Here is a 112,349-nt window from a genome sequence, read left to right as displayed (position 1 = left end):
CGGCACCTTCGCGGCCGTGCGCCGGGCGGCCAGCGAACCGGCCACCGTGATGGTCACCACGCCCGCCACCGCGAGCAGCCCGACCCCGACCGTCCCGGCCCAGCCGCCGGAGTGGAAGGCCAGCGCGCCCACCGTGCTGCCCGCGCTGGAGCCGATGTAGTAGGCGGACTGGTACAGCGCCGAGGCCTGGGCCCGGCCGTGGGTGGCCGTCCTGCTCACCGCCGAGGACGCCACCGCGTGCCCCGCGAAGAACCCCGCCGTGATCAGCACCAGTCCCAGCAGCACCAGGGGCAGGGACGGGGCGAGGGACAGCAGCAGACCCGCCGCCGTCGTGCCGCCGCCCAGGTAGAGCGCACCGCGGCGGCCCAGCCGGCCCACCAGCCGGCCCGCCGTCGACGCCGAGACCGTGCCGACCAGGTACACCAGGAAGACCGAGCCGATCACGCCCTGCGGCAGGGAGAACGGCGCCTCCGTCAGCCGGTAGCCGATCACCGTGTACACACCGCCGAACACCGTCATGAACAGCGCGCCGATCGCGTACAGACGGCGCAGGAGTGGGTCGGCGAGGTGGTCGCGGACCGTACGGGCCAGGACACGCGGGCGCAGCGAGCCCGCGGTGAAGTGCCTCGGCGCCGGCAGCAGCATCCGGAAGGCCACCGCGCACGCCACCGCCACGGCGCCGATCACCCCGACGGCGACCCGCCAGCCCCACTCCTGGGCGACCCAGCCGGTGATGACCCGGCCGCTCATCCCGCCCACGCTGTTGCCCGCGACGAACAGGCCGATCGCGGTGACCAGCGCCCGCGGGGAGACCTCCTCCGCGAGGTACGCCGTCGCCGAGGCCGGCAGCCCGGCCAGCGCCGCGCCCTGCACCGCGCGCAGCGCGACCAGCGCCGGCAGCGACGGGGCGAAGGGGACCAGCAGCCCCACGGTCACCGCGACCGCCAGCGAGGCCGTCATCACCGTACGCCGGCCGAAACGCTCCGACAGCGCGCTCATCGGCAGCACGAACACCGCGAGGCCACCGGTCGCGGCGGCCACCGTCCAGCTCGCGTCGCCCGCCGTGACGCCCATGTCGCCCGAGATCAGCGGCAGCAGCGCCTGGGTGGAGTACAGGAGCGCGAAGGTCGCGACGCCCGCGAGGAAGAGGGCGAGACTCATCCGGCGGTAGCCGGGACCGCCCGGGCTCATGCGCGTGTCGGGGGCGTCGGGGGCGAAGGCGGGTGCAGCGGCGTCCACGGTGGTGGACGCCCCGGTATCGGCGGGAGTCATGCGGCGACCGTACGGAGGCCGCGAATCATCCGTCCAATGCATGGAATGGCCATAATCGTTCCCATGGTGCATCAGCAAAGCTCACAGGGGCGCCTGTCACCGTCCAGTGACACGGAAGACATCGTCGCGCTGCTCGCGCCCCGTCTCGCGCACTTCGCCGGCGTGGCCCGGACCGAACACGTCACCCGGGCCGCCCAGGAGATGAACGTCCCCCAGTCGACCCTCTCCCGCGCCCTGGTCCGCCTGGAGGAGGACCTGGGCGTGGACCTGTTCGTACGCCGGGGCCGCACCCTTGCGCTGACCGTCGCCGGACGCACCTTCCTCGGCTCCGTCGAACGCGCCCTCGCCGAGGTGGAGCGCGCCGCCGACGAGGTCCGCGCGGACGCCGACCCGGCCACCGGCAAGGTCGCCTTCGGCTTCCTGCACACCATGGGCGCCGAGACCGTCCCCGGCCTCCTGCACGCCTTCCGCGCCGACCACCCCCGCGTCCGCTTCAGCCTCGTCCAGAACTACGGCGAGGCGATGCTGGAGCGGCTGCGCGCGGGCGAACTCGACCTCTGCCTGACCTCCCCGGTGCCGGACGCCCCCGACCTGGTCGCCCGCCGCCTCGACGAGCAGAAGCTGCGCCTGGTGGTCCCGGCCGACCACGCCCTGGCCGGCCGCAGGCGCATCCGCCTCGCCGAGGCCGCCGACGAGACCTTCGTGACCCTGGAGCCCGGTTACGGCCTGCGCCGCATCACCGACTCCCTGTGCAAGGAGGCCGGTTTCCGGCCCAGGGTGGCCTTCGAGGGGGAGGAGGCGGAGACGCTCCGCGGTCTGGTCGCGGCGGGCCTCGGCGTCGCCCTGCTGCCGCCGCCCGCCGTGCCCCGTCCCGGCGTGGTCGAACTGACGGTCACGGCCCCGCGCGCGGCCCGCGAGATCGGCGTGGCCTGGCTGGCGGGACGCACGGACACGCCTCCGGTGGCGGCCTTCAAGAGGTTCCTGCTGTCCCGGCGGGGCCACCTGCTGCCGTCCTGACCGGCCCCGGCGCCTACCGCCGCAGTGACCGCCCGAACCCCACCGCCAACGGCATCCGCAGCCCGATCGGCGGAGGAGCGGCCAGCGCGTCCTCCACCGGCCGGGAGAAGGACTGCCCGAACAGCGCCCCCAGCACGAAGTCCTCGGCCAGCGCCGCCACTTCGTCCCGGTAATGCCGCAGCCCGTGGCCGTCGGAGTGCACCTCGAACCGGCACACGGCACGGTTGGCCTTCTTCGCGCGCGCGGCCAGCCGGAAGGACAATTCCGGGTCGCTGCGTTCGTCGTTGGTGCCGTGCACGATCAGCACCTGCCGTCCGGCGAGCTGTTTCACCGGTTCGGGGGGCGCCGCCATGTCCTCGTCGGGCAGCCACGGGGCGATCGCCAGCGCCGAGTTGACGGCCTCGTGCCCGGCCGCGCGCAGTGCGGCCCGCCCGCCCATCCCGACGCCGGCCAGGCAGACGGGGACGTCGCCGTAGCGCCGTACGGCCTCGTCGGCGGCCCAGTCGGCGTCGCGGGCCAGGTGCGCCTCGGTGCCGTTCCAGCCGCGGCAGCGGTAGTGCACGACATGGGCGGCCAGTCCCTCCTCCCGCCCCGCGCGCGTGAGCCTGCGCCCCAACGCCCGTACGGACGCGGCCGCCAGCAGCGGGGACGGCCTGCGGCTGGAGACCTCGTCGCCCCCGGGGAGCAGCAGCACCACCCCGCTCACCGCCGTCCCCTCCGGACCGAGCGTTCGCCCCAGCCGGGCCCGACGGACCGGCGTCGATTGCTGTGCCATGACAGAACATTCTCAGAAGACCGGGTGTACGCCACCCGTCCTGGCAGTCACCGTTACATATCGACGGGTCCGTACACCCCGGCCGCGTTCCCCGTGCGGGCGCGTACGTGCCCGGGGGTGCTTCTACGCGCGTAGGAGTTAGAGTGCGGAAATGACGAGCCAGAGCACCGCGAAGACCACCGCGAGGACTCCGACGCCGGAACAGATCCGCCGGGCGCCGAAGGTTCTGCTGCACGACCATCTCGACGGCGGGCTGCGCCCCGCCACGGTCGTCGAACTCGCCCGGGCGACCGGCTACGCGCACCTCCCCGAGACCGACGCGGACCGGCTCGGCACCTGGTTCCGCCAGGCCGCCGACTCCGGGTCGCTGGAGCGCTACCTGGAGACCTTCTCCCACACCGTCGGCGTCATGCAGACCCGTGACGCCCTCGTCCGGGTCGCCGCCGAGTGCGCCGAGGACCTCGCCGAGGACGGCGTCGTCTACGCCGAGGTGCGGTACGCCCCCGAGCAGCACCTGGAGGGCGGACTCCGGCTCGAAGAGGTCGTCGAGGCCGTGAACGAGGGCTTCCGGGAAGGGGAGCGGCGCGCGCGGGCCGACGGTCACCGCATCCGCGTCGGGGCCCTGCTCACCGCCATGCGGCACGCGGCCCGCGCCCTGGAGATCGCCGAGCTGGCCAACCGCTACCGCGACCTCGGGGTCGTCGGCTTCGACATCGCGGGCGCCGAGGCCGGGTACCCGCCCACCCGGCACCTGGACGCCTTCGAGTACCTGAAGCGCGAGAACAACCACTTCACCATCCACGCCGGCGAGGCCTTCGGGCTGCCCTCCATCTGGCAGGCCCTGCAGTGGTGCGGCGCCGACCGGCTCGGGCACGGCGTGCGCATCATCGACGACATCCAGGTCCGCGAGGACGGCTCGGTCGAACTCGGGCGGCTCGCCTCGTACGTCCGGGACAAACGCGTTCCGCTGGAGCTGTGCCCCAGCTCCAACCTCCAGACCGGCGCGGCGGACTCGTACGCCGAGCACCCGATCGGACTGCTGCGGCGGCTGCAGTTCCGCGCCACCGTCAACACGGACAACCGGCTGATGTCCCACACGAGCATGAGCCGGGAATTCGAGCACCTTGTCGACGCGTTCGGTTACACGCTCGACGACATGCAGTGGTTCTCCGTCAATGCGATGAAATCAGCGTTCATTCCTTTCGATGAACGACTGGCCATGATCAATGACGTCGTCAAGCCCGGATACGCCGAGCTGAAGTCCGAATGGCTGTTCCAGTAAAAGGCTGCCACCAGCCCTTATGCGGCGAACGAGGCCCGAGGGGCGGCAGACGGTAATACGAGAACGCGGACGGACTTTCACCATCCGTCCGCATTTCGATGTTTGCCGTGAGGGGGGCGTCGTGTTTACGGTCAAGGACCGCTCACATCCCCGTCATCCCATTTCGAGGACGCATTCCATGAAGCAGTCTGCTGCCAAGACCCTCGGTGTCGCCGCCCTCGGCGCCGCCTTCGCCGCCGCAGGTGCCGGTGCGGCCACCGCGGCCCCGGAGCTCCCGGACACCGCCAGGACGGTGGACTCCGTGGCCGCGGCGCTCCCCGCGGAGACCGTCTCCCAGGTGGTGCCCGGCGCGAGCAACGTGCTGAAGCAGGGCCGGCACGTCTCCGGCACGGGTCTGACCGCCGCGCAGCCGGTCGTCGAGCAGGTCCTCAACGAGCAGCTCTCCAACGGCCCGACCAAGCCCGTGGCCGGCCTGCTCGGCGGTCTGCCGACGCAGGGCCTGCCCACCCAGGGCCTGCCGGTCAACGGTCTCCCGCTCGGCGGCTGAGCCCCGGCTCTCCACGCGCCGACGGGGCGCGCCCGGTGTCATCCGGGTGCGCCCCGTCGGCGTACCGGGGGATGCGTCACCAGGCCGTACGGGCGGCCTTCTCCTCGGACGGCAGCAGGAGCCACAGGGCGGCGTAGAGCAGGAACTGCGGGCCGGGCAGCAGGCAGGAGACCAGGAAGATCACCCGCATCGTGGTCGTGGAGGTGCCGAAGCGCCTGGCCAGCGCGGCGCACACTCCGCCGATCATGCGGCCATGGGTGGGGCGGGCGAGGCGGGACATCGCGGCTCCTTCGTGAGCGTGTGTGGGTCTGCCAGTCGGCTTCCCCTTCATCCGCTCTCCACGCTACGGAGACGAACGGAACAAAGCGTCCCTCTACGGGGCGATGCCGACCCTGGGAATCGTCGGGGTCCGACCCTGAGCCGGCTCGTCCCTGGGTACGTCCTCCCACCGGCCCGGCTCGGACCTGCGACGGAGCCGGGCGCGGCCGGCGGGGACCAGGGCGAGGTGGGCGAGGGCCGCGCCCGCCGTGTTCAGCAGCAGGGAGTCCACGTCGACGGCCTGGCCGGGCACCCCCGTCTGCAACAGCTCGACGCCCAGCGACAGCAGGGCCGCGGCGGCCATGGTGCGCAGCAGGGAGGCCAGCGGCGAGACGGCCAGCCGCCCGCCCGCCATCGGCAGCAGGACACCCAGCGGCGCCAGCAGGGCGAGCGATCCGCCGAGCGAGCGGGCCGCCGCGGGCCAGCCGAGCGCCAGGTCGGCGCGGATCGAGGCGAACGGCCGCAGATTGGGCGGCAGCACCCACGGGACGTCCAGCGGCCGCAGCGTGTACCAGGCGACGAACGCGAGGTGTGCGACCAGGAGGACACTTCCTGTCACACGGATGCGGAGCGCGGCGCTGCCGCCGGGGAACCCAAGACGCTGCACGTCCCCCTAGACGCGGGCGCCGCCGCGCTCGGTTCCGGAGCGCCCCGCGCGAGGGTGAGGCCTGCGCCACATGGCCCCGGGCCGGCCCCCCCCGACCCGCCACCGCGCCGCTGCCACCGGGTCGTTTGCCGTCTGCCGTCAGTCGTCGGCTGCCGGTCCCCGAGTCGCCTGCTGCCGGTCGCCGGGTCGTCTGCCGAAGCTGCCCGCCGCCCGCCGTCCGCCTCTCGGCGTCGCCGGCCGGCGTCAGCCGTCGGTGACCTCCGTGGAAGGCGGCTCGTTGCTGCCCGGCCGGGCACGGACCTCGTCGGTGCAGACGTAGCGGCGCGCGGGCCGCTCGGTCGGGCCGGCCAGGACGACGGAACGGTCGCCCTCGGCGGCGGCCGAGTCGGAGAAGGTGCAGACGATCTGGGCGAGGGCGTACGAGGTGAGGTCGCCGGGGGCGGTGCCGAGGCGCAGGGTGTCCTCGGGGTCGCCGGGGCGCGGGCCGGCCGCGGTCGTCCCGCGGCGTACGTCCGTGGTGTACCCCGCCTCCTTCTCCGCGGCCGACGGCGGCGACGCGAGCTGGTCGAGCAGTCCCTGGGCGACCAGGACCCGCCGGCCGGAGTCCGTCGCGCCGTCCGGCACCGGGACCGTCCGGTCCACGGCCACCAGGGACGAGCCGCACAGCAGGAACACCCGCACCGGAACACCGGCCGCCGCCGACGACACGTCCGGCTCGGCGAGCGAGCAGCGCACCCGCGAAGGCGCGGGGCCGTAGTCCGTGGGCACCTCCGTGGCGCGGATGCCGCACCCGGCGAGCAGCGCGGCCAGTACGGCCAGCCCGGGCAGTACCGACAGGCGGCGTACGGTCATCGGACCCGTCCCTTCGCGTCCTTGCCCCTGCTCCCGTCACCCGAGGAGCCGCCCCCGGAGCCCCCGGAGCCCCCGGAGTCACCGGCGTCGTCGTCCGCCGGCGAGGACGGGTCCTGCGGCAGCCGCAGCGTGAACACCGCACCCCCGTCGGCCGAGTTCTCGGCCGTGATCCCGCCGCCGTGGATGTGCGCGTTCTCCAGGGCGATGGACAGGCCGAGCCCGCTGCCCTCGGAACGCGGCCGGGAGGCGCTCGCCTTGTAGAAGCGGTCGAAGACGTGCGGCAGGACGTCCTCGGGGATGCCGGGCCCGTGGTCCCGCACCCGGATGACCACCGCGTCGTCCGCCCGTGCCACGGACACCCGCACCGGCGACCCGCCGTGCTTGAGCGCGTTGCCGATCAGGTTGGCCAGGATGACGTCGAGGCGGCGCGGGTCCAGGCGGGCGTGGATGCCGCGCTCGGCGTCCAGATCGACGGCGTCCAGCCAGGCGCGGGCGTCGATGCAGGCGGTGATCTGGTCGGCGACGTCGACGTCGTCGAGGACCAGCCGGGCGGTGCCCGCGTCGAAGCGGGTGACCTCCATCAGGTTTTCCACCAGGTCGTTCAGCCGGCGGGTCTCGCTGACCACCAGGCGTACGGCGGGTTCGATCATCGGGTCGAAGCCGCCGCCCTCGAACTCCAGCTCCTCCTCCAGCACCTCCGTGACGGCGGTGATCGCCGTCAGCGGCGTTCGCAGCTCGTGGCTCATGTCCGCCACGAAGCGCCGTGATGCCTGCTCCCGGCCCGCCATGTCCGCGACCCGCTTCTCCAGGGCCTCGGCGGCGCTGTTGAACGTCCGGGACAGGTCGGCCAGTTCGTCGGTGCCGGACACGCGCAGCCGGGTGTCGAGCTTCCCCTCGCCCAGGCGGCGCGCCGCGACCCCGAGCCGGTGCACCGGCTTCAGCACGGTCGTCGCCAGCGCCTGCGCGAGCAGCGCGGAGCCGAGCAGGGCGAGTGCGGTGGCGATCCCCAGCGACCAGGCCAGGGAGTTCAGGTCCTTGGCCTCCGGCTCCAGCGACTTGAGCATGTAGCCGGTCGGCCCGCCCCCGAGCACCTTCGTGCCCGCCACCAGGTAGGGGGTGTCGCCGTCGGTGATCCGCTGCCAGTACAGGTGGTACGGGTGCTTGTTGGCCGAGGTGACCTTCTGCTCCCTGTTCACCGCCGTGCGCAGCGACTCGGGCACGTCGGAGAGCGCGAAGCCGCCCAGACCGCCGGAACTGCCGTACACGGTCCGGTCGTCGGCGTCCTCGGCGACCAGCAGCACGCCGAACTGCTGGCCGCTGCCCGCCATCTGCCCCGCGGTGTGCTGCAACTCGTCCTGCGAGGGACGTTCGGGGAGCGCACCCGCGCGGTTCTGCATCTCCCGCTCGAAGTCGCGCAGTACGGCGTCCTGGGTGCGGGTGAGCACCGCCTCGCGGTTCAGCCAGTACGCGATGCCGGACGCCGACACGGCCGCGGTGAGGGCGACCAGCCCGAAGACGAGGACCAGCCGCAGCCGCAGACTGGTGAAGCGCAGCCAGGACCAGACTCCCCTGCGCGTCGCGGCCCAGCCGCGTGACCCCCCCTGGTGTTCCCGTGTCACTGAGGCGGATCCAGCCGGTAACCGACACCCCGTACGGTACGGATCAGCGTCGGGGACGACGGCACGTCCTCGACCTTGGCGCGCAGCCGCTGCACGCAGGCGTCCACCAGCCGCGAGTCGCCGAGGTAGTCGTGTTCCCACACCAGCCGCAGCAACTGCTGCCGGGACAGCGCCTGTCCGGGGCGCCGGCTCAGTTCGAGCAGCAGCCGCAGCTCGGTCGGCGTGAGCTGGAGGTCCTCGCCGTTCTTGGTCACGGTCATCGCCGACCGGTCGATGACCAGGCTGCCGAAGCTCGCCGAGTCGGTGGACTCCCGCTCGCCGCGCCGCAGCACGGCCCGGATCCGGGCGTCCAGCACCCGGCCCTGGACGGGTTTGACCACGTAGTCGTCGGCGCCCGACTCGAGACCGACGACCACGTCGATGTCGTCGTTGCGCGCGGTCAGCAGGATGATCGGCAGCTGGTCGGTGCGCCGGATGCGCCGGCACACCTCGAAACCGTCGATGCCGGGCAGCATCACGTCCAGCACGATCAGGTCCGGCCGCTGCTCGCGCAGCAGCTTCAGACCGTCCTCACCGCTGGCAGCGGTGGCCACCCGGTGGCCCTGGCGGGTCAGGGAGAGCTCCAGGGCCGTACGGATGGCGTCGTCGTCCTCGATCAGCAACAGGGAAGGCACGGGCTCATTCTGGCCCATGGAGGGGGTGCGGTTCGACCTGTGGGTCCGGATGGTGTTCCGCCACGCCGCCGGAGCCTGTGAAGGAACGGTGGGGCAGCCGTGACGGACCCCTGTGACAGGTCTGTGACAGTCGGCGGACACGGCCATGAAGTCACCGCGACAGGCTTCTCGTCACAGGCAACACGGCAACACGCAGTACGGCACGTCGCCGCACGGCGGGCCGGGCACCGGAAGTCCACGACGGGGGGCGCGAGATGAACACGCTGCACGGCACCAGCACCAGCGCAGTGGTCACGCGTCTGCACGACGTGCACGCACACCGGGGGTCCGAGAAGCCCGGTGCCGACGGGGGTCCCTCCCGCGCGGGCGTGTTCGAGCGCGGGGCGGGGCGGGGGTGCGCCCGCGCCGCCGGTCGTCAGCACACCGCGTACATGGCGGTGGTCGACACGCGTCAGGGGGAGACGCGCGGGGGGACCACGTACGGGGAGGCGGAGGGGGAGCGCCGTTCGCTGTCGGAGGCGGAGTTCACCGCCTACGTCCGGGAGCGCCGCGCCTCCCTGTACGCCACCGCCTACCACCTCACCGGCGACCGCTTCGAGGCCGAGGACCTGCTGCAGAGCGCGCTGTTCTCGACCTACCGGGCGTGGGAGCGGATCAGCGACAAGGCGGCGGTCGGCGGATACCTCCGCCGCACCATGACCAACCTGCACATCAGCGCCTGGCGGCGCCGCAAGCTCAACGAGTACCCGACCGAGGAACTGCCGGAGACGCCCGGTGACACGGACGCGATGCGCGGCACCGAACTGCGCACGGTCCTGTGGCAGGCGCTGGCCCGGCTGCCCGAACTCCAGCGCACGATGCTGGTCCTCCGTTACTACGAGGGCCGCACCGACCCGGAGATCGCGGACCTCCTCGGCATCAGTGTCGGCACGGTGAAGTCCAGCATCTGGCGGTCGCTCCGCCGGCTGCGCGAGGACGAGGTCCTCAGCTTCGGCCGTGACCGGGAGGACGCCTTCGGCGAACTGGTCGCCTGAAGGTCCGGGGGGAAACCAGGGACCCGCGAGGGGCCCGCGAAAAAAAGTACGAGCCAGGGTGTATCAGGGGGAGGGCACCGGGCTCTTACTCACGGGGAAGCACCACGGGGGAACAACGGGGGGACGGGGGACGCGGGGGGAAGCACGGGGGAGCACGGGGGAGCACAAAGAGAGCGGGACTGGAGGACCGGGGGGGTCCGTCCAGTCCCGCTCTCGCGTGTGCGGGTACGTGCTAGGCGGCCGTACGGGCCGTGGCGCACCGTCCCGACGCGGCGGCCGCCAGCCGGCCCATCGCCTCGTCCCGGTCGCAGGCGTGGGCGCCCAGCGCCGTCTGCCGCGCGACGACCGACCGTTCCTGCCGCATCAGCCGCCACCCGCGGCGCAGCAGGAACGGCACGGACTTGCGGCCCTCCCTCAGGTCCCGCAGGAAGCGGCGGCGGAAGGTGGTCAGCGGTCCCCGGTTCAGACAGAGCGCGTCGGCCAGGACGCCCAGTTCGCGGCAGCGGGAGACGAGTTCGGCGGCGAAGATGCCCTCCGCGAGGAACAGCGTGGCCCGCCCGATGTCGACCGCCGCCTCGCCGGTGCGCGCGCTGAGCGAGAGGTCGTAGACGGGCACCTGCGTACGGCCCGCGCGGCACAGCTCCGTGATGGCGGCGACGGCGGCGTCCGCGTCCCACGAGCCGGGATGGTCCCAGTCGATGTCGGAACTCAGCGGCACCAGCGGCAGCGTCGGGTCGGTGCCCTCCTTGTAGAAGTCGTCGAGGCGCAGCACCGGGAGGCCGGCGTGGGCGGCGAGGAGGGACTTGCCGGAGCCGGAAGGGCCGCAGAGCAGCACGACTCGCGTCGGCAGGGGCGGATGAGAGTTCACGGGAGACCAGTCTGCGGCATCGACGGGCCGTCGGACGACCCCGCGGGGCCACTTTGCAGCGGGCGTCACACGTCGGACACGGTGCGCGGTGACCTGATCACCGTCCGCACGGTTAGCACCGTAGTCCGTAGCAACTCACACGAAGAGGTGGCAGCAGCGATGGCCCGACACGCGTCCCCCCGCATCCCGCACGCCCAGCGCGCCCTGGTCGCCCTCGCGACCGCCGGGGCGGCCCTGTCGGCAGGCGCCGCGACGGCCTCCGCGGACGGCGGCGAGACGATCGCCGGCCTGGCCCACACCCGCCCCACCTCGCTGGGCAACATCGACCCGCAGGCGGGCCTCCAGGCGGTGACCGGCACGGTCGGTTTCGTCGCCGGTCCGGTCGCGGACCTCAAGCCCAACCCGCTGGCCGGCACCGGCGTCGACCCTCTCGACAACGGCGTCGGCACGAAGGTCGCCGACTTCCAGCCGCTGGCCTCGACGGCCCTGACCGGACCGGTCGCGCAGGCGCAGTCCCTCGGCGGTGTGCCGGTGGTGGGGCAGGCGACGGAGCTGCTGCGCTGAGGGACGTCCGTCTCCGGCACGCGAAGAGCCGCGCCTTCCCCGGACGGGGGGAAGACGCGGCTCGCCCGTGGGTGCCCGCGGTGCGGTGGTGCCTCGGGTGCCTCGGATACCTCAGTACGACGAGCCGGACGCGCCGAGCGCGCCCGTCGGGTGCCAGACCGTCTTGGTCTCCAGGAACGCCGTCATGCGGTCGAGCCCCGGCGTCGCCGACCAGCCCGCGTCGTCCACAGGCTGTGGGCGAAGAACCCGCTTCAGGTTGTCCGCAGCCGCGATCTCCAGTTCCTTCGCCAGCGCCTCGCCGGCTCCCGCGAGGTCGATCGCGTTGACGTCCTGGTGCGCGGCGAGCGGCGCGGCGATCTCCGCCGTACGGCCGGACAGGATGTTGACCACGCCGCCGGGGAGGTCGGAGGTGGCCAGTACCTCGCCGAGGGAGAGGGCCGGCAGCGGGGACTTCTCGCTCGCGATCACGACCGCCGTGTTACCGGTGGCGATGACCGGGGCGACGACCGAGACCAGGCCCAGCAAGGACGACTCCTGCGGGGCGAGGACGGCGACCACGCCCGTCGGCTCCGGGGAGGACAGGTTGAAGAAGGGGCCCGCGACCGGGTTGCCGCCGCCGACCACCTGGGCGATCTTGTCGGTCCAGCCCGCGTACCAGACCCAGCGGTCGATCGCCGCGTCCACCTGGAGGCCCGCCCTGGACTTCGACAGGCCCTCGGCCTCGGCCACCTCCGCGACGTACTGGTCGCGCCGGCCCTCGAGCATCTCCGCGACGCGGTACAGGATCTGGCCGCGGTTGTACGCCGTCGCACCGGACCAGCCGCCGAACGCCTTGCGGGCGGCGGCCACCGCGTCACGGGCGTCCTTGCGGGACGAGAGCGGGGCGTTCGCCAGCCACTTGCCCTTTGCGTCGGTCACCTCGTACACCCGGCCGCTCTCGGAACGCGGGAACTTCCCGCCGACGTACAGCTTGTAGGTCTTGAAGACGGACAGTCGTGCGTCAGACATCGAGGTACGCCTCCAGGCCGTGGCGGCCGCCCTCGCGGCCGAAGCCCGACTCCTTGTAGCCGCCGAACGGCGAGGTCGGATCGAACTTGTTGAACGTGTTGGACCAGATGACGCCCGCACGGAGCTTGTTCGCGACCGCCAGGATGCGCGAGCCCTTCTCCGTCCAGATGCCCGCCGACAGACCGTACGGGGTGTTGTTGGCCTTGGCGACGGCCTCGTCGGGCGTACGGAAGGTCAGCACCGACAGCACCGGGCCGAAGATCTCGTCGCGGGCGACGGTGTGCGCCTGGGTGACGTTCGTGAAGAGCGTCGGCGCGAACCAGTACCCGGAGGTGGGCAGTTCGCAGGCCGGGGACCAGCGCTCGGCGCCCTCCGCCTCGCCCTGGTCGGCCAGCGCGGTGATCCGGGCCAACTGCTCGGCGGAGTTGATCGCGCCGATGTCGGTGTTCTTGTCCAGCGGGTCGCCCAGGCGGAGGGTGGTCAGGCGGCGCTTGAGCGAGTCCAGCAGCTCGTCGTGGACCGACTCCTGGACCAGCAGGCGGGAGCCCGCGCAGCAGACCTGGCCCTGGTTGAAGAAGATGCCGTTGACGATGCCCTCGACGGCCTGGTCGAGGGGGGCGTCGTCGAAGACGATGTTGGCGCCCTTGCCGCCCAGCTCCAGGGTGAGCTTCTTGCGGGTGCCCGCGACCGTGCGGGCGATCTGCTTGCCGACGGCCGTGGAGCCGGTGAAGGCGACCTTGTTCACGTCGGGGTGGGCGGTCAGCGCGGCGCCCGCGCGGCCGTCGCCGGTGATGATGTTGACGACGCCCTTGGGCAGGCCGGCCTGACGGCAGATGTCCGCGAAGAAGAGGGCGGACAGGGGGGTCGTCTCGGCGGGCTTGAGGACCACCGTGTTGCCGGTCGCGAGCGCCGGGGCGATCTTCCACGCCAGCATCAGGAGGGGGAAGTTCCATGGGATGACCTGGCCCGCGACGCCGAGGGGGCGCGGGTTCGGGCCGTAGCCGGCGTGGTCGAGCTTGTCGGCCCAGCCCGCGTGGTAGAAGAAGTGCGCGGCGACCAGGGGGAGGTCCGCGTCGCGGGTCTCCCTGATCGGCTTGCCGTTGTCGAGGGTCTCGAGGACGGCCAGCTCGCGGCTGCGCTCCTGGATGATGCGGGCGATGCGGAAGAGGTACTTGGCGCGCTCCGAGCCCGGGAGCGCGGACCACTTCTCGAACGCCTTGCGGGCGGCCCCGACCGCCCGGTCGACGTCCGCCTCGCCGGCCTCGGCGACCTCGGAGAGGACCTCCTCGGTGGACGGCGAGACCGTCTTGAAGACCTTGCCCTCGGCGGCCTCCGTGAACTCGCCGTCGATGAACAGGCCGTAGGACGCGGCGATGTCGACGACCGAGCGGGACTCGGGTGCCGGTGCGTACTCGAATGCGGATGCGGATGCCATGGTGATCAGTCCACCGTCACGTAGTCGGGGCCGGAGTAACGGCCGGTGGCCAGCTTCTGACGCTGCATCAGCAGGTCGTTCAGGAGCGAGGAGGCGCCGAAGCGGAACCAGTGGTTGTCCAGCCAGTCCCCGCCCGCGGTCTCGTTGACCAGGACGAGGAACTTGATCGCGTCCTTGGTGGTGCGGATGCCGCCGGCCGGCTTCACCCCGACCTGGACGCCGGTCTGCGCGCGGAAGTCGCGCACCGCCTCCAGCATCAGGAGGGTGTTGGACGGGGTCGCGTTGACCGCGACCTTGCCGGTGGACGTCTTGATGAAGTCGGCGCCCGCCAGCATGCCGAGCCAGCTCGCGCGGCGGATGTTGTCGTACGTCGACAGCTCGCCGGTCTCGAAGATGACCTTCAGGCGGGCGCTCGTCCCGCAGGCCTCCCGCACGGCGACGATCTCGTCGTACACCTTCATGTAGTGCCCCGCGAGGAACGCCCCGCGGTCGATGACCATGTCGACCTCGTCCGCGCCCGCCGTCACGGCCTCGCGCACGTCGGCCAGCTTGACCGCGAGCGAGGCGCGGCCCGCCGGGAACGCGGTGGCGACGGAGGCGACCTTCACCGCGGAGCCGGCGACGGCCTCCTTGGCGGCGGGCACCATGTCGGGGTAGACGCAGACGGCCGCCGTGGCGGGGGCCGTGCGGTCGGTCGGGTCGGGGCGGACCGCCTTCGCGCCGAGCGCCCGGACCTTGCCCGGGGTGTCCGCGCCTTCCAGCGTCGTCAGGTCGACCATCGAGATGGCGAGGTCGATGGCGTACGCCTTCGCGGTGGTCTTGATGGAACGGGTGCCGAGCGAGGCGGCGCGCGCCTCCAGGCCGACCGTGTCGACGCCGGGCAGCCCGTGGAGGAAGCGGCGCAGCGTGCTGTCGGACGCGGTGACGTCGGCGAGTCCGTGTGCGGCGGATGCAGTGGTGGGCATGGTCACCAGGCGAGCATATCTACGCGCGTAGCGGCTGTACAGCCCCGCGCGCTCGTTCCGCGGAGCGGCACCACCCATGAGCGCCGCCCGCACCGTCGGGCACAATCGGCACCATGACGACCCCGGAGCCCCAGTCACCACCGCCGCAGCCGCCGGTACCCGTGTCCAAGGACCGGATCTACCGCTCGCCCGCGGGCCTCGCCGGCGGCGTCCTGTTGCTCGCCCTCGCCCTGTGGCTCGGCATCGACGCCGTGGTCGCGGGCGACGGACGCACGCCCTGGACGGCGCTCGCGGCACTGCTCTTCCTCGTGCCGCTCATCGCCGCCTACACCGTGCGGCCCGCCGTCTTCGCGGGCGACGACCGGCTGCGCGTGCGCAATCCCTTCCGGGTGATCGTGCTGCCCTGGGGGCAGGTCGCCTCCTTCCGGTCCGGCTACTCCAACGAGGTCGCCACCGGGTCGGGCGACAAGTACCAGCTGTGGGCCGTTCCGGTCTCGCTGCGCGCCCGCAAGAAGGCCGCGCGACGGGAGGACCGGCGGGCCGCCGGAGGCGGCCGGGGGCGCGGGAGTGTGCTCGGCGGTCATGGCCAGTTCGGTACGCGGGGCGGTGGTGCCGGTTCCGCCGCCGTCGAGGCGGACGGGCCGGTGCGGGCGGAGACCGACAAGATCATGGACGAGCTGCGCGAGCTGCTGGAGGCGCGGAAGGCGGCCGACACCGCGCAGGGCGAGGTGACCGTGCGGTGGGCCTACGAGGTGGTCGCGCCGGCGGCGGCCGGGGCGGTGCTGCTCGCGGTGCTGCTGGGGACGGGCTGAGGGGGACCGGCTGAGGATCGGCTGCTGGGGGCGGGCTGACGGGGACGGACTGACGAGGGCGGGCTGACGAGGGCGGGCTGACGGGGCCGACGGCGCGGGCCGTGCGGCGGCCGGTGGGCCGGCCCGGGTCCGTCCCGTCCCGGGCGGGCGGACGCCCGGCCCCCGGGACGGGACGGACGACGCCCGGGCGGCCGTGGCCGGCGGGTGTCACGGCGCCGCGGACCAGACCACGAGCATGTACGCCCCGCAGTACGTCGAACCCAGCACCGCCGCCGTCAGTACCAGCGCACGGTGCCGCCGGGAGGCGCGGGACAGGTGCAGGACCAGCGGCAGCAGCAGCGGGAAGGCGGGGAGCAGGAAGCGCGCCCGCGGGAAGTAGACGCCTCCGCTGCCCAGGACGATCGCCAGCATGACGCCCGTGAAGACCAGCAGCGCGGCGGGCTGGCGGTCCGCCGCGGACAGACCGAACAGGACCACCGCGCCGATCAGCGTGAGCGTCACCATCACCAGGAACAGCTGCGGTGTCGGATCACGCCACAGCAGCCACCGGATCTGGTGCAGCGTCCGCACACCGCCGTCCAGCTCGTTGTACCAGAGCCGTTGTACGGCGAAGTAGCCGTCCCAGCGGCCCAGCCGCAGGCCCACCCAGGCGAGGTACGCGCACCAGCCGAGCGGTGCCAGGGCGGCTGCCGCCAGGACGCGGGGGGCGAGCCTGCGGTGGCGGGCGAGGTGCAGCAGCGCCGTCACGGTGACCGCCGCCGCCACCGCGATGCCGGTCGGGCGGGTCAGCCCCGCCAGCGAGGCGAAGCCGGCCGCCCACAGCCAGCGTTCCGTCAGCACCGCGTACAGCGACCAGGCCGCGCAGGCCGTGAACAGGGACTCGGTGTACCCCATCCACTGCACCGCGCCGACCGGGAACGCCGCCCACAGCGTGGCGAGGAGCACGCCGACGCGGCGGCCGTGCAGGCGGTCGCCCACCGCGAAGACGCCCCACGCCGCGACGAACGAGGCGACGACCGCGAGGCCGAGGCCCGTGGAGGCGCGGCTTCCCGGGGTGAGGACCGCCACCGCCTTCACCAGCACCGGGTAGAGCGGGAAGAACGCCAGGTTGTTGGCGTTGGGGGTGGTGCCGAGCTCGTGGGTGTAGCCGTGCTCGGCGATGCCGAGGTACCAGTCCGAGTCCCACTGGGCGGCCAGGTTCACCCAGAGGTCCTGGTGCCGGCGCGGTGCCCAGACGGCGAGCACCAGCAGACCCGTGAGGCGTACGGCGAGATAGGCGCCGAGGGCCGGGGCGGCGTGGTGTGCGGCCCGCAGGAGGCGCCGGGCGTGCGCGCGGGCGCGGTCGCGGGCGTCACCCTGTGGGGGCGGGGCGGTGGCGGCGGCCGGCCGGGGGCGCCGGGTGCCGGGGATGTGTCCGCCGGCGGTGGTCTTGGGCGCGGTCGAGGACACGGCGGCTCCCTGGTGGCTCTCGGCGGTGCGGTTTCCGGTCCACCGTTGCCCGCAGGGAGGCCGCGTAGGGGGAGGGTGGGTCAACAGGAGGCGGGAAATCACCCGATGGGGTGCCCCCGGGCGGGAGCGCCCCTGGCGGGCCGGGCGACGTCCGGTCCCGGTCCCGCGAGGCCCGGGTGCCGTTGGGTGACGGCCGGTCCCGCGGGGGCCGGGTGCCGCCCCGGGTCAGATGCCCGCCGCGGCCGACAGGTCCCGCTTGAGCGCCGCCAGCAGGTCGTTCGCCCTGGCCCGCGCCTCGGGGAGGCCGGAGTGCGTCGCGACCGGGACGACCACCTCCAGGTAGCACTTCAGCTTGGGCTCCGTGCCGCTCGGGCGGACGATCACACGGGCGCCGTCGAGCGTGTAGCGCAGCCCGTCCGTGGGCGGAAGCGTGTCCGTGCCCCGGGTGAGGTCCTCCGCGCCCGTGACCGGCAGGCCCGCGAGGCGGGTCGGGGGCCGCTCGCGCAGCCGGTGCATCGCGGCGGCGATGACGGAGAGGTCCTCGACGCGGACCGAGAGCTGGTCGGTGGCGTGCAGGCCGTGCTCGACGGCCAGGTCGTCGAGGAGGTCGAGCAGCGTACGGCCCTCCTGTTCGAGGACGGAGGCGAGTTCCGCGATGAGGAGGGCCGCGGTGATGCCGTCCTTGTCGCGGACGCCCTCCGGGTCGACGCAGTAGCCGAGGGCTTCCTCGTAGCCGTAGCGCAAACCCTCGACGCGGGCGATCCACTTGAAGCCGGTGAGAGTTTCCTCGTACGGGAGCTTCGCCTTCCCGGCGATGCGGCCGAGGAGGGAGGAGGAGACGATCGACTCGGCGAACGTGCCCTGTGCTCCGCGGGCGACCAGGTGCGCGGCGAGGAGGGCGCCGACCTCGTCGCCGCGGAGCATGCGCCAGTCGCCGCCGGCGGGGACGGCCACCGCGCAGCGGTCCGCGTCCGGGTCGTTGGCGATGACCAGGCTGGGGCCGGTCTCGCGGGCCTTCGCGAAGGCGAGGTCCATCGCGCCGGGCTCTTCCGGGTTGGGGAAGGCGACGGTCGGGAAGTCGGGGTCGGGGTCCGCCTGCTCCGTGACGAGGACGGGCTCCGGGAAGCCCGCTCGGGCGAAGGCGGCGAGGAGGGTGTCCTTGCCCACGCCGTGCATCGCCGTGTAGACGGTGCGGGCGGTGCGGGGGGAGCCCGCGGAGAGGACCGCGTCCGTACGGGCGAGGTAGGCCTCCAGGACGGAGTCGTCCAGGGTCCGCCAGCCGGTGGCGGGCCGGGGGACGTCGTCCAGCGCGTGTACGGCGTCGATCTCCGCGGCGATACCGGCGTCGGCGGGGGGCACGATCTGGGAGCCGTCGCCCAGGTACACCTTGTAGCCGTTGTCGCGGGGCGGGTTGTGGCTGGCGGTGACCTCCACGCCCGCCACGGCGCCGAGGTGCCGTATGGCGAAGGCGAGGACGGGGGTGGGGAGGGGCCGGGGGAGGACGGCCGCCTTCAGACCGGCGCCGGTCATCACCGCGGCGGTGTCGCGGGCGAAGTCGGCGGACTTGTGCCGGGCGTCGTAACCGACGACGACGAGGCCGTCGGCGTGGCCCTGCCGCTTCAGGTACGCGGCGAGGCCGGCGGCGGCCCGGATGACGACGGAGCGGTTCATGCGCATCGGGCCGGCGCCGAGTTCGCCCCGCAGGCCGGCGGTGCCGAACTGGAGGGTGCCGGAGAAGCGGGCGGTCAGCTCGGCGTGGTCCCCGGCGTCGATGAGCCCGGCGAGTTCCGCGCGGGTGTCCGGGTCGGGGTCCTCGGCCAGCCATGCCCTGGCCCGTGCGAGGAGGTCGTCGTGCACGTCGGTCAGCCTCTCGTGTGTCGGTCTGTGCGGGGTGCCGGTGGCGGCCCCCGTGCCGGTCTGTGCGGGTGCCGGTGGCGGCCGTCCGTGGCGGTGGTGGTCTGGCGGGGTGCGGGGTGCGGGGTGCGGGGTGGCGGCTTGTGGCGGTGGTGTGGGGCGGGGTGCCGGCGGAGGCCTGTGGGCAGTGCGCGGGCGCCTGCCTGTGTCCGTGCCCGTGCCCGCGGTCCGCGCTCGGTTCTTGTACCTGTCCCGTGCCTGCGGCCCGCGCCCCGTGGAGGTGGGCGTCGGGTGCGGGGCCGGGCCGGGCCGGTGTCGGCCCCCGGGAGGGCCCCGCCACAGGCCCCTCGCGCCGCCCGCGGCCGTCCGCGGGCGTGGCCCGCGGGCGCGCCGCCCCGTTCGGACCGTCCGGGAGACGAAGCGGTACGACCGGGCGGCGGCGGCCCCCTGAAGGGCGGGGGAGACGCCCGGCCGGCACCGGTGGCGCGTCGTACGCCCCCGGACCGCACCCCGCCGACCCGCGGACGACGAGGAGCCTGCGGCTACAGCTTCCCGAGCACCTGCGTCAGCAGCGCGCCCATCCGCGCCGCGGAGTCGCGGCCCGCCTGGAGGACCTCCTCGTGGTTGAGGGGCTCGCCCGTCATGCCGGCCGCGAGGTTGGTCACCAGGGAGATGCCCAGGACCTCCGCGCCGGCCTCGCGGGCGGCGATCGCCTCCAGGACCGTCGACATGCCCACCAGGTCCGCCCCGATCACACGGGCCATGCGGATCTCGGCCGGCGTCTCGTAGTGCGGGCCGGGGAACTGGGCGTAGACGCCCTCCTCCAGCGTGGGGTCGACCTCCTTGCACAGGGCGCGCAGGCGCGGGGAGTAGAGGTCGGTGAGGTCGACGAAGTTCGCGCCGACGATGGGGGAGGTGGCGGTGAGGTTGATGTGGTCGCTGATCAGGACCGGCCGGCCGGGGCGCATGCCCTCGCGCAGGCCGCCGCAGCCGTTGGTCAGGACGACCGTCTTGGCGCCGGCGGCCACCGCCGTGCGGACGCCGTGCGAGACGGCGGCCACGCCGTGGCCCTCGTAGTAGTGGGTGCGGCCCAGGAAGACCAGCGCGCGCTTGTCGCCGATGGAGTACGAGCGGATTCTGCCGCCGTGCCCCTCCACTGCGGGCGCGGGGAAGCCCGGCAGGTCGGTGACCTGGAGATCGGCCTCGGGGGCGCCCAGGGCGTCCACGGCCGGTGCCCAGCCGGAGCCCATCACCAGGGCGACGTCGTGGGTCTCGGCGCCGGTGAGTTCGCGCAGGCGGGCCGCGGCGGCGTCGGCGGCGGCCCTCGGGTCTACTGGGGTGGCGCCCTGGATGTCGTCCGGAAGAAGAGATGCGTTCACGCCGAAGAGGGTAGCCGGTTTACGCCTACGCGCGTAGATGACGGAGCTCACGGGATGGCGATTGTTGTTTTGTTGTTTCTGACGAGGGCGGTTCGGCGGGAGCGGATCAGCAGGGGCGCTTGCGGAGTTCCATGACGTAGTCGTGAGGGGCGCCGGCCGACTCGGCCGCGTCCGCCACCTCGCCCAGGTAGCGGGCGGAGGGCAGACCGCCCTCGTAGGCGTTCAGCACGTACGTCCACGCCTGCTCCTCGCCCTCCAGGGTGTGGACGCGGACGCGGGCGCGGCGGTATATGTCCATGCCCACGCCCTCCCAGCGGTCCAGTGAGTCCTCGTCCATCGGGGCGACGTCGTAGAGGGAGACGAAGACCTGCGACACCGGATCCTCGACGAGGGTCGCGAGCGCCCCCTCCCAGCCCATGTGCTCGCCCCCGAAGGTCAGCCGCCACCCGTTCAGCCAGCCGGTGGCGCGCAGCGGCGAGTGCGGGGCGCGGCGGGTCATCAACCGCGCGTCGAGGTTGCCGGCATAAGCGGCGTAGAGCGACATGGGGAGAGGGTACGGCAGCGGTGCGGGCGTCACTCGTGTAACAGGTGTGCCCCCGGACGGCCTTCCGTTGAAGGGTGCGGGACAATGGAGTACGTGACTCGGATCGTGATCATTGGTGGCGGACCCGGCGGATACGAAGCGGCGCTGGCGGCCGCTCAGCTCGGCGCGGAGGTGACCGTCGTCGACAGCGACGGCCTGGGCGGGGCGTCGGTGCTGACCGACTGCGTGCCGTCCAAGACTCTGATCGCCACGGCCGAGGTGATGACCACCTTCGACTCGTCGTACGAGGAACTGGGGATCATCGTCGCCGACGACACCCCGCCCATGGAGCAGGCCGCCCGGGTGGTGGGGGTCGACCTGGGGAAGGTCAACCGGCGGGTGAAGCGGCTCGCCCTGGCCCAGTCGCACGACATCACCGCCTCCGTGACGCGGGCGGGCGCGCGGGTCATGCGCGGGCGCGGGCGCCTGGAGGGCATGCAGGGTCTCGACGGGTCGCGCAAGGTCGTGGTGCGCGCCGCCGACGGGAGCGAGGAGACGCTCACCGCGGACGCGGTGCTCATCGCCACCGGCGGCCACCCCCGCGAGCTGCCCGACGCCCGGCCCGACGGCGAGCGCATCCTGAACTGGACCCAGGTGTACGACCTCGACGAGCTGCCCGAGGAGCTCATCGTCGTCGGCTCCGGTGTCACCGGTGCCGAGTTCGCCGGCGCCTACCAGGCCCTCGGCTCCAAGGTCACGCTCGTGTCGTCGCGGGACCGGGTGCTGCCCGGCGAGGACCCCGACGCCGCCGCCGTGCTGGAGGACGTCTTCCGGCGGCGCGGCATGAACGTGATGTCGCGGTCCCGGGCCGAGTCCGCCAAACGGGTGGGGGACCGGGTCGAGGTCACCCTGTCGGACGGACGGGTCATCACCGGGTCGCACTGCCTGATGGCCGTCGGCGCCATCCCCAACACCGAGGGCATGGGGCTCGAGGAGGCCGGGGTCAAGCTCAAGGACTCCGGGCACATCCGTACCGACCGCGTCTCGCGGACCTCGGCTCCCGGCGTGTACGCCGCCGGTGACGTCACCGGCGTCTTCGCGCTCGCCTCGGTGGCCGCGATGCAGGGGCGGATCGCCATGTACCACTTCCTCGGGGACGCGGTCACCCCGCTCAACCTGAAGACCGTCTCCGCCAACGTCTTCACCGACCCCGAGATCGCCACCGTCGGGTACTCGCAGGCCGACGTCGACGGCGGCAGGATCGACGCCCGCGTGGTGAAGCTGCCGCTGCTGCGCAACCCGCGCGCCAAGATGCAGGGCATCCGGGACGGTTTCGTCAAGATCTTCTGCCGGCCCGGTACCGAGATCGTGGTGGGCGGTGTGGTCGTGGCGCCGCGCGCCTCGGAACTCATCCACCCCATCTCGATCGCGGTCGACAACAACCTGACGGTCGAACAGATCGCGAACGCCTTCACCGTGTACCCCTCCCTCTCGGGATCGATCGCGGAGGTGGCCCGGCAGCTGCAGACCCGGAAGGCCGCCGGGGACGCGTAGCGCGTCGTCCGGGCGCGTCGTCCGGCGGGGAGCCAAGTGCGGTGTGCGGCAGGCGCCTTGCCGTCCGCACGGCCGGAGGCCGGCCCGCCGGTCACGGAGTGTCGCGGAGCGTGCGGGTGGCATGGGCGGGCGGGGTAGGCGCGTATACCACTTCCAGGTCCACCATGCGAACAACTTCTGTTATTCGGCGCATACTGCTGAAAGCAGACGGTCGCTGGGGTTACTGTCAGTTTCGTGTTCGCTGCAGAACGTCGCCAATTGATCCTCGAAATGGTGCGAGCGAACGGGGCCGTGTCGCTCCGTGAGCTCGCCCGCGTCGTCCAGACCTCAGAAGTGACCGTACGGCGGGACGTGCGGGCACTGGAGGCAGAAGGACTCCTCGACCGCCGGCACGGCGGTGCGGTACTGCCGGGCGGGTTCACGCGAGAGTCCGGCTTCCCGCAGAAGTCCCATCTCGCGACCGCCGAGAAGACGGCCATCGCCGACCTCGCCGCGGGCTTCGTCGAAGAGGGCGAGGCCATCGTGGTCGGGGCGGGGACCACCACGCAGGAGCTGGCGCGCCGGCTCGCGCGGGTGCCCGGACTGACCGTCGTCACCAACTCGCTGCTGGTGGCCCAGGCCCTCGCCCACGCCAACCGGGTCGAGGTGGTGATGACCGGCGGCACGCTCCGCGGGTCCAACTACGCCCTGGTCGGGTCGGGGGCCGAACAGTCCCTCCAGGGGCTGCGGGTGTCCAAGGCCTTCCTGTCCGGGAGCGGGCTGACGGCGGAGCGGGGGCTGTCCACGTCCAACATGCTGTCGGCGTCGGTCGACCGTGCGCTGGTGCAGGCCGCCGCCGAGGTCGTCGTCCTCGCCGACCACTCCAAGCTGGGCACGGACACCATGTTCCAGACCGTGCCCACGGACGTCGTCACCCGCCTGGTGACCGACGAGCCGCCCGCCCACGACGACCGCGCCGGCACCGAGCTGCAGGCGCTGGCCGACCAGGGCGTGCAGATCGCGGTGGCGGGGGCGTCGAAGGGCGCGACGGGCGGCTCCGGGGCCCCCGCGGGGGGTGAGTCCGCCCCGGCGCGTCAGCAGCGCCGGGACGTGCCGCTCCCGGGGCCACGCCGTCAGGTCCCGGGCACCGGAACGGGACTGCGGTCGGCCGCGGCCCTGGGCGAGCAGAACCCCGGCGCGGAGCGGGCTCGGGTCGCGGATCTGCGCCGACGCTGAGCCGCCGCACGGTCCGTCGCGCCGCGGCGCCGGAAACGGGGCGCCCGGCGGACCGGGTGAAGCGGTCCGCCGGGCGCCCCCGTCGTGTCGTACCGGCGCTCAGTCCTTGATCTCGCAGAGGGGCGCGCCGGAGGTGACCGAGGCGCCGACGGTGGCGTCGAGGCCCTTGACGGTGCCGGATTTGTGGGCGTTGAGGGGCTGTTCCATCTTCATGGCCTCCAGGACGACGATCAGGTCGCCCTCCTGGACTTGCTGGCCTTCTTCCACGGCGATCTTGACGATGGTGCCCTGCATGGGGGAGGCGAGGGTGTCGCCGGAGGCGGCGGGGCCGGACTTCTTGGCCGCGCGGCGTTTGGGTTTGGCGCCGGCCGCGAGGCCGGTGCGGGCCAGGGACATGCCCAGCGAGGAGGGGAGGGAGACCTCCAGGCGCTTGCCGCCGACCTCGACGACGACGGTCTCGCGGCCGGTGTCCTCGTCGGTGTCGGTGTCGGCGAGGGCGGTGAAGGGCCTGATGTCGTTGACGAACTCCGTTTCGATCCAGCGGGTGTGGACCGTGAAGGGGTCGGTCGTGCCGGTCAGTTCGGGGGCGAAGGCCGGGTCGGTGACGACCGCGCGGTGGAAGGGGAGGGCGGTGGCCATGCCCTCGACGGTGAATTCCTCCAGGGCGCGGGCGGCGCGCTGGAGAGCTTCCTTGCGGGTGCGGCCGGTGACGATCAGCTTGGCGAGCAGGGAGTCCCAGGCCGGGCCGATCACGGAGCCGGACTCGACGCCGGCGTCGAGGCGGACGCCGGGGCCGGTGGGCGGGTGGAAGGTGGTGACGGTGCCGGGGGCGGGGAGGAAGCCGCGGCCGGGGTCCTCGCCGTTGATGCGGAACTCGAAGGAGTGGCCGCGCAGCTCGGGGTCGTCGTAGCCGAGTTCCTCGCCGTCGGCGATGCGGAACATCTCGCGGACCAGGTCGATGCCGGCGACTTCCTCGGTGACCGGGTGTTCGACCTGGAGGCGGGTGTTGACCTCCAGGAAGGAGATCGTGCCGTCGAGGCCGACGAGGAACTCCACGGTGCCGGCGCCGACGTAGCCGGCTTCCTTGAGGATGGCCTTGGAGGAGGCGTACAGCTCGTCGAGCTGGGCCTGGGAGAGGAAGGGGGCGGGGGCCTCCTCGACCAGTTTCTGGTGGCGGCGCTGCAGGGAGCAGTCACGGGTGGAGACGACGACCACGTTGCCGTGGGTGTCGGCCAGACACTGGGTCTCCACGTGGCGGGGCTTGTCGAGGTAGCGCTCGACGAAGCACTCGCCGCGGCCGAAGGCGGCGACGGCCTCGCGGACGGCGGAGTCGTACAGCTCGGGGACCTCGTCCAGGGTGCGGGCGACCTTGAGGCCGCGTCCGCCGCCGCCGAAGGCGGCCTTGATCGCGATGGGCAGGCCGTGTTCCTCCGCGAAGGCGACGACCTCGTCCGCACCCGAGACCGGGTCGGGGGTGCCCGCGACGAGGGGGGCGCCGGCCCGCTGGGCGATGTGACGGGCGGCGACCTTGTCGCCCAGGTCGCGGATGGCCTGCGGGGGCGGACCGATCCAGGTCAGACCCGCGTCCAGGACCGCCTGCGCGAACTCGGCGTTCTCGGAGAGGAATCCGTACCCGGGGTGGATGGCGTCCGCGCCCGACTCGCTCGCTGCCTTCAGGACTTTGGCGATGTCCAGATAGCTGGCGGCGGGGGTGTCACCACCCAGGGCGAACGCCTCATCAGCGGCGCGGACATGCAGAGCGTCCCGGTCCGGGTCCGCGTAGACGGCCACGCTCGCGATCCCGGCGTCCCGGCAGGCCCGGGCCACGCGGACAGCGATTTCGCCACGATTGGCGATGAGCACCTTGCGCACGATTGAGGCTCCCTCCTTGAAACAAGCCGAGTTTAGGGACTGCCGACACGGCACTTCGACCCGTCCCCAATGGTGAGCTTGCCCACACGGAGCGTGATTCGAGGCTCACTCGACCCGCGAAATCCCTTGTAGCGCCGCGAAGCACAGCACTCCTGCGGCAAACCCTAGCCGTCCGGTGTGGGCGAGGTCTCTGTAAGAGGGTGCTGCGGGCCACTCCGTTTCTTTGTGGAGTCCCTACGAATGGCCCAATGATTCTTTGCCCGGGCCGGATCTCTTGCCGCGGTGTTTACCCGTGAGTAGCGTTCCGGATGTTGAAGAACGTGCACGGCCCGGAGGGCCTCCTTGAGGGGTGGTGGCCGGGCGACGGGCGGGATTACTTGGGGTAACAGCTGTCCTGTGCGGCAGCGGTCGGAAGCGGGGGGCCGGTGACGGTGCGCAGGCCGGTGGCGTGGACCGTGGCGGTCGTGCTCTTCGCGGAGGCGGTCGGCATCGCGTCGCTGAACTGGTTCCTGGGGGTCGTCGTGGACCGCCAGGACATGTCCCTGGCCGGTCTCGACCCGGACGCGATGGCCGTGTCCTCGAAGATCGGCGGGGTCGTCTTCGGGCTCTACTTCGCCCTGTGCGGGCTGGTCGCCCTGCTCGTGGCGCTGCGCGACCGCCCGCCCGCCGGCCTCGGCCGGGTGCTGCTGATCAGCGCGGCCGTGGTGCACGGGCTGCTCGGCGCCTTCGGCTGGGGGCTGGTGGGCCCGCACGCCTTCCTGTTCATGGTCCTCGTCCTGGCCCTCGTCGTGCTGCTGCTGATGCCCTACGACGCCCAGACGCGGCCCGCGACCGGTGGGCCCGCGACCGGTGGGTCCCCGGCCGGTGGGCCCCAGGCCGGCAAGGGAGACGACGGCTCCCCGGTCAGCCCTCCGCAGACGCCCACAACTCCGTGATGCCGACCCCGAGCTCGGCCAGGAGGCGCCGCAGGAGGGGCAGGCTGAGGCCGATCACGTTCCCGTGGTCGCCCTCGATGCCCTCGATGAACGGGGCCGAGCGGCCGTCCAGGGTGAACGCCCCGGCGACGTACAGGGGCTCGCCGGAGGCCACGTAGGCCGCGATCTCCGCGTCGGTCGGTTCGCCGAAGCGGACGACGGTGGAGGCGGTCGCCGAGACGTGGCGGCCGGAGGCGGTGTCCCAGAGGCAGTGGCCGGTCTGCAGGGTGCCCGCCCGGCCGCGCATCGCCTTCCAGCGGGCGGTGGCCTCCTCGGCGTCCGCCGGCTTGCCGAGGGCCCGCCCGTCCAGGTCGAGCACCGAGTCGCAGCCGATCACCAGGGCGCCGCGCACCTCGGGCTTCGCGGCCACGACGGAGGCCTTGGCCTCGGCGAGGGCGAGGGCCAGCTCGGCGGGGGTGGGCGCGGTGACGGCGTCCTCGTCGACGCCGCTCACCAGCACCTCCGGGACGAGCCCGGCCTGGCGCAGCAGGCCGAGCCTGGCCGGGGACTGGGAGGCGAGGACGAGGCGGCGGCGCGGCTGCTGGTCTGTCATGGGATCAAGCGTATCCGCGGCGCCGGGAGGGGCCGGCCGGTCTACCTGAGGCCGATGACGATCATCGCGAGGACCATGGCCGACGCCAGGAAGACGCTCAGCCGCCGCAGCATGTGCTGCATGGCGCGCAGTTCCTCGGGCGGCTCGTTCTCGGGGTCGGACCACAGCATGCCACCAGCGTGCGGCCCGGCCCGGGGGCGGCGCGTGAGTACGGGTACCTAGATTCGGGGCGCGGGGCTCCTCCCGGGCGCGCCCACGCGGCCGGGCCGCGGGCCGGCACGGCCCCGCGCCCCGGGGACGCGGTCCTCAGCCCGGCCAGAAGGTGCGGGCCCAGGACGCGGGGCCCGGCGGGGGCAGATGCCGGCCGGCGATGCGGGACGGGTCGGACCACGCGTCGCGCGGCCCCCGGGCGCCGGACGGCTCCGTTTCCGCCGTCGCCGCGCGGGCCCGCACCACCGCCAGGGCGGCGGCCAGCTCCTCCGGGGTGGGATTGCCCCGTACGACCTTGATCGTCACAGCGGCTCCTTACAGGGGGATGTTGCCGTGCTTCTTCGGAGGGAGGGATTCCCGCTTGGTGCGCAGCTGACGCAGGCCGCGGACGATGTGGCGGCGGGTGTCGGACGGCATGATCACCGCGTCGACGTAACCGCGTTCGGCGGCCGTGTAGGGGTTGAGGAGGGTGTCCTCGTACTCCCGGATCAGGCGGGCGCGGGTGGCCTCGGCGTCGTCACCGGCCTCGGCGATGGTGCGCCGGTGCAGGATGTTGACGGCGCCCTGGGCGCCCATGACGGCGATCTGGGCGGTCGGCCAGGCCAGGTTGAGGTCGGCGCCCAGGTGCTTGGAGCCCATGACGTCGTAGGCGCCGCCGAAGGCCTTGCGGGTGATGACCGTGATCAGGGGCACGGTGGCCTCGGCGTAGGCGAAGATCAGCTTGGCGCCGCGGCGGATGATGCCGTCGTGCTCCTGGTCGACACCGGGCAGGAAGCCGGGGACGTCCACGAAGGTGATCACGGGGACGTTGAAGGCGTCGCAGGTCCGCACGAAGCGGGCCGCCTTCTCGGAGGCGGTGATGTCCAGGCAGCCGGCGAACTGCATCGGCTGGTTGGCGACGATGCCGACCGGACGGCCCTCGACGCGGCCGAAGCCGGTGAGGATGTTCGGCGCGAACAGCGGCTGCGTCTCGAGGAACTCGGCGTCGTCGAGGACGTGCTCGATGACGGTGTGCATGTCGTAGGGCTGGTTCGCCGAGTCCGGGACGATCGTGTCCAGCCCGGCGTCCTCGTCGGTGAGGGCGAGGTCCGCCTCCTCCGGGAAGGCGGGGGGCTCGGAGAGGTTGTTGGACGGCAGGTACGACAGCAGCTGCTTGACGTACTCGACGGCGTCCTTCTCGTCACCGGCCATGTGGTGGGCCACGCCCGAGCTGGTGTTGTGGGTGCGGGCGCCGCCCAGCTCCTCGAAGCCGACGTCCTCGCCGGTGACGGTCTTGATGACGTCGGGCCCGGTGATGAACATGTGCGAGGTCTGGTCGACCATCACCGTGAAGTCGGTGATCGCCGGGGAGTACACGGCACCGCCCGCGCAGGGGCCGACGACCAGGCTGATCTGCGGGATGACACCGGAGGCGTGGGTGTTGCGGCGGAAGATCTCGCCGTACGCGCCGAGCGAGGCCACGCCCTCCTGGATGCGGGCGCCGCCGGAGTCGTTGATGCCGATGACCGGGCAGCCCGTCTTCAGCGCGAAGTCCATGACCTTGAGGATCTTCTGCCCGTAGACCTCGCCCAGCGCGCCGCCGAAGACGGTGAAGTCCTGCGAGAAGACGGCGACCGGGCGGCCGTCGACGGTGCCGTAACCGGTGACGACGCCGTCGCCGTAGGGGCGGTTGGCGTCCAGGCCGAAGTTGGTGGAGCGGTGGCGGGCGAACTCGTCCAGCTCGACGAACGAGCCCTCGTCGAGCAGGAGGCCGATGCGCTCACGGGCCGTCAGCTTGCCCTTGGCGTGCTGCTTCTCGACGGCGCGGTCCGAACCGGCGTGCGTCGCTTCCTCGATACGGCGCCTCAGGTCCGCGAGCTTGCCCGCGGTCGTGTGGATGTCGGGCTGCTGCTCTTCCGGCTCGGACATCGGGATGCGGCTCCCTGCCTGCTCAAAAGGGGGGACGGTTACTCGTTCGTAGAGTAGTGGGGGGCCTTCCGATCGGCAGTGCGGTGTTTCCCACACCTAGGGTGGGTTGCATGACGCCCCGAGATGCCTCTGACTCCCCCCGCGGCCGGTGGTCCGACCTGAGCCGGCCGCCCCTCAGCACCACGGCCCTGCGCCGGGGGCTCGTGCGGGGGGACGGACTGTGGCGTCAGGTGGACGTGGTGCAGCGCACCGGCTCCACCAACTCCGACCTCGTGGCCCTCGCCGTCGCGGGCGAGGCGGGTGAGGGCGCGGTGCTGGTCGCCGAGGAGCAGACGGCCGCCCGGGGGCGCCTGGACCGGCAGTGGACGGCACCCGCCCGCTCCGGCCTCTTCTTCTCCGTACTGCTGGACCCCGCCGACGTCCCCGTGACCCGCTGGGGCTGGCTGCCGCTGCTCACCGGCGTCGCGGTGGCGACCGGACTGTCCCGGGCGGCGGGCGTGGACACCGCCCTGAAGTGGCCCAACGACCTGCTCGTCACGGTCGGCGACGAGGAGCGCAAGACGGGCGGCATCCTGGCCGAGCGGGCCGGCGACGCCGGGATCGTCATCGGCGTCGGCATCAACGTCACCCTCCAGGCGGACGAACTGCCCGTCCCGGGGGCCGGCTCGCTGGCGCTGGCCGGTGCCGTCAGCACCGACCGGGACCCGCTGCTGCGGGGCGTGCTGCGGTCGCTGGAGGACTGGTACGGGCGGTGGCGCGCGGCCGGGGGCGACCCGGCGGCCAGCGGTCTCCAGGAGACGTACGCGGCGGGGTGCGCGACGCTGGGACGGGTGGTGCGCGCGGAGCTTCCGGGGGACCGGTCGCTCGTCGGGGAGGCGGTGGCCGTGGACGGGGAGGGCCGGCTGGTGCTGGCCACGGAGGCGGGCGTGCAGGAGCCGGTGGGGGCGGGGGACATCGTCCATCTGCGACCGGCGTGAGCGCTCCCGCCCCGCCGGTACCGGGGTGCCACCGCCGGCTCCGCGTGACGGAGTGAGCTGGGGCACACCTGACGTAAAGTTGGGGCCGGTCGAACCTGACCGCGGCAGATCGGAAGGGCAGCAGGCGTGACCGTCGACGACACGGGCTCCGGCGCGGACGGGGACGGCCGGGTGGACCCCGAGCCCGGCCCGGACTCCGCCGACTCCGGCGAGGACCCGCTCGCGCTGCGCCTGGAAGGGCTCATCCTGGGCGCCGAGCGCCGCTACACCCCCTTCCAGGCCGCACGCAGCGCCGGCGTCTCCATGGAACTGGCGTCCCGTTTCTGGCGGGCCATGGGCTTCGCCGACATAGGCCAGGCCAGGGCGCTCACCGAGGCCGACGTCCTGGCGCTGCGCCGGCTGGCCGGTCTGGTGGAGGCGGGGCTGCTCAGCGAGGCCATGGCGGTGCAGGTGGCCCGGTCCACCGGGCAGACCACCGCCCGGTTGGCCGAGTGGCAGATCGACTCCTTCCTGGAGGGGCTGACCGAGCCGCCGGAGCCCGGGATGACGCGCACCGAGGTGACGTACCCGATCGTCGAGCTGCTCCTGCCCGAGCTGCAGGAGTTCCTGGTCTACGTGTGGCGGCGCCAGCTCGCCGCCTCGGCCGGCCGGGTCGTGCAGGCCGGTGACGACGAGGAGATGGTGGACCGGCGCCTCGCGGTCGGCTTCGCGGACCTGGTCGGCTTCACCCGGCTGACCCGCCGGATGGAGGAGGAGGAACTCGGCGAGCTGGTCGAGGCCTTCGAGACCACCGCCGCCGACCTGGTCGCCGCCCGCGGCGGACGGCTGATCAAGACACTCGGCGACGAGGTGCTCTACGCGGCCGACGACGCCGGTACGGCCGCGGAGATCGCGCTGCTCCTCGTCGAGACGATGGCATACGACGAGACGATGCCGGAACTGCGCGTCGGCATCGCCTTCGGCACGGTGACCACCCGGATGGGCGACGTCTTCGGTACGACCGTCAACCTGGCCTCCCGGCTCACGTCGATAGCTCCCCGGGACGCCGTCCTCGTCGACTCGGCCCTCGCGGAGGAGCTGGTCCGGACGCGGGACGCCCCCTCCTCGGAGGCGGTGGCCGCCGAGGAGGCCGCCGCCGCGGAGAAGGTGGGCGAGGAGCCGCCGTCCTACCGTTTCGCGCTCCAGCCGATGTGGCAGCGGCCGGTACGCGGTCTCGGCGTCGTCGAGCCGTGGCTGCTCACGCGGCGGGGCGGCGGCGGGGAGACCTGACGGCCGGGCTGGCGGGTCCGGCCGGTCCGGCGGGTCGGGCGGGTTGGGCGGGTTGGCGGGCTGGTTCGGTGGCCGGGCTGGTGGGCTGGTTCGGTGGCCGGGCTGGTGGGCTGGTTCGGTGGCCGGGTTCGTGGGTTGGTGCGGCGGGCCGGTCTGGCGGACGGTTCGGCGGGGCGCCCCGGCCGGGCGTCCTGACTGCCGGCTACGTGTTCCGTCCGGGGAGCAGGTCCACGCACAGGCCGATGACCGGCACGCACAGGCCGCCCGGACGGTCGAGTTCCGGTACCGGCGCGGGCGCGGGCGGCGTGCCGCGGCCGGACGGTGGGGCCGGCGTGGGGCGCGGTGCGGGCGCACCGGGCCGTGGGGACGGCGAGGACCGCGGTGGCGGCGGCTGCGGAGCCCGCGGAGGCGGCCCCGCTTCGCTCGCGCCCGGGGTCCGGGAGGTGCCCGAGGCCCCCGTGGCGCCCGAGGTCCCTGCGGTGCCTGGGGCCCCTGTAGCGCCTGGGCCTCCCGCCGTCCCCGAAGCCCCCGGATTCCCCGGGGCGTCCGGGGCGGCCGTCGTGGACGGAGGCGCGGCCGAGGGCCCGCCCCCGGTCGCCCCCGGTACGAGCCCCGGGCCCGGGAACCCGCTGAGGCCGCCCATGGCCGAGGTCGCCGACGGGCTCACCCGCGGCGCGCCGGCGGTGCCCGTGCTGGGGGAGGCCCGGTCCGCCGCGGCGTCCCGGCCCCTGTCCGTCTCCACGCGCGGCCCGGCCCCGCCGCCGAGCGCGTGCGCGCCGTCGTCGCCGGGCTCGGCCAGCAGGCGTACGAGACCCAGGGTGCCGGACGCCAGGGCCAGGCCGCAGGCGGCGAGCACCCCCTTGCGCGGACGGGGGCGGCGGTGCCTGCCGCGGCGGCCCCGGTGGTACCGCTGGTCCGTCGGTGTGCCGTTCGTCGTCATGATTCCTCCCCGGTGCGCACGCGCCCCCGCTGCGCCGTGGCGGAGCGACGCTATGCGCTGCCGTCGGCCGGGACGCGGGGGTTGGCGGGATGTCACTCGAACGGGTAAGCGGAGGGCGGCGGGAGCGGGCGTGCCCGGTCTTTCCCCGTGCGGGCCCGCCTGCGATGATCGGGCGGTCGACTTGTTAACCCGCGTTAACCGGAGGGTGTCATGACCGAGGAGCGGTTCGGAGACTTCGTGCTGGTGCGGCGGCACGGGGACGGGCATGTCGCGGAGCTCGCGCTCGACCGGCCGAAGGCCATGAACGCCGTCTCGACCGCGATGGCCCGGTCGATCGGCGCGGCGTGCGCGGCGCTGGGCGAGGACCGGAGCGTGCGGGCGGTGGTGCTGACCTCGACGCACGAGCGGGCGTTCTGCGTCGGGGCCGACCTGAAGGAGCGCAACTCCTTCTCCGACGCCGACCTGCTGCGCCAGCGGCCGGTGGCGCGGGGTGCCTACACCGCCGTGCTGGAGCTGCCGGTGCCGACGGTCGCGGCCGTGCACGGGTTCGCGCTGGGCGGCGGGTTCGAGCTGGCGCTGTCGTGCGACGTGATCGTGGCCGACCCCACGGCGGTGGTGGGGCTGCCCGAGGTGTCCGTCGGGGTGATTCCGGGCGGTGGCGGTACGCAGTTGCTGCCGCGACGGGTGGGGGCGGCGCGGGCGGCCGAGCTGGTGTTCACGGCACGCCGGGTGGAGGCCGCGGAGGCGCACGGGCTGGGGCTCGTGGACCAGCTCGTGGACGAGGGGCGGGACCGGCAGGAGGCGCTGGACCTGGCCTCCCGGATGGCCGCCAACTCGCCCGTGGGGCTGCGGGCGGCCAAGCGCGCGCTGCGGCTCGGTCACGGGCTGGACCTGCGGACCGGCCTCGAGGTCGAGGACGCGGCGTGGCGGTCGGTGGCGTTCTCGGGGGACCGGGCCGAGGGTGTCGCGGCGTTCAACGAGAAGCGAACCCCGCAGTGGCCGGGGGAGTAAGTCCCGGCCACCGCGGGGGGAGCGGCCCCCGGTGGGGCGGCCCCTGCCCCTGGGAGACAGCGGCCCGGTGGGGTGGTCCCGGTCACTGCGGGTAACCCGGTGGCGTGGCCGGGGCCACCGGGGGAGCGGCCCCCGGCGGAGTCCCGGTCGCCAGGGCGGCGCGGGGCGGTTCCGGTGTCACTCGCCGGGGGCGTCCGGCGGGGAACCCGGACCGGACGACCCTTTCGCCCTGCTTGAGTCACGTTTCTCCCTGAATCTCCCTAGCCTGGAGTGATGGGTGAGGACAGGCGGCTCGCGGCCGTCGTGGCGTTGGCGCAGGGGATGGCCGCCGCGCACAGCTCGCGTGACGCGTGGCGTGCGGCGGCCGACGGTGCCTGCCTGGCGCTGGGCGGCAGCTTCGCCGCGCTGTCGGTGTGGGAGCGCGAGCTGGGCCGGCTGCGGGTGCTGGTGAACGTCGGCCGGCGGGCCGAGGGCGAGGAGGAGTTCCCGGAGGACGAGTCCTATCCGGTGCACCAGTTCGCGGAGATCACCGAGTTCCTGCACGAGCGCTGGGCCGGCGGCGGGGAGCCCGACGCCTGGGTCGAGACGGCCCGGGGCCCCGCCGCGGGGCGCCCCGGCTACGTCCACCAGCGGGTCGCCGCCCTGCGCCGCCGCGGACGCGGCTGCTGCGTGGTCGCGCCGATAGTGCTGCACGGCCGGGCCTGGGGCGAGCTGTACGTGGCCCGCCCGGTCGGGGAGCCGGTCTTCGAACGGGCCGACGCCGACTTCGCCACCGTGCTGGCCTCCGTCGTCGCCGCCGGGATCGCGCAGACCGAGCGGCTGGAGGAGGTCCGGCGCCTGGCCTACACCGACGCGCTCACCGGCCTGGCCAACCGCCGCGCCGTCGACTCCGCCCTGGACGAGGCCGTCGAACGGCACCGCAGGGAAGGCGTCGTCGTCAGCCTCGTCGTGTGCGACCTGAACGGACTCAAGCAGGTGAACGACACGCAAGGGCACGCCGTCGGCGACCGGCTCCTGGAGCGTTTCGGGTCGGTGCTGTCGCTGTGCGGGGCGATGCTGCCGGGCGCGCTCGCGGCGCGGCTCGGCGGGGACGAGTTCTGTCTGCTCGCGGTCGGGCCGTCCGCCGACGCGGTGGTCAAGGCGGCCGAGGAGCTGTGCCGCCGGGCGGCCGAGCTGGAGCTGGGCGAGGGCGTGGCCTGCGGACTCGCGTCCACCGAGGACCCCGTCGGGCCCGTGCGCTCCGCCCGCCGGCTGTTCCGGCTCGCGGATGCCGCCCAGTACCGCGCCAAGGCCGAACGGTCGACCGGGCCGGTCGTCGCCGGGCGGGAGGGGCCCGACGACCCCGTCGTACGGCTCGCGGACGAGCCGTCCCGGGCGGAGGACGGCGAGCGCAGGCGGTTCCGGGGGCGGCACTCGCCGTAGGAGCGGTGCGGTAAGGGGTGAAACCGGTGCCCGCTGGTGACGCACCCCCTCGTGACATCATCGAATTCAGTGCGTACGCTCCTGAATATGGATATGCACAGTGTGAGGGTGGGGGTCTCCGGAGTCACCGCGTCGGACGTCCTCGCCGTGGCGCGCGGGGGCGCCCGGGTCGAGATCTCCGACGAGGCGCTGGCCGCCCTGGCCGCGGCCCGCGGCGTCGTGGACGCGCTGGCCGCCAAGCCGGACCCCGTGTACGGCGTGAGCACCGGTTTCGGTGCCCTGGCGACCCGGCACATCAGCCCGGACCTGCGGGCCCGGCTGCAGCGCAACATCGTCCGCTCGCACGCCGCCGGGATGGGGCCGCGGGTCGAGCGCGAGGTGGTCCGCGCGCTGATGTTCCTGCGGCTGAAGACCGTCTGCTCGGGGCGCACCGGCGTCCGCCCCGAGGTCGCGCGGACCATGGCCGACGTGCTCAACGCCCGGATCACCCCGGTCGTGCACGAGTACGGCTCCCTCGGCTGCTCCGGCGACCTCGCCCCGCTGTCGCACTGCGCGCTCACCCTCCTGGGCGAGGGGGAGGCCGAGGGCCCCGACGGCACCGTGCGGCCCGCCGGCGACCTGCTCGCCGAGCACGGCATCGCCCCCGTCGCACTGCGCGAGAAGGAGGGCCTCGCCCTGCTCAACGGCACCGACGGCATGCTCGGCATGCTGGTCATGGCCCTGGCCGACCTCGACACCCTCTACAAGTCCGCCGACGTCACCGCCGCGCTGACCATGGAGGCCCTGCTCGGCACCGACAAGGTCCTCGCCCCCGAGCTGCACGCCATCCGCCCGCACCCCGGGCAGGCCGCCAGCGCCGCCAACATGCTGGCCGTGCTCAGGGGTTCGGGCCTGACCGGACACCACCAGGACGACGCCCCCCGCGTCCAGGACGCCTACTCGGTGCGCTGCGCCCCGCAGGTGGCCGGCGCCGGACGCGACACCATGGCCCACGCCGCGCTGGTCGCCGAGCGTGAGCTGGCGGCGGCCGTGGACAACCCGGTCGTCCTGCCCGACGGGCGGGTGGAGTCCAACGGCAACTTCCACGGCGCCCCGGTCGCCTACGTCCTGGACTTCCTCGCCGTCGCCGTCGCCGACCTCGGCTCCATCGCCGAGCGGCGCACCGACCGGCTGCTGGACAGGAACCGCAGTCACGGCCTGCCGCCGTTCCTCGCCGACGACGCCGGCGTCGACTCCGGTCTGATGATCGCCCAGTACACCCAGGCCGCCCTGGTCGGCGAGCTGAAGCGGCTGGCCGTACCGGCCTCGGCGGACTCGATCCCGTCCTCCGCGATGCAGGAGGACCACGTGTCCATGGGCTGGTCGGCGGCGCGCAAGCTGCGCACGGCCGTCGACAACCTCACCCGCGTGATCGCCGTCGAGCTGTACGCCGCCACGCGCGCGATCCAGCTCCGCGAGGGGCTCGCCCCGGCGCCGGCCTCGCAGGCGGTCATCGACGCCGTACGGGCGGCCGGTGTCGAGGGTCCCGGTCCGGACCGCTACCTGGCGCCGGACCTCGCCGCGGCGGAGGCGTTCGTGCGCGCCGGGCGCCTGGTGGCGGCGGCGGAGTCGGTCACCGGGCCGCTGCGCTGACGGAGCCGGAGCGCGAGGGCCCCGCCGGGAGGACGGGGCCCCTCGCACTCCGGCCGTCCTCGCGCCGGGGCGCACCGGCGCGCCGTCTCCGCACGGTCAAGGAATCCAGAAGAACGTCAAGTTCTCTCAAAGTCCGACGCGTTCCCGGCGGACCGAGTACCCCACGAAGCCGGCCCCGAGGCCGAGGCAGAGGGTGCCGCCGACGACGTACGGAGTGCTGTCGAAGCTGCCGGTGTCGGCCAGGCGGGTCGTGCCCTCGCCGGTGGCCGCCGTGCCCGTGGACACGGCTCTGGCCTGCTCGGTGACCTGCGGAGACGGGCTCGCGGCGGCGGACTTGAGTACCGGTGTGTCGGGTGTCGCGTTCGCGGACGGGACGAACCACAGGGCACACAGCAGACCTCCCGCGGCGGCGGCGGTCAGCAACGGACGGCGAGCGGATGACACGGAATATCGATCCCCTTGTGGCGCTGGCGAATTGGCCGTGTGGGCAGATGTTAGTGAAAGGCGCGGGTCACGGGAAAGTCACGGGAGCGGTCGGCCTTACGCTCCGGACATGAGCACACCAGAGACATCACGTTTTGTGCGTATTCGCGTCGACCTCGTCCTCGAGATCGACGACGACGAGGCCGTCACCGGGGCCGCGCTCCAGGCGCTCGCCGACGACACCGGCCTGGCGGACGGGGAGCGGGCCCTGGCCGAGCGTGCTGTGACGGAGGACACCGCCGAGGCCCTGGCGCACCTCGTCGACCCGTTCGACCTGGTCGGCGCGGTGCCCGGCGTGGAGCTCCAGCAGGCCTCCTGGAGCAGCGAGCAGATCGACTACGACCCCGATTCGCCCGAGTGGGACCTCGGCGAGGATGATGGCGCCGAGGACGTCCCGGAAGACGGGGAAACGACGGCCGGCTGACGCGGTGTGGGAAATCTCGTGACCCCGGGCGGCAACCACCGTCCGGGGTTTCGTCGTCTCACGGGAGGCGCGGACCGGTCTTCCGCACCGCCGCACGCCACCGTTGGCCTCCGCGCGAACGTGGCATGCCCCACACCGGACGGCGATGGGGAACGGGACGAACCGGTCGTAGCGTTGAAAGTTCTTGACGGGGAATCTCGGGGTTTCCGGAGACGGCGACGATGGAGAAGCGTGTGATGACGGACGGTAAGCGGCGCAAGGGTCTGGCGGCCGCGTCCGCACTGCTCGGCGGTGTGCTGGTGCTCTCGGCGTGTTCCGGTGGTGACGCCGGCACCTCCACGGAGGGGGGCAACAAGACGTCGCAGGCCGAGGCCGACGCGGCGGCGGCCAAGAAGTCGTCCGAGGCCCAGATCAGGATCACGCCGGACGACGGCTCGGACAACGCCTCCATCAACAAGTCGGCCGGTGTCACGGTGAGCAAGGGCACGCTCACCGAGGTGACGATGACCGCCGCCGACGGCACCGAGGTCAGCGGCCAGATATCCGCCGACAAGACCAGCTGGCAGCCCACCGGCCAGCTGGAGCGGGCCACCACCTACAAGGTGACGGCGACCGCCCAGGACTCCGAGGGCCGCGCCGCCCACGAGAACGCGTCGTTCACCACGGTCTCCCCGAAGAACAGCTTCATCGGCACCTTCACCCCGGACGACGGCAAGACCGTCGGTGTCGGCATGCCCGTGTCGATCAACTTCGACAAGGAGATCACCGACAAGGCCGCCGTCCAGCAGGGCATCACGGTCAACACCACCAGCGGCCAGGAGGTCGCCTGCCACTGGTTCAGCACCCAGCGCATGGACTGCCGTCCCGAGGACTACTGGCAGGAGGGCTCGACCGTCACCCTCAAGCTGGCCCTCGACGGCGTCGAGGGCGCCGAGGGCGTCTACGGCGTCCAGCAGAAGACGGTCAGCTTCACGATCGGCCGCAACCAGGTCTCGTACGTCGACGCGGAGACCAAGCAGATGAAGGTCACCCAGGACGGCAAGACCGTCAAGACGATCCCGATCTCCGCGGGCTCGCCGGAGAACAAGACCTACGAGGGCCAGATGGTGATCTCCGAGAAGTACAAGGAGACCCGGATGGACGGCTCGACGGTCGGCTTCACCGACGACGACGGCGAGGGCGAGTACGACATCAAGGACGTGCCCCACGCCATGCGCCTGAGCACCTCCGGCACCTTCATCCACGGCAACTACTGGGGCAAGGGCGTCTTCGGCAACGCCAACACCAGCCACGGCTGCGTGGGTCTGGCCGACGCCCAGGGCGCCGACGACCCGAACACTCCGGGCGCCTGGTTCTACGACAACTCCCTCATCGGTGACGTGGTCGTCGTCCAGAACACCGGCGACAAGACCATCGCCCCGGACAACGGCCTCAACGGCTGGAACATGGACTGGGCCCAGTGGAAGGCGGGTTCGGCGGTCTGACGGACGCGGGCCCGGTGATGTGACGCCGAACGCCCCGCGGACCACCGCGACTTCACCCGGACGCCCGCCGCCCCCTCACCGGGGGGCGGCGGGCGTCCGGCGTACGCGAGACTTCTCATCCTCCTCTTATGCGGGCCTTATCCCTTCATCACAGGCCGTACCTACCGTGCGGCCATGTTCTTCACGTATCTGAGGCGCGAACTGCGCCGCCGCAGAAAGGCGGCCCTCGTCGTCGCCTCGGGCCTGGCCCTGGGCATCGCGCTGGTCATCGTCGTCGACTCCGTCTCCTCCGGCATGAGCAAGGCGCAGGACAAGGTGCTGCAGTCGCTCTACGGACTGGGCACGGACATGACGGTCACCAAGGCCGCGTCCCCGACGGCCGCCACGGACGAGCGGCCACGCTTCCGCTTCGACGCGCAGGAGGACGGCTCCGACGAGGAGCAGAGCACGGACCGCGTCACGGTGCAGGGCTTCCAGACGCTGGCGAGTTCGACCGTCGAGAAGGTCGCGGAGCAGAGCGGTGTCGCCGACGCGGTGGGCGGGCTGAGCCTGCAGGTCGTCAAGGTCAGCGGCCAGTTCACCCGCGGCCAGTTCCAGCAGGAGGGCGGCTCCGGCGGTCAGGGGCAGGGCGGTGGCCCGGGCGGTGAGCAGGCCCCGCAGGGACGCGTCCAGGGCGGCGGCGCCGACTTCGACGTCAACAGCTACTCCGTCTACGGCACCGACGTCACCGAGGCCGCCCTGGGCCCCCTGACCTCCTCCACCATCACCAGCGGCCGCACCTTCAAGGCGTCGGAGACCAACGCCGCGGTCGCCGTCGCCGACGCGGCCTACGCCAAGGAGAAGAAGCTGGAGACCGGCAGCACGGTCACCGTCAAGGGCACCGAGTTCAAGGTCGTCGGCATCGCCACGGCCGACAGCGGTGACGCGGCGGCCGACCTCTACCTGCCGCTCCAGCAGGCCCAGACGCTGGGGGACGCGAAGGACGCGGTCACCACCATCTACGTCAAGGCGACCGACTCGCAGCGGATCGACGGCGTCAAGTCGGACATCCAGAAGAACATCTCGGGTACGACGGTCACCACCTCCGCCGACCTCGCCGACACCGTCTCCGGCTCCCTGTCCACCGCCTCCTCCCTCGCCGCCGGCGTCGGAAAGTGGCTGTCGGTCGTGGTGCTGGCCGCCGCGTTCCTGGTCGCCGGGCTCCTCACCTCCTCGGCGGTCTCCCGCCGGGTGCGCGAGTTCGGCACGCTCAAGGCACTGGGCTGGCGGTCGGGCCGGGTGACCCGGCAGGTGATCGGCGAGGCCGTCGTCAACGGCCTGGTCGGCGGCGTCCTCGGTATCGCGCTCGGTCTGGCGGGCGCCTACCTCGTCACCGCGGTCAGCCCGACGCTCCAGGCCCAGCTCGGGGGCGGGTCCGGCGGGGGCGCGGGTGGCCCCGGCGGCGGCTTCGGCGGTGGCGGCACGGGCGGCGGGCCCGGACGGCAGACCGCCGCGAAGACCCTGGACATCGCCCTCACCGCGCCCGTCAGCCTCACCACCATCGCCCTCGCGGTGGGACTCGCCGTGGCCGGCGGGCTCGTCGCCGGCGCCTTCGGAGGCTGGCGCGCCTCCCGCCTGCGCCCGGCGGACGCCCTGCGCCGGGTCGAATAGCGCCGCCTCGACCAGCGCCGCGTCGAGCAGCGCCATCCACCCCACGTTCCCCAGGAGTTGCCCCATGTACGAACTCAGCGGCGTCACCAAGCGCTACACCCGCGGCAAGAACACCGTGCACGCCCTCGACGGCGTCGACCTCACCATCACCGACGGCGACCGGCTGGTCATCCAGGGCCCCACCGGCGGCGGCAAGTCCACGCTCCTGCAGATGCTGGGCGCGCTGGACCGGCCCAGCTCCGGCGAGATCGTCCTCGACGGCACCGACCTGGCCAAGCTGCCCGAGGCCCGGCTGACCCGGGTGCGCAGCGAGAACATCGGTTTCGTCTTCCAGTCCTTCAACCTCATCCCGACCCTGACCGCGCAGGAGAACGTGGAGACCGCGCTGGTCCCGCTCGGCGTCCGGACGAAGGAGCGGCGGGAGAAGGCCGCCGAGGCGCTGGCCTCCGTCGGGCTCGGCGAGCGGCTCGGGCACCTGCCCGGCGAGATGTCCGGCGGCCAGCAGCAACGCGTCGCCATCGCCCGCGCGCTGGTGAAGCAGCCGAAGGTGCTGCTCGCCGACGAACCCACCGGAAACCTCGACGAGTCGACGCGCGACGAGATCATGGAGGTGCTCGACCGCATGTGGAAGGAACTGGGCCTCACCTTCGTCATGGTCACCCACGACTCGGCGATCGCGAAGCGGGCGCCCCGCCTGGCGACGATCCGCAAGGGGCGGATCACCGTGACGGAGAGGGCGAAGGCGCAGCCCGTCGGTGACGCCAACCCGTCGGCCGTGTAACGGACTGCGTGCGGCGAGCCGGTACGGCGGCCCGTCGGTCCGCGCCCCTTCCGCCCATCCGCCGCGGCGGATGATCTCCCCCCGGCATGGTCCGGGGTCCGGATGCCGCGGTCCGGAGGCCGGGGGCGGGCGGATCGGGGCGGGGCGGACCGAGGCGGGGCAGCAGCCGGTCGGCTGGGCGGCCGGCGGGCGGGCCGGTGAGCCGGTCGGTGATCCGGCCGGAGGTCCGGTCCGGCCGGGGGCTCGGTCACGGTCCGGCCGGAGGAAGGCGCCCCTCTCTCCTCCCCCCTCCCCGTCCCTGCCGCACGGCCGCGGGCAGGACGTCGCCTCTGGCATCATGGCCAAGTGGAACCCTGTCCCGCTTGATGCCATGGAACAGTGTCCCGTACGGCGATCCCGGAGAGCGGAGGATACGACGTGGTGAAGGACGGCGACGAGGCCACGGGGCACACGGCGGCGGCCCGGCCCCGGCGGGCGGACGCCCGGCGCAACCAGAAGTCGCTGCTCGACGCGGCCGCCGCGGTCTTCGTCGAGGCGGGCGTGGAAGCGCCGGTACGCGACATCGCGGCCCGGGCCGGCGTGGGGACGGCCACGATCTACCGCCACTTCCCGACGCGGGCGGACCTCATCATCGGCGTCTACCGGCACCAGGTGGAGGCCTGCGCCGAGGCCGGCCCGGACCTGCTGGAGAACAGCCCGACCCCGTACACCGCCCTCGCGCGGTGGATCGACCTCTTCGTGGACTTCCTGGTCACCAAGCACGGCCTCGCCGCCGTGCTGCAGTCCGACCACGCGGGTTTCGGGACACTGCACGCGTACTTCCTCGACCGCCTGGTGCCCGTGTGCGCCCGGCTCCTCGACGCCGCGACCGCCTCCGGCGAGATCCGCTCCGACCTGGAGGCCGTCGCGCTCATGCGCGGCGTCGGCAACCTCTGCATCGGTGCGGAGAGCGACCCCCGGTACGACGCGCGCCGCCTGGTCGCCCTCCTCGTCGCGGGCCTGCGCCGAACGGACTGACCGGGGTGCCCCGGCCGGACCCGAGCGGGAGGGTCGCCCCGCCGGGTCACCGCGCGCCGCGCAGCCGGACGAGGTACGTCGCGGTCAGCGCGACGGTCCGGTCCCCGTCGTGCGACAGCTCCGCCAGGGCACGTGCGGCCGTCGGCCCCGGAATGTCCGCCAGCGCCTGGGTCAGCCGTACGCGTCCCGGCGCGTCGGTGGTGTCGCGGGCCAGGTGGTCGACGAGTTCGCCGGCGATCCGTTCCGCCGTCGCGCCGTCGCCGGCCAGCACGCTCAGCGCGTCGGCCGCGTCGGTGTCGTGGCGTCCTCCGACGATCATGTCGGTGAGCGTCGGCACCGCAGCGGCCACTCCCCGCGCCCCGAGAGCCAGAGCCGCACGGCCGCGGACCGCGGCGTCGGGGTCCGCGAGGGCCTCCCGGAGCGGGGCGGTGGCCCCGGTGCCGGGCAGCTCGGCGAGGCACTGGACGGCGCGTTCGCGCACCGCGGCCTCCGGCGAGGCGAGGGCCTGCGCCAGCAGCGCCGTGCCGGCGTCGCCCGATCGCGCCAGCGCCCACCGCAGGGCGCCGGCGACGATCGGGTCCGTCTCGCCCAGTACCGCGTCGACCAGGGCCGCCACCGGCACCGGCACCTCGTCGACCGAGGAGAGGGCCGCGCGCTGGCGCGCCGCGGCGCTCTTCGACCCCAGTGCCTGCAGCACCGGGACGACCTGGAGGACGTCCTCCCAGCCGGCGGGCTCCGCGGCACCGATCCGGCACAGTCGCGTCAGCAGCTCGGTCTCGGCCGCGATGCGCGCACGCGTCTGCCGGATGAGGTCGTCGACCAGTGCCGACGGTGTGAAACCCGGATCGTCGAGTGCCCGGCCGATCTCGCGCAACGACAGTCCCAGCGACCGCAGGCTCTCGATGTGGAAGATCCGCCGGATGTCCTCGGCGGAGTACTCCCGGTAGCCGGAACCCGTGCGGGCCGAGGGCCGCAGCAGGCCCAGCGACTCGTAGTGCCTGAGCATGCGGGCACTGACCCCGGACCGCCGCGCCACCTCACCGATCAGCACCTGCCCCGTCGTCCCTTCTGGCCGGACCCGCCGAGGGCCACGACGCGCTTGGCCTCCTCGATCGCGTACCCGAAGTCGGTGTCCGGGTCACGCAGCAGGTGTTCCGTGGCGAGGGCGTGCGCGCGCACGCGCCCGTCCGGCGCCGATGCCGCCGCCGCGGCATGCAGCGCCGGCAGCACGACGTCCCCCAGCGCGGCCAGCGCCCGGCTGAGGCTCAGCTGCGTCTCCCGCTCACCGCGCCCGAGCTGCGTCACCAGCGTCGCGGCCAGCTCGGCCTCCTCGCCCTCCGGCACCAGGACGACGGCGGCCCGCCAGGCGCTCCGTGCCACCTCGTCGTCGGCGTCGGACAGCAGGGCACGCGTGATCGCCGGCCACGCCCGCCGGTCCCCGATCTTGGACAGGGTGTGCAGCGCCTGGCTCCGGGCCTGGGCTCGCTCGGAGCGGGTCTCCCGGAGCAGCGCGGGGAGCGTCGCGGACACCGGGTGGCGGGTGAGCGCCCAGGTCAGCATGTCGCGGACGAAGAACTCCGGCTCCACCGCGCACCGTTCGACGAGCTTGCCGACGAAGCGCGGATCAGGTGCCGTGCCGACCGCCAGGGCCGTCCGCAGCCGCACGGACGAACGGTCGTCCTCCAGGCCCCGGAGCGCGCGCAGCGCGTCCGGGTCCGGTCCCGTGGTCATGGTCATGGGAAGCCACCTCCTTGGACGGCAGTGAAGACCCTGCCACCGTGTCAAGGTCAACGCGGGCGACGGCGCGCGGGCCGGGCGGCGAGGAATCGCGAGGCGGTCTCGTGCGTTGACGTGGGTCGGATGGGATGCGGGCGTGTGCTGAGCAACCCGAGTGACCCGGCTGACAGGAAATGGGAGGGCCGCAATGGCTGCGCAGACACAGAGGGCCGTACTGGCGGGTGGATGCTTCTGGGGCATGGAGGAGCTGATCCGCCGGCTTCCGGGCGTGACGGCGACCCGGGTCGGATACACCGGGGGAGACGTGCCGAACGCGACGTACCGCGACCACGGCACGCACGCGGAGGCGATCGAGATCCTCTTCGACCCCGAGCGGACCGACTACCGCGCGCTCCTGGAGTTCTTCTTCCAGATCCACGACCCGAGCACGCGGAACCGCCAGGGCAACGACATCGGCCTCAGCTACCGCTCGGCGATCTACTACGTGGACGACGAGCAGAAGCGGATCGCCGAGGACACCATCGCGGACGTCGACGCCTCCGGTCTGTGGCCGGGCAAGGTCGTCACCGAGGTGGAGCCGGTCGGCCCCTTCTGGGAGGCCGAGCCCGAGCACCAGGACTACCTGCAGCGTTACCCCGACGGCTACACCTGCCACTTCCCGCGTCCGGGATGGCGGCTGCCCGCCCGGACCGAGGGCTGACGCGGCGCGGCCCGACGGCGGGCACGGGCCCGCCGCCGGACCGCCGGCGGCCGGTGTGGGCGCGCCCGGCCGCCAGTCCCGCCCGGCAGCCCCGGGGCACCGTCAGTGGGGGAGCGTCGCCGGGCTGCCGCCGTTCGCCTCGTAGCCCGCCACCGCCAGGGCGCGGTGGACCGCGAACTCCGCCGCCGGATCGGCGGACAGGGTCCAGGGCAGGGCGCCGACGTGGCCGTCGACGACGACCAGCTGGTTCATGGCCTCGGCCCAGCGCTCGCCGCGGACCAGGAAGAAGATCAACAGATGGCGGACGTGCGCCTGCATCGGGTCCCCGGGGCGGGCCGAGTGGACCGCGTGCAGAGCGCCGTGGACCGCCTTGGTGACGACCTCGCTCTGGTAGAAGCCCCTGACCAGATTGACCTCGGGCAGGTGCTCGAAGACCGCGAACAGCGGCATCGCCGCGAGGAGCGAGCCCTGCGGCGCGCGGGCCGCGGCGGCCTCCGCGAAGGAGTACGCCAGGTCCCGGGAGCCGTGCCACTTCTCGCACCAGTAGTGCAGGGCGGCCAGGTGCGCTCCCATGTGGTTCGGCGCGCGGTCGAGGATCTTCAGCCAGAGCTGCTCGAAGTCCTCGCGCGGATAACCGAGGCCCCGGGCCACCGACAGCTCGACGATGTACGGGACCGGGTCGCCGGGGGCGAGCAGGGCCGCCTCCGCACAGGCCGCCCTGGCCTCCTCCATGATGATGCGGAAGTCGTCCGTGCCGGGCGCCGCCGTCCGCCACGCCTGCTGCACCAGGAACTCGGCGTGCACGGCCGCGCCACCCGCGTCCTTCGGAGCCTGGGCCCGCCACACCCGCAGCCACTGCCCGCCCGGCGTCCCGCCGGCACCGCCCGGCCGCTGCCGCAGCTCCAGGGACGCGGCACCCGCGAAGGCCTGCACACGCTGCCAGCGCCGCTCGCCCTCCTTCTCCGTACCGGCGAGCAGCTGCTGCGCCCCCCGGTGGTCCTGCGTGCGCTGCACCAGGTCCAGGACCTCCAGCAGGTCGTGGTCGGGTCCGGGCATGCGGATGTCCAGCTCCTCCTCGCGGGCGAAGCCGTAGTTCGCGGGGTCGGCCGCGTCCGGGTGGCCGGGGGGCACCAGCCCCACCGCGCTCCGCCGGCGCCGCGAGAGTTGGAGCAGCACGAAGCCCAGCATGACCAGCGCCATCAGCAGCCAGAGAATCTCCATGTCTCCAGCGAACCAGACGGCGCCGACAATTGGCCAACCTGTGCCGCACCCCGGGGAGAACGCGCGGAGCCGTCCGCGCCGCTACCCTCGGTGCCCATGAGCGACAGGCAGATCAGTCAGCACTTCGAGACGCTCGCGATTCACGCGGGCAACACCGCCGACCCCCGGACGGGCGCGGTCGTCCCGCCGATCTACCAGGTGTCGACGTACAAGCAGGACGGCGTCGGCGGACTGCGCGACGGTTACGAGTACAGCCGCAGCGCCAATCCGACGCGCACGGCCCTGGAGGAGAACCTCGCCGCCCTGGAGGGCGGCCGTCGCGGCCTCGCCTTCGCGTCCGGACTGGCGGCCGAGGACTGCCTCTTGCGTACGCTGCTGAGCCCCGGCGACCACGTGGTGATCCCGAACGACGCGTACGGCGGCACCTTCCGGCTCTTCGCCAGGGTCGCCACGCGGTGGGGCGTGGAGTGGTCGGTGGCGGACACGGCCGACCCCGCCGCCGTGCGGGCCGCGCTCACCCCGAAGACCAAGGCCGTGTGGGTGGAGACACCCTCCAACCCGCTGCTCGGGATCACCGACATCGCCGCCGTCGCCGAGGTCGCCCGGGGCGCCGGCGCCCGGCTGGTCGTCGACAACACCTTCGCCACGCCGTACCTGCAGCAACCGCTGGCGCTCGGCGCGGACGTCGTCGTGCACTCCCTGACCAAGTACATGGGCGGCCACTCGGACGTCGTCGGCGGCGCGCTGGTCGTCGGCGACCAGGCACTGGGGGAGGAGCTGGCGTTCCACCAGAACGCGATGGGCGCGGTCGCCGGGCCCTTCGACTCCTGGCTGGTGCTGCGCGGCACCAAGACGCTCGCGGTCCGCATGGACCGGCACTGCGAGAACGCCACCGAGGTCGCCGACATGCTCTCCCGGCACGCGCGCGTGACGAGCGTGCTGTACCCGGGGCTGCCGGAGCACCCGGGGCACGAGGTCGCCGCCAAGCAGATGAAGGCGTTCGGCGGCATGGTGTCCTTCCGCGTCGAGGGCGGCGAGGAGGCGGCCGTCGAGGTCTGCAACCGCGCGAAGGTGTTCACGCTGGGCGAGTCCCTGGGCGGCGTCGAGTCGCTGATCGAGCACCCGGGCCGGATGACGCACGCCTCCACGGCCGGCTCGGCCCTGGAGGTGCCCGCCGACCTGGTACGGCTGTCGGTCGGTATCGAGAACGTCGACGACCTGCTCGCGGACCTCCAGCAGGCCCTGGGCTGAACCCGAGGGCTCACCAGCCCTCCCGGCCCGTCACGGGTGGGGTCGTCCGCGACGGCGGCGCCGCCCACGGCTGGACCGTCAGCGCCCACACCGTGAACGCCACGGCCGCGGCGCACAGCACCAGCCACAGCAGGCGGCGGGCCGCGGCCCTGCGCCGCAGCAACCGGCCCCCGCGGCGCACGGCGTCCGCGTACAGCTCGGGCGGCACCCGCGGGGGCGACTGCTCCATGATCCGCCGCGCCGCGGCCTCGCGCCCGGAGCGGTTCACCGGCGCCTGCCGGGGCGCCACGCGCGCGTGAAGGGCGCCGTACCGGCCGCCGCGCCCGTCACGGCGGCGCCGCCTTGGCCCCCGCCGCCGCGCGGGAGGGGCCGGGCGGCGGGTGCAGCAGGGTGGCCGTCGCGCGGTCGCAGATCGTGCGGACGCGTTCCACGGGCATGCCCAGCAGCGCGGCCGCCTGCACCTCGGCGACACCCTCGTGGAGCCTGAGCACCACAATCAGACGTTCCCGCGGGGTCAGGCCGCCCAGCGGACCGGCGGGGGACCTGCGGACCCGGCCGAGGCCGCCGCCGTAGCGGTGCCAGGCCGCGCGGGCGAAGCGGGCGGCCAGGTACTGGCGGGCCCGGTCGTACGGGTCCTCACCGTGCAGCCGGTCCCAGTCCGCGTACGTGCGGGCGAGGGAGAGCGCCAGCAGGCGCCGCGCGCACGGGTTGCCGGCCGGCGGTTCGGCCGTGAGCAGGGTGGCGGCATGCAGCAGCCGCCCTGCCGCCCCCGCGACGAACGCCTCGAACTCGCGGGCCCGGCGGGCACCGTGGGACGCATGCCGTTCTCGCACCGCGCCTCCCGCCCAGAGGGCGACGGCCCCTGGGTCTCGTACGACGACCCCCTGGGTCTCATATCAGGCCAGGGGCGGCACGCCGGTCAAGAGTTCGGTACGAACGAACCGCCCCGGAAAGCCCGCGGGACCTCTCAGGAAGCGGCCGGGGCCTCCTCGCCCGCCGCCCCGCCCGGCGGCGCCATACGCGCGGACAGGGCGCCGTTGAAGCGCGTGAGGAGCGTGCAGAACGCCTCGCGCTCCTCGGGCGCCCAGTCGTGGGTCAGTTCGGCCATGAGCTGACGCCGGGAGGACCGGACCTCCTCCAGCCGCGACTCGCCGCGCGGGGAGAGCTGGAGCACCACCGCGCGTCCGTCCTCGGGGTGCGAGGTGCGCTTGACGAGCCCGGTGTCGACGAGCGGCGCCACCTGCCGGGTGACCGTCGAGGAGTCGATGCCCATGCTCGCGGCGAGTGCCTTCACACCCATCGGGCCCTCTTTGTCGAGGCGGTTGAGCAGCAGGTAGGCGGCGCGGTCCATGGAGTTGCGCACCTGTCCGACCCCGCCGAGCCGGGTCTGTTCGGCACGACGGGCGAAGAGCGCCACCTCGTGCTGGAGCGTCTCGAGTAGACCGGTGTCACCGGCGGTCGTCATGTCCATCGACATTTCAGGTGTTGTGGGCATGGCCGGGGGCTCACTTCGTGGAGGGCTGCTAATTGGGGGACAGGGTACGCGGCCGGGCGGTGAGGCGTACCGGTGCTGGGGCAAAGCGGGGTCTCGGAGGTTGGTCACCACGACCTTGGACGTCCGTGAACTGCGATGCTGGAGGCATGAGCTACAGCACGGCCGCCCTCGTCGGACCCGTCACCCTCGACGACGTGCGCGGAGCACAGAAGATGCTCGCGGGGGTGGCGCGGGTGACGGCGATGGAGGGCAGCAGGCACCTGTCCCGGCTGGTCGGCGCGCCGGTGCACCTCAAGTGCGAGAACCTCCAGCGCACGGGTTCGTTCAAGCTGCGCGGCGCCTACGTCCGTATCGCCGGACTGCTGCCCGAGCAGCGGGCCGCCGGAGTGGTCGCGGCGAGCGCGGGCAACCACGCGCAGGGGGTGGCGCTGGCGTCGTCGCTGCTCGGAGTGCACTCGACGGTGTTCATGCCGAAGGGCGCCCCGCTGCCGAAGATCAGCGCGACCCGGGACTACGGCGCCGAGGTGCGGCTGCACGGACAGGTGGTCGACGAGACGCTGGCCGCCGCCCAGGAGTACGCGGAGCGGACGGGCGCGGTGTTCATCCACCCCTTCGACCACCCGGACGTCATCGCGGGCCAGGGCACGGTCGGGCTGGAGATCCTGGAGCAGTGCCCGGAGGTGCGGACCGTCGTGGTCGGTATCGGCGGGGGAGGCCTGGCGGCCGGGATCGCGGTCGCGGTGAAGGCGCTGCGGCCGGACGTGCGGATCGTGGGCGTGCAGGCCGAGGGCGCGGCGGCGTACCCGCCGTCACTGGCCGCGGGGCGTCCGGTGGCCGTCGAGAACCCGGCGACGATGGCCGACGGCATCCGGGTCGGGCGGCCCGGCGACGTGCCGTTCGGGATCGTCGGCGACCTGGTCGACGAGGTCCGTACGGTCTCCGAGGACGAGCTGTCCACCGCCCTGCTGCTGTGCCTGGAGCGGGCCAAACTGGTCGTCGAGCCGGCCGGGGCGAGTCCCGTGGCGGCACTGCTCAGCGAGCCGGGTGCCTTCGAGGGGCCCGTGGTGACGGTGCTGTCCGGGGGCAACGTGGACCCGGTGCTGATGCAGGGCGTGCTGCGGCACGGCATGGCCGCGCAGGGCCGCTACCTGGCGGTCCGGCTGCGCCTGACGGACCGGCCCGGCGCCCTCGCCACCCTGCTCGGGGTGCTGTCGGTGATCGACGCCAACGTCCTCGACGTGAGCCACGTCCGGACCGACCCACGGCTCGGGCTCACGGAGGCGGAGGTCGAACTGCACCTGGAGACGAAGGGCCCGGAGCACTGCGCCGAGGTCGACCGGGCGCTGCGCGAGGCGGGCTACCCCGTCATCGCCTGACCTCCGCCTTCCGGCTTCCGGCTTCCGCCCTCCCGCTTCCGTCTGCCGGCTTCCGGCTTCCGCCTTCTGCTCTCCGGCTTCCGGCTAGGGTGCATCGCGTGGCCGCGCTGGGGTCGGCCGTCACTCGTTCGAGTCATCGCATTGTGAGACGCGATACATCGCGTTATGGTTCGTCGTAATTCACTCGCTGAGCGCAGCGAAACGTACGAACCTAGGCTTTCCGAAGAATCCCCGACGACGTGGAGACTCATATGCCAGGCGCCATCCATGCCGAAGGCCTGGTGAAGACCTTCGGTGACGTAAGGGCTCTGGACGGCGTCGACCTCGACGTTCCCGAAGGCACGGTCCTCGGCCTGCTCGGGCCGAACGGCGCGGGCAAGACCACCGCCGTCCGCTGCCTGACGACCCTGCTCCGCCCCGACAGCGGCAAGGCGGTCGTCGCGGGCATCGACGTCCTCAAGCACCCCAACGAGGTCCGGCGCTCGATCGGCCTCTCCGGCCAGTTCGCCGCGGTCGACGAATACCTGACCGGCCGGGAGAACCTCCAGATGGTCGGCCAGCTCTACCAGATGCGGGCCGGCGCCGCGAAGGCCCGGGCCCGCGAGCTGCTCGACCAGTTCCACCTCACGGAGGCGGCCGACCGTCCCACGAAGACCTACTCGGGAGGCATGCGCCGCCGGCTCGACCTGGCGGCCGCCCTGGTCGTCTCCCCGCCCGTCATGTTCATGGACGAGCCGACGACCGGCCTCGACCCCCGCAACCGGCAGGAGCTGTGGGAGGTCATCAAGCAGCTCGTCTCCAGGGGGACCACCCTGTTGCTGACCACGCAGTACCTGGAGGAGGCCGACCACCTCGCGCACGACATCGCGGTCGTCGACCACGGCCGCGTCATCGCCCGCGGCACCTCCGACCAGCTCAAGGCCCGCACCGGGGGCGAGCGCGTCGAGGTCGTGGTCCACGAACGCGCCCACATGGGGACCGCCGCCGAGGTGCTCGACGGGTTCGGCAAGGGGGCGACCAGCGTCGAGGAGCACACCCGCAAACTCACCGTCCCCGTCACCGGCGGAGCCAAGCTGCTGGCCGAGGTCATCCGCGAACTCGACACCCGCGGCATCGAGATCGACGACATCGGCCTGCGCCGCCCCACCCTCGACGACGTCTTCCTCTCCCTCACCGGCCATGTGGCCGAGGCCGCGGGCGGCGACGGAGAGAAGGACCCGGTGGCCGGCGCCGGCCACGAGGACAAGAAGGAGGCCGCCAAGTGAGCACCCTCACCGAAACCGAAGCCGACACCGAGCCGTTCGCGGCGACCACCGACCCCGTCGCTCTTGTCCGCTCGGCTGAATCTCGTCCCAACTGGGCTTCCGGCCCCGGTCAGCGCCTGATCGCGGGGGAGGGGGGCGTCGCATGAGCATGGTCGCCGACTCGATGGTCATCGCCCGCAGGAACCTCATTCGGATGACCAGGATTCCCGAGATGGTCCTTTTCGGGGTCATCCAGCCAGTTATGTTCGTCATCCTGTTCACGTACGTCTTCGGCGGCTCGTTGAAGGTCGGCAACACAACCGACCCGGACGTCTACAAGAACTTCCTGATGGCCGGCATCTTTGCCCAGACGGTCACGTTCGCTACGGCCGGGTCAGCCGCCGGCATCGCGGACGACATGCAGAAGGGACTCGTGGACCGGTTCCGGTCGCTGCCGATGGCGCGCGGTGCCGTCCTGACGGGCCGCACTGTTGCCGACCTCGTCCAGACCTCGATCACCCTGCTTGTCCTGGCGGTCGTGGCCCTGATCGTGGGCTGGCGCACGGGCACGGGCGAGTCCACGAACCTGGCCCAGATTCTGGGTGGCTTCGGGCTCCTCCTGCTCCTCGGCTACTCCTTCACGTGGATCGGCGCACTGATCGGGCTGTCGGTCCGGACCCCCGAGGCCGCAACATCCGGCGGGATCATCTGGCTGTTCCCCGTCACCTTCGTCTCCAACGCCTTCGTCGACTCCAGCCAGATGACGCCCTGGCTCCAGCACGTGGCGGACTGGAATCCGTTCAGTGCGACCGTGCAGGCGTGCAGGGAGCTGTTCGGCAACCCCGGCGTCTCCACCTCGGACGCCTGGCCGATGGAGCATCCCGTCTGGGCCTCGGTGATCTGGTCCGTTCTGATCATCGTCGTCTTCCGGACCCTGGCCGTGCGGAAGTACCGGTCGGCGGACGGCTGAAGGCCCTGGCCGGGGTGAGCGCTTGGTTCCGTCCCCGAGGAGGTGTGTGCCGACTGGCCCGATCTGCCGGCCTGGCAGAAGGAGACCGACTCGGACATCTTCGAGGCCGTCGAAGACAGCCTGAAGTGAGCCGGCAGGTCAGCGAAGCAAGCGAGCCCCCGGCCAGTCGGCTGGGGGGCTCACTGCGGTGGCTGGAGCTGAACCCGAACGGTCAGTGGGACGGCTCGAAGACAGGACCGGGCTGGGGATGTCCGCCGCCTCATGACGAGGCCCCCGGCGTCGAAGGGGCACAGGACGCCGGGGGCCGGTCAGGGACGGATGGCCGGGCACACCGGCCGGCCCGGCAGGGTCAGCCGTTGTACGGCTCGGCCTTGAGGATCTTCACGGAGGCCGGCTTGCCGTTGGGCAGCTCGTACTGCGCGTCCTCGCCGACCTTGTGGCCGATGACGCCCGAGCCCAGCGGGGACTGCGGCGAGTAGGTCTCGATGTCCGAGCTCGCGTACTCGCGCGAGGCGAGCAGGAAGGTCAGCGTGTCGTCCTCGTCGCCGTCGAAGGCGATCGTGACGACCATGCCGGGGGCCACCGAGCCGTTCGCAGCCGGAGCCTCACCCACCTTGGCGCTCTCGAGCAGCTGGGTCAGCTGGCGCACACGGAGCTCCTGCTTTCCCTGCTCCTCCTTCGCCGCGTGGTACCCGCCGTTCTCGCGCAGGTCCCCCTCCTCGCGTGCCGCGGCGATCTTGGCAGAGATCTCGGTGCGCGCAGGACCAGTAAGGTATTCAAGCTCCTCCTTGAGCTTGTTGTACGCCTCCTGGGTCAGCCAGGTGACGTTCTCGCTGGTCTGGGTCACGGGTGCTCCTCGTTGGTACTGGGAATACAAATCAACGCCCTACCCAGAAGGATGTTCCTTCACGGAAGGGCGAAACCACGAGCCTAACAATTCAGTGGCCGAAGGGGGAGGACATAAGCCACCAGAATTCTGTTACCGCAGGTCAGCGCCCGCGGATTCGCGTCAACGGCCGCCTGGGGGATCAGTCCGCGTGGCAGCCGAGCAGCTCGGCCGACGTGCCCGCGGCCTTCGTCCGCAGGGTGACGACCTCGTCGACGCGCGTGTCGTCCCCGTCGAAGCGGAAGTCGGCCCGGCCTACCTCGTCGCCGTCCTCCGCCTGGGAGCGGACCGTGCAGTAGCCGGTGACACCGGCGTCCTTGCGGACTTCCAGGTGCACCTGCACCGAGTCCTCGGCCAGCTCGAAACCGATCAGCTCGCCGCTGATCTTGTTCTGACCGACGTAGTGGTAGCCGAACCAGCCGATCATCGCGAGCAGGACGGCGCCCAGCACCGCTCCGACGATCTTGAGTGTCCGGTCGGCCCGTTCGTCCGAGGAGCGGCCGTACCGGCTCTCGGGCGGGCGCGTGCTCGCCGTACTCATGATCGTCCTCTCGGCCGCCGCCGGTCTTCCCGGGCTCCGGAATTATTCCGCTCCCGATTCGGTCACTATAGAAGCCGCCACCCGCCACCCGACCGCCGCCCCTCACGGACGTCCCTGCCGGGCGGCACCCATTGGATCGCGCCGCTGCACACGGGCGCCGACTGACCGAGGATTGAGTCTTGACTGACCAGCTGCGACTGATGGCCGTCCACGCCCACCCCGACGACGAGTCGAGCAAGGGCGCGGCCACCATGGCGAAGTACGTGTCCGAAGGAGTGGACGTGCTGGTCGTGACCTGCACGGGCGGGGAGCGCGGCTCCATCCTCAACCCCAAGCTCCAGGGCGACGCGTACATCGAGGAGCACATCCACGAGGTCCGCAAGAAGGAGATGGACGAGGCCCGGGAGATCCTGGGCGTCAAGCAGGAGTGGCTCGGCTTCGTCGACTCCGGCCTGCCCGAGGGCGACCCGCTGCCGCCGCTGCCGGAGGGCTGCTTCGCCCTGGAGGACGTCGACAAGGCGGCCGGTGAGCTGGTGCGGAAGATCCGCTCCTTCCGTCCCCAGGTGATCACCACCTACGACGAGAACGGCGGCTACCCGCACCCCGACCACATCATGACCCACAAGATCTCGATGGTGGCCTTCGAGGGCGCGGCCGACACCGAGAAGTACCCCGAGGCGGAGTACGGACCGGCGTACCAGCCGGTGAAGGTGTACTACAACCAGGGCTTCAACCGCCCCCGCACCGAGGCGCTGCACCACGCGCTGCTGGAGCGTGGCCTGGAGTCGCCGTACGGGGACTGGCTCAAGCGCTGGTCGGAGTTCCAGCGCAAGGAGCGCACGCTCACCACGCACGTGCCGTGCGCCGAGTTCTTCGAGATCCGTGACAAGGCGCTGATCGCCCACGCCACGCAGATCGACCCCGACGGGGGCTGGTTCCGGGTGCCGATGGAGATCCAGAAGGAGGTCTGGCCCACCGAGGAGTACGAGCTGGCCAAGTCCCTCGTGGACACCTCCCTCCCCGAGGACGACCTCTTCGCGGGCGTCCGGGACAATGCCTGACATGAGTGCAAGCGCAAGCCTGGCAATGACGCACCTGGTCACTCTCGCCGAACTCGACGAGGACAAGGTCACCCCCGGTGTCCTCGGGTTCGTCGTCTTCGCGGTGATGGCCCTGGCGGTGTGGGGCCTGATGCGGTCCATGAGCCGGCACATGAACAAGGTGGACTTCAAGGAGGCGCCGGACCCGGAGGCGGAGCCCTCCGGCCGGGCGGAGCCCCGGAAGGGGTGACGCCGGGCACCGCCCACCTCGCCCCGACGCCGGTGCGCGCCGGGGCGAGGCCGACGCCCCGGCGCTGACGCGCGCCTCCCCGACCGTTCGCGCGCCGGGGAGGCACGACCGCGCGGCCGGAAGGCCGGTGGCCGGGAGGACCCTGGGGTACCGGGCGGCTTGTGCCCGGTCATGGGGAAAGGACGTTCCAGCGCTGTCAGACGGCTCCCAGGTCGACAGCGACGGAGAAGGGCGCAGCAGTCTTGATCGCGCCGGTGAACATCTCGCCGTCCCTGTAAGCCTTGGTGGCGGGGTCGAGGACATAGGTGTAGACGAGGGGGACACCGGTGGCGGCCTGCTCGACCCGCCAGTAGAAGGGGATGCCGGCTTTGGCGTACTGGTCCACTTTCACGATTCGGTCGGTGGTTTCCGAACCGGGCGACACGACCTCGACGACCAGGAGCACGTGCTCGGGGCGGGTGGGCGTGAGGTCGATGGTCTCCGCCCGGTAGACGATGACGTCCGGACGGCGGTTGGTGAGCGGAACATCCTGCAGGCGGACGTCGAATCCCGTGTCGGCGTTCCAGTCCGGGCCCGCGGCGGCGTCCAGGGCATTGGCCAGGATTCGGGCCAGCCGGTTGTGCCGCTTGGAGGCGCTCGGGCTCACGACGACCATTCCGTCCACGATCTCGATGCCGGTGCACTGCTCCTCGGACCAGGAGTCGTACTGCTCCGCGCTGACCTGCGTGTGCATCCACGCGGGCGCCACCATTTCGGCGGTCATGGTGTACCTCCTTCGAGGAGCCTCGGCAGGTCCGGCGCTGCTGCGCCAAGCCTACTGTTCCGAGGTGTCGGGCCGCCCGACTCGGAGGAACGCCGGGTGAGGTCCGGCGCCGATCCCGAGGGGTAGGAGCCGCCCACCACGTGATGGCTCACCAGTGCGATTCAGCCGGGCGGGGCGGGCCCGCGGGGGTTTCACCGGTCGGGCCAGGCGTGGTGAGAGGCATGCACGTATGAACCGGCTGGCTGGCGTGACCTCGCCTTATGTGCGCCAGCACGCTGATGAGCCGGTCCACTGGTGTCGGCGCCCTCCGCCCCGTTTGTGGTGCTGCCCCTGTGGCGCATGGGTGGGGCAGAGGCCGGTGCGCAAGGATGGGGGTATGCCCAACCGACTCGCGCAGGCCACGTCCCCGTACCTCCTCCAGCACGCGGACAACCCCGTTGACTGGTGGCCCTGGGAGACCGACGCGTTCGAAGAAGCCCGGCGGCGCGATGTCCCCGTGTTCTTGAGCGTCGGCTACAGCGCTTGCCACTGGTGTCACGTCATGGCGCACGAGTCCTTCGAGGACGACGACACCGCTGCGTACATGAACGAGCACTTCGTGTCCGTCAAGGTCGACCGCGAGGAGCGCCCCGACGTCGACGCCGTCTACATGGAGGCCGTGCAGGCCGCCACCGGACAGGGCGGCTGGCCCATGTCCGTGTTCATGACGCCGGACGGGGAGCCCTTCTACTTCGGCACCTACTTCCCGCCCGAGCCCCGGCACGGCATGCCGTCCTTCCGTCAGGTGCTGCACGGCGTCCACCAGGCCTGGGCGGAACGGCGGGGCGAGGTGACCGACGTCGCCGGGAAGATCGTGCGGGACCTCGCCGGACGGGAGATCTCCTACGGCGACGCGCAGGCGCCCGGCGAGGCGGAACTCGGGCAGGCGCTGCTCGGGCTGACCCGGGAGTACGACCCGCAGCGCGGCGGGTTCGGCGGGGCGCCGAAGTTCCCGCCGTCCATGGTCGTCGAGTTCCTGCTGCGCCACCACGCCCGCACCGGCGCCGACGGCGCGCTGGAGATGGCGCGCGACACCTGCGAGCGGATGGCGCGCGGCGGAATCTACGACCAGCTGGGCGGCGGCTTCGCCCGCTACTCCGTGGACCGCGAGTGGGTGGTGCCCCACTTCGAGAAGATGCTGTACGACAACGCCCTGCTGTGCCGCGTCTACGCCCACCTGTGGCGTGCCACCGGGTCGGACCTCGCCCGCCGGGTCGCGCTGGAGACCGCCGACTTCATGGTGCGTGAACTGCGCACCGCCGAGGGCGGCTTCGCCTCCGCGCTGGACGCGGACAGCGACGACGGCACGGGCCGGTCCGTCGAGGGTGCCCACTACGTGTGGACGCCCGCGCAGCTCACCGAGGTCCTCGGGGCCGACGACGCGGAACTCGCCGCCCGGTACTTCGGCGTGACCCAGGAGGGCACGTTCGAGCACGGGTCCTCCGTGCTCCAGCTGCCGCAGCAGGAGGGCGTGTTCGACGCCGGGCGGATCGCCTCGGTCAGGGAGCGGCTGCTCGCCGCCCGGGACGCGCGTCCCGCCCCGGGCCGGGACGACAAGGTGGTCGCCGCCTGGAACGGTCTGGCGATCGCCGCGCTCGCCGAGACGGGCGCCTACTTCGAGCGCCCCGACCTGGTGGAGGCCGCCGTCGCCGCCGCCGACCTGCTGGTGCGGCTGCACCTCGACGAGCAGGCGCGGCTCTTCCGCACCAGCAAGGACGGCCGGGCGGGGGCGCACGCCGGGGTGCTGGAGGACTACGCGGACGTGGCGGAGGGCCTCCTCGCGCTGGCCTCGGTCACCGGGGAGGGCGTCTGGCTGGACTTCGCCGGGCTGCTGCTCGACCACGTCCTCACCCGCTTCACTGACGACTCCGGTTCCCTGTACGACACCGCGGCCGACGCGGAGCGGCTGATCCGCCGCCCGCAGGACCCCACGGACAACGCCACCCCGTCCGGCTGGACCGCCGCCGCGGGCGCCCTGCTCTCCTACGCCGCCCACACCGGCTCCGAGCCGCACCGCACCGCCGCCGAGCGTGCCCTGGGCGTCGTGAAGGCGCTCGGTCCGCGGGTGCCGCGGTTCGTCGGCTGGGGGCTGGCCGTCGCGGAGGCGCTGCTCGACGGGCCGCGTGAGGTGGCCGTCGTCGCGCCTGAGCCGGGCGACCGTGCGGCGCAGGGCCTGCACCGCACGGCACTCCTGGGGACGGCCCCCGGCACCGTCGTCGCCTTCGGCACCGAGGGGAGCGACGAGTTCCCCTTGCTGGCCGGCCGGCCGCTGGTGGGCGGCGCCCCGGCCGCGTACGTCTGCCGGAACTTCACCTGCGACGCGCCGACGACCGATCCGGAACGGCTGCACGCGGCCCTGACCGGGTGAAACGGTCAGGGCGCCACGGCGGGGGCCGTCGGGTGGCGGAGCGCTGCTGGACGCGGCAGTTGCGCGGGCCCGCCACGGCGGAGCCCGCGCCGCCCGCTCGGCGGGGCCGCTACGGGGCCGCTAGTAGGCGACGAGCGAGATACCCACGTAGTGCGCGATGAAGGCCGCCAGGGTGAAGGAGTGGAAGACCTCGTGGAAGCCGAACCAGCGGGGTGAGGGGTTGGGCCGCTTGATGCCGTAGATCACGCCGCCCGCGCTGTAGAGGAGGCCGCCCACGATCACCAGGACCAGTACGGCGACGCCGCCGGCCCGCATGAAGTCCGGGAGGTAGAAGACGGCCGCCCAGCCCATGGCGAGGTAGCAGGGGGTGTAGAGCCAGCGCGGGGCGCCGACCCAGAAGACGCGGAAGAGGATGCCCGCCGCCGCGGCGGCCCAGATGCCCCACAGCAGCCACTGCCCCTCGGCCTCCGGGAGCAGGAGCATCGTGAGCGGGGTGTAGGTGCCCGCGATGATCAGGAAGATGTTGGCGTGGTCGAGACGGCGCAGGATGCCGTCCATCCGGGGGCTCCAGTCGCCCCGGTGGTACAGCGCGCTGACGCCGAACAGCAGGCAGGCCGTCAGGACGTAGATCCCGCAGGCGAGGCGGCCTTCGGACGTCTCGGCGCGGGCGGTGAGCACCAGCCCCGCGACCAGGACGGCCGGGAACATGCCCAGGTGCAGCCAGCCGCGCAGCTTCGGTTTGACCGGGTGGGGAAGGGAGAGCGCCACAGGGCCGCGGCCGGCGGCCGGTGTGTCCCTAGGCGCGTCGGGGACGGACGCAGTCATGGCGGCATCGTACCTACGGGACCGTAAGTTACGTATCAGTACGGACGCTCGTCGACGCTGGGTGATCATCGTCTCACGGAGTACCCCGCACCGCATCCCTCAAAAGTCCCGGCATCCCCCGAAGGTCCCGGCGCGGACACGTGGCGATCCTCACGCCGCTCAGGTGTGACGCCCTCTGGACAGATGGGCGCTCACGTCGGATGATCAAATGAGTGCGGTCGGCACCGGATGAGCACCCAAGAGGTCGACGTCACGCATCCGGGTCGCAGCCCCCACGGGGCCTCCCAACAAAAAAACCCCTCATTTAGGAGCAATCGTGGCGCGCGACATCGCTGCTCCCCCCGTCCCCACCCACCACCGGGAGCTGATCTCGTGGGTGAACGAGATCGCCGAACTGACCCAGCCGGACGAAGTGGTCTGGTGCGACGGATCCGAGGCCGAGTACGACCGTCTGTGCGGGGAGCTGGTCGAGAAGGGCACCTTCCGCAAGCTCGACCCGATCAAGCGCCCCAACTCCTACTACGCGGCCTCCGACCCCTCCGACGTCGCGCGCGTCGAGGACCGGACCTTCATCTGCTCCGCCAAGGAGGAGGACGCCGGCCCGACCAACCACTGGAAGGACCCCGCCGAGATGCGGGAGATCTTCACCGGTGACGAGGGCCTGTTCCGCGGCTCCATGCGCGGCCGGACCATGTACGTCGTGCCCTTCTGCATGGGCCCCCTCGGTTCGCCGCTCTCCGCGCTGGGCGTCGAGATCACCGACTCCGCGTACGTCGCCGTCTCCATGCGCACCATGACCCGCATGGGACAGCCGGTCCTGGACGAACTCGGCGACGAGGGCTTCTTCGTCAAGGCCGTGCACACCCTCGGCGCCCCGCTGGCCGAGGGCCGGGAGGACGTCCCGTGGCCCTGCAACAGCACCAAGTACATCTCGCACTTCCCCGAGGACCGCGAGATCTGGTCCTACGGCTCCGGCTACGGCGGCAATGCCCTGCTCGGCAAGAAGTGCTACGCCCTGCGCATCGCCTCCGTCATGGCCCGCGACGAGGGCTGGCTCGCCGAGCACATGCTCGTCCTGAAGCTGACCCCGCCCACCGGTGAGCCCAGGTACGTCGCCGCCGCCTTCCCGTCGGCCTGCGGCAAGACCAACCTCGCCATGCTGGAGCCCACGATCTCGGGCTGGACCGTGGAGACCATCGGCGACGACATCGCCTGGATGCGCTTCGGCGAGGACGGCCGCCTCTACGCCATCAACCCCGAGGCCGGCTTCTTCGGTGTCGCACCCGGCACCGGCGAGCACACCAACGCCAACGCCATGAAGACCCTGTGGGGCAACTCCGTCTTCACCAACGTCGCCCTCACCGACGACAACGACGTGTGGTGGGAGGGGATGACCGAGGAGACGCCCGCCCACCTCACCGACTGGAAGGGCGACGACTGGACCCCCGAGTCCGGCACCCCGGCCGCGCACCCCAACGCCCGCTTCACCACGCCCGCCGCGCAGTGCCCGATCATCGCGCCGGAGTGGGAGGACCCCAGGGGCGTGCCGATCTCGGCGATCCTCTTCGGCGGGCGCCGCGCCACCGCCGTACCGCTGGTCACCGAGTCCTTCGACTGGAACCACGGCGTCTTCCTCGGCGCCAACGTGGCCTCCGAGAAGACCGCCGCCGCCGAGGGCAAGGTCGGCGAGCTGCGCCGCGACCCCTTCGCCATGCTGCCGTTCTGCGGCTACAACATGGGCGACTACATGGGGCACTGGGTCGACGTGGCCAAGGACCGGGACCAGTCCAGGCTGCCGAGGATCTACTACGTCAACTGGTTCCGCAAGGACGACGAGGGCAGGTTCGTCTGGCCCGGCTTCGGCGAGAACGGCCGTGTCCTGAAGTGGATCGTGGAGCGCCTGGAGGGCAGGGCCGACGGCGTCGAGACCCCGATCGGCGTGCTGCCGACCAAGGAGTCCCTGGACACCGACGGCCTCGACCTCGCCGACGCCGACCTGGACTTCCTGCTCAGCGTCGACAAGGAGGTGTGGCGCGAGGAGGCGGCGCTCGTCCCCGAGCACCTGAACACCTTCGGCGACCACACGCCCGCCGAGCTGTGGGACCAGTACCGGGCGCTGGTGCGGCGCCTGGGCTGAGCACCGCCACCGCCAGACTCCGTGGCCGGTCCGACTAGCCCTGACCCGCGAAGTCGTCACGAAGGCCGGTCACGAGGGGGCCTTTCCGCGCTCCAGTAGCTCAGCAGTACCCCGGAGGGCGGAAAGGCCCCGCTCGGGCCGGGTCGCCGCACAACGGCGTGCGGAGGACCCGGCCCTTCGGCGTTGGCGGCCCCCCGGTCGCCGTTCAGCCCGAGCGGTCCTCCAGGTACCGCGTGTGGGTCTCCTGCCGCCGCGCCTCGGCCTCCCGCAACCGGTCCGTCAGCTCCCCCGCCTCCTCCCGGAGGAGGGTGAGCTGCCGTTCCAGGTGCCGCTCGGGCGGTTGCTGCCCCGGCGCCATCCGCGTCCACCAGCGGGCCCGCACATAGGCGTCCACCGCCTCCGGCACGTCCTGCCGCACCGCCCGCGACACCGCGTGCACGCCGTCCGGATCGGCCGCCAGCACCTCGGCGACCCAGCCTGGTTCCAGCAGCGCCTCCAGCAGGCCGGTCAGCTCACCGAGGCGCTCCCCGGCGCCCGGCGGCAGCTCGACGTCGGCCAGGTAGACGCGCAGCCGCCCGAAGTCGCCGCGCACCTCCTCCAGCTGCGCCGAGGCGTCGGGGAAGTCGGGCGGCGCGGGCCGCTCCGGCGGGGCGAGCAGCGCGCCGGCGCCGTACAGGCCGGCGACGACCACGGGCCAGTACGGTCCCGCCACCCCCGTGAAGGTCAGCACCACGCCCACCAGCCCGCAGGCACTGCCGGTCAGGTTCTTGCGGGACTCCAGGTACGCCCAGACGCCGCCACCCTCACTGGTAGCCACGGATCTCCTCGAAGGCGCCGTCCAGCGAGCCCTTCTGGGCGTCGAAGAGCCGGCCGCCGGTCAGCTCGGCGATGTGGGCCAGCTCCGCGCGGTCGGAGTCGCCGAAGACGACGGGGAAGACCGGGATCTCCCGCCGGGCCGCGCTCAGCGAACCGTAGAAGCGGTCGAAGTCGGCGGCTCCGGCGCCGGTGGTGTTCTCGCCGTCCGTCATCAGGACGATCGACGTGAACGTGTCCCCGCCGCTGCCGAGGTGGTCGTACGCCTTCTCCAGCGAGCTGTAGACCGCGGTGTCGCCCTGGGCGGTCAGGCGCTCGGTGTCCCGGCGGATGCCGTCCAGTCCGGCCTGCGGGTCGGCGGGGTCCACGACGTGGGTCGTCACCCGTTTCACGTCGGACCCGAACGGCATCAGCGTCACCTCCTCGCGGTCGCGGAAGTCGCCGGTGAGGGCGGTGAGCGACTGCTTCAGGCGGCGCAGCCGGTCGCCCTCCATCGAACCGGAGGTGTCGAGGACGTACACCGTCCGGGACGGGCGGCGCAGCTCGTTCTCGTAGGCGTCGAGCAGGCCGTCCGCCACGGACCGGGTGCCCGGGGAGGGCAGTTCGCGCCGTCGGCCGGTGTCCAGGCCGGGCTCGGGCGGCACGGCGGCGTTGACCGGGCGGCGGTGCGTGCGGCGGGTGATCTCCCGCTGGACGTCCTCCGTGCGCAGTGCCTCGGTGACGCGGCGGACGTCCTCGCGGGTGGCGGCGTTCGTCGAGGCGAGGGTGGAGAGCGGGTAGTCGGCGGTGAGCACGCCGTCGGTGGGGCGGATGACGGTGAGGCCGTCGATGCCCTTCAGGACGGACTCGTAGTTGAACAGCGCGTCCACGTTCCCGCGCCGCCGGTAGGCCGCCGCCAGCCAGCCCGACGAGCCCGAGGTCAGCTTCTGGCCGGTGAAGAACTCCTTCAGCCGCGGCGTCGCCTTCGCCACGTCCGCGTCCGTGAGCGCGGACTGCGCTCCGGAGAGCGCGGAGGCGACCGAGACGAGGGTGGCGAAGCCGGAGTTGGAGCGGGCCGGGTCGGTCATGCCGTAGGTGAGCTTCCCGGCGGCAACGGCCCGCTCCACGTCGGACCAGGTGACCCGACCCGGCTGCCAGCCCAGCTCCCGCGCGGCGGCCTCCTTCACACCGATGGCGACGGGACTGGTCATCACCGGCGTCTCGGACACGACCCGCTTCGCCGCCTCGGGCCGCAGGCGCAGCGAGTCGTTGGACGACAGCCACACGGCGTCGTACGTGCCGTCCGTCCCGCCCTTCGCCAGCAGGTCGACGGCGTCGAGGGTGCCGATGGGGGTGAGGCGGACGGTGACGCCGGTGTCCTCGCGGACCCGCTCCAGGATCGGGGCCATGTCCGTCAGCTCGCTGGAGGCCAGGACCCGCAGGGTGCCGGGCTCGGCGGTGCCGGGGGCACCGGGGGTCGGCGCGCCGTCCGTCGTGTCCTCCTGCGTGGTGCAGGCGGTCAGGAGGGCGAGCGCGGCGAGGCACCCGGCCAGGACGCGTCTCATGCGAGGCCCCCTTCGTGGGACTCCAGCCGGCCCTGCGCACGGCTGCGCTCCAGATACGCGCTCGCGTGCTGGAGTTCGCCCGTGAGCGACTCCACGGTCGCCGCCATCGCCTCCGTGGCCTGGACCTTGTAGGTGTCGATGGCGTCGAGGGTGCGGTAGATCTGCTGGAAGGCGCCGCGCAGGGTCTCCGCCCCGACGGCCGGGTCGGCGGCGATGCGCTGGATCTCCCCGCTCTGCGTGGCGAGCATCTCCGCGTTGCCCCGGATCAGTTCCTCGGTCGTCCCGCGCAGCGCGTTGACCTGCTCGACGACCTTCTTCTGGTGGTCCAGCGCGGAGGCCAGCATCACGGAGATCCGCAACGCCGACACCGTGGTCGTGGCCGCCCGGTCGACGCCCTTGATCAGCTCCTCGTTGTTGCGGCGCACGACGTCCATGGCGAGGTAGCCCTGCGCGCACACGGCGAGCTGGGTGAGCAGGTCCTGGTGCTTCTGCCGGACCGGGAAGAGGACGTCCGCGCGCAGGGCGTCGGCGGCCTGCGGGTCGGCCGGCTCCACCTCTGCGACGTGCCGCTCGACGGCCGTGTCCAGGGCCTCGGTGAGCACGACGTACTCCTGGAGCTTGCCCATGGTCTCCCACAGGCGGACCCGCTCGGTCTGCAGCGCCGCGCTGTCGCGCCGCAGTTCGTCCTGGCCGCCGCGCAGCGAGCCCACGATCCCGTTGAGGGTGCCCTGGGCGGAGGCGTACTTGGCGACGTGGTCGCGCAGCCGGTTGCCGCCGGGCAGCCGGGACAGCCATCTGCGGCCCTTGGCGGCGGGCAGGTCGCGCGGGTCGAGGTCCTCCACCACGCGCCGCAGCTCCACGAGCGAGCCCGCGACCCGCGCCTGGGCGTCGTCGCCCCGGTCGGGCAGGCTGCGCACGGTCCGCTCCAGCATCCGGTTGGACTGCGCGGCGGCGGTGCGCATCTCGGCGGCGCCGAGCCCGGTGATCTCGCCGACCTTGCCGGCGAACTCCGGCGAGCGGGCGTCGAGCGCGGCAAGGTCCTCGACGTAGGCGGCGGCCTTGCGCTCCATGTCGGCGCGGGCCCCCTCGTCGACGGGCACGAGTCCGCCGGCCTTCTCCCGGGGTACGGGGGCCACGGGCTCGGGCGGCGTGAGTGTGAGCGTGAAGTCGTTTCCGGTGCCGGTCACGTGGACGGTCCCCCTGTCATCCGCGCGCCCGGCGGGCCATCTCGTGCAGCACCCCGGAGGTGGGCACGGGCGCCTGCCGGACGCCGGTCAGCTGCTGGTTGAGAAACGCGGTGTGGGCGTCGGTCGCCCTGGCGAACTCGACGCCCGCGCCCTGCGGCCGGAAGCCGTGCCGCACGGCCAGGTCCCGCAGCTCCGGGTCGGCGACGAGGAGTTCACCGAGCGCGCGGCCCTCCTCGGTCAGCGGTACGACGGTGTGGTCGCTGGTGGCGGTGGTGTCCGGGTACAGGACGGTCAGGTCCCCGACGGTGTCGCCGCCCTCCCGCAGCAGCGCGGCGACCTGCGACTCGTACGCCAGCACCAGCGGTTCCCCGACACCGCTCGTGAAGTCCCGGAACGCCTGGTCCGAACTGGACTTCTGGGCGCCCTGGACCTGGACCAGCTTGCGCATCAGGGGCGCGGTCCGGTCCAGGTCGGCGTCGCTCGCGACCACCCGGTCGCCGTTCGCCACGTAGGAGGCGGCGGCCAGGTACAGGGCGCCGGAGTTGGAGGTCTCCGGGTCGGTGGTCGCGACGTACACCGTGCCGGTCAGCTCGCCGTACTTCTCGGCACCCTTCAGCTGCTGCCAGGTGCGGTCGGCGCGGGCCGCCTCCAGGAAGGCGCCCATCTTCAGGGTGCCGCCCCTGCTGCGGTCGAGCGCGGCGAGCCCGTTGTCCGCGAGCACCTGGGCGGCGTTGCGGTGGGCCACCACGACCAGCGGCGAGTAGAAGGGCCGGGGCAGCGGCTTGCGCACGCCGTGCTGGTCGGCGAGTTCGTCGGCCGGTGCCTGGCTGGACGGGAAGGCGAGGTCGTAGCCCTTGAGGTCGAGCTCCTCCATCGCCCACGACCCGGAGGTCTCCGCCCGTACGGTGTAGCCCTTGGCGGCGAGGGCGTCCACCACGTCGGGGTCGGTGAAGAACGCCGCCTTCTCCGACCCGATCACCGCGCGCACGGTCTTCGTTGCCGCGCCCTTGTCCTCCGATTCCCGGCCCGCGACGACGGCTGCCACCACTCCGCCGATCAGCAGGACCGCGAGGACGATTCCCGTTATCCGTCTCACACGCGGAGCATCCCTGCGGAACCCAACGTTCCGTGGCGCCCCGGGTGAACGAGAGGTGTCCGGGCCATACCGGTATGCAACAGGAACGCCCCGCTCCGGCGGTGCCGGAGCGGGTCTCCTGCGCGCGGTCCGCCCGCGGGGAGGGGGTGTGTGGCACCCGGTCCGCGCGTCGCTGCGGGTGCGCGCGGACCGGGGCCGTCAGGGGGAGCCCGGAGGGCTCAGGGGGACGCGAGTTCGCGCGGCTCAAGGGCCGCGGCGTGCGCGTCCATGCGCTGGGCGGTCAGGATCGCGACCGCCGTGTCGGCGTTGGAGGCCGCCACCACCAGGGCCCGGCTCGCCAGGGTGTGCGCCCGCCGGTGCAGGGCCGCCAGGTGCGGCTCGGGGAGGGCCGCGGTCATCGGCACGCGGACCGGCGCCCGCCCTCCCCGCAGCCGGGCCACCTGCTCGGCGAGCCGGTCGGCGGCGGTGTCCAGGTCGGGGGAGGGGGCCAGTGCGCGCAGCTCGTCCGTGGCGGTGAGCAGTGCCGCGAGATGGCCCGCGAGCTGGATGTCCAGCTCTTCCTCCCGGGACCGGTGGGGAAGGTCCGAGGTGCTGCCGGCCATCGTGCTGTGGACGGACCTGGTACGGATCGGTTCGTACATGGGATGGCCTCCTGAGTTCTTCAGGAAACCATCCTACATTGGATTCAATCTAAAGTTGAGAAGGGTCAGGTTCTGGCTCGAGTTCGGCTGGGCTCGGGGCGGAGCGGAGGGGGCGCAGGCGGGGCGGGGCGGGTTCCGGGTCGGCCGGGGTCAGGGCTGGCTGTAACCGTGCAGGAAGTTCCCGATCCGGTCGACCGCCTCGCGCAGATCCCCGGCCGTCGGCAGGGTCACCACCCGGAAGTGGTCGGGTTCGGGCCAGTTGAATCCGGTGCCCTGGACGACCATGATCTTCTCCTGGCGCAGCAGGTCCAGGACCATCCGCCGGTCGTCCTTGATCTTGAAGACCTTGGGGTCGAGCCGCGGGAAGAGGTACAGCGCGCCCTTCGGCTTCACGCAGGTCACCCCCGGGATGCCGGTCAGCGCCTCGTGGGCGGCGTCCCGCTGCTCCCGCAGCCGCCCGCCGGGCAGCACCAGCTCGTTGACGGTCTGCCGCCCGCTGAGCGCGGCGACCACGCCGTGCTGGCCCGGCATGTTGGCGCACAGCCGCATGTTCGCCAGGACCGTCAGGCCCTCGATGTAGGACTCGGCGTGCGCGCGCGGCCCCGAGATCGACATCCACCCCACCCGGTAGCCGGCCACCCGGTACGCCTTCGACATGCCGTTGAAGGTGAGCGTGAGCAGGTCCGGGGCGATCGCGGCGGTCGGGGTGTGGGTGGCCTCGTCGTAGAGGATCTTGTCGTAGATCTCGTCGGAGCAGACCAGCAGGTTGTGCCGGCGGGCGATGTCGGTCAGCCCGCGCACCATCGCCTCGTCGTACACCGCGCCGGTGGGGTTGTTCGGATTGATGATCACGAGCGCCTTGGTGCGGTCGGTGATCTTCCGCTCCACGTCCGCCAGGTCCGGCATCCAGTCCGACTGCTCGTCGCAGCGGTAGTGCACCGCGGTGCCGCCGGAAAGGGAGACGGCGGCCGTCCACAGGGGGTAGTCGGGCGCCGGGACGAGGACCTCGTCCCCGTCGTCCAGCAGACCCTGCATCGCCATCACGATCAGCTCGGAGACGCCGTTGCCGATGAAGACGTGCTCGACGTCCGTCTCGATGCCGAGGGTCTGGTTGTGCATGACGACGGCCCGGCGCGCCGCCAGCAGGCCCTTCGCGTCGCCGTAGCCGTGGGCCGTCGACACGTTGCGGAGGATGTCCTCCAGGATCTCCGGCGGGCACTCGAAGCCGAAGGCGGCCGGGTTGCCGGTGTTCAGCTTGAGGATGCGGTGCCCGGCCGCCTCCAGCCGCATCGCCTCCTCGAGCACCGGGCCCCGGATCTCGTAACAGACGTTGGCGAGCTTGGTCGACTGGGTCACCTGCATGTGCGTGAGCTTACGACCCGATTGCGTGGAACGGGTCGTGTCTTCCGCCACGTGAGACGTGTGGTTCGCGTGGATTGTCCCAAGCCGCCGCCGAACCGCGGGTGAACCACCGGGGGACTGCCGCCCAGCGCCGCGGGTGAACCGCCGGCGGCTCGCCCGCCGCGGGAGCCGGGTGGCCGGCCGACGGCTCCCGCCGGGGAGCTACCGCGGAGTCCGCCGCACCGAACGCCCCGCCAGTACGTCCGTCCGCCGCCCGTCCCGCATCACGAACCGCCCGTCGACCAGCACGTACGGGATGCCCACCGGGAGCCGGCGCGGGTCCCGGTACGTGCTGCCGGCCGCGACCGTCGCCGGGTCGAAGAGCACCAGGTCGGCCCGGTGGCCCTCGCGGACCAGCCCGCGGTCCGGCAGCCGCAGCCGGGCCGCCGGGCGCGAGGTGAGGTGGGCGACGCACTCCTCCAGCGACAGCACGCCCAGCTCGCGCACGTAGTGGCCGAGGTAGTGCGGGAAGGTGCCGTAGGCGCGCGGGTGCGGCTTGCTGCCCCGGAGGATGCCGTCCGAGCCGCCGGTGTGGACGCGGTGCTGCATGATCGCGCGGACGTTCTCCTCGTGGCCGACGTGCTGGAGGATGGTCGGCGCCAGCCGGTCGGTCAGCAGCAGCCGGCGGGCCACCGCCCACGGGGTCTCGCCGCGCAGCCCGGCCGACTCCAGGACCGTGCGGCCGACGTACTCGGCGAGCGCCGGTTCGGTCACGCCGGAGATCTCGATCGTCTCCCACTCCACCGGCACGCCGTGGCAGCCGTCGGAACCGGTCACCTCCAGGTGGTGCCGGACGCGCTCGGCGGTCTCGTCGTCCGCCAGCCGCCTCAGGACCGCCTCCGGCCCGCCCTCGCTCGCCCAGCTCGGCAGCAGCGCCACGAGGGTGGTGCAGCCCGGGGTGTAGGGGTAGGTGTCGAGGGTGATGTCGGCGCCGGCGTCCAGCGCCGTGTCCAGCAGGGCCAGCAGCTCGGGCGCCCGGCCCTCGTTGACGCCGAAGTTCATGGTGGCGTGGGCCAGGTGCAGCGGGCAGCCCGCCTCCCGGGTCAGCTCGACCATCTCCTCGTACGCCCGCAGCGCGCCCGCCCCGTACGAGCGGTGGTGCGGGCAGTAGTAGCCGCCGTACGACGCCACCACCCGGCACAGCTCGGTCAGCTCGGCGTCCTCGGCGTACATCCCGGGCGTGTAGGTCAGCCCGGACGACATGCCGACCGCGCCCTGCTCCATGCCCTCGGCGACCAGCCGCCGCATCCGCTCCAGCTCGGCTCCGGTCGCCGCCCGGTCCTCCCAGCCCACGGCGAGCGCCCGGACGGTGCCCTGCGGGATCAGGTAGGCGGCGTTGACCGCGATGCCCCGGTCGAGCCGGTCCAGGTACTCGCCGACCGACCGCCAGTCGAAGTCGATGTCGTCTCCGGGGCCGTTCCACCCGGCGATCGCGCGGCGCACCTCGCCGAGGGTGCGGTCGTCGACCGGGGCGTACGACAGGCCGTCCTGGCCGATGACCTCCAGGGTCACGCCCTGCGCGGCCTTGGCGCTGTGGTCGGGGTCGCGCAGCAGCGCCAGGTCGCTGTGGGCGTGCATGTCGATGAAACCGGGGGACAGGACCAGGCCCTCGGCGTCCAGTTCCTGCCGGGCCGCGGGGCGCTGGCAGCCGGCGGCCGCCGCCTCCTTGACGATCGACACGATCCGGCCGCCGTCGATCACGACGTCGGCGCGGTAGGAGGCGGCGCCGGAGCCGTCCACCACGTCCGCGTCCCGGATGACCAGCTCGTCCATGCGAGACCTCCTAGAAGAACGTGCGGATGTAGTCGACGACCGTTCCGTCCGCCTGCGCGAGAGGGATCAGCTGCCACTTGTCGAAGGACGTGCACGGGTGGGACAGGCCCAGCCCCACCCAGTCGCCGACCTCCAGCTCCGCCCCGGGGGCGGTGCGCAGCCAGGCGTGCTGGTCGGACAGGCCGGTCACCGTGATGCCGGTGGCCGGGCGCTCCGGTCCGCCGTCCGCCGGGCGGACCGCCTGCGGGAGGGGCAGGTCGATGTCGTACGCCGCGTCCCGCTTGCCGGCGTTGGCGAAGGCCTGCCCGGCGGAGGGCCGGGAGACGACCTGGGTCCACAGCCGGAAGGCGGGCTGGAGGGCGCCCTCGGAGGGGACGCGGTTGAAGGGGGTCACCTCGCGGTAGTGCCCGTCGTCGTGCGAGACGTAGGCGCCCGAGCGCAGCAGCTTCAGCACGGGCAGGGAGAGAGCGGGGACCTCGGAGAACACGTCGGCGACCGCGTCGAACCAGGCGCTGCCGCCCGCGCTCAGCACGATCTCGTCGAGCCCGGCGAACCGTCCGGCCCGGTCGAGGTCCGCGGCCAGCGCGACCAGCCGCCGCAGCCAGGCGTGCACCTTCTCCGGGTTCGCCTCCGGCACCTCGCCCTCGTACCCGGCGACACCGGTCAGCCGCAGCGTCCGGGCCCCGGCCACCGCGTCGGCGACCGCGGCGCACTCCGCCTCCGTACGCACCCCCGTGCGGGCGCCCTCGCCGGCGGCCAGCTCGACCACGACGTCCACCGGGCGGGCGGCGCCCGCCTCGGACAGCGCCGCGTCCATCAGTCCGACGCCGCGCACGGAGTCGACGTAGCAGACGAAGCGGAAGTCCGGGTCGGTGTCCAGTTCCGCGGCGATCCAGCGCAGGGCCGCGGCGTCGACCAGCTCGTTGGCGAGGAAGATCCGCCGGACGCCGAAGGCGCGGGCGACCCGCACCTGGTGCGGCACCGCGAGGGTGATGCCCCAGGCGCCGCGTTCGATCTGGCGGTGGAAGAGCTGGGGGGCCATGGAGGTCTTGCCGTGCGGCGCGAAGGCGAGGCCGTGGCGGACCGCGTACGACTCCATCAGCGCGAGGTTGTGCTCCAGGCGCTCGGCGGACAGGGCCAGCACCGGGGTGGTGAAGCCGTCGGTGAAGAGATTGCGGCGCCGGTCGGTCAGCTCGCCGACGGTCAGGCCGTGGGCGTCCGGCGGGAGGCCCTTGAAGCGGTGGTCGACGCGCTCCTCGGCCAGACGGGCGAGGGCTTCGGAGCCGGTGTCGAGGGCCATGGAGCCTCCATGAGATGCGGTGTCGCGTCGGGTGCCGCGGCAGGGGGAGCGCCGGCGTCCGGCCGGGCGTTGCATGGTGTGCAACAGGCATTGCGTATGTCGCTTACTGCTGTCTAACATCTCGGCCAACGCGGGGTCAACGGATCCACCGGGGCCCGCGAGAGCCGCAAGGGAGCCCCCGCCATCGTGACCGCCACCGGACCCACCAGCACCGTCTCCGACGTCGTGGACGTCGTCGCGCTCGGCGAGTCCATGGTCACCTTCCTCCCCTCCCGTCCCGGGCGGCTCGCCGACGTCCCCTCCTTCGACCGGGGCATCGGCGGCGCCGAGTCCAACGTGGCCTGCGTCCTGGCCGCCGCCGGGCACTCGGCGCGCTGGGTCGGCCGGGCCGGCGCCGACGGCTTCGGCGACCACCTCGTCGAGGCGATCGGCGCCTACGGCGTCGACGTCCGCGCCGTGCGCCGCGACCCCGGCCGGCCGACCGGCGTGTACTTCCGCACCGCCGGGGACCGGGCCACCGACGCGCACGAGGTGGCGTACTACCGGGCGGGCTCGGCGGCCTCCGCGATGTCGGCGCACAACATGGACCTCGACGCGATCCGCTCCGGACGCGTCCTGCACCTGTCCGGCATCACGCCCGCGCTCTCCGCCGACTGCCTCGGCCTGATGCGCGCACTCACCGCCCGCCGCCCCGGCCGGCCCCTCGTCTCCTTCGACGTCAACCACCGGCCCGGGCTGTGGCGCGAGGACACCGACGGCCCGCGGGTGCTGCTGGAACTGGCCCGCGGCGCCGACCTGGTGTTCGTCGGCGAGGACGAGGCCTGGGGCCTGGGCGGCCCCGAGGCCGTGCGCGCCGCACTGCCCGAACCCGAACTGCTCGTCGTCAAGCAGGGCGCGACCGGCGCCACCGCCTTCCACGGGCCGCACGCCACCACCGTCCCCGCCCTCACCGTCGACGTCGTCGCCGCCGTCGGCGCGGGCGACGCCTTCGCCGCCGGCTTCCTCTCCGCCACCCTGCGCGGCCTGCCCGTGCGCGACCGGCTGCGGCACGGCCACCTGATGGCCGCCGCCGCCCTCACCGTCCCCGGCGACCTCGCCACGCCCCCCGCCCGGCCCCACGCCGACCGCCTGGCCGCCCTCGACGACGACGCCTGGGGGAGACTGCGACTCGGCCCCGGCTGGACACAGGCCGGCGACAGGGCCGAGGAGGAGGTACGCACACCATGAGCCAGACCGTCGACCGCGCGCTGAGCATCCTGCCGCTGCTCGCCGAGGGCCCCGCCGACCTGGGCCGGGTCGCCGACCGCCTCGGCGTCCACAAGTCCACGGCGCTGCGCCTGCTGCGCACCCTCCACGAACACGGCTTCGTCTACCGCCAGTCCGACCAGCGCTACCGCCTGGGCGCCCGGCTCATCGCCCTCGCCCAGGAGGCGATGGAGAACCTCGACGTCCGCGAGGTCGCCCACCCCCACCTCGTCCGCCTCAACGAACAGTGCGGGCACACCGTCCACCTCGCCGTCTACGAGGAGAACGAGGTCCTCTACATCGACAAGGTGGACAGCCGCTACCCGGTCCGCATGTACTCGCGCATCGGCAAGCCCGTCGCCCTCACCGTCGCGGCCGTGGCCAAGCTGCTCCTGGCCGACCTCCCCGAAGGCGAGCGCCGCGCCCTGGCGGAGAAGCTCGACTACCCCCTCTACACGGCCCGTTCGACGCCGAACGCCGACAGCTTCGTCAGGGAGCTGGCCAAGGTGCGCGAACAGGGCTGGGCCACCGACCTCGGCGGCCACGAGGAGTCCATCAACTGCGTCGCCGCGCCCATCCGGGGCGCCGACGGCCGCGTGGTCGCCGCGATGTCGGTCTCCGCGCCGAACGTCGTCGTCACCGCCGACGAACTCCTCACCCTGCTCCCGCTGGTGCGCCGTACGGCGGACGCGATCAGCGGCGAGTACTCCGGCAGGACCCCCGTGCAGCACCCCGAGCACCACCCCGAGCACCACCCCGAGAAGGACACGGTATGACCGACAAGACCGCCCTCACCCCCGCGACCCACACCGTCCCGCCGGCGAAGTTCTCCCACGGCGTGAAGAAGGGCAACATCCTCCAGGTCGCCGGCCAGGTCGGCTTCCTCCCCCACGAGGAGGGCAAGGCCCCCACGCCGGCCGGCCCGGGCCTGCGCGAGCAGACCCTCCAGACCCTCGCCAACGTCAAGGCCATCCTGGAGGAGGGCGGCGCGAGCTGGGACGACGTGATGATGATCCGCGTCTACCTCACGGACGTGGACCACTTCGCCGAGCTGAACGAGATCTACAACGCCTACTTCGAGGAGCAGGGCCTCACCCGGCCGCCCGCCGCGCGCACGACCGTCTACGTCGGTCTGCCCGCCGGACTCCTCGTCGAGATCGACGCCCTCGCCGTCCTGGGCTGACCCCTGCCCCGACGTCCCGTCTGTCTGTCGCACGGCACGGTGCCCCCACCCCTTCCGGGGGCGCCGTGCCGCGCCCCGCCCTGCCCGAAAGCAGTATGTGTTTACCCAGAGGACCCCCGTATGTCCTACCCGTCCCTCCAGCTCGCCGCCTCCGCGCCCGCCGAGACCCCACCGCACACCGGCGGCCTGCTCCACCTGATCGACGGCACCGCGGGCCTGCTGACCGTCGCCGCGATCGGGATCGCGCTCCTGCTCTTCCTGATCATCAAGGTGCGGCTGCAGCCGTTCGTCGCCCTGCTCTCCGTCTCCATAGCCGTCGGCCTGCTCGCCGGCCTGTCGGTCACCGAACTCTTCGGCACCGTCCAGAGGTCCGACGCCGTCTCCACCATCGAGTCCGGCATGGGCGGCATCCTCGGCCACGTCGCCATCATCATCGGCCTGGGCACCATGCTCGGCGCCATCCTCGAAGTCAGCGGCGGCGCCCAGGTACTGGCCTCCCGGCTGCTGGGCCTGTTCGGCGAGAAGCGCGCGCCCCTCGCCATGGGCCTCACCGGCCTGATCTTCGGCATCCCGGTCTTCTTCGACGTGGGCATCTTCGTCCTCGCGCCCATCGTCTACGCCGCAGCCAAGCGCTCCGGCAAGTCGATCCTGCTCTACTGCCTGCCGCTGCTCGCCGGCCTGTCGATGACCCACGCCTTCCTGCCGCCGCACCCCGGCCCGGTGGCCGCCGCCGGGCTGCTGAAGGTGGACCTCGGCTGGGTGATCCTCATGGGCATCGTCTGCGGCATCCCGGCCGTGCTCGCCGCCTGGGCGTTCTCCGCGTGGATCGGCCGCCGCATCTTCGTGCCCGTACCGCAGGACATGGTCGAGGCCGCCGAGGAGGCCAGGCAGGCCGTCATCGACGAGCAGACCAAGGCCGGCGTCGCGCCGCACGAGAGCCCGGTCGCGCTCGGCACCGTGCTCGGCATCATCGGCACCCCGCTGGTCCTGATCCTCGCCGCGACCTTCTCCTCCATCGCCCTGGGCCCCTCCACCGCCCGTTCGGTGATCGAGTTCTTCGGCAACCCGTTCGTGGCCCTGACCATCGCCCTGCTCCTCGCCTACTACCTGCTCGGTATCCGGCGGGGCTGGTCCCGCAAGTCCCTGGAGACCGTCTCGACGGCCTCGCTGAAGCCGGTCGGCAACATCCTGCTCGTGGTCGGCGCGGGCGGCGTCTTCGGTGCCGTCCTCAAGGCCAGCGGCGTCGCCCAGGCCCTCTCCGACACCTTCAACGACGTCGGCCTGCCGGTGATCGTCCTCTCCTACCTGATCTCCGTGGTCCTGCGGGTCGCCCAGGGCTCGGCGACGGTCGCCATCGTGACGACGGCGGGCATCGTGGCGCCGCTGCTCGCCGAGGGGGACCACTCCCAGGCGTTCGTCGCCCTGGTCATCATGGCCATCTCGGCGGGCTCCATCTTCGCCTCGCACGTCAACGACGGCGGGTTCTGGATGGTCGCCAAGTACTTCGGCATCAGCGAGCGGGACACCCTGAAGACGTGGACCGTGCTGGAGAGCGTGCTGTCGGTCGCCGGGTTCGTGGTGGCGGCGGTGCTGAGCCTGTTCGTGTAGGCGCCTTGGGCCGGGTCCTGTGTAGGCGTCTGATAACGAAGTCGGGGCCGACTGTGTCCGGCACAGGATCGTCGACCATACTGCCCGCTGTGGACCAGCGCAGAGGATCGACCAGCCAGCCCCTGGAAGGCGCCGGATTCGACCCGGCCTTCGTCCCCGGGCTCACCGCGCCCGTGACCGGCGAGCGGAAGGACCCGGAACCGGAGACGCCGGAGCCGGAGACCGAGGCCGGGGACGGGGACGCCCACGACGCGGAGGACATCCCCGTCGGGGACCCGTCCGCCGGCGAACCCGCCGGGGAGTCCGGCGAACCGGACGAGGAGGACCCCGACGGTCCCGTCTTCGAGGCGTCCGACCGCCGCGCCAGGATCGTCGCCGACCACAAGGGCGTACGCCTCTCCCTCGACGACCAGAGCTGCGAGTTCCGCTGGGACGAGGTCGGGGCCGTCGAGACGGAGACCGGACGCTTCGGCAAGCGGTTCACCGTCACGGTGCACACGCCCGACCGCCGCTGGTACCCGATCGAGATCGAGGCGACGTCCAGGAGCCGCTTCCAGGAGTGGGAGACCGCCCTGGACGAGGTCCTGGACGCCTACTTCGAGGACGACGAGCCGAAGGGCGAGCCGGACGGGGAGAAGGCACCGGCCGACGCCGAGCGGACAACGGACGAGTAGACACCATGGGGTGAAGATCCGGGCAGGCCCTCTTGTCGCACCGGCGGCTTTGGGCTTGGTTGATCCGCATGGCGGACACCACGGGCAACCTCAGCGACGCCGGGGCACCACGTGACCCCGGCCCGGCACCCCGTCGATCCAGTTGGCGCCACATCGGCCCCGGCATCGTCGTCGCGGCGACCGGGGTCGGCGCCGGCGACCTCGTGGCCACCCTGATCGCGGGCAGCAACTTCGGCTACACCCTGCTGTGGGCGGCCGTCCTCGGCTGCCTGGTCAAGATCTCCCTGGCCGAGGCGGCGGGCCGCTGGCACCTCTCCACCGGCCGCACCCTCTTCGACGGCTGGGCGAGCCTGGGCCGCTGGACCACCTGGTTCTTCGGGGTCTACGTCGTCGTCTGGGGCTTCGCCTACGGCGCGGCGGCCATGTCGTCCAGCGCCCTGCCCCTGCAGGCCCTGTTCCCCGGCGTGATGGACCTCGCGTGGTGGGGCGTGGCCTGCGGCCTGGCCGGCCTGGCCTTCGTCTGGTTCAACCAGTACGCCGTCTTCGAGAAGGTCATGACGGTCCTGGTGGGCGTCATGTTCGTGGTGACGGTCTATCTGGCGGTCCGGGTCGCCCCCAACCTGGGCGACGCCTTCGCCGGCCTCCTCCCCGTCGTCCCCGACGGCGAGGACTCCGTCCTGAACACCCTCGGCCTGATCGGCGGCGTGGGCGGCACGATCACGCTGGCCGCCTACGGCTACTGGGTCAACGCCAAGGGCTGGGCCGACACCGGCTGGATGAAGGTGATGCGGCTGGACAACCGGGTCGCCTACATCACGACCGGCGTCTTCGTCGTCGCCATGCTGTTCGTCGGCGCGGAGCTGCTGCACGCCGCGGACATCGCGCTCTCCGGCGGCGGCAAGGGCCTGGTGCAGCTCGGCGACATCCTGGAGGACAAGTACGGCACGGCGACGGCCACGTTCTTCCTGATCGGCTTCTTCGCCACGTCCTTCACCTCGCTCATCGGCGTGTGGCACGGCGTGAGCCTGATGTTCGCGGACTTCGTGACCCGCCTGCGCGAGAGGCGGGCCGGTGGGGCGGCGGGCGAGGCCGGCGGGGTGGCGGGCGAGGTCGAGGAGTTCGCCTCCGGCGAGCACGAACGCTCCTGGCCCTTCCGCGCCTACCTGCTGTGGCTGACCTTCCCGCCCCTCGTCCTGCTCTTCCAGGGCGAGCCCTTCCGCCTGGTGATCATCTACGGCGTCCTGGGCGCGGCTTTCATGCCCTTCCTCGCCCTGACCCTGATCTGGCTCCTCAACTCCTCCCGCACGCCGGCCGAGTGGCGCAACGGCCGGCTCAGCAACGGCATGCTGGCGGTCGCGGGACTGCTGTTCCTGGTGCTGTGCCTGAAGGAGATCTGGGACCAGCCGTGGGCGGACTTCTTCTGACACCCGCGGACCACCGGCCCCGCCGCAGCTCGTCCCACGCCGCTCCGAGCGCCATCCCGCGCAGCCGGCGGCCCCCCGTCCTCGTTTCCGAGGGCCGTCCTCGTTCCCGAGGGCGGGGGGCCGCCGGCGACGGGCCGTGGCTACGGCAGCGCGCGCACGTGGGCGCCCACCGCGTCGGACCACGCGTTGCCCGCCGTCGCGTCCCAGTTGGTGGACCAGGTCATCGCGCCCCGCAGGCCGGGGTACGTCTTCGACGGCTTGAAGGAGCCGCAGTTCGTGCCCTTGGTGAGGCAGTCCAGGGCGGCGTTCACCACGGACGGGGCGACGTAGCCCCCGCCCGCCGCGCGGGTGGAGGCCGGCAGGCCCAGGCCCACCTGGGACGGGTCGAGGCCGTTCTCCAGCTGGATGCAGGCCAGGGCGGTGAGGAAGTCGACCGTGCCCTGCGCGTACACCTTGCCGTCGCAGCCCAGCATCGAGCCGCTGTTGTAGTACTGCATGTTGACGACCGTGAGGATGTCCTTCACGTTCAGCGCGGTGCGGAAGTACGAGCCGGACGTCGACTGCATGTCGATGGTCTGCGGCGCCATCGTCAGGATCATGTCCGGGCCCGCCTTCGCCGACAGGGCGCGCAGGGCCTGCGTCATGTAGGTCGGGTTGAGGCCGTTCTCCAGGTCGATGTCGACGCCGTCGAAGCCGTACTCCTGCATCACCGCGTACACGGAGTCCGCGAAGTTGGCCGCCGAGGCCGCGTCGTTCACCGAGACGGTGCCCTTCTCGCCGCCCACCGAGATGATGACCTTCTTCCCGGCGGCCTGCTTGGCGCGGACGTCGGCCTTGAACTGCTCGACCGTGTAGCCGCCGAGCCCGGCCGAGTCGAGGTTGAAGGTGACCGCGCCCGGCGTCGTCGTCGCGTCCGCGAAGGACACCGCGATGATGTCGTACTGGAGGGAGACGTCCGAGATCCGCTGGACCGCCGCCCCGTTGTCGAAGTTCTGCCAGTAGCCGGTCACCGCGTGCCGGGGCAGGCCGCCACCGCCCCCGCCGTCGTCCTTCCCGGTGGTGCGGGCCGTGACGGCCGCCGACTTCGCCGACTCACCGGCCGCGTTCGTCGCCGTGACCCGGAAGGAGTACGAGGTCGAGGCCGCGAGGCCGGTCACCGTCGCCGACGTGCCGGTCACCGCCGTCACCTTCGTACCGTCGCGGTAGACGCTGTAGCCGGTGGCGCCCGCGACCGTGTTCCACGACAGCGACGCGGACGAGGGCGTGGTGCCGGAGACGCTCAGGCCGGCCGGAGCGGCCGGCACCGAGGGCTCGGGGCCGCCGTCGTCGCCCCCGCCCCCGTCCGGACCGAAGACGGACAGGTCGTCGACGTAGTAGGCCGACTGCCCGTACCAGCCGTGGGTGTACACCGTCACCGAGGTCGTGGAGGAACCCGTCGTGAACGTCGTCGACAGCTGCTTCCAGGAGGCCGAGTCCGGGGTCCAGGCCGACACGTCGGTCGTGCCCGTGCCCGTGACGCCCAGGTAGGCGTACCCGCCCTGCGTCCATGCGCCCAGTGTGTAGGTGGAGCCGGGCTTCACCCTGACCGTCTGGGAGCACCGGGCGTTGTCCTGGCCGCTCGGCGTCGCCTTGAGCGCGGCCGAGCCGCCGTGCGTCGGGGAGGAGACGGTCGTACCGCTGTTCGCGGAGCAGGTCCAGTTGCTCAGACCGGCCTCGAAGCCCGCGTTCTTCGCGTTGTTGACGTCGGCGGCGGACGCCTGGCCGACGGCCGTGACCGAGAGGGCGAGCGCGGCGGTGACGGCTCCCGCCCAGAACTTCGTCCGTCTGCCGGGCCGTCTGCGTACGGACTCCATGGGGGCCTCCGGTGGGGGAGTGGGGGTGGTGGGGGGTAGTGGATACAAGGTGGTCCAGACCAATTGGGGGTGTCAAGAGGGAGGTCCGGACCAAGTTGGCCGCCGGCCGCCGGACATGACGCGCCCCCGGACGGGCCCCCGCACATGACGCGCCCCCGGACGGGCCCCGGGACCACTCGGCCCCCACCAGGTATTACTCGACCTGTCCTGATTTGCCGCACCTTGTACATCACAAGTTGTTCCACAGCTGCGGGAAACGCTGTTCTCCCGTCACAGACGCGTGGTTACAGTGCTCAGGTAGTCACGCAGTGAAGTCATCCGGGTGTGCCGGAGTACCACCGGTGGACCGCCTGGCGTGGGGAGACGGGGAGCCGCGCATGCCAACTGCCATCGCCGTGACCAGCGCCGACATGGCGCTGCCGCCGCACGACGAACGGACGCTGCCCGCGGTCGTGCTCCAGGACGTGGACCGGCGCCCGCTGGAGCGGGTGCTGGCCGAACTGCAGACGCTGATCGACCAGCACGGGCACGTGATCGTGGTGTGCTCGCGGGCCGTCCCGACGAGCGTGCAACGGCGGCTGCACACCGTCCGAGCCCTCCTGGAGACCGACCGGATCGCCCTGTTCCGCCCGCCCCTGCCTCCGCTCGGACTCGCCGTCCTGGCCCGGCAGTTGCGCCAGCTCGCCTCCTGCGACCTCAGCCCCGGCGTCCTCGCCTCGGCCGGCCGTCTGCTCACCCACTACATCCACTCCGGCGCGCTCCTCGGCTCCGTCGCCCGGCTCGACCACGTCCCCGTCGGCCTGAAGGCGCACGCCAGGTCCTGGATGCCCGGCAGCCGGTTCGGGGTCGTGGCGCACCCGGTACCGCAGCTGGTGAGGATCGGGCCCGGCGCCGCCCTCGACGGCCCCGAGTTCGGCACCTGGCTGCTGGTCGCCAAGGGGCAGCTCCCGTCCGACTGGGTCACCGGCACCCTCGCCCCCGCCTGGCGGGCGCAGGGCCTGCGCGAGGCCCCGCTGCCCGCCGAGTCCGAGGAGTGGTGGGGGACCGGGAAACTGACCGAGTTCTGCGCCCACCTGCCCGACCTCTCGGTCCTCTACCAGCTGGTCACGTCGGTGCGGCGGAGCACCTGCCACTGGTGCGGCATCGATGTCATCGGCGACCGCTGCGTGTTCTGCTCCGCGACGCCACCGGAGTACGACCGGCGGCACGACCCCGGCCGCGCCCTCCAGCACCGCGAGAGACGCGCGCTCACGGGATAGGCCCGCACCGGCTCCGCCCGCCCCGCCATCCGATCCGGCTCGACCGATTCCCCCAACGAGGTTGCACGGCTCATGAACTCCCGTCAGCGCCGCGGCATCATCCTGCTGATCCTGTCGGTCCTGTGCGCCCTCGGCGCGTTCGCCGGCGTGCTGTCCGTCGTCAACGACGTGAAGTCCAAGGTCGGCCCCGAGGTCACCGCGTACCGGCTCAAGGACGAGGTGCAGCCCTACACGCCCCTCGGCGCGGCGCAGTTCGAGAAGATCGAGATGCCCGAGCGCTGGCTGTCGAAGAACGCCGTCACGGACCTCGACCAGATCCGCGGCAAGATCGCCGTGACGACGCTGAAGGAGGGCTCCCTGCTGCAGAGCGACATGATCGTCGACCAGCCCGCCCTGCAGCCGGGACAGCAGGAGGTCGCCATCATGATCGACGCGGCGACCGGCGTCGCCGGCAAGATCACCCCGGGCTCCGCCGTCAACGTGTACGCCACCTTCGAGGGGGAGCGGGGGGGCGACCCCGCCCAGTCCAGGATCATCGTGACGAACGCCCGGGTCATCGACGTCGGCGAACTCACCGCGCTGCAGCCCGACGAGAACAGCCGCGACCGCGAACCCACCGACGCCGTGCCCATCACCTTCGCACTCTCCGCCATCGACGCCCAGCGCATCACCTACGCCGAGTCGTTCGCCCAGCGGGTCCGGCTCGCGCTGGTGGCGCCCGGCGGCGACACCACGGTCCCGGACGAGGACCGGACGTACGAACTCGCGAAGGACAAGTGAGACCCGTATGCCCACGAGGATCCTCCCGGCGGTCGGCGACGCGGACGCCGTACGGGCCGTCACGAACCTGCTCGGCCGGCTCCCGGACGCCGAACCGGTGGCCCCGGTCGTCGACTCCACCCAACTCGTCGACACCCTCGCCCGGCTGGCCGCCGAGTCGGTCGACGAACTGCCCGAGGTCGTCGTCGTCCACGAGCGCATCGGCCCGGTGCCGGCCCTGGAGCTGATCCGCGAGATCGCCCTGCGCTTCCCGGCCGTCGGCGTCATCCTCGTCACCTCCGACCCCGGCCCCGGCCTCTTCCAGGCCGCCATGGACCACGGCGCCCGCGGGCTGGTCGCCCTGCCGCTCGACTACGAGGAACTCGCCAGCCGCGTCCACGCGGTGGCCCAGTGGTCGGTGGGCGTACGGCGGCACCTGGGCAGCGGCACCGGTGGCGGCGTGCTGACCGGTGCCGGCGGCACCGTCGTCACGGTCAGCGGCGCCAAGGGCGGGGTCGGGACCTCCCTGACGGCCATTCAGCTGGCGCTGGCCGCCCAGGCGTCGGGCCGCCCCACGGCCCTGGTCGACATGGACCTCCAGACCGGCGACATCGCCTCCTACCTGGACGTCCAGTTCCGCCGGTCCGTGGCCGACCTCGCCACCATCACGGACATCTCCCCGCGCGTCCTGGCCGACGCGGTCTTCCGCCACGACACCGGCCTCGCCCTGCTGCTCGCCCCCGGGGAGGGGGAACGCGGCGAGGACGTCACCGACCGCGCCGCCCGCCAGATCGTCGGCGCCCTGCGCTCCCGCTACGAGGTCGTCGTCATCGACTGCGGCGCCCAGCTAGGCGGGGCCGGCGCGGCGGCCGTGGAGATGGCGGACACGGCGCTCCTGGTCACCACCCCGGACGTGGTCGCCGTGCGGGGTGCCAAGCGGGTGGTGCGGATGTGGGACCGGCTGCAGATCCGCAAGGCGGAGGAGACCACCGTGGTCGTCAACCGGCACACCCGGGGCACGGAGATCCAGCCCCCGCTGATCCAGAGGATCACCGGCACGCTGGTCGCCGGTACCACCGTCCCCGCCAACTTCAAGGAGCTCCAGGGCGCCGTGGACGCCGGACGCGTCCACGAACTGGACAGCAGGAGCACGGTGAAGCAGGCCCTGTGGGCCCTCGCGGGCGAACTGGGGCTGGTCAAGGCGGGCGGGGCGGAGCGCAAGGGCGGCCGGTTCCGCGGGGACCGCGGGGCGGCGGGCTTCCGGCGGCGGAAGGACGGTGGGGGATGAACGCGTTACGGACCCGTGCCCGGCACCGGCACCGGGACCGGGACCGGGACCGGGACCGGCGGGCATCCCGCCGGAACCTTCTCCGGGACCTCCGACGGGACCCTCACCGGGACGGTCGTCGGGACCTCCGCCGGAGCCCTCACCGGAGCCCTCACCGGGACCGGGGCCAGGTCACCGTCGAGTTCCTCGGCATGCTGCCGGCCATCATCGCCACGCTGGTCGTGCTGTGGCAGCTCGTCCTCGTGGGATACACGTACACGCTCGCGGGTAATGCTGCGGACGAGGCGGTGCGGGCGGCGACGGCGGCCGACCGGGGGGCGCGGCAGGGCGCCTGCCAGGAGGCGGGCCGGGACAAGCTGCCCAGCGCGTGGGAGGGGGGCGCCGGCGTGGACTGCGGCACCGGGGGCGGCTATGTCACCGCCGACGTGCGGATCGAGGTGCCCATCCTCTTCCCCGGCACGGTCGGCTTCCCGTTCACCGTGCACGGGCACGCGGGCGCCGTCGAGGAGGAGGACGACTGAGATGCCGTACTCCGTGCGCGGCCGGACGAGGGACCGGGGCCAGGCGGCCATCGAGTACCTCGGCTTCCTGCCGGTCCTGATCATCGTCGCCATGGCCGCCGTACAGCTCGGTCTGATCGCCTACACCGCGCAGCAGGCCGGCACCGCCGCCCGGGCCGGGGCACGCGGGGCCTCGCTCGACCGGAGCGCCCAGGAGGCGTGCGCGGCGGCCGTCAGCGGCTGGCTGGCGGACGGCACCCGCTGCCCGTCGGCGTACGGCGGCGACGAGGTGACGGTCACCGCCACCGTCGGCATCCCCTCGATCGTGCCCGGCTGGGACTTCGGGGACGCCACCAGAACCGCCACCATGCCGATGGACCACTGACCGAGGAGCCGGAGACGCATGAGTCTGCGCGCACGCATCCACTCCCCCGAGGAGCACGGCAGCCGGGGCGAGGACACCCACCTGGTCGCCTCCTACCGGGCCAAGCTCCTGGAGGAGATCGACCTCGCCGAGATGAGCATGCTGGCGATGGCCGAGCGCCGGGCCCGCCTCGAACGGGTCCTCGGGCACGTCATCAGCCGCGAGGGCCCCGTCCTGTCGACGCTCGAACGGTCCCAGCTGATCCGGCGGGTGGTGGACGAGGCACTCGGCCTCGGCATCCTGGAACCGCTGCTGGAGGACGCCTCCGTCACGGAGATCATGGTCAACGGCCCCGACGCGATCTTCGTCGAGCGCGGCGGCCGCGTCGAACAGCTCCCGCTCCGCTTCGCCTCCCACGACCAGCTGATGCAGACCATCGAACGCATCGTCTCGACGGTCAACCGCCGCGTGGACGAGTCGAACCCGATGGTCGACGCCCGCCTCCCCTCCGGGGAGCGCGTCAACGTCATCATCCCGCCGCTGTCGCTGACCGGCGCCACGCTCACCATCCGCCGCTTCCCCCGCTCCTTCACCCTCCAGGAGCTGATCGGCCTCGGCTCGCTCGACGAGCACATGCTGTACCTGCTGGCCGGCCTGGTGCAGGCCCGCTTCAACATCATCGTCTCCGGCGCGACCGGCACCGGGAAGACCACCCTCCTCAACGCCCTCTCCGGCCTGATCCCGGAGCACGAACGCATCATCACCATCGAGGACTCGGCGGAACTCCAGCTCCAGCAGGCCCACGTCATCCGCCTGGAGTCCCGCCCGCCGAACGTCGAGGGCCAGGGCCGCGTCACCATCCGCGACCTGGTCCGCAACTCCCTGCGCATGCGCCCCGACCGCATCGTCGTCGGCGAGGTCCGCGGCGGCGAGTCCCTGGACATGCTCCAGGCCATGTCGACCGGCCACGACGGCTCGCTGGCCACCGTCCACGCCAACAGCGCCGAGGACGCCCTGATGCGGCTCCAGACCCTGGCCTCCATGTCGGACGTCGAGGTCCCCTTCGTCGCCCTGCACGACCAGATCAACAGCTCCGTCGACGTCATCGTCCAGCTCACCCGGTTCGCCGACGGCGTCCGCCGCATCACGGAGATCGCCCTGCTGGCCAGCCACGGCGGCGAGCCGTACCGCCTGGCCACGGTCGCCCGCTTCGACGCCCGGCCGATGACCACCGACGGCCGCATCGACGGCGCCTTCGCGTACCACCCCCTGCCGCGCCGCACCGCCGAACGCCTCTACATGGCCGGCCAGCCCATCCCGCAGGCCTTCGGCGTGGCCCACACCCCGGACCAGCTCGCCACCCGAGAGACCAGGTAGGAACCGAACCGATGGAAACCGAGTAGGTACCGCCCGATGGAACTGGAAACGCTCGTCACGCTCACCACCGGCATCACGCTGCTGACCTGCACCCTGGCGGTCGTGGGGCTGCACTCCTACGCCGCCGGCAAGGCCCAGCGCGACGCCCTGGTCGACCGTCTCACCGCCACGGGCCGCCTCACTCCCACCGGCCGCCGGCGCCGCTTCCGCACCCTGGACCGCCGCCTGCGCCGCACGAAGCTCGGCCGGCAGCTGGAGCTACGCCTGGCGGCGACCGGCCTGGACGTCACGCCCGGCGAGTTCTTCGCCTACATGCTCGCCGCGGTCGCCGGCCTGTGGCTGATCGGCCAGGCCGCCCTGGCACCCTTCTTCGGCCCGCTCGCCGGGCTTCTCGGCATCGGGGTGGCGGTGCAGTACCTCAACTGGCAGCGCCAGAAACGCATCGAGAGGTTCATCAACCAGCTCCCCGAACTCGCCCGCATCCTCGCCAACGCCACCCAGGCCGGCCTCGCCCTGCGCACCGCCATCGGCATGGCCGCGGAGGAGCTGGAGGCCCCGGCGGGCGAGGAACTCGGCAAGGTGGCCGACCAACTGGCCCTGGGCGCCTCGATGGACGACGCCCTCGGCGAACTCGGCGACCGCCTCCCCTCCCGCGAACTCGTCGTCCTGGTCACCACCCTCGTGCTGGCCAACCGCGCGGGCGGCCAGGTGGTCAGCGCCCTGCGCAATCTCACGGAGACGCTGGAGGAGCGCAAGGAGACCCGACGCGAGGTCCGCACCCAGCTCTCCCAGGTCAGCATGACGTCGTACGCCGTTCCCGTCCTCGGGGTCGGCTCGTTGTTCCTGATGAACGGGGTGAAGGACGGCGCCCTGGACCGCATGACGGGCTCCCCGGCCGGCCAGGCCGCGGTGATCATCGCCTTCGCGCTCTACGCCGTCGGCTTCGTCCTCATCCGCCGCCTGTCCCGCATCGACGTCTGAGAGGGGGGACGACATGACACTGGGACTGCTCCTCGCCCTGCTCATGGCCCTGAGCGTCTGGGGGATCTTCGCCGGCGTCCGCATGTACCGGGCCGACGCCAGACTCCCCGGCGATCTGGCCCTCGCCCTGGAGGTCGGCTCCACCCGCACCGGCGCCGTCGACTCCCTCGTCGACCGCATGGGCATGCGGTACGCCCCGGCCGTACTGCGCCTCATGGGCCCGGCCCTGGTCGCCCGGTACCGCCGCCGCATCGACCTGGCCGGCAACCCCGGCGGCCTCACCATCGACCGCTACGCCGCCCGCCGCGCGGTCTACGGCTTCCTGGGCGCCGTCGGCTTTCTGGTCTTCCTCCTCCGCGGCCAGTTCGTGGTCGCCCTGCTCCTCCTCGCCTTCGGCGCGTTCTGGACGGAGGTCGGCATCTGGTCGGCGATCCGCATCCGCAAGGACGTGATCGAGCGCACCCTCCCCGACTTCCTGGACGTGCTGGCGGTCGTGGTCAGCGCGGGCCTCGGCTTCCGCCAGGCCCTGGACCGCGTGGCGTCCCGCTACGAGGGGCCCTGGGCCGACGAACTCCGCATCACCCTGCGCCAGATGGACCTCGGCATGAGCCGCCGCGAGGCCTTCGCGGAGCTGCGCCGCCGCAACGACTCGGAGCAGGTGGCGATGTTCGTGACGGCACTCCAGCAGGGCGAGGAACTGGGCGCCCCCATCGTCGACACCCTGGTCTCCCTGGCCAAGGACATGCGCCGCACGGACGCCCAGAACGCCCGCCGCAAGGCCGCTCGCGCGGTCCCGAAGGCCACGATGATGATCACCACCTTCATGGTCCCGGCCACGATGATCCTCCTCGGCGCCGGGCTGATCCTCGGCTCCGGCACGGACTTCGGCACGATCACGGGCGAGTAGGGGAGGCGGACGAGATGTCGACCACGCGACCGGGCAAGGAGGAGGGCGTCAACCGACAGAGTGCGACTGCACACGAAACGACGACATCAACCACCGTAATTTCATTGCCCAGTCGGGCTACTTTTCGGTACAACCTTTCGCACCTGCAATCAGCTGTGAGACAGTCTCTGTCTGGTACTCCCGACAGGTCGAGGTTCCCACTGGAGGCAAGGGAGGTGGAGATCATGGCTCCCGTCGCGCCCGGCACGGCCACCCCGGATCCCCGCCCCCGCCCGGCGGCAGAGGCCGCAGGGGCTTCGAAGGACCGGCTCACGGCACACGGCGGGGTTCGCGAAGGGGCCCTGCGGCCCTCGGACTCGAGGGCCGTCCCGCCGCACGTTCCGTACGGCGAACGCGGCACCGTCCACCCTGGAGGGGAACACCATGACCAACTGGCTCCGCACCACCGCCGCCCACCTGCAGACCCGCACCCCCGCCCGCGACGACAAGGGCCAGACGGCGGTGGAGTACCTGGGGATCATCGCGGTCGTGGTCGCCATCGTGCTGGCGATCACCGGGACGGACATCGGTCAGACGATCTACAACGCGATCAGGGACCAGATCACCGAAGTCACAGGGGGCTGACCTCTCTCCGTACGGGCGGGGACGCGGGGCAGGCCTTTCCCATCTACATCACGGTGGTGGGAGGCCTGCTCTTCCTCGCGCTCGCGTACTTCGCGGTGGGCCAGGCCGCAGCGACCCGTAGTGAGGCCCAGACGGCGGCCGACGCGGCGGCGCTCGCTGCCGCCCTGGAGAGCCGGGACGGTCTCGCAGACGAATGGCTCGCGAACGTGCTGGAGCCGGATACCTGGCTGGACATCTTCAACGGAATGGCGCCGATACCCAACGCCTGCTGGCGGGCTCACGAGTTGGCGGCACGTAACGACGCGAGCGTGGACTGCCGACCGGATGGGCTGCTGGGCTACACAGTGGTTGCGGAGACCAACGACACTGTCGGGGACACGATCGTGCCGGGAACGGAGGGCCAGAAGGCGACGGAGTCCGCGACCGCAGTCATCGAAGCCCGTTGTTCGTTCAAGCCGCCCGCCGAGGACGCCGACGACGATGTGCTGCCCCGTCTCTCTTGCAAGGGCGAGCACTGGGACCTGAACCCGGACGACCTGTCGGACCTGCCGGGGCCCGAGGATCTCTTCGACGTCCATCTGGCCGACTGACAAGTGAACGACGAGGACGAAGGAAGCGGAGTAATGAGCATTCGGTGCACGACAAGGGCTCGCAGGGGATGGATCGTATGGCCCGTCGCGATCGGCCTGGCCTTCGGTGCGGTGGGTTGTGGAGGCGGCGGTGACGATGACAAACCGGATGCATCGGCGACCTCCTCCAAGAGCAGCGAGTCCGAGCCGGAGGCTCAGGAGGGGAATGCTGAGGAGACTTTGGCGGAACTGAAGGGGCCCAGTGGCCTGTTCCTCAAAGTCACCGCCGCCCAGCGCGATGCCGGAGGGTTCGTCACGGTGAGTGGTGATTTGAAGAACGACGGCAGCAAGACGGTCAACGTACCCGCCCAGCTGAGCGGCAATGAAACCGAGATCATCAGAAACGGCAGTTCCTTCGGTGGCGCCACTTTGGTCGATTCCAAGGGCAAGAAGCGCTATTACGTGCTGCGCGACACCGACGGTCGCCCGCTCACGACGACCAATCTTCCCGCGTTGAAGGCAGGCGAGTCACTGCCGGTCTTCATGCAGTTTCCCGCGCCCCCGGCCGACGCCGCCGAGGTGACGCTCCAACTGCCCATGTTCACGGCCGGCGCCATCGAGATCTCCGGGTGAGGCCCACCATGACCTCTCCGCGCCTCACCCTGGCGGCCACCCTCACGTTCGTGCTCACCATGAGTCTCTCGGGCACCAGCACGGCCAACCCCACCGACGACCCCCCCGGCACCGAGCCCTCCGCCTCCGCCCCCGTCGACGTGGACCCCAACGACCCGGACCTCAAGCTGCCGGACGGCGCCACGCTCGCCCAGGCCAAGGTGCTGGACATCAAGACGGTCGTGGAGGAGCAGAGCGGCGACGAGCGGCGTGAGGACACCAACACGAGCGTGACGTTGGCGCTGCAGGCCGAGGTGCTGTTCGGCAAGGACAGCGCGAAGCTCGGCGCCGAGGCGAAGTCCCGCATCGGGGGCGTCGCGGAGGAGATCAGGACCCAGAACGCCACCCGGGTCCGGGTCTTCGGCTTCACCGACGACCTCGGCTCCTCCGCCCACGGCGACGTGCTGTCCAGGAAGCGGGCCGACGCCGTACACGACGTCCTGACCCAGAGCCTGAACGACGCCGACATCACCTACGAGGTCCGCGGCTACGGCGAGCAGTACCCCATCGCCGACAACGCGACGGAGGCCGGCCGTAAGAAGAACCGCCGGGTCGAGATCACCTTCCCGCGCTCGCAGAGCTGACGGTGTCGCCTATCCGCCCACGCCCACGCCCACGCCCACATCCACGTCCACGATCTCGACCCGCACCCCCGCCCGCACGCCCCACCCGGCCATCGCCCCGGCCTCGGCCTCCAGCACGTGCCGGGAGCGGACCCGGGGCAGCCCCAGCCTGCCCGGCCGCATGGTGCGTACGGCGACGACCGTGAGCCGCCGGTCCAGGTAGGCCACGTCGATGGGCATCCGCATCCGGAACGTGTGCACGCTGTTGGCGGGGGTCAGCAGCATCGCCCCGTCCACGGAGTCCCGCCCCAACAACCCCTTGGCGCGGGCCCGGTAGGACCCGGCGATCTCCAGCGGCACGCGCACGCCTTCGGCGCCGTCCCGCCCCGGCACGACCAACGCGCCCACCCCGTCCCGCCGGCGCCGCCCCATTCCCGTGCCCTTCCCCTGGCCCGCCACTTCGGTGAACGTATCCCGCCCGGCCCGTTTTCGGCAGGGCCCCCACGGGTGCGGCCTCCAGGGGCGAGCAGGCCGCTCCCCCGGACACCGCGCCGTGAAGCCGTTGTCCCGCGGTCCGGCCGGGGGGTAGGAAGGCCCCGTGGCGGGACTCGGTGCCGTGCTCCGTCCCGGCTCGCCCGGACCCGCGTGACCCGCCCGAGCCGCCCGACCGGTCGGGCGCGACGCACCGGTCCACCCGTCACGCCGACCGCGCTCCCTCGAACGTACTGATCGGAACCGCCCCCATGGCTCAGTCCGGCCCCCGCCCCCGCCCCCGCACCTTCGACGACCTCGTGGCCGAGGGCGCCTCCGTTCCCACCGATGGGTGGGACTTCTCCTGGTTCGAGGGCCGGGCCACCGAGGCACGGCCCTCCTGGGGGTACGCGCGGTCCATGGCCGCGCGGCTGGCCGGGGCCGGCGCGGTGCTGGAGGTGCAGACTGGGGGAGGGGAGGTCCTGGACCACGCGCTCGAGGCCGCCGCTCCCCACCGCCCGCCACTCGTCGTCGCCACCGAGGGCTGGCCGCCCAACGTCGCCAAGGCCACCGCACTGCTCCGCCCGCGCGGCGTCCCCGTGGTCGCCGTGCCCGACGACGCACCCCTCCCCTTCGCGGACGGCGCCTTCGACCTGGTCGTGAGCCGGCACCCCGTCGCACCGCACTGGCCGGACATCGCCCGCGTACTCGCCCCCGGCGGCACGTACTTCGCCCAGCACGTCGGTCCCGCCAGCGTCTTCGAGCTGGTCGAGTACTTCCTCGGGCCCCAGCCGGAGGAGAGCCGCAACCACCGCCACCCGGGCCGGGAGCGGGCCGGCGCCGAGGCTGCCGGCCTGGAGGTCGTCGACCTGCGGGCGGAACGGCTGCGGATGGAGTTCCACGACGTCGGCGCCGTCGTCCACTTCCTGCGCAAGGTCGTCTGGATGGTGCCCGGCTTCACCGTCGAGGACCACCGGGACCGGCTGCGCGACCTGCACGCACGCATCGAGGCCGAAGGCCCGTTCGTCGCCCACAGCACACGCCACCTCGTCGACGCCCGCAAGCCACACCGCTAGGGTCCGTCCGGTCCTCCCGGTGGGTCACGCGTGCGCGCCGACCGTCACCTCGCCCACCACCAGCTCCGCGCCCGCGCCCGCGCCTCCGGCACCTTCCCCATCCGCTCCACGCGGCAGGGGAGCGGAGCGGGATGGAGGGGGATCTCCGGGGCACAAGCGACGTACCGTCGCGAACGATCGCGGGTCCGGCGAGAGGATGCGGAATCACCCCTCAATCCTCACAGGGTTTCCACATCGTTATTCATCGGTGGCCGTCCCGGGTCGAATCGGTTCGGCCCTATCACGTACGTTCAACCCAGGTAATTCGCGTGAGCAAAGCTGCGCGTGTGGCGCCGCGCAGCGGAGGGGGCTGCGCGGTGCCGGGTCAAGCGGGCGTTCACCGGTGGTGTCACCCGGTCGGACGAGCCGGAGGCGGTCCGGCGTGCGGGCGGCGCGGTGTCCGCCGGGCCCCCGGGTCATCTTTCAGCGCCTCTCGGCGCCTCCTTCAGCGCCCCTCGGCACCTCATCCCGTGCCCCTCCATACCTCTTTCGGCGCCCTTCTTGGCGCCCTCCGGCACCCCCGGGCGCCTCTTGAGCCCCTTCGGTCGCCTTGTCCACCGGCGCATTCGCCTGGTTCCGGCCACCGTACGGGGCGGAATGAGGGGTTCCATGGCCAATCGGGTGTCGTCGGTTGATTTCGGAGAGTAGTTGTGGCGCGCCGATGCGCGCGACATCACTTACGAAGGGTTATGGTGGAAACCCCCCCTCGGGCCGGTCCGTATCCCCCCCACGGACCGGCCCGTTTTCTCTGCCTTCCCGCGTACCGGCTCCTCGGCCTCCCCGCCTCCCTCCCGGTGAGACGCCCGTCATGAGGAGTTCACCGGTGCGCCGTTCGTGCCGCGGCATGGCGCCGCTCGTTCGAGGGCATAAAGCAAGCAGGTCGACGCCCGAACCACGGGTGTCGGATCTCAGCGGACGGCTCGGAGCCGTCCGCCCGGGAGGCCCTTTGCACCAGCCCCACCGTGCGGTCACGGCACGGAAGACGCGGCGGAGGGCCGGCCGGCGGCCCGCGCCAGTGCAGGGCGGTCGTCGATCGGCCGGCTCGTTGCCGCTCTCCCGGCCCAGCGTCCACTTCGTCGCTCCCCGACCCTTTCCGAGGGGGTACGTCCTTCCGTGGTGACCAGCACAAAGCGCCACAAGCCCGACAGGCGCACCTACGTTCTCGACACCAGCGTCCTGCTGGCCGACCCCAAGGCTCTGCACCGCTTCGACGAGCACGAGGTCGTGCTCCCGATCGTCGTGGTGACGGAGCTGGAGGCCAAGCGGCACCATCCCGAACTCGGCTACTTCGCCCGGCAGGCCCTGCGTCTGCTCGACGAGTTCCGGGTGCGGCACGGTCGCCTCGACGCCCCCATCCCGATCGGGGATCTCGGCGGCACGGTGCGTGTCGAGCTCAACCACTCGGACCCCAGCGTGCTGCCCAGCGGCTACCGCCTGGGGGACAACGACTCCCGCATCCTCGCGGTCGCCCGCAACCTGCAGGCGGAGGGATTCGACGTCACCGTCGTCTCCAAGGACCTCCCGCTGCGGATCAAGGCGTCCTCCGTCGGCCTGCTCGCCGAGGAGTACCGCGCCGAGCTCGCCATCACGGACGCCTCCGGCTGGACCGGCATGTCCGAACTCACCCTGCCGGGCGAGCAGGTGGACGTGCTCTTCGAGGAGGGCCGGATCCACGTCCCCGAGGCCGCCGACCTGCCCGTGCACACCGGTCTGACCCTCCAGTCGGAGCGCGGCAAGGCGCTCGGCCGGGTCACGCCCGACGGCGACGTCCGTCTGGTGCGCGGCGACCGGGAGGTCTTCGGCATCAAGGGCCGCAGTGCCGAGCAGCGGATCGCGCTCGACCTGCTCCTCGACCCGGACGTCGGCATCGTCTCGATGGGCGGCCGGGCCGGCACCGGCAAGTCGGCGCTGGCACTGTGCGCGGGACTGGAGGCCGTGCTGGAGCGCCGGCAGCACCAGAAGGTGATGGTCTTCAGACCGCTGTACGCGGTGGGCGGGCAGGAGCTCGGCTACCTGCCCGGCTCCGAGGCCGAGAAGATGAGCCCCTGGGCGCAGGCGGTCTTCGACACCCTGTCGGCGGTCGCCAGCCGGGAGGTCATCGAAGAGGTGACCGCACGCGGGATGCTGGAGGTCCTGCCGCTCACCCACATCCGCGGACGCTCGCTGCACGACGCCTTCGTGATCGTGGACGAGGCCCAGTCACTGGAGCGGAACGTCCTGCTGACCGTGCTGTCCCGCATCGGGGCCAACTCGCGCGTCGTACTGACCCATGACGTGGCGCAGCGGGACAACCTGCGCGTCGGGCGGTACGACGGGGTCGTCGCCGTGGTGGAGAAGCTGAAGGGTCATCCGCTCTTCGCGCACGTCACCCTGACGCGTTCCGAGAGGTCCCAGATCGCGGCGCTGGTGACCGAGATGCTGGAGGACGGGCACATCTGAGAACACCCGGGAGTCCGGCCCGACAAGGGCCGGCCGCCCGACGGTTGACGCCGTCCGGAAGGCGAAGAGCCTAGCCGGGCGGCGTCGTCGCGCGTGGGGATTTCCGGCAATCCCCTGGGCCAAACGGGATGTGAGCTTTCACACGCAACACAGAATTGCCTCACCCCGTCGGGTTACGGCAGAGTCTCATTCCTGTCAGGCCCCGCATACGACACACCTGTACCCCCAGCGGTACGGCACCACAGAAGCACCAGATCCAACTCCATAGCAGCGTCGTATGCCGCCCGAGCACCACACGGCGCTCCCCGCAGGGGAGTCGTCCACCGGGCCCGCGCCTCCCGTGACCCGTAGTTGGGGAGGCCAGTGCCAGGGGCACGATTGCGTCCGCGAGGGTCACCGGAGCGGGCGATGCTGGAAGGAAACCGTGTGAGCCGGATCTCGGTCCGGGGATTCGCAGTGGCCTCGGCCACGGCGGTCACCGCAGTCGGCAGCGTCGTCGGCGTTGCCTCGGGCAGCACCGCGCAGAACAACGACGCGGAGGCGACGGCAGCAGGCACGACGCTGCTCGCGGACATCCCCATGGGCGAGCAGGCGCAGGTGCAGACCGCGTCCCTGACGCAGCAGGCCGACGTACAGGCCATCGCCGCGGACGTGAGCGCCAAGAAGGACGCCGAGGAGGCGGCCCGCAAGGCGGCCGCCGAGACCGCCGTGGCCAAGCAGGAGCAGGCCAAGAAGGAAGCCAAGGCGGCCGAGGAGGCCAAGAAGCGCGAGGCGGAGCAGGAAGCGGCCAGCCGCGACGCCGCGCGCGAGTCCACCAGCTTCGCCGTCCAGAGTTCCTACAGCATCGGCCAGATCCAGTCGATGGCCCGTCAGATGGTGCCCAGCGGCCAGTGGCAGTGCTTCAGCAACATCGTGGACCACGAGTCCAGCTGGAACTACAAGGCCGTCAACCCCTCCTCCGGCGCCTACGGCCTCTTCCAGGCCCTCCCAGCGGGCAAGTACGCCTCGGCGGGCGCCGACTGGCAGACCAACCCGGCCACCCAGATCAAGTGGGGCCTCAACTACATGGACAGCCGCTACGGCAGCCCGTGCGAGGCCTGGACCTTCTGGCAGGCCAACCACTGGTACTGAGCCCGCCCCGCCCCGGCACGGCCCGGACCACCGCTCAACCTCGCGCAGCCCCTCACCGTCCTATGGTGAGGGGCTTTCGCGTGCCCGCCCTGTACGGTCGGACCGGAACGGCTCCAGGGGGGAGTGGTGGGGAGAGACGGGGGAAGAGGACGGATCATGTCGCGAGTGCCAGGGTGGCTCGGCCGGCTGGGCGCCGGACTGACGCAGATGAGCAGACGGTTGGACCAGCGCCGTGAGGAGGCGCGTCGTGAGGAGGCCGACGACGGGCCGGTGCCGTCCGCCGCCGGCCACGAAGCGCACCCCCTGGAGCACCTGGCCCCGCACCAGCAGCTCGTGGTCCAGACCCGCCCCGACCCGGCGCAGGCCGTGCCCTGGGGCGTACGGGTCGCCGCGGAGGCCGGATGGCGGCTGCTGGTCCTCGCGGGCACCCTGTGGGTGCTGATGCGGGTCATCAGCGCCGTACGACTGGTGGTGCTGGCGTTCGTGGCCGCGCTGCTGATCACGGCCCTGCTCCAGCCGACCGTGGCGTGGCTGCGCCGGCACGGGGTGCCGCGGGGGCCGGCCACCGCCCTGACCGCGATCCTCGGGTTCGTCGTGATGGGACTGATCGGCTGGTTCGTGACCTGGCAGGTCATGGAGAACATCGACAACCTCTCCGGCCAGGTCCAGGACGGCATCGACGAGCTGCGCAACTGGCTGCTGAACAGCCCCTTCCACGTCACCGACAAGCAGATCAACGAGATCGCCACGAACCTGCGCGAGGCGGTCGGCGCCAACACCGACCAGATAACGTCGGCCGGACTCGAGGGCGTCACGGTCGTCGTCGAGGCGCTGACCGGCATCCTGCTGGCGGCCTTCTCGACGCTCTTCCTGCTCTACGACGGCAGGCGCATCTGGCAGTGGACGCTGAAGCTGGTGCCGGCGGCGGCCCGGCCGGGCGTGGCCGGAGCCGGCCCGCGCGCGTGGCGGACGCTGACGGCGTACGTGCGCGGCACGGTGGTGGTGGCGCTCATCGACGCCATCTTCATCGGCCTCGGCATCTACTTCCTGGATGTGCCGATGGCCGTCCCGCTGGCCGTGTTCATCTTCCTGTTCGCCTTCATTCCGCTCGTCGGCGCGGTGGTCTCAGGCGCCCTCGCGGTCGTGGTGGCGCTGGTGACCCAGGGCATGTTCGCCGCGGTCATGACGCTCGTGGTCGTGCTGGTGGTGCAGCAGATCGAGGGGCACATCCTGCAGCCCTTCATCCTGGGGCGCGCGGTGCGGGTCCATCCGCTGGCGGTCGTGCTGGCGGTGGCCACGGGCGGCCTGGTGGCCGGCATCGGCGGCGCGGTGGTCGCCGTACCGCTGGTGGCGGTGACCAACACCGTCGTGGGCTATCTGCGGGCGTACTCCCGGGAGGCGGCCGTACGGCAGGCCCCGGAGCCGCGCAAGGCGACGTCGACGGACGCCTCCCCGGCGACGGACGCCCCGCCGGGCACCGCGGAGGCCGACCCGCCGCCGGACACCTCCCCGGCGTAGCGCGACACAACGGGACCCGCCCACCGGATCGGTGAGCGGGTCCCGTGCGGTGTGCCGCGGCGCGGGGCTACTGCGCGGCCAGCACCGCCTCGGCGTCCAGCGTGGCGCCGACGGCCTCGACCACGGCGGCGATCTTGAACGCTTCCTGGATCGTCTCGCGGTCCACACCGGCCTTGCGGAGCACCTGCTCGTGCGAGTCCAGGCACATGCCGCAGCCGTTGATGGCGGAGACCGCGAAGGACCACAGCTCGAAGTCGACCTTGTCGACGCCCGGGTTGCCGATGACGTTCATCCGCAGACCGGCGCGCAGGGTGCCGTACTCGTGGTCCGACAGCAGGTGCCGGGTGCGGTAGAAGACGTTGTTCATCGCCATGACGGCGGCGGCCGACTTGGCGGCCGAGTACGCCTCGGGCGTGAGGTTCGCCTTCGCCTCCGGCGCCAGCTCGCGCAGCACGACGGGGGAGCGCGAGGCGATGGCGGTCGCCAGGACGGTGCCCCACAACTGCTGCGCCGGGAGGTCGGAGTTGCCGATGACCGAGCCCAGGTTGAGCTTCAGGTCCTTGGCGTAGTCCGGGACGGCGGACTTCAGGGAGTCGAGAGACATACGGATCACTCCCCGGCCAGCAGCGCGACCGGGTCGAGGGTCTCGTCGCCCTTGCTCCAGTTGCACGGGCACAGCTCGTCGGTCTGCAGGGCGTCGAGGACCCGCAGGACCTCCTTGGGGTTACGGCCGACCGAGCCGGCGGTCACCATGGTGAACTGGATCTCGTTGTTCTGGTCCACGATGAAGACGGCGCGCTTGGCGAAGCCGTCCTCGCCCTCGATGCCGAGGTCGCGCATCAGCTCGTGCCGGGAGTCCGCCATCATGGGGAACGGCAGGTCGGTCAGGTCCGGGTGGTCCTTGCGCCAGGCGTGGTGCACGAACTCGGAGTCGCCGGAGAAGCCGAGGATCTGGGCGTCACGGTCGGCGAACTCGTCGTTCAGCTTGCCGAAGGCGGCGATCTCGGTCGGGCACACGAAGGTGAAGTCCTTGGGCCACGCGAAGACGACCTTCCACTGACCCTCGTAGGTCTTGTGGTTGATCTGCTGGAACTCCTTGCCCTTCTCCAGCGAGACGCAGGCGGTCAGATCGAACTCGGGGAACTTGTCACCGACAGTGAGCACGCGCTCTCCTTGCAGCGAAGAAACACCCATTTCGTGGGTGTTTCCCATGGGTTGGACATTGTTGATGTTGGCACAGGGTGCATTGATTACGGAAATAGCTACACTCGGTCGAGTTGATCGGAGGTGGTTATCAGTGTCAGGCAGGAAGAGGCAGCCCAGCCTCGCCCAACTGCGGGCCTTCGCCGCGGTCGCGGAGCATCTGCACTTCCGCGACGCCGCCGCCGCGATCGGCATGAGCCAGCCCGCGCTCTCGGGTGCCGTCTCCGCCCTGGAGGAGACACTGGGTGTCACCCTCGTGGAGCGTACGACGCGCAAGGTACTGCTCTCGCCCGCGGGCGAGAGGCTCGCGGTCCGGGCGAAGGCGGTCCTGGCGGAGGTCGGCGCACTGATGGAGGAGGCGGAGGCGGTCCGGGCGCCGTTCACCGGGCCCCTGCGGCTCGGGGTCATACCGACGGTGGCGCCGTACCTGCTGCCGACGGTGCTGCGGCTGGTCCACGGCCGCTACCCGGACCTGGACCTCCAGGTCCACGAGGAGCAGACCGCGAGCCTGCTGGACGGCCTCACCACCGGCCGTCTCGACCTGCTCCTGCTGGCGGTGCCGCTCGGTGTCCCCGGCGTCGCGGAACTCCCGCTCTTCGACGAGGACTTCGTGCTCGTCACCCCGCTCGACCACCGGCTCGGCGGCCGGGACGGCATCGAGCGCTCGGCGCTGCGCGAGCTGAAGCTGCTGCTGCTCGACGAGGGGCACTGCCTGCGCGACCAGGCCCTCGACATCTGCCGGGAGGCGGGCCGGGCGGGCGTCCCGGCGACGACGACGGCCGCCGGCCTGTCGACGCTGGTGCAGCTGGTGGCGGGCGGCCTCGGGGTGACGCTGCTGCCGCGTACGGCGGTCCGCGTGGAGACGTCCCGCTCCAGCCGGCTCCTCACCGGCTCCTTCGCCGACCCGGCCCCCACCCGCCGCATCGCCCTCGCCATGCGCACGGGCGCGGCCCGCTCGGAGGAGTACGGGGAACTGGCGGGGGCCCTGCGGGAGGCGATGCGGGAACTGCCGGTGCGCGTCGTCGCGGACTGACGTACGCGTCCGTCCCGGCGGCACGGGGGAGTGCCGCCGGGACGGACGCGCCGGCCGGCACGCCGGGACCGCCGGGTCACTCCGTCCGCAGACCCTCCGGACGCATCAGGCGCAGCAGCGGCGGCAGGCTGGCCAGGGTCACCAGCAGGACGACGGCGGCGCCGATGCCGGTCATGGACAGGACGCCGATCCAGTCGACGGCGACCGGGGTGTTCGTCATCCTCATCAGCACCGCGCCCAGCGTCAGGCCCACCGCCGAGGCCAGCACCAGGCCCAGCACGATCGGGACCGCGGTCTGCCACAGCACCGACAGGCTCAGGGTGCGGCGCCGGGTGCCGAACGCCACCAGGGCCGACAGCAGCTTCCTGCGCTCGCGCAGCTGCTCCAGCTGGGACACCAGCAGACTGGCACCGATCAGCGCCAGCACACACGCGGCGCCGACGAACAGACCGGTGCGGACGGCGTCGAAACGGCCGCTCCGCTCCGTGGCCGCCCAGACCATCGGGTACGCCAGCGGATGCACGGCCGCCGCGGTGTTCCGCACCCGCTCGTGGACGTCCGGCACCGTCTCGTCGAGCCGGAGGTAGGCGTGCCCCTCCAGCCCCGGGGCGAGCGCCGCCGGCACCGCCTTCGGCGTGATCAGGAAGCCGCCCCGGTCGGTACCGGCGAGCAGACCGGTGCGCGGCGCCGCCTCCTTGACGCCCGACGGCACCTTCCAGGGGGCCTCCAGGCCCTTCGGGCCGCCCTCGTACGAGGGGTCGAGGTACAGCGTCCGCCGGGCCTTCGCCATCGCCATCACGTCGACACCGGCGTCCCACTCGGCCCCGCGCACGGCGAACACGTCACCGTCGCGGCACGAGGACAGCTGCGCGATCTCGCGCAGCGAGACGCAGTCGCCCACGGTCAGCGTCGTGGAGTTCTCCGGCTCCCGGCGCCGGTCGCCGACGTAGCCCTCGGAGTAGGAGAAGACGGCCTCGACGCCCCGGGTCTCCCGGAACTTCGCGGCGGCCGCCGCCACCGGCGCCTCGCTCGGCAGGGACACCTCCATCTGCGCCTGCGTGACGTCCTTCCCGGTGCTCCGGGTGTAGTCGTCGTCCACCCCCGCGAACAGCATCTGCAGCGCGATCGCGCCGGCGACGGCCACCGCGATGCCGTTGACCATCCGGGCCGCCGTGCCGCTGCTCAGCTGCAGCCGGCGCACGGCCAGCTGCCAGGACACGGAGCCCCTGCCGAGCCGGGCGACGACCGTCTCCACGATCCACGGCAGCAGCGCGGTGACGCCGACGAGCAGCAGGACGACTCCGCCGGTCACCAGGTACTGGTTGAAGTCGCCCTGGGAACGGCCCTGGCCGACCATCGGGTACAGCATCGCCAGGCCGGCCACCGGCGGCAGCAGCCGCCACCACAGGCGTCGCCGCGCGGGCCTGGCCGTACGCACCACGCCGAGCGGTTCGATGACCACCCCGCGCAGCGCGAACAGCGTCACCAGGACGGCCGCGGCAGGCACCGCCACCGCCACCAGCAGGGCCAGCAGCGGCGAGGGGTCGAGGTAGCTCGGGAACACACTGACGCTGAACACCTCCGCCGTCCCCGCGAGCTGACGTCCGACCAGGAAGAACCCGGCGCCGAAGACCAGCCCCAGCACCGCCCCCGCCATCGCCTCTCCGGCGGCGATCCGCCGGGTCATGCCGCTGTCGGAACCCACCAGCCGCAGCGCCGCGAGCCGCCGGTCCCGCCGCTCACCGCCGAACCGCACGGCCGTGGCGATGAAGACCGCGACCGGCGTCAGCAGCACCACGAAGACGACGAGGATCAGCAGCAGGAGCACCGGGTCGGACTGCTCGGGCGGCCCCGGGTCGGGGTCGCCGAAGTGGTCGATGCGGACGATCCGGCCGCTGTCGAGGTGCGCCGCGAGGCCGTCGGCGCCCCGGTAGAAGGCGAGTTCCTGCGAACCGACCAGCCCGCTCTCCCCGATGGTGCCGGTGATCCGCTCGGGCAGCCGTTCCCGCAGCAGCCCGCCCACGTCCGATGCCAGCAGCTCCTTGAGCGCGGGGGAGACCACCATCTCGCCCGCGGCGGGGAACCGCTCCACCCCCGGCGGCAGCGGTGCCCGGGGCCCCTCGGCCTCCAGGGCGCGACCGCGGACCGAGTCGTCGCGGAACTCGGTGTCCACGTTGGCGACGATCAGGGTGCCGTCGCCCTTGGCGGGCCGGTCGTCGGTGAACGTGATGTCGGTGCGCGCGGTCTCTCGCTCGTGCCGGACGGTGAGGGCGTTCGGCAGGGCCGTCGTCAGCAGGAGCAGTGCCACCCCGAGCCCGACGCCGACGGCCGTCAGCACGGCCCGGGTCCATCCCTCGCGCCCGCCGGTGACGGTGAAGCGGACGCCCATGGCCAGGTCGCGGGCCCACCGGCGCACGTTCATACGACCCGCTCCATGTCCCGGGACCTGCCGTCGCGCACGACGATCTCGCGGTCGGAGTAGGCGGCCACCCGTGCCTCGTGGGTGACCAGGACGACGGCGGCGTTGGTGGAGCGGGCGGCGTCCGTGAGCAGCTCCATCACGCGCTCGCCGTTGAGGGAGTCCAGCGCGCCGGTCGGTTCGTCGGCGAAGAGCACGCGGGGGCCGGTGACCAGCGAGCGCGCCACCGCGACCCGCTGCCCCTGGCCCCCGGAGACCTCACCGGGCCGCTTCCTGCGCAGGTCGTCGACCTCCAGCCGCTCCAGCCAGGTCAGCGCGGCCCGCTCGGCCTCCTTGCGGGAGGTGCCGTTCAGCCGCAGCGGCAGGGCGACGTTCTCCACGCAGGTCAGCTCCGGCACGAGCTGCCCGAACTGGAACACGAACCCGAATTCCGAGCGCCGCAGCGCACTGCGCTGGGCGTCGCTCATGGCGGACAGCTCCCGCCCGCCGTACGTGATCGTCCCCGAGTCGGGGGGCACGATCCCGGCGAGGCAGTGCAGCAGCGTCGACTTGCCGGACCCGGAGGGGCCCATGACGGCGACGACCTCGCCGGGGTGGATGGAGAACTCGGCGCCGTCGAGCGCGAGAGTCGGACCGTAGGCCTTGCGCAGCTGCTCGGCGCAGAGCAGCGAACCCGTGGGAGGGGTCATCGGGACACCGCCTCACGGAGCTTGTCGAGACGGGCCGCGGTCAGCTCCAGCCAGCGCAGGTCGGCCTCCAGGTGGAACAGGGCGTGGTCGCAGATGAGCTGGTCGGCCAGGTCACCCCTGCGCTTGCGGTCGGTCAGGATGCGCATGCTGCGCAGGTGCTCCGAGCGCTGGGTGTCGAGGACGTCGGCGGCGTCGCGGTGGGTGAGCAGCGCGAGGACGACCTTGGTGTAGAGCGTCGACTGGAGGTACGGCTCGGGCTTCTCCGGCGTGGCGAGCCACCGCTGTACGTCGGTGATCCCGGCGTCGGTGATCGCGTACCGCTTGCGCTCGGGACCGCCGCCCGCCTCGATGCCGTCGACGACGACGAGGCCGTTCTTCAGCAGGCGGGACATCGTCGAATAGACCTGGCCGTAGTGCAGTGGCCGGTCGTGACCGAACTTCTCGTCGAAGGCGCGCTTCAGGTCGTAGCCGTGGCGCGGCCCGGACTCCAGGAGCCCCAGGAGGGTGTGACCGATGGACATGCCGAGCACTCTACACACGGTGTATACCCACCATGTATACGCGGGGTGTACAGATCCTGGCGCGGTGTACGGAACCGCAGGTCGGAGCTGTTTGTCACGGTTCCGTGACGACGGAGCCCGTGCCTGCGTGCGGCGTGGTGCGGTGGCCCGGCCCGCCCGGCCCGCCCGGCCCGCCCGGCCCGCCCGGCCCGCCCGGCCCGCCCGGCCCGCCCGGCCCGCCCGGCCCGCCCGGCCCGCCCGGCCCGCCCGGCTCCGTCACGGCGGCGGCGTGGTCCCGGGCCCGGAACCCGGCCCCGTGGGCGGGCGCCCCCGGCGGGGCAGCGGCCCCGCGTCGCCGGGCAGGCGGCCCGCCTCCGCCAGTGCCCTGCGGAGCAGGAACTCGATCTGGGCGTTGGCCGAGCGCAGCTCGTCGCCCGCCCAGCGGGCCAGCGCCTCGTACACCTGGGGGTCCAGCCGCAGCAGCACCTGCTTGCGCTGCTGCGGCCGACGCTTCGGGGCCGGACCCTCGGACGGCGCCGTCACTGGTAGAGCGTCCCCGTGTTCAGGACCGGCTGGGCGGCGCGGTCCCCGCAGAGCACGACCATCAGGTTGGACACCATCGCCGCCTTGCGCTCGTCGTCCAACTCCACGATGTCCTGCTCGCTGATGCGGGCGAGGGCGGCCTCGACCATGCCGACCGCACCGTCCACGATCTGCCGCCGCGCCGCGACCACCGCGCCGGCCTGCTGGCGCTGGAGCATCGCCGAGGCGATCTCCGGGGCGTACGCGAGGTGCGTGAAGCGGGACTCGATGATCTGCACGCCGGCCGCCTCCACGCGCGCGTGCAGCTCGACGGCGAGCTTCTCGGTGATCTCCTCGGCGTTGCCGCGCAGGGAGAGGCCGTCCTCGTCGTGGGCGTCGTAGGGGTACTCGATGGCGATGTGCCGCACGGCCGCCTCGGTCTGGGTGGAGACGAACTCGACGTAGTCGTCCACCTCGAAGGTGGCCTGCGCGGTGTCCTCCACCCGCCACACCACGACCGCGGCCAGCTCGATGGGGTTGCCGTAGGCGTCGTTCACCTTCAGGACGGCCGTCTCGTGGTTGCGCACCCGTGTCGAGATCTTGGTGCGCGAGGTGAGCGGGTTCACCCAGCGCAGCCCGTCCTGCCGGATCGTCCCGCGGTACCGCCCGAAGAGCTGCACCACGCGGGCCTCGCCCGGTGCCACCGTGTTCAGCCCGCACATCGCCAGGAACGCGGCCAGGGCGGTGACGATGCCGCCGATGATCAGCGCGGCCTTCCCCCCGGTCGAGGCGACCGCGGTGGCGCCGACGACCAGGCCGGCGCCGACGAGCAGTCCGACCAGCCCCAGCAGCAGTGCGGTTCCGCCGCCGACGCTGTGCGCCTGCGTCTCGCGCACCCGTGGTGCCGGCATCTCCGGTACGTCCGCCGTGGCCTGCGCGACGCCGTGGGATTCGTGTACGGACATGGGTGGTCCCCCGTTCGGGCCGGGCGCGCTCGCGCCGTCCCGGCTCCTGTCGATGTTCCGGTGTTCTAGCTAAGTGATATCACTTTATCCGTACACGGCAACCCTGAACCCCTCTCGCACGTCGGTTCCTGTGGGGCGGGTGCTGATTCTCACGTCCGTACAAGGGCGGATCGGCAGCCGTATGTCACATCTCCCGGTGTTAGCTTTCTGAGCTGACCTGAGCGACGAACCTGTGTGACACGTGAGCGAACGTGGACACAGACGACCGAATCGGAGCGGATCGGATCCATGGGGCGAGCGGAAGAGAGAAAAGCGCGACAGCGCGGTGGCCGCCGCGCTGCGCCGAAACGCCGCCGCTCGTCGGGTGCGGGCGGGAAGAGCGGCATACGCGGGCTCTTCACCTGGAAGAAGATCCTCGGGTCCTTCTTCGGCCTCTGCCTGCTCGGCATGGGCGCCTTCCTGGTGCTGTACATGGTGATCGACATCCCGGCCGCGGGCAACGACGACGCCGACTCGCAGGGCAACGTGTACAAGTACAGCGACGGCTCGATCATGGCCCGCAAGGGCTACAACCGCGAGATCGTCGACCTGGCCAGGGTCCCCGAGGACGTCCAGCACACCTTCGTCGCCGCCGAGAACAAGACCTTCTACAAGGACTCCGGCGTCGACCTGAAGGGCACGGCGCGCGGCCTGCTCAACACCCTCTCCGGCAAGGGCGCGCAGGGCGGCTCGACCATCACCCAGCAGTACGTCAAGAACTACTACCTGACCCAGGACCAGACCGTCTCGCGCAAGCTGAAGGAACTGGTCATCTCCCTGAAGCTGGACCGGGAGAAGTCCAAGGACTACATCCTCGCCGGCTACCTCAACACCAGCTACTACGGCCGGGGCGCCTACGGCATCCAGGCCGCCGCCCAGGCCTACTACCGCGTCGACGCCGAGGACCTGACGGTCGAGCAGGGCGCGTACCTCGCCGCGCTGCTCCAGGCGCCCAACCAGTACGACTGGGCGATCGCCGGTGACACCGGCAAGAAGCTGGTCCGGGAACGCTGGGACTACGTCCTGGACAACATGGTCGAGCAGAAGTGGCTGGCCGGGTCCGACCGCCGGGGCATGACCTTCCCGACCCCCGAGGAGCCCAAGCCCGCTCCCGGGATGGAGGGCCAGACCGGGTACCTGGTCGAGGCGGCCGACGCCGCGCTCAAGGAGCAGCTCGTCGCCCAGGGCACCGCCGAGGACGTGAAGCAGGCCGACGTCCTCGTGGACGCCGGCGGCTGGACCGTCACGCTCAACGTCGACAAGAAGAAGCAGGCCGCGCTGGAGAAGGCGGTCAAGACCCAGCTCACCAGCAAGCTGGACCCCGACCGGCGTGAGGTCGACGCCGACGTCCAGGCCGGCGCCGTCTCCGTGGACCCGAAGACGGGCGGCGTCGTGGCGATGTACGGCGGCGTGGACTACGTCAAGCACTTCCGCAACAACGCCACCCGCGACGACTACCAGCCCGCCTCCACCTTCAAGCCGGTGATCCTCGCCGCGGCCGTCGACCAGGACGCCGAGACCCAGGACGGCGTGCCGATCACGGCCAACACCCTGTACGACGGCACGAGCAGGCGCCCCGTGATGGACGGCGACCAGGAGGTCGGCTTCGCGCCCCCGAACGAGGACGACGTCGACTACGACGACATCGACGTCCAGGAGGCGATGAACAAGTCCGTCAACTCCGTCTTCGCGCAGATGGGCATCGACGTCGGCATGGCCGAGGTCGTGAAGGTCGCGGGCGACCTCGGCATGGAGACCGAGGGCATGGAGGCCGTGCCCGCCCAGACCCTCGGCAGTATGGGCGCGAGCCCGCTGGAGATGGCCGGCGTCTACGCCACCCTCGACAACCACGGCAAGAAGGTCACCCCGGCCGTCGTGAAGTCGGTCGAGCACAACTCCCGCAAGGTCGACCTCCCCGACCCGATCGGCGAGCGGGTCATCAGCCGCGAGGCCGCCGACACGGTCACCTCCGTGCTCACCGGCGTGGTCAACGACGGAACGGCCAAGGACTCCGTACGGGACAATCCGCTGCGCGACGGCCAGCAGGTCGCCGGGAAGACGGGGACGTCCGACAACAACAAGTCGGCCTGGTTCACCGGCTTCACCCCCGGCCTGGTCACCTCGGTCGGCCTGTTCGGCGAGGACGCGAAGACGTACGCGCAGGTCCCGATGTACGAGGCGGGCGGCGTCGACCACCGCGTCAACGGCGGCGGCTTCCCCGCGGAGATCTGGGCGGCGTACACCTTCGGCGTGATGGGCGAGGTCACCGCGTTCGACCTGGAGACCAAGCAGGGCGCCGCGGTGCAGCCGAGCAGCTCGCCCTCGGCCCCCGCGTCGCCGACCCGGTCGCCGACGCAGGAGGAGACCCCCGAGGAGTCGCCCAGCGACGAGCCGACGACCCAGGAACCCACGACCGAGGAGCCGACGACGCAACCGCCGTCGCAGTCGCCCTCCCAGTCGCCCTCCAACAGCCCGTCGACCGCCCCGCCGACGGGCGGGGAGTCCACGGAGCCGGAGGAACCGCTCCTGCCGGACGGGGACCGGCAGGAGCGCTGACCGGCGCCAGGCACGCGCAAGGGCGCCCGGATCCACCGGGCGCCCTTTCCGGGTCCGCGGGCCTCAGCCCCGGTTCAGCTCGAACCAGACCACCTTGCCGGTGCTCAGCCGCGTCGCGCCCCAGCGCCGGGCCAGCCGGTTCACCAGGTACAGCCCGCGCCCGCCCTCGTCCGTGGCGCGTGCCTGCCGCAGCCGCGGCAACTGCGGCACGTCGTCGCCGACCTCGCAGCGCAGCACGTCCGTGCGCAGCAGCCGCAGGGTGACCGGCTTGGTGGCGTACCGCACGGCGTTGGTCACGACCTCGCTGACCAGCAGCTCCACGGAGTCCGTGAGGTCCTCCATGCCCCAGCGGGCGAGAGCGCGCCGGGCCATGCGCCTGGCCCGGCCGGGAGCGGTGTCGTCGGGATCCAGGAACCAGTACGCCACGTCGCTGGGCGCGATCCCGTCGAAGCGGGCGGCGAGGAGCGCGATGTCGTCGTCCCGGTCGCCCGGCCCGAGCATGTCCAGCACCTCGTCGCACAGGGCCTCCAGGGGCGGCGGATGGTCGGGCCCGGTGAGCTGCGCGGTGGCCGCGAGACGCTCCCGCAGCTGCTCTATGCCGGTCCAGACGTCCCGGAGGCGGGACTCGACCAGCCCGTCGGTGTAGAGGAGCAGGGTCGCCCCGGCGGGGGCGTCCAGCTCCACCGCCTCGAAGTCGACGCCGCCCACACCGATCGGGGCGCCCGCGGGCACCCGCAGCACCTCGGCCCGGCCGCCCAGGTGCAGCAGCACGGGCGGCGGGTGACCGGCGTTGGCGATGGTGATGCGGTGCGACACCGGGTCGTACACGGCGTACAGGCAGGTCGCCATGCGGTCGGAGCCCAGGCGCTGGGCCTGCTCGTCGAGGTGGTGCAGCACCTCCTGCGGCGGCAGGTCGAGCCCGGCCAGGGTCTGCGCCGTGGTCCGCAGCTGGCCCATGATGGCCGCCGACGTCATGGAGTGGCCCATCACGTCGCCGACGACCAGCGCGACCCGGCTGCCGGGCAGCGGGATCGCGTCGTACCAGTCGCCGCCGACCCGCGCCGTCTCGGCGGCCGGCAGGTAACGGGAGGCCAGCCGCACGCCGGTGCAGCGCGGCAGGTTCTCCGGCAGCATCGTGCGCTGCAGCTCGTCGGCGATGTACGCCTCACGCCCGTACAGCACCGCCTTGTCGATGCCGAGCGCGCTGTGCGTCGCGAGCTGGGCGGCGACCAGGAGGTCCTCGGCCTCGAAGGCGACGCGCTCCGGACCGCGCAGGAAGAGGGCGGCCCCGATCACCCGGCGCCGGCCGCGCAGCGGTGCGAGGATCGCCCGCCGGCCGTCGGGCACGGCGAACTCACGTCCGTCACCCAGCAGTTCCGGCAGGGCGGCATGGGCGGCGGGGGAGTCCGCGAAGACCGGGCGCACCCCGCGCAGCACCTCGGCGAGCGAACTGCCCGGCCGCACCTCGCACAGCTCGGAACCGACCGTCTCCAGCTGGGAGGGCTCGGGCTGGACCGCGGGGATGAACCCGCCCTCGGTGTCCCGCTCGGCCGGTATCCGGTCGGTGCGCCGCAACCGCAGCACGAGCGGGCCGGTGGGCCGCTCGTCGCCGACCGGGAGCGGCTCGCGCAGGTACACCAGGATCGCGTCCGCGAACGTCGGCACGGTGGCCCGGCACAGCCCCATCACGATCTCGTCGAGATCCATGCCCCGGGCGATCCGCCGGGTCGCGGCTCCCACGAAGCGCAGCCGGTCACCGTCCCGCCGCATGGGTGTCGGCTGCCCGGGCACGGTCGGCTGCCCGGTACGGCGCTCGGCTTCCGGCGGCGCGCCCCGCAGCTCCGCGGCCGCGGGCCCCGGACGGCTTCCGTCCGGCTGGACCGGGACGCCCTCGGCGGCGGGCCGGTGGCGGGAGGCACCGGGCTCGGCGGACGGCTCGGCGCCCGGCTGGGCGTGCTCGAAGGCGCCCGTGCCGGAGACGGGCGCCGGCTCCCCGGTGCGTCCCTGTGCCGGTAACGCGGCCCCGGGGGGAAGCGGCGGCACGGGGGTACGCAGGAGCGCCCCGCCGGGATCCGCGGGGTCGGCGCCCGTCTGGGGGCGGTCGAAGGAGGTCGGGTGCTCCGTCACGCGTGTCGAATCCATCCGTCCGGGACTGCGCGCGGCGCGTGCAGTTCGTCCCGCAGAAAACCCGATACCCGGAATACGTGTCCCGGGAACGGGATTCCCGCGTGGTCAGGGGCTGTTCCTGTGTCACCGGCGGGCCGTCGGCGGCCCGTGCCCGTCTTGCCCTCGTACCCCTCGCTCACGTCCAGCCGCCCCTCGGTGACGATCGGTCAAGCACAGCGCACGCTCCGCCGGTTGCCGCTGCCGCACTCCCTTGCGGAGGACGATCCTACGTTTCCTGCCCGGGGTCGCAGCAAGGGTCTCATGACGACACGTGCGCGGGTGTGCGGTCCCAGTCCCCGGGCAGCGACGGTACCGGCCAGGACGGATCCGGTCGCCAGTGTTCCCAGCCGTCCGCGAAGGGGGAGCCCCAGGCACGGACCTGCGCCACCGCGGCGCGCCCCGCCCCGCGCACCCGCTCGGCCAGCCGGGCGTCCACCAGCCGGTCCTGCTGGGCCTGGGCGAACTCGTCCTCGTCCCGCCAGTGCCAGGTCCGGTCCGGGTGGACGGAGATGTCCAGGAAGTGGTCCTCGGAGTCGACACCGCCCTCCCAACGGGTCAGCGGCTCCTCCAGGTTCACGTACCAGTTCTTGAACCGCCAGCCCGGGTCCCAGAACAGCCACACCGACCAGGCCTCGCCGGGCCGCGCCAGCTTCAGCACGCCCGTGCCGAACCACCGGTCGCGCTGCACACCGCGCGGCTTGGTGTACCGCGTCGCCAGCGGTTCCAGGTGCACGGGCGTGCCGTCGGCGAGCACCGGCTTCACGCACTCGGTGCCGGGCGCCAGCCACACCGCGAGCAGCTCGGCGTCGTCCCGTACGACGGTGACGGGGCGGGCGATGTGGAGGTGCGGGCCGCCGTTCTCCCGGTACCGCCACAGGATGTGACTCCCCGGCGCCCAGAACTGCGCCGGGGCCCTCGCCCCGTCCGTGGCCGCCGCCGCGCTCACCGCTTCTCCGTCTGCCATGGACAGATATTAGGTGCCCTCGCCACGCGGCGCGGCGGTGATCGCGAGGAGCGTCCGCGTCCGCGGGGCGGGCCCGGTCACGGCCGGGTCATCCGCAGCACGTCCAGAGCCTCGTCCAGCTGCTCGTTCGTGAGGTCGCCGCGCTCGACGTAGCCGCCCTCCAGGACGACCTGGCGGATCGTCTTCCGCTCGGCCAGCGCCTTCTTGGCGACCCTGGCGGCCTCCTCGTACCCGATGTACTGGTTGAGCGGTGTGACCACGGAGGGCGAGGACTCGGCGTACTCGCGGGCCCGCTCGCGGTGGGCGACGATCCCGTCGACGGTCCGGTCGGCGAGCAGCCGCGAGACGTTCGCGAGCAGCCGCACCGACTCCAGCACGTTCTTCGCGATGACCGGCAGCATGACGTTGAGCTCGAAGTTGCCGGCCGCACCGGCGGCGGCCACGGTCGCGTCGTTGCCGGTGACCTGGGCGGCGACCATGAGCACGGCCTCGGGGATCACCGGGTTGACCTTGCCGGGCATGATGGACGAGCCCGGCTGGAGGTCGGGCAGGGAGATCTCCGCGAGCCCGGTCCGCGGCCCGGACGCCATCCACCGCAGGTCGTTGGCGATCTTCGTCAGGCCTACGGCGATGGTCCGCAGCTGCCCGCTGGTCTCCACGATGCCGTCCCGGGCGCCCTGCGCCTCGAAGTGGTCGCGCGCCTCGGTCAGCGGCAGCCCGGTCACGCGGGCCACCTCCTCGATGACGGCGGCGGAGAACCCGGGCGGGGTGTTGATGCCGGTGCCGACGGCGGTGCCGCCCAGCGGCAGCTCGGCGAGCCGGGGCAGCGAGGCGGTCAACCGCTCGATGCCGTACCGCACCTGGGCCGCGTATCCGCCGAACTCCTGCCCCAGGGTGACGGGGGTGGCGTCCATGAGGTGCGTACGCCCGGACTTCACGACGTCGCCGAACTCCTCCGCCTTGCGCTCCAGGGCGCCGGCGAGGTGGTCGAGGGCCGGGATCAGGTCCCGGGTCACGGCGGCGGTGGCCGCGATGTGGATCGACGACGGGAAGACGTCGTTGGACGACTGGGAGGCGTTGACGTGGTCGTTGGGGTGCACGGCCCGGCCGAGCCGCTCACCGGCCAGGGTGGCGACCACCTCGTTGGCGTTCATGTTGGACGAGGTCCCCGACCCCGTCTGGAACACGTCGACGGGGAAGTGCTCGTCCCACTTCCCCTCGGCGACCTCCCCGGCCGCCGCCCGGATCGCCTCGGCGACGTCCCGGTCCAGGACCCCCAGCTCGGCGTTGACCTTGGCCGCGGCCCCCTTGATCCGTGCCAGCGCCTCGATGTGGGCGCGTTCGATGCGCTGCCCGGACACCGGGAAGTTCTCCACCGCCCGTTGCGTCTGGGCGCGCCACTTGGCGTGGGCGGGGACCCGCACCTCGCCCATGGAGTCGTGCTCGGTGCGGTACTCGGTCCTGTCCTGCTCGTCGGCCATCGACGATCACCTCCACGTGTCACAGCGTCCGGACCGGGACCACTGTTCCCCGTGGAGGCGAATCGTCACCGTCCTCGTCAGGCGAGTCCGGGGCCGCGTACCGGAATGGACGTGAAGGTGGGGGCCGGTGCCGGGTCCTGGAAGAAGTCGTTGCCCTTGTCGTCCACCACGATGAACGCCGGGAAGTCCTCGACCTCGATCTTCCAGACGGCCTCCATGCCGAGCTCCTCGTACTCGACGACCTCGACCTTCTTGATGCAGTCCTGGGCGAGCCGGGCCGCCGGGCCGCCGATCGAGCCGAGGTAGAAGCCGCCGTGCGCGTCGCAGGCGTCCGTGACCTGCTTGCTCCGGTTCCCCTTCGCCAGCATCACCTTGGAGCCGCCCGCCGCCTGGAACTGCTCCACGTAGGAGTCCATCCGCCCGGCCGTCGTCGGACCGAAGGACCCGGAGGCGTACCCCTCGGGCGTCTTCGCGGGCCCGGCGTAGTACACCGGGTGGTCCTTCAGGTACTGCGGCATCTCCTCACCCGCGTCCAGCCGCTCCTTGATCTTGGCGTGCGCGATGTCGCGCGCCACGACCAGCGGGCCGGTGAGGGACAGCCGGGTCTTCACCGGGTACCTGGTCAGCTCGGCGAGGATGTCGTCCATCGGCTGGTTGAGGTCGATCCGGACCACGTCGCCGTCGGCGTCGAGCTGCTCGTCCGTCGTCTCCGGCAGGAACCGTGCCGGGTCGGTCTCCAGCCGCTCCAGGAAGACGCCCTCGGCGGTGATCTTCGCGACCGCCTGCCGGTCCGCCGAGCAGGACACGGCGATGGCGACCGGGCAGGACGCCCCGTGCCGGGGCAGGCGCACCACGCGCACGTCGTGGCAGAAGTACTTGCCGCCGAACTGCGCGCCGATCCCGATCCTCTGCGTCAGCTCGAAGACCTTCTCCTCCAGCTCCTTGTCCCGGAAGCCGTGCCCGAGCGCCGAGCCCTCGGCCGGAATCCCGTCCAGGTAGTGGGCGGAGGCGTACTTCGCGGTCTTCAGCGCGTACTCGGCCGACGTGCCGCCGACCACGATCGCCAGGTGGTACGGCGGGCACGCGGCCGTACCGAGCGAGCGGATCTTCTCCTCCAGGAACTTCATCATGGAGGACTCGTTCAGGACGGCCTTCGTCTCCTGGTAGAGGAAGGACTTGTTGGCCGAGCCGCCGCCCTTGGCCATGAACAGGAACTTGTAGGCGCCGCCGTCGGTCGCGTACAGCTCGATCTGCGCCGGGAGGTTGGAGCCGGTGTTCTTCTCCTCCCACATGGTGAGCGGGGCCATCTGCGAGTAGCGCAGGTTCAGGTTCCGGTAGGCGTCGTGGATGCCCCGGCTCAGGGCCTCCTCGTCGCCGCCCGCCGTCAGCACGTTCTGGCCGCGCTTGCCCATGACGATCGCCGTGCCGGTGTCCTGGCACATCGGCAGGACGCCGGCCGCCGCGATGTTGGCGTTCTTCAGCAGATCCAGCGCCACGAACTTGTCGTTGCCCGACGCCTCGGGGTCGTCGATGATGCGGCGCAGCTGCGCCAGGTGGGCCGGGCGCAGGTAGTGCTGGATGTCGTGGATCGCCTCTTCGGCCAGCTTGCGCAGCGCCTCGGGCTCCACCTTGAGGAAGGTCCGCCCGTCGGCCTCGAAGGTGGAGACGCCCTCGGCGGTCACCAGCCGGTACGGAGTGGTGTCCTCTCCCTGGGGGAGCAGATCGGTGTACGCGAACTCAGGCATCTCGCCCATTCCTCACTCGACTCACGCGCGGCTGGATTCCACAGCACGACGGCTGGCCTCCATTGGCAGCGTCCACCAGCGTAAAACCTGCCGTCGGCGGCGAGCTGGTGAGGTAAGGCTCAGTGCGCCGGGAACGCGTTCCGGCAAGGCCGTCCACAGGGGTGGTCGCGATCTATCGCGTTTCGGTACGCTGCTGCCGTGGACCTTCACAAGCACGACCGACCCCAGGACGCGGCACCGCGCGGCACCGCACCGCGCGTCTCCGAGCTGCGTGCCTCGGACGCCGACCGTGACCGCATCGCCGACATGCTGCGCGAGGCCCTCGCCGAGGGGCGGCTCGACGCGGACGAGCACGCGGAGCGCGTCGAGGGCGTGCTGGCCGCCAAGACGGTCGGCGAGCTGGACGTCTTCGTGCGGGACCTGCCCGCCGCGCACGCCGGGCACCCCGCCACCGCCCCGGCCGCCCCCCACCGCCCGACCGCGGGTGCCGTCCCGGCCGACCCCGACGAGAACGTGGTGGCGGTCTTCAGCAGCGCCGTCCGCAAGGGCCGCTGGCGGGCGAGCCGCCGCATCCACGCGTACGCGGTCTTCGGCAGTGTCGAGATCGACCTCAGCGAGGCGGTCTTCGAGCACCAGCAGGTCGTGATCAAGGCGTTCGCCGTCTTCGGCAGCGTCGAGGTGCGCGTCCCGGAGAACGTGTCGCTGCGCGGCGCGG

106 protein-coding genes (2 of these 106 only partly in view) are annotated in these 112,349 nt (G+C 72.5%); 54 read left to right on the top strand and 52 right to left on the bottom strand.

Features of this window, described 5'->3' with window-relative positions; all coding sequences use genetic code 11:
- On the bottom strand, positions 1-1,272 hold the 5' portion of the coding sequence (locus ACVV2G_RS05895; protein WP_453841510.1) for an MFS transporter. 12 nt of this gene lie to the left of the window's left edge; the window shows 1,272 of its 1,284 coding nt (coding positions 1-1,272); its start codon is at positions 1,270-1,272; its stop codon lies off the left edge, out of view.
- Positions 1,273-1,335: 63 nt separating this feature from the next.
- Between ACVV2G_RS05895 and ACVV2G_RS05890 the strand changes: the two genes are divergently transcribed.
- Positions 1,336-2,289: a LysR family transcriptional regulator gene (locus ACVV2G_RS05890; RefSeq protein WP_453841509.1), complete on the top strand. Its 954-nt coding sequence runs from the start codon at positions 1,336-1,338 to the stop codon at positions 2,287-2,289.
- Between the two features lie 13 nt (positions 2,290-2,302).
- Here the strand turns inward: ACVV2G_RS05890 and ACVV2G_RS05885 are convergent, their stop codons facing one another.
- Positions 2,303-3,064 (bottom strand): alpha/beta fold hydrolase, encoded by a 762-nt coding sequence (locus ACVV2G_RS05885; protein WP_453841508.1) that lies wholly within the window; start codon positions 3,062-3,064, stop codon positions 2,303-2,305.
- Between the two features lie 151 nt (positions 3,065-3,215).
- Here ACVV2G_RS05885 and ACVV2G_RS05880 point away from each other — a divergent pair, with 151 nt between their 5' ends.
- On the top strand, positions 3,216-4,346 hold the full coding sequence (locus tag ACVV2G_RS05880) for an adenosine deaminase (RefSeq protein WP_453841507.1): 1,131 nt from the start codon (positions 3,216-3,218) through the stop codon (positions 4,344-4,346).
- A 178-nt stretch (positions 4,347-4,524) separates the two neighbouring features.
- Complete coding sequence (locus ACVV2G_RS05875) at positions 4,525-4,893, top strand: ATP-binding protein (protein WP_453841506.1); 369 nt, start codon at positions 4,525-4,527, stop codon at positions 4,891-4,893.
- Positions 4,894-4,969: 76 nt separating this feature from the next.
- On the opposite strand, the gene ACVV2G_RS05870 is transcribed toward ACVV2G_RS05875, so the two are convergent.
- From ACVV2G_RS05870 to afsQ1, 5 genes are all read right to left on the bottom strand, one after another.
- Positions 4,970-5,173 carry a PspC domain-containing protein gene (locus ACVV2G_RS05870; protein ID WP_395572194.1) on the bottom strand — a complete coding sequence of 68 codons (204 nt, stop codon included), beginning with the start codon at positions 5,171-5,173 and terminating at the stop codon, positions 4,970-4,972.
- 93 nt (positions 5,174-5,266) lie between these two features.
- On the bottom strand, positions 5,267-5,818 hold the full coding sequence (locus ACVV2G_RS05865; RefSeq protein ID WP_453841505.1) for a VanZ family protein: 552 nt from the start codon (positions 5,816-5,818) through the stop codon (positions 5,267-5,269).
- A gap of 243 nt (positions 5,819-6,061) precedes the next feature.
- Positions 6,062-6,670 carry a hypothetical protein gene (locus ACVV2G_RS05860; RefSeq protein WP_453841504.1) on the bottom strand — a complete coding sequence of 203 codons (609 nt, stop codon included), beginning with the start codon at positions 6,668-6,670 and terminating at the stop codon, positions 6,062-6,064.
- Entirely contained in the window at positions 6,667-8,289 is a 1,623-nt protein-coding gene (locus ACVV2G_RS05855) for an ATP-binding protein (protein ID WP_453841503.1), read from the bottom strand. The genes ACVV2G_RS05860 and ACVV2G_RS05855 overlap by 4 nt, the downstream gene beginning before the upstream one ends.
- Entirely contained in the window at positions 8,286-8,963 is a 678-nt protein-coding gene (afsQ1, locus tag ACVV2G_RS05850; RefSeq protein ID WP_003974066.1) for a two-component system response regulator AfsQ1, read from the bottom strand. Before afsQ1 ends, ACVV2G_RS05855 begins: the two co-directional genes overlap by 4 nt.
- A 254-nt stretch (positions 8,964-9,217) precedes the next feature.
- Here afsQ1 and ACVV2G_RS05845 point away from each other — a divergent pair, with 254 nt between their 5' ends.
- On the top strand, positions 9,218-9,997 hold the full coding sequence (locus ACVV2G_RS05845; protein WP_453841502.1) for a SigE family RNA polymerase sigma factor: 780 nt from the start codon (positions 9,218-9,220) through the stop codon (positions 9,995-9,997).
- Positions 9,998-10,229: 232 nt separating this feature from the next.
- Here the strand turns inward: ACVV2G_RS05845 and ACVV2G_RS05840 are convergent, their stop codons facing one another.
- Entirely contained in the window at positions 10,230-10,832 is a 603-nt protein-coding gene (locus ACVV2G_RS05840; RefSeq protein ID WP_453841640.1) for a uridine kinase, read from the bottom strand.
- A gap of 192 nt (positions 10,833-11,024) precedes the next feature.
- Between ACVV2G_RS05840 and ACVV2G_RS05835 the strand changes: the two genes are divergently transcribed.
- Positions 11,025-11,429 carry a hypothetical protein gene (locus tag ACVV2G_RS05835; RefSeq protein WP_453841501.1) on the top strand — a complete coding sequence of 135 codons (405 nt, stop codon included), beginning with the start codon at positions 11,025-11,027 and terminating at the stop codon, positions 11,427-11,429.
- A gap of 111 nt (positions 11,430-11,540) precedes the next feature.
- Here ACVV2G_RS05835 and ACVV2G_RS05830 read toward each other — a convergent pair whose 3' ends face one another.
- The 3 genes from ACVV2G_RS05830 to deoC are packed head-to-tail and all read right to left on the bottom strand — an operon-like array spanning position 11,541 to position 14,837.
- A complete protein-coding gene (locus tag ACVV2G_RS05830) occupies positions 11,541-12,437 on the bottom strand; it encodes an aldehyde dehydrogenase family protein (RefSeq protein WP_453841500.1) in 897 nt (298 codons plus the stop codon).
- A complete protein-coding gene (locus ACVV2G_RS05825; RefSeq protein WP_453841499.1) occupies positions 12,430-13,872 on the bottom strand; it encodes an aldehyde dehydrogenase family protein in 1,443 nt (480 codons plus the stop codon). The genes ACVV2G_RS05830 and ACVV2G_RS05825 overlap by 8 nt, the downstream gene beginning before the upstream one ends.
- Positions 13,873-13,877: 5 nt before the next feature.
- Positions 13,878-14,837, bottom strand: a complete 960-nt coding sequence (deoC, locus tag ACVV2G_RS05820) for a deoxyribose-phosphate aldolase (protein WP_453841498.1) — start codon at positions 14,835-14,837, stop codon at positions 13,878-13,880.
- 113 nt (positions 14,838-14,950) lie between these two features.
- Between deoC and ACVV2G_RS05815 the strand changes: the two genes are divergently transcribed.
- Positions 14,951-15,649: a PH domain-containing protein gene (locus ACVV2G_RS05815; RefSeq protein WP_453841497.1), complete on the top strand. Its 699-nt coding sequence runs from the start codon at positions 14,951-14,953 to the stop codon at positions 15,647-15,649.
- A gap of 207 nt (positions 15,650-15,856) precedes the next feature.
- On the opposite strand, the gene ACVV2G_RS05810 is transcribed toward ACVV2G_RS05815, so the two are convergent.
- The 4 genes from ACVV2G_RS05810 to ACVV2G_RS05795 all read right to left on the bottom strand — a co-directional run bounded on the left by ACVV2G_RS05810 (position 15,857) and on the right by ACVV2G_RS05795 (position 20,875).
- A complete protein-coding gene (locus ACVV2G_RS05810) occupies positions 15,857-17,098 on the bottom strand; it encodes a hypothetical protein (RefSeq protein WP_453841496.1) in 1,242 nt (413 codons plus the stop codon).
- A 225-nt stretch (positions 17,099-17,323) separates the two neighbouring features.
- Positions 17,324-18,955, bottom strand: a complete 1,632-nt coding sequence (locus ACVV2G_RS05805) for a phospho-sugar mutase (RefSeq protein WP_453841495.1) — start codon at positions 18,953-18,955, stop codon at positions 17,324-17,326.
- A 539-nt stretch (positions 18,956-19,494) separates the two neighbouring features.
- Positions 19,495-20,331 carry a purine-nucleoside phosphorylase gene (locus ACVV2G_RS05800; RefSeq protein WP_453841494.1) on the bottom strand — a complete coding sequence of 279 codons (837 nt, stop codon included), beginning with the start codon at positions 20,329-20,331 and terminating at the stop codon, positions 19,495-19,497.
- Between the two features lie 106 nt (positions 20,332-20,437).
- Positions 20,438-20,875 carry a gamma-glutamylcyclotransferase family protein gene (locus tag ACVV2G_RS05795; protein WP_453841493.1) on the bottom strand — a complete coding sequence of 146 codons (438 nt, stop codon included), beginning with the start codon at positions 20,873-20,875 and terminating at the stop codon, positions 20,438-20,440.
- Between the two features lie 84 nt (positions 20,876-20,959).
- Between ACVV2G_RS05795 and ACVV2G_RS05790 the strand changes: the two genes are divergently transcribed.
- Both ACVV2G_RS05790 and ACVV2G_RS05785 read left to right on the top strand, forming a co-directional pair.
- Entirely contained in the window at positions 20,960-22,408 is a 1,449-nt protein-coding gene (locus ACVV2G_RS05790) for an NAD(P)H-quinone dehydrogenase (RefSeq protein WP_453841492.1), read from the top strand.
- 234 nt (positions 22,409-22,642) lie between these two features.
- Positions 22,643-23,623 (top strand): DeoR/GlpR family DNA-binding transcription regulator, encoded by a 981-nt coding sequence (locus ACVV2G_RS05785; RefSeq protein WP_453841491.1) that lies wholly within the window; start codon positions 22,643-22,645, stop codon positions 23,621-23,623.
- A 99-nt stretch (positions 23,624-23,722) separates the two neighbouring features.
- On the opposite strand, the gene ACVV2G_RS05780 is transcribed toward ACVV2G_RS05785, so the two are convergent.
- A complete protein-coding gene (locus tag ACVV2G_RS05780) occupies positions 23,723-25,495 on the bottom strand; it encodes an acetyl/propionyl/methylcrotonyl-CoA carboxylase subunit alpha (RefSeq protein ID WP_453841490.1) in 1,773 nt (590 codons plus the stop codon).
- Positions 25,496-25,938: 443 nt separating this feature from the next.
- On the opposite strand from ACVV2G_RS05780, the gene ACVV2G_RS05775 reads away from it, so the two are divergent.
- The gene (locus tag ACVV2G_RS05775; RefSeq protein WP_453841489.1) at positions 25,939-26,430 is read left to right on the top strand and encodes a hypothetical protein; all 492 of its coding nucleotides are present in this window, start codon (positions 25,939-25,941) and stop codon (positions 26,428-26,430) included.
- Here ACVV2G_RS05775 and ACVV2G_RS05770 read toward each other — a convergent pair.
- The 4 genes from ACVV2G_RS05770 to ACVV2G_RS05755 all read right to left on the bottom strand — a co-directional run bounded on the left by ACVV2G_RS05770 (position 26,399) and on the right by ACVV2G_RS05755 (position 29,140).
- Positions 26,399-27,022, bottom strand: a complete 624-nt coding sequence (locus tag ACVV2G_RS05770) for a nucleoside triphosphate pyrophosphatase (RefSeq protein WP_453841488.1) — start codon at positions 27,020-27,022, stop codon at positions 26,399-26,401. The two genes, ACVV2G_RS05775 and ACVV2G_RS05770, sit on opposite strands and share 32 nt — an antisense overlap.
- A 41-nt stretch (positions 27,023-27,063) precedes the next feature.
- The gene (gene mmpB, locus ACVV2G_RS05765; RefSeq protein ID WP_453841487.1) at positions 27,064-27,192 is read right to left on the bottom strand and encodes a morphogenic membrane protein MmpB; all 129 of its coding nucleotides are present in this window, start codon (positions 27,190-27,192) and stop codon (positions 27,064-27,066) included.
- A gap of 136 nt (positions 27,193-27,328) precedes the next feature.
- Entirely contained in the window at positions 27,329-27,538 is a 210-nt protein-coding gene (locus ACVV2G_RS05760; protein ID WP_453841486.1) for an acyl-CoA carboxylase epsilon subunit, read from the bottom strand.
- A gap of 9 nt (positions 27,539-27,547) precedes the next feature.
- A complete protein-coding gene (locus tag ACVV2G_RS05755) occupies positions 27,548-29,140 on the bottom strand; it encodes an acyl-CoA carboxylase subunit beta (RefSeq protein WP_453841485.1) in 1,593 nt (530 codons plus the stop codon).
- Positions 29,141-29,250: 110 nt separating this feature from the next.
- Here ACVV2G_RS05755 and ACVV2G_RS05750 point away from each other — a divergent pair, with 110 nt between their 5' ends.
- From ACVV2G_RS05750 to hutH, 5 genes are all read left to right on the top strand, one after another.
- Complete coding sequence (locus ACVV2G_RS05750; protein ID WP_453841484.1) at positions 29,251-30,117, top strand: biotin--[acetyl-CoA-carboxylase] ligase; 867 nt, start codon at positions 29,251-29,253, stop codon at positions 30,115-30,117.
- A gap of 126 nt (positions 30,118-30,243) precedes the next feature.
- A complete protein-coding gene (locus ACVV2G_RS05745; protein ID WP_453841483.1) occupies positions 30,244-31,386 on the top strand; it encodes an adenylate/guanylate cyclase domain-containing protein in 1,143 nt (380 codons plus the stop codon).
- 1,150 nt (positions 31,387-32,536) lie between these two features.
- Positions 32,537-33,337, top strand: coding sequence for an enoyl-CoA hydratase/isomerase family protein (locus ACVV2G_RS05740; protein ID WP_453841482.1), 801 nt, complete (start codon positions 32,537-32,539; stop codon positions 33,335-33,337).
- Positions 33,338-33,610: 273 nt separating this feature from the next.
- Entirely contained in the window at positions 33,611-34,759 is a 1,149-nt protein-coding gene (locus tag ACVV2G_RS05735; RefSeq protein ID WP_453841481.1) for a GGDEF domain-containing protein, read from the top strand.
- A 93-nt stretch (positions 34,760-34,852) separates the two neighbouring features.
- Positions 34,853-36,391, top strand: coding sequence for a histidine ammonia-lyase (gene hutH / locus ACVV2G_RS05730; RefSeq protein ID WP_453841639.1), 1,539 nt, complete (start codon positions 34,853-34,855; stop codon positions 36,389-36,391).
- A 126-nt stretch (positions 36,392-36,517) separates the two neighbouring features.
- Here the strand turns inward: hutH and ACVV2G_RS05725 are convergent, their stop codons facing one another.
- On the bottom strand, positions 36,518-36,835 hold the full coding sequence (locus ACVV2G_RS05725) for a hypothetical protein (protein WP_453841480.1): 318 nt from the start codon (positions 36,833-36,835) through the stop codon (positions 36,518-36,520).
- A gap of 109 nt (positions 36,836-36,944) precedes the next feature.
- Here ACVV2G_RS05725 and ACVV2G_RS05720 point away from each other — a divergent pair, with 109 nt between their 5' ends.
- From ACVV2G_RS05720 to ACVV2G_RS05700, 5 genes are all read left to right on the top strand, one after another.
- On the top strand, positions 36,945-37,298 hold the full coding sequence (locus tag ACVV2G_RS05720) for a hypothetical protein (protein ID WP_453841479.1): 354 nt from the start codon (positions 36,945-36,947) through the stop codon (positions 37,296-37,298).
- 236 nt (positions 37,299-37,534) lie between these two features.
- Positions 37,535-38,782 (top strand): L,D-transpeptidase, encoded by a 1,248-nt coding sequence (locus ACVV2G_RS05715; RefSeq protein ID WP_453841478.1) that lies wholly within the window; start codon positions 37,535-37,537, stop codon positions 38,780-38,782.
- A gap of 174 nt (positions 38,783-38,956) precedes the next feature.
- A complete protein-coding gene (locus tag ACVV2G_RS05710) occupies positions 38,957-40,432 on the top strand; it encodes an ABC transporter permease (RefSeq protein ID WP_453841477.1) in 1,476 nt (491 codons plus the stop codon).
- Between the two features lie 64 nt (positions 40,433-40,496).
- Positions 40,497-41,213, top strand: coding sequence for an ABC transporter ATP-binding protein (locus tag ACVV2G_RS05705; RefSeq protein ID WP_453841476.1), 717 nt, complete (start codon positions 40,497-40,499; stop codon positions 41,211-41,213).
- A gap of 420 nt (positions 41,214-41,633) precedes the next feature.
- Entirely contained in the window at positions 41,634-42,230 is a 597-nt protein-coding gene (locus ACVV2G_RS05700; RefSeq protein WP_453841638.1) for a TetR/AcrR family transcriptional regulator, read from the top strand.
- Between the two features lie 46 nt (positions 42,231-42,276).
- On the opposite strand, the gene ACVV2G_RS05695 is transcribed toward ACVV2G_RS05700, so the two are convergent.
- Together ACVV2G_RS05695 and ACVV2G_RS05690 are read right to left on the bottom strand one after the other, a co-directional pair.
- Positions 42,277-43,281, bottom strand: a complete 1,005-nt coding sequence (locus ACVV2G_RS05695) for a MerR family transcriptional regulator (protein ID WP_453841475.1) — start codon at positions 43,279-43,281, stop codon at positions 42,277-42,279.
- On the bottom strand, positions 43,275-43,967 hold the full coding sequence (locus ACVV2G_RS05690; RefSeq protein ID WP_453841474.1) for a HEAT repeat domain-containing protein: 693 nt from the start codon (positions 43,965-43,967) through the stop codon (positions 43,275-43,277). The genes ACVV2G_RS05695 and ACVV2G_RS05690 overlap by 7 nt, the downstream gene beginning before the upstream one ends.
- Before the next feature lie 187 nt (positions 43,968-44,154).
- On the opposite strand from ACVV2G_RS05690, the gene msrA reads away from it, so the two are divergent.
- A complete protein-coding gene (msrA, locus tag ACVV2G_RS05685; protein WP_453841473.1) occupies positions 44,155-44,667 on the top strand; it encodes a peptide-methionine (S)-S-oxide reductase MsrA in 513 nt (170 codons plus the stop codon).
- A gap of 102 nt (positions 44,668-44,769) precedes the next feature.
- On the opposite strand, the gene ACVV2G_RS05680 is transcribed toward msrA, so the two are convergent.
- Entirely contained in the window at positions 44,770-45,888 is a 1,119-nt protein-coding gene (locus ACVV2G_RS05680; RefSeq protein ID WP_453841472.1) for a hypothetical protein, read from the bottom strand.
- A 96-nt stretch (positions 45,889-45,984) separates the two neighbouring features.
- Between ACVV2G_RS05680 and ACVV2G_RS05675 the strand changes: the two genes are divergently transcribed.
- Positions 45,985-47,139 carry a cystathionine gamma-synthase gene (locus ACVV2G_RS05675; RefSeq protein WP_453841471.1) on the top strand — a complete coding sequence of 385 codons (1,155 nt, stop codon included), beginning with the start codon at positions 45,985-45,987 and terminating at the stop codon, positions 47,137-47,139.
- 10 nt (positions 47,140-47,149) lie between these two features.
- Here ACVV2G_RS05675 and ACVV2G_RS05670 read toward each other — a convergent pair whose 3' ends face one another.
- From ACVV2G_RS05670 to ACVV2G_RS05660, 3 genes are all read right to left on the bottom strand, one after another.
- Positions 47,150-47,407: a hypothetical protein gene (locus ACVV2G_RS05670; RefSeq protein WP_453841470.1), complete on the bottom strand. Its 258-nt coding sequence runs from the start codon at positions 47,405-47,407 to the stop codon at positions 47,150-47,152.
- 58 nt (positions 47,408-47,465) lie between these two features.
- A complete protein-coding gene (locus tag ACVV2G_RS05665) occupies positions 47,466-47,972 on the bottom strand; it encodes a sigma factor-like helix-turn-helix DNA-binding protein (RefSeq protein ID WP_453841469.1) in 507 nt (168 codons plus the stop codon).
- A gap of 134 nt (positions 47,973-48,106) precedes the next feature.
- A complete protein-coding gene (locus tag ACVV2G_RS05660) occupies positions 48,107-48,616 on the bottom strand; it encodes a MarR family winged helix-turn-helix transcriptional regulator (protein WP_453841468.1) in 510 nt (169 codons plus the stop codon).
- A 164-nt stretch (positions 48,617-48,780) separates the two neighbouring features.
- Here ACVV2G_RS05660 and ilvA point away from each other — a divergent pair, with 164 nt between their 5' ends.
- The 4 genes from ilvA (at position 48,781) to ACVV2G_RS05640 (ending at position 52,224) form a co-directional block, all read left to right on the top strand.
- Complete coding sequence (ilvA, locus tag ACVV2G_RS05655) at positions 48,781-50,010, top strand: threonine ammonia-lyase (protein WP_453841467.1); 1,230 nt, start codon at positions 48,781-48,783, stop codon at positions 50,008-50,010.
- 251 nt (positions 50,011-50,261) lie between these two features.
- On the top strand, positions 50,262-51,275 hold the full coding sequence (locus ACVV2G_RS05650) for an ATP-binding cassette domain-containing protein (RefSeq protein ID WP_453841466.1): 1,014 nt from the start codon (positions 50,262-50,264) through the stop codon (positions 51,273-51,275).
- Positions 51,272-51,421 carry a hypothetical protein gene (locus ACVV2G_RS05645; RefSeq protein WP_453841465.1) on the top strand — a complete coding sequence of 50 codons (150 nt, stop codon included), beginning with the start codon at positions 51,272-51,274 and terminating at the stop codon, positions 51,419-51,421. The genes ACVV2G_RS05650 and ACVV2G_RS05645 overlap by 4 nt, the downstream gene beginning before the upstream one ends.
- Positions 51,418-52,224, top strand: a complete 807-nt coding sequence (locus tag ACVV2G_RS05640; RefSeq protein WP_453841464.1) for an ABC transporter permease — start codon at positions 51,418-51,420, stop codon at positions 52,222-52,224. The genes ACVV2G_RS05645 and ACVV2G_RS05640 overlap by 4 nt, the downstream gene beginning before the upstream one ends.
- A gap of 349 nt (positions 52,225-52,573) precedes the next feature.
- On the opposite strand, the gene greA is transcribed toward ACVV2G_RS05640, so the two are convergent.
- Together greA and ACVV2G_RS05630 are read right to left on the bottom strand one after the other, a co-directional pair.
- Complete coding sequence (gene greA, locus ACVV2G_RS05635) at positions 52,574-53,071, bottom strand: transcription elongation factor GreA (RefSeq protein WP_053136288.1); 498 nt, start codon at positions 53,069-53,071, stop codon at positions 52,574-52,576.
- 181 nt (positions 53,072-53,252) lie between these two features.
- Positions 53,253-53,651 (bottom strand): DUF4307 domain-containing protein, encoded by a 399-nt coding sequence (locus tag ACVV2G_RS05630; RefSeq protein WP_453841463.1) that lies wholly within the window; start codon positions 53,649-53,651, stop codon positions 53,253-53,255.
- Positions 53,652-53,830: 179 nt separating this feature from the next.
- Between ACVV2G_RS05630 and mca the strand changes: the two genes are divergently transcribed.
- Entirely contained in the window at positions 53,831-54,712 is an 882-nt protein-coding gene (gene mca, locus ACVV2G_RS05625; protein WP_453841462.1) for a mycothiol conjugate amidase Mca, read from the top strand.
- On the top strand, positions 54,705-54,941 hold the full coding sequence (locus ACVV2G_RS05620) for a hypothetical protein (RefSeq protein ID WP_453841461.1): 237 nt from the start codon (positions 54,705-54,707) through the stop codon (positions 54,939-54,941). The genes mca and ACVV2G_RS05620 overlap by 8 nt, the downstream gene beginning before the upstream one ends.
- Before the next feature lie 196 nt (positions 54,942-55,137).
- On the opposite strand, the gene ACVV2G_RS05615 is transcribed toward ACVV2G_RS05620, so the two are convergent.
- Positions 55,138-55,704: a Uma2 family endonuclease gene (locus ACVV2G_RS05615; RefSeq protein WP_453841460.1), complete on the bottom strand. Its 567-nt coding sequence runs from the start codon at positions 55,702-55,704 to the stop codon at positions 55,138-55,140.
- Positions 55,705-56,080: 376 nt separating this feature from the next.
- Here ACVV2G_RS05615 and ACVV2G_RS05610 point away from each other — a divergent pair, with 376 nt between their 5' ends.
- Positions 56,081-58,111 carry a thioredoxin domain-containing protein gene (locus ACVV2G_RS05610; RefSeq protein ID WP_453841459.1) on the top strand — a complete coding sequence of 677 codons (2,031 nt, stop codon included), beginning with the start codon at positions 56,081-56,083 and terminating at the stop codon, positions 58,109-58,111.
- 120 nt (positions 58,112-58,231) lie between these two features.
- Here ACVV2G_RS05610 and trhA read toward each other — a convergent pair whose 3' ends face one another.
- The gene (gene trhA, locus ACVV2G_RS05605) at positions 58,232-58,936 is read right to left on the bottom strand and encodes a PAQR family membrane homeostasis protein TrhA (RefSeq protein ID WP_453841458.1); all 705 of its coding nucleotides are present in this window, start codon (positions 58,934-58,936) and stop codon (positions 58,232-58,234) included.
- 316 nt (positions 58,937-59,252) lie between these two features.
- Between trhA and ACVV2G_RS05600 the strand changes: the two genes are divergently transcribed.
- Positions 59,253-61,073 (top strand): phosphoenolpyruvate carboxykinase (GTP), encoded by a 1,821-nt coding sequence (locus ACVV2G_RS05600; protein ID WP_453841457.1) that lies wholly within the window; start codon positions 59,253-59,255, stop codon positions 61,071-61,073.
- 205 nt (positions 61,074-61,278) lie between these two features.
- Here the strand turns inward: ACVV2G_RS05600 and ACVV2G_RS05595 are convergent, their stop codons facing one another.
- From ACVV2G_RS05595 to ACVV2G_RS05560, 8 genes are all read right to left on the bottom strand, one after another.
- Positions 61,279-61,890, bottom strand: coding sequence for a hypothetical protein (locus ACVV2G_RS05595; RefSeq protein WP_453841456.1), 612 nt, complete (start codon positions 61,888-61,890; stop codon positions 61,279-61,281).
- The gene (locus ACVV2G_RS05590) at positions 61,877-63,430 is read right to left on the bottom strand and encodes a vWA domain-containing protein (protein WP_453841455.1); all 1,554 of its coding nucleotides are present in this window, start codon (positions 63,428-63,430) and stop codon (positions 61,877-61,879) included. Before ACVV2G_RS05590 ends, ACVV2G_RS05595 begins: the two co-directional genes overlap by 14 nt.
- Entirely contained in the window at positions 63,427-64,617 is a 1,191-nt protein-coding gene (locus ACVV2G_RS05585) for a toxic anion resistance protein (RefSeq protein WP_453841454.1), read from the bottom strand. Before ACVV2G_RS05585 ends, ACVV2G_RS05590 begins: the two co-directional genes overlap by 4 nt.
- A gap of 16 nt (positions 64,618-64,633) precedes the next feature.
- The gene (locus tag ACVV2G_RS05580; RefSeq protein WP_453841453.1) at positions 64,634-65,713 is read right to left on the bottom strand and encodes a substrate-binding domain-containing protein; all 1,080 of its coding nucleotides are present in this window, start codon (positions 65,711-65,713) and stop codon (positions 64,634-64,636) included.
- 218 nt (positions 65,714-65,931) lie between these two features.
- Positions 65,932-66,354 (bottom strand): SCO4983 family protein, encoded by a 423-nt coding sequence (locus ACVV2G_RS05575; RefSeq protein ID WP_453841452.1) that lies wholly within the window; start codon positions 66,352-66,354, stop codon positions 65,932-65,934.
- A gap of 150 nt (positions 66,355-66,504) precedes the next feature.
- Entirely contained in the window at positions 66,505-67,716 is a 1,212-nt protein-coding gene (locus tag ACVV2G_RS05570; RefSeq protein WP_453841451.1) for a pyridoxal phosphate-dependent aminotransferase, read from the bottom strand.
- A gap of 201 nt (positions 67,717-67,917) precedes the next feature.
- Positions 67,918-69,528 (bottom strand): N-acyl-D-amino-acid deacylase family protein, encoded by a 1,611-nt coding sequence (locus ACVV2G_RS05565; protein ID WP_453841450.1) that lies wholly within the window; start codon positions 69,526-69,528, stop codon positions 67,918-67,920.
- A 10-nt stretch (positions 69,529-69,538) separates the two neighbouring features.
- Positions 69,539-70,828 carry an amino acid deaminase gene (locus tag ACVV2G_RS05560; protein ID WP_453841449.1) on the bottom strand — a complete coding sequence of 430 codons (1,290 nt, stop codon included), beginning with the start codon at positions 70,826-70,828 and terminating at the stop codon, positions 69,539-69,541.
- A 186-nt stretch (positions 70,829-71,014) separates the two neighbouring features.
- On the opposite strand from ACVV2G_RS05560, the gene ACVV2G_RS05555 reads away from it, so the two are divergent.
- The 6 genes from ACVV2G_RS05555 (at position 71,015) to ACVV2G_RS05530 (ending at position 76,962) form a co-directional block, all read left to right on the top strand.
- Positions 71,015-72,055 carry a sugar kinase gene (locus ACVV2G_RS05555; protein WP_453841448.1) on the top strand — a complete coding sequence of 347 codons (1,041 nt, stop codon included), beginning with the start codon at positions 71,015-71,017 and terminating at the stop codon, positions 72,053-72,055.
- Positions 72,052-72,849: an IclR family transcriptional regulator gene (locus ACVV2G_RS05550; RefSeq protein ID WP_453841447.1), complete on the top strand. Its 798-nt coding sequence runs from the start codon at positions 72,052-72,054 to the stop codon at positions 72,847-72,849. Before ACVV2G_RS05555 ends, ACVV2G_RS05550 begins: the two co-directional genes overlap by 4 nt.
- Complete coding sequence (locus ACVV2G_RS05545; protein WP_453841446.1) at positions 72,846-73,256, top strand: RidA family protein; 411 nt, start codon at positions 72,846-72,848, stop codon at positions 73,254-73,256. The genes ACVV2G_RS05550 and ACVV2G_RS05545 overlap by 4 nt, the downstream gene beginning before the upstream one ends.
- A gap of 120 nt (positions 73,257-73,376) precedes the next feature.
- A complete protein-coding gene (locus ACVV2G_RS05540; RefSeq protein WP_453841445.1) occupies positions 73,377-74,864 on the top strand; it encodes a GntP family permease in 1,488 nt (495 codons plus the stop codon).
- Between the two features lie 89 nt (positions 74,865-74,953).
- Positions 74,954-75,538 carry a hypothetical protein gene (locus ACVV2G_RS05535; protein WP_453841444.1) on the top strand — a complete coding sequence of 195 codons (585 nt, stop codon included), beginning with the start codon at positions 74,954-74,956 and terminating at the stop codon, positions 75,536-75,538.
- Between the two features lie 68 nt (positions 75,539-75,606).
- A complete protein-coding gene (locus ACVV2G_RS05530) occupies positions 75,607-76,962 on the top strand; it encodes an Nramp family divalent metal transporter (RefSeq protein ID WP_453841443.1) in 1,356 nt (451 codons plus the stop codon).
- A 140-nt stretch (positions 76,963-77,102) separates the two neighbouring features.
- Here ACVV2G_RS05530 and ACVV2G_RS05525 read toward each other — a convergent pair whose 3' ends face one another.
- Positions 77,103-78,815 carry a chitinase gene (locus tag ACVV2G_RS05525; protein ID WP_453841442.1) on the bottom strand — a complete coding sequence of 571 codons (1,713 nt, stop codon included), beginning with the start codon at positions 78,813-78,815 and terminating at the stop codon, positions 77,103-77,105.
- A 377-nt stretch (positions 78,816-79,192) separates the two neighbouring features.
- On the opposite strand from ACVV2G_RS05525, the gene ACVV2G_RS05520 reads away from it, so the two are divergent.
- The 12 genes from ACVV2G_RS05520 to ACVV2G_RS05465 all read left to right on the top strand — a co-directional run bounded on the left by ACVV2G_RS05520 (position 79,193) and on the right by ACVV2G_RS05465 (position 88,699).
- Positions 79,193-80,074 carry a hypothetical protein gene (locus ACVV2G_RS05520; protein ID WP_453841441.1) on the top strand — a complete coding sequence of 294 codons (882 nt, stop codon included), beginning with the start codon at positions 79,193-79,195 and terminating at the stop codon, positions 80,072-80,074.
- A gap of 72 nt (positions 80,075-80,146) precedes the next feature.
- Positions 80,147-80,854: a Flp pilus assembly protein CpaB gene (gene cpaB, locus ACVV2G_RS05515; RefSeq protein ID WP_453841440.1), complete on the top strand. Its 708-nt coding sequence runs from the start codon at positions 80,147-80,149 to the stop codon at positions 80,852-80,854.
- 7 nt (positions 80,855-80,861) lie between these two features.
- Positions 80,862-82,121 carry a CpaE/TadZ family protein gene (locus ACVV2G_RS05510; RefSeq protein ID WP_453841439.1) on the top strand — a complete coding sequence of 420 codons (1,260 nt, stop codon included), beginning with the start codon at positions 80,862-80,864 and terminating at the stop codon, positions 82,119-82,121.
- A 191-nt stretch (positions 82,122-82,312) separates the two neighbouring features.
- On the top strand, positions 82,313-82,642 hold the full coding sequence (locus tag ACVV2G_RS05505) for a pilus assembly protein (RefSeq protein ID WP_453841438.1): 330 nt from the start codon (positions 82,313-82,315) through the stop codon (positions 82,640-82,642).
- A gap of 1 nt (position 82,643) precedes the next feature.
- A complete protein-coding gene (locus tag ACVV2G_RS05500) occupies positions 82,644-83,006 on the top strand; it encodes a TadE/TadG family type IV pilus assembly protein (RefSeq protein WP_453841437.1) in 363 nt (120 codons plus the stop codon).
- 18 nt (positions 83,007-83,024) lie between these two features.
- Complete coding sequence (locus ACVV2G_RS05495) at positions 83,025-84,362, top strand: TadA family conjugal transfer-associated ATPase (RefSeq protein WP_453841436.1); 1,338 nt, start codon at positions 83,025-83,027, stop codon at positions 84,360-84,362.
- 36 nt (positions 84,363-84,398) lie between these two features.
- Positions 84,399-85,343, top strand: coding sequence for a type II secretion system F family protein (locus ACVV2G_RS05490; protein ID WP_453841435.1), 945 nt, complete (start codon positions 84,399-84,401; stop codon positions 85,341-85,343).
- A 13-nt stretch (positions 85,344-85,356) separates the two neighbouring features.
- Complete coding sequence (locus ACVV2G_RS05485; protein WP_453841434.1) at positions 85,357-86,250, top strand: DUF5936 domain-containing protein; 894 nt, start codon at positions 85,357-85,359, stop codon at positions 86,248-86,250.
- A gap of 423 nt (positions 86,251-86,673) precedes the next feature.
- Positions 86,674-86,874 (top strand): Flp family type IVb pilin, encoded by a 201-nt coding sequence (locus ACVV2G_RS05480; protein WP_453841433.1) that lies wholly within the window; start codon positions 86,674-86,676, stop codon positions 86,872-86,874.
- Positions 86,871-87,464 (top strand): pilus assembly protein TadG-related protein, encoded by a 594-nt coding sequence (locus ACVV2G_RS05475; protein WP_453841637.1) that lies wholly within the window; start codon positions 86,871-86,873, stop codon positions 87,462-87,464. The genes ACVV2G_RS05480 and ACVV2G_RS05475 overlap by 4 nt, the downstream gene beginning before the upstream one ends.
- A 33-nt stretch (positions 87,465-87,497) precedes the next feature.
- Positions 87,498-88,076 (top strand): hypothetical protein, encoded by a 579-nt coding sequence (locus tag ACVV2G_RS05470; RefSeq protein WP_453841432.1) that lies wholly within the window; start codon positions 87,498-87,500, stop codon positions 88,074-88,076.
- A gap of 8 nt (positions 88,077-88,084) precedes the next feature.
- Entirely contained in the window at positions 88,085-88,699 is a 615-nt protein-coding gene (locus tag ACVV2G_RS05465; protein WP_453841431.1) for an OmpA family protein, read from the top strand.
- A gap of 9 nt (positions 88,700-88,708) precedes the next feature.
- Here ACVV2G_RS05465 and ACVV2G_RS05460 read toward each other — a convergent pair whose 3' ends face one another.
- Entirely contained in the window at positions 88,709-89,110 is a 402-nt protein-coding gene (locus ACVV2G_RS05460) for a DUF192 domain-containing protein (protein WP_453841636.1), read from the bottom strand.
- Positions 89,111-89,421: 311 nt separating this feature from the next.
- Between ACVV2G_RS05460 and ACVV2G_RS05455 the strand changes: the two genes are divergently transcribed.
- The 4 genes from ACVV2G_RS05455 (at position 89,422) to ACVV2G_RS05440 (ending at position 95,352) form a co-directional block, all read left to right on the top strand.
- Positions 89,422-90,225 (top strand): class I SAM-dependent methyltransferase, encoded by an 804-nt coding sequence (locus tag ACVV2G_RS05455; RefSeq protein WP_453841430.1) that lies wholly within the window; start codon positions 89,422-89,424, stop codon positions 90,223-90,225.
- A gap of 1,152 nt (positions 90,226-91,377) precedes the next feature.
- Entirely contained in the window at positions 91,378-92,703 is a 1,326-nt protein-coding gene (gene phoH2 / locus ACVV2G_RS05450) for an RNA 5'-3' helicase PhoH2 (protein ID WP_453841429.1), read from the top strand.
- 426 nt (positions 92,704-93,129) lie between these two features.
- Positions 93,130-93,834: an aggregation-promoting factor C-terminal-like domain-containing protein gene (locus tag ACVV2G_RS05445; RefSeq protein ID WP_453841428.1), complete on the top strand. Its 705-nt coding sequence runs from the start codon at positions 93,130-93,132 to the stop codon at positions 93,832-93,834.
- A gap of 156 nt (positions 93,835-93,990) precedes the next feature.
- The gene (locus tag ACVV2G_RS05440) at positions 93,991-95,352 is read left to right on the top strand and encodes an AI-2E family transporter (protein WP_453841427.1); all 1,362 of its coding nucleotides are present in this window, start codon (positions 93,991-93,993) and stop codon (positions 95,350-95,352) included.
- Positions 95,353-95,419: 67 nt separating this feature from the next.
- Here ACVV2G_RS05440 and ACVV2G_RS05435 read toward each other — a convergent pair whose 3' ends face one another.
- Positions 95,420-95,956 (bottom strand): alkyl hydroperoxide reductase, encoded by a 537-nt coding sequence (locus tag ACVV2G_RS05435; RefSeq protein WP_453841426.1) that lies wholly within the window; start codon positions 95,954-95,956, stop codon positions 95,420-95,422.
- A gap of 5 nt (positions 95,957-95,961) precedes the next feature.
- A complete protein-coding gene (locus ACVV2G_RS05430; protein WP_453841425.1) occupies positions 95,962-96,516 on the bottom strand; it encodes a peroxiredoxin in 555 nt (184 codons plus the stop codon).
- 133 nt (positions 96,517-96,649) lie between these two features.
- Here ACVV2G_RS05430 and ACVV2G_RS05425 point away from each other — a divergent pair, with 133 nt between their 5' ends.
- Positions 96,650-97,588, top strand: coding sequence for a LysR substrate-binding domain-containing protein (locus ACVV2G_RS05425; RefSeq protein WP_453841424.1), 939 nt, complete (start codon positions 96,650-96,652; stop codon positions 97,586-97,588).
- 76 nt (positions 97,589-97,664) lie between these two features.
- On the opposite strand, the gene ACVV2G_RS05420 is transcribed toward ACVV2G_RS05425, so the two are convergent.
- The 5 genes from ACVV2G_RS05420 to ACVV2G_RS05400 all read right to left on the bottom strand — a co-directional run bounded on the left by ACVV2G_RS05420 (position 97,665) and on the right by ACVV2G_RS05400 (position 102,683).
- Entirely contained in the window at positions 97,665-100,010 is a 2,346-nt protein-coding gene (locus ACVV2G_RS05420) for an ABC transporter permease (RefSeq protein WP_453841423.1), read from the bottom strand.
- On the bottom strand, positions 100,007-100,696 hold the full coding sequence (locus ACVV2G_RS05415) for an ABC transporter ATP-binding protein (protein WP_453841422.1): 690 nt from the start codon (positions 100,694-100,696) through the stop codon (positions 100,007-100,009). The genes ACVV2G_RS05420 and ACVV2G_RS05415 overlap by 4 nt, the downstream gene beginning before the upstream one ends.
- Positions 100,693-101,217 (bottom strand): PadR family transcriptional regulator, encoded by a 525-nt coding sequence (locus tag ACVV2G_RS05410; RefSeq protein WP_453841421.1) that lies wholly within the window; start codon positions 101,215-101,217, stop codon positions 100,693-100,695. Before ACVV2G_RS05410 ends, ACVV2G_RS05415 begins: the two co-directional genes overlap by 4 nt.
- Before the next feature lie 255 nt (positions 101,218-101,472).
- Complete coding sequence (locus ACVV2G_RS05405) at positions 101,473-101,739, bottom strand: type II toxin-antitoxin system antitoxin (protein WP_453841420.1); 267 nt, start codon at positions 101,737-101,739, stop codon at positions 101,473-101,475.
- Positions 101,736-102,683, bottom strand: coding sequence for an SPFH domain-containing protein (locus tag ACVV2G_RS05400; RefSeq protein ID WP_453841419.1), 948 nt, complete (start codon positions 102,681-102,683; stop codon positions 101,736-101,738). Before ACVV2G_RS05400 ends, ACVV2G_RS05405 begins: the two co-directional genes overlap by 4 nt.
- A gap of 288 nt (positions 102,684-102,971) precedes the next feature.
- Between ACVV2G_RS05400 and ACVV2G_RS05395 the strand changes: the two genes are divergently transcribed.
- Positions 102,972-105,278 (top strand): transglycosylase domain-containing protein, encoded by a 2,307-nt coding sequence (locus ACVV2G_RS05395; RefSeq protein WP_453841418.1) that lies wholly within the window; start codon positions 102,972-102,974, stop codon positions 105,276-105,278.
- Between the two features lie 63 nt (positions 105,279-105,341).
- Here ACVV2G_RS05395 and ACVV2G_RS05390 read toward each other — a convergent pair whose 3' ends face one another.
- From ACVV2G_RS05390 to ACVV2G_RS05375, 4 genes are all read right to left on the bottom strand, one after another.
- A complete protein-coding gene (locus ACVV2G_RS05390; RefSeq protein ID WP_453841417.1) occupies positions 105,342-107,420 on the bottom strand; it encodes a SpoIIE family protein phosphatase in 2,079 nt (692 codons plus the stop codon).
- A gap of 283 nt (positions 107,421-107,703) precedes the next feature.
- A complete protein-coding gene (gene fomD / locus ACVV2G_RS05385) occupies positions 107,704-108,408 on the bottom strand; it encodes a cytidylyl-2-hydroxypropylphosphonate hydrolase (RefSeq protein ID WP_453841416.1) in 705 nt (234 codons plus the stop codon).
- A gap of 77 nt (positions 108,409-108,485) precedes the next feature.
- On the bottom strand, positions 108,486-109,889 hold the full coding sequence (locus ACVV2G_RS05380; RefSeq protein WP_453841415.1) for a class II fumarate hydratase: 1,404 nt from the start codon (positions 109,887-109,889) through the stop codon (positions 108,486-108,488).
- 77 nt (positions 109,890-109,966) lie between these two features.
- A complete protein-coding gene (locus ACVV2G_RS05375) occupies positions 109,967-111,634 on the bottom strand; it encodes a fumarate hydratase (RefSeq protein WP_453841414.1) in 1,668 nt (555 codons plus the stop codon).
- Between the two features lie 198 nt (positions 111,635-111,832).
- On the opposite strand from ACVV2G_RS05375, the gene ACVV2G_RS05370 reads away from it, so the two are divergent.
- Positions 111,833-112,349: the 5' portion of a DUF1707 SHOCT-like domain-containing protein gene (locus tag ACVV2G_RS05370; protein WP_453841413.1), read on the top strand. Its footprint extends 191 nt past the window's final position; the window shows 517 of its 708 coding nt (coding positions 1-517); it begins with the start codon at positions 111,833-111,835; the stop codon falls past the right edge of the window.

Source organism: Streptomyces sp. JK94 (assembly GCF_053613315.1).
The sequence above is the reverse complement of the archived record's forward strand: the minus strand, read 5'-3'. Positions and strand labels throughout refer to the sequence as shown.

Excerpts from the sequence above, each read along its gene's own strand:
- ACVV2G_RS05480 (WP_453841433.1), top strand. The coding sequence starts at position 86,674 with ATGACCAACTGGCTCCGCACCACCGCCGCCCACCTGCAGACCCGCACC.
- ACVV2G_RS05650 (WP_453841466.1), top strand. The coding sequence starts at position 50,262 with ATGCCAGGCGCCATCCATGCCGAAGGCCTGGTGAAGACCTTCGGTGAC.
- ACVV2G_RS05705 (WP_453841476.1), top strand. The coding sequence starts at position 40,497 with ATGTACGAACTCAGCGGCGTCACCAAGCGCTACACCCGCGGCAAGAAC.
- ACVV2G_RS05530 (WP_453841443.1), top strand. The coding sequence starts at position 75,607 with ATGGCGGACACCACGGGCAACCTCAGCGACGCCGGGGCACCACGTGAC.
- ACVV2G_RS05835 (WP_453841501.1), top strand. The coding sequence starts at position 11,025 with ATGGCCCGACACGCGTCCCCCCGCATCCCGCACGCCCAGCGCGCCCTG.
- ACVV2G_RS05510 (WP_453841439.1), top strand. The coding sequence starts at position 80,862 with ATGCCCACGAGGATCCTCCCGGCGGTCGGCGACGCGGACGCCGTACGG.
- ACVV2G_RS05885 (WP_453841508.1), bottom strand. The coding sequence starts at position 3,064 with ATGGCACAGCAATCGACGCCGGTCCGTCGGGCCCGGCTGGGGCGAACG.
- ACVV2G_RS05495 (WP_453841436.1), top strand. The coding sequence starts at position 83,025 with ATGAGTCTGCGCGCACGCATCCACTCCCCCGAGGAGCACGGCAGCCGG.
- fomD (WP_453841416.1), bottom strand. The coding sequence starts at position 108,408 with ATGGCAGACGGAGAAGCGGTGAGCGCGGCGGCGGCCACGGACGGGGCG.
- ACVV2G_RS05830 (WP_453841500.1), bottom strand. The coding sequence starts at position 12,437 with ATGTCTGACGCACGACTGTCCGTCTTCAAGACCTACAAGCTGTACGTC.
- ACVV2G_RS05380 (WP_453841415.1), bottom strand. The coding sequence starts at position 109,889 with ATGGCCGACGAGCAGGACAGGACCGAGTACCGCACCGAGCACGACTCC.
- ACVV2G_RS05395 (WP_453841418.1), top strand. The coding sequence starts at position 102,972 with ATGGGGCGAGCGGAAGAGAGAAAAGCGCGACAGCGCGGTGGCCGCCGC.
- ACVV2G_RS05770 (WP_453841488.1), bottom strand. The coding sequence starts at position 27,022 with ATGACAGACCAGCAGCCGCGCCGCCGCCTCGTCCTCGCCTCCCAGTCC.
- ACVV2G_RS05550 (WP_453841447.1), top strand. The coding sequence starts at position 72,052 with ATGAGCCAGACCGTCGACCGCGCGCTGAGCATCCTGCCGCTGCTCGCC.
- cpaB (WP_453841440.1), top strand. The coding sequence starts at position 80,147 with ATGAACTCCCGTCAGCGCCGCGGCATCATCCTGCTGATCCTGTCGGTC.
- hutH (WP_453841639.1), top strand. The coding sequence starts at position 34,853 with ATGCACAGTGTGAGGGTGGGGGTCTCCGGAGTCACCGCGTCGGACGTC.
- ACVV2G_RS05720 (WP_453841479.1), top strand. The coding sequence starts at position 36,945 with ATGAGCACACCAGAGACATCACGTTTTGTGCGTATTCGCGTCGACCTC.
- ACVV2G_RS05615 (WP_453841460.1), bottom strand. The coding sequence starts at position 55,704 with ATGACCGCCGAAATGGTGGCGCCCGCGTGGATGCACACGCAGGTCAGC.
- ACVV2G_RS05860 (WP_453841504.1), bottom strand. The coding sequence starts at position 6,670 with ATGACCGTACGCCGCCTGTCGGTACTGCCCGGGCTGGCCGTACTGGCC.
- ACVV2G_RS05485 (WP_453841434.1), top strand. The coding sequence starts at position 85,357 with ATGACACTGGGACTGCTCCTCGCCCTGCTCATGGCCCTGAGCGTCTGG.
- mmpB (WP_453841487.1), bottom strand. The coding sequence starts at position 27,192 with ATGCTGTGGTCCGACCCCGAGAACGAGCCGCCCGAGGAACTGCGCGCC.
- ACVV2G_RS05490 (WP_453841435.1), top strand. The coding sequence starts at position 84,399 with ATGGAACTGGAAACGCTCGTCACGCTCACCACCGGCATCACGCTGCTG.
- ACVV2G_RS05525 (WP_453841442.1), bottom strand. The coding sequence starts at position 78,815 with ATGGAGTCCGTACGCAGACGGCCCGGCAGACGGACGAAGTTCTGGGCG.
- trhA (WP_453841458.1), bottom strand. The coding sequence starts at position 58,936 with ATGACTGCGTCCGTCCCCGACGCGCCTAGGGACACACCGGCCGCCGGC.
- ACVV2G_RS05565 (WP_453841450.1), bottom strand. The coding sequence starts at position 69,528 with ATGGACGAGCTGGTCATCCGGGACGCGGACGTGGTGGACGGCTCCGGC.
- ACVV2G_RS05500 (WP_453841437.1), top strand. The coding sequence starts at position 82,644 with ATGCCGTACTCCGTGCGCGGCCGGACGAGGGACCGGGGCCAGGCGGCC.
- ACVV2G_RS05790 (WP_453841492.1), top strand. The coding sequence starts at position 20,960 with ATGGAGTACGTGACTCGGATCGTGATCATTGGTGGCGGACCCGGCGGA.
- ACVV2G_RS05740 (WP_453841482.1), top strand. The coding sequence starts at position 32,537 with ATGACCGAGGAGCGGTTCGGAGACTTCGTGCTGGTGCGGCGGCACGGG.
- ACVV2G_RS05735 (WP_453841481.1), top strand. The coding sequence starts at position 33,611 with ATGGGTGAGGACAGGCGGCTCGCGGCCGTCGTGGCGTTGGCGCAGGGG.
- ACVV2G_RS05590 (WP_453841455.1), bottom strand. The coding sequence starts at position 63,430 with ATGAGACGCGTCCTGGCCGGGTGCCTCGCCGCGCTCGCCCTCCTGACC.
- msrA (WP_453841473.1), top strand. The coding sequence starts at position 44,155 with ATGGCTGCGCAGACACAGAGGGCCGTACTGGCGGGTGGATGCTTCTGG.
- ACVV2G_RS05845 (WP_453841502.1), top strand. The coding sequence starts at position 9,218 with ATGAACACGCTGCACGGCACCAGCACCAGCGCAGTGGTCACGCGTCTG.
- ACVV2G_RS05880 (WP_453841507.1), top strand. The coding sequence starts at position 3,216 with ATGACGAGCCAGAGCACCGCGAAGACCACCGCGAGGACTCCGACGCCG.
- ACVV2G_RS05640 (WP_453841464.1), top strand. The coding sequence starts at position 51,418 with ATGAGCATGGTCGCCGACTCGATGGTCATCGCCCGCAGGAACCTCATT.
- ACVV2G_RS05420 (WP_453841423.1), bottom strand. The coding sequence starts at position 100,010 with ATGAACGTGCGCCGGTGGGCCCGCGACCTGGCCATGGGCGTCCGCTTC.
- ACVV2G_RS05870 (WP_395572194.1), bottom strand. The coding sequence starts at position 5,173 with ATGTCCCGCCTCGCCCGCCCCACCCATGGCCGCATGATCGGCGGAGTG.
- ACVV2G_RS05440 (WP_453841427.1), top strand. The coding sequence starts at position 93,991 with ATGTCGCGAGTGCCAGGGTGGCTCGGCCGGCTGGGCGCCGGACTGACG.
- ACVV2G_RS05435 (WP_453841426.1), bottom strand. The coding sequence starts at position 95,956 with ATGTCTCTCGACTCCCTGAAGTCCGCCGTCCCGGACTACGCCAAGGAC.
- ACVV2G_RS05710 (WP_453841477.1), top strand. The coding sequence starts at position 38,957 with ATGTTCTTCACGTATCTGAGGCGCGAACTGCGCCGCCGCAGAAAGGCG.
- ACVV2G_RS05400 (WP_453841419.1), bottom strand. The coding sequence starts at position 102,683 with ATGTCCGTACACGAATCCCACGGCGTCGCGCAGGCCACGGCGGACGTA.
- ACVV2G_RS05390 (WP_453841417.1), bottom strand. The coding sequence starts at position 107,420 with ATGGATTCGACACGCGTGACGGAGCACCCGACCTCCTTCGACCGCCCC.
- ACVV2G_RS05470 (WP_453841432.1), top strand. The coding sequence starts at position 87,498 with ATGAGCATTCGGTGCACGACAAGGGCTCGCAGGGGATGGATCGTATGG.
- ACVV2G_RS05755 (WP_453841485.1), bottom strand. The coding sequence starts at position 29,140 with ATGTCCGAGCCGGAAGAGCAGCAGCCCGACATCCACACGACCGCGGGC.
- ACVV2G_RS05825 (WP_453841499.1), bottom strand. The coding sequence starts at position 13,872 with ATGGCATCCGCATCCGCATTCGAGTACGCACCGGCACCCGAGTCCCGC.
- ACVV2G_RS05620 (WP_453841461.1), top strand. The coding sequence starts at position 54,705 with ATGCCTGACATGAGTGCAAGCGCAAGCCTGGCAATGACGCACCTGGTC.
- ACVV2G_RS05415 (WP_453841422.1), bottom strand. The coding sequence starts at position 100,696 with ATGACCCCTCCCACGGGTTCGCTGCTCTGCGCCGAGCAGCTGCGCAAG.
- ACVV2G_RS05815 (WP_453841497.1), top strand. The coding sequence starts at position 14,951 with ATGACGACCCCGGAGCCCCAGTCACCACCGCCGCAGCCGCCGGTACCC.
- ACVV2G_RS05560 (WP_453841449.1), bottom strand. The coding sequence starts at position 70,828 with ATGGCCCTCGACACCGGCTCCGAAGCCCTCGCCCGTCTGGCCGAGGAG.
- ACVV2G_RS05680 (WP_453841472.1), bottom strand. The coding sequence starts at position 45,888 with ATGGAGATTCTCTGGCTGCTGATGGCGCTGGTCATGCTGGGCTTCGTG.
- ACVV2G_RS05610 (WP_453841459.1), top strand. The coding sequence starts at position 56,081 with ATGCCCAACCGACTCGCGCAGGCCACGTCCCCGTACCTCCTCCAGCAC.
- ACVV2G_RS05875 (WP_453841506.1), top strand. The coding sequence starts at position 4,525 with ATGAAGCAGTCTGCTGCCAAGACCCTCGGTGTCGCCGCCCTCGGCGCC.
- ACVV2G_RS05575 (WP_453841452.1), bottom strand. The coding sequence starts at position 66,354 with ATGTACGAACCGATCCGTACCAGGTCCGTCCACAGCACGATGGCCGGC.
- ACVV2G_RS05690 (WP_453841474.1), bottom strand. The coding sequence starts at position 43,967 with ATGACCATGACCACGGGACCGGACCCGGACGCGCTGCGCGCGCTCCGG.
- ACVV2G_RS05715 (WP_453841478.1), top strand. The coding sequence starts at position 37,535 with ATGACGGACGGTAAGCGGCGCAAGGGTCTGGCGGCCGCGTCCGCACTG.
- ACVV2G_RS05455 (WP_453841430.1), top strand. The coding sequence starts at position 89,422 with ATGGCTCAGTCCGGCCCCCGCCCCCGCCCCCGCACCTTCGACGACCTC.
- ACVV2G_RS05375 (WP_453841414.1), bottom strand. The coding sequence starts at position 111,634 with ATGCCTGAGTTCGCGTACACCGATCTGCTCCCCCAGGGAGAGGACACC.
- ilvA (WP_453841467.1), top strand. The coding sequence starts at position 48,781 with ATGAGCTACAGCACGGCCGCCCTCGTCGGACCCGTCACCCTCGACGAC.
- ACVV2G_RS05630 (WP_453841463.1), bottom strand. The coding sequence starts at position 53,651 with ATGAGTACGGCGAGCACGCGCCCGCCCGAGAGCCGGTACGGCCGCTCC.
- ACVV2G_RS05545 (WP_453841446.1), top strand. The coding sequence starts at position 72,846 with ATGACCGACAAGACCGCCCTCACCCCCGCGACCCACACCGTCCCGCCG.
- ACVV2G_RS05570 (WP_453841451.1), bottom strand. The coding sequence starts at position 67,716 with ATGCAGGTGACCCAGTCGACCAAGCTCGCCAACGTCTGTTACGAGATC.
- ACVV2G_RS05520 (WP_453841441.1), top strand. The coding sequence starts at position 79,193 with ATGCCAACTGCCATCGCCGTGACCAGCGCCGACATGGCGCTGCCGCCG.
- ACVV2G_RS05750 (WP_453841484.1), top strand. The coding sequence starts at position 29,251 with ATGACGCCCCGAGATGCCTCTGACTCCCCCCGCGGCCGGTGGTCCGAC.
- ACVV2G_RS05795 (WP_453841493.1), bottom strand. The coding sequence starts at position 20,875 with ATGTCGCTCTACGCCGCTTATGCCGGCAACCTCGACGCGCGGTTGATG.
- ACVV2G_RS05540 (WP_453841445.1), top strand. The coding sequence starts at position 73,377 with ATGTCCTACCCGTCCCTCCAGCTCGCCGCCTCCGCGCCCGCCGAGACC.
- ACVV2G_RS05410 (WP_453841421.1), bottom strand. The coding sequence starts at position 101,217 with ATGTCCATCGGTCACACCCTCCTGGGGCTCCTGGAGTCCGGGCCGCGC.
- ACVV2G_RS05660 (WP_453841468.1), bottom strand. The coding sequence starts at position 48,616 with ATGTCGATGGACATGACGACCGCCGGTGACACCGGTCTACTCGAGACG.
- ACVV2G_RS05505 (WP_453841438.1), top strand. The coding sequence starts at position 82,313 with ATGCTGCCGGCCATCATCGCCACGCTGGTCGTGCTGTGGCAGCTCGTC.
- ACVV2G_RS05465 (WP_453841431.1), top strand. The coding sequence starts at position 88,085 with ATGACCTCTCCGCGCCTCACCCTGGCGGCCACCCTCACGTTCGTGCTC.
- ACVV2G_RS05890 (WP_453841509.1), top strand. The coding sequence starts at position 1,336 with ATGGTGCATCAGCAAAGCTCACAGGGGCGCCTGTCACCGTCCAGTGAC.
- ACVV2G_RS05675 (WP_453841471.1), top strand. The coding sequence starts at position 45,985 with ATGAGCGACAGGCAGATCAGTCAGCACTTCGAGACGCTCGCGATTCAC.
- deoC (WP_453841498.1), bottom strand. The coding sequence starts at position 14,837 with ATGCCCACCACTGCATCCGCCGCACACGGACTCGCCGACGTCACCGCG.
- ACVV2G_RS05460 (WP_453841636.1), bottom strand. The coding sequence starts at position 89,110 with ATGGGGCGGCGCCGGCGGGACGGGGTGGGCGCGTTGGTCGTGCCGGGG.